The organism is Paucibacter sp. JuS9 (assembly GCF_044043925.2).
GTDB lineage: Bacteria > Pseudomonadota > Gammaproteobacteria > Burkholderiales > Burkholderiaceae_C > JAUASW01.
In genome coordinates, this window is sequence record NZ_CP194172.1 from 3,685,532 (window position 1) to 3,800,874 (window position 115,343).

A 115,343-nucleotide genomic window follows, 5' to 3' on the forward strand; every position below is an offset into this window, starting at 1 on the left:
CGGGCCGGGCCAGCGCCTTGGCGGCCATGGCCGAGGTGGCGGCGGTGCGCAGCGCGGTCGTGAGCGTCAGCTCGCAGAGCAGCTCCGGGTAGCCGGTAGCCACGTCAGCCAGTACGCCGAAGGCCATCACCGTGTACATGCCGCGCGCCGTATTGCTCGGGTGGCCGTTGACGTACTTGAATGCATAGCGGCGGCTGTCGGCCACCGGCATCAGTTCGATCACCCCGACGTCTGAGTGGCTGGCCACGCGTGGGGCCTTGTCAAATTCGCCCCAGCGGGCAAAGTCACTGCGAAGGGTGTCGGCCAGTTCGGCCATGAAGGTGGTGACGCCAACATCCTGAACCAGGCGGGACAGGGCGGGCACATCGATGAAACGGGTCATAGCGGAGTCTCCTTTGATGGGTGCCTCGCCGCTGCGTGCACCTCAAACTCGATTCTGAAGAGGCTCTCGGCCAACAAATAGCCAGAAACTTGTCAAATCGGCCAGCTAAACTGCTCACATTGCCACTCTTGGTTAGCACTATGACTGGTCTGGATGATGTGGACCGCGAGTTGATCGGCCTCTTGCGGGACGACGCGCGCATGCCAGTCTCCGCCCTGGCCAAGAAGCTGAAGGTGGCGCGCGGCACGGTGCAGAACCGCATGGCCCGGCTGGAGCGCGAGGGCGTGATCGTGGGCTACTCGGTGCGACTCAAGCCGCAAGCCGAGGGTCAGCGCATCCGCGCGCTCACCACCGTGGCCGTGGAAGGCAATCAGGCCAGCGAGGTGCTGCGTGCGTTGCGCGGCCATCCCAATGTGTTCGCTCTGCACACCACCAACGGCCGCTGGGACCTCGTGGCCGAACTGCGTGCCGACACGCTGGAAGACTTCGACCGCGTGCTGTCCAGCATCCGCCTGGTCGAGGGCATTGCACAGACCGAGACCAGCCTGCTCCTGTCAACACACAAGCTCTGACCCTGGCGCCGTAACCCGCTTGTTGCCCGCTCGCGGGTTAAACCGCATCGGCGCTTGTTAAGGTGATGTTAATAATTCGCCGCAAACGACAGGAGACGCCGCATGCTGAAGTCTGCACTGGCCTTGTGCCTTTCCCTGCTGCTGGGCAGCGCCTGGGCAGCACCCGCCGCCGGGCTGAGCTCGCCCGACGGCCGCCTGCGCATCCAGCTCGACATCGACGGTGAAGGCCATGCCCGCTATTCGGTGCTGCGCAATGGCCAAGCGGTGATCAGCCCCTCGCGCCTGGGCTTTCTGCTGACCGACGCGCCCAAGCTGGACCGCCACTTCACCCTTACCGCCCGCAGCGAGCGCAGCTTTGATGAGCGCTGGGAGCAGCCCTGGGGCGAGCAGCGCTACATCCGCAACCACTACAAGGAGCTGCGCCTCACGCTGACCGAGGACGCAAGCCAGAAGCGCAGCATCGACCTGATCCTGCGCGCCTATGACGACGGCGTGGCGCTGCGCTACCAGTTCCCCGACCAGTCGATGCTGCAGAACGTCAACATCGGCGAAGAGCTGACCGAGTTCAACATTGCCTCGCCCGCCACCGCCTGGTGGAACACCGCCTTTGAATGGAACCGCGAGGAATACCTGTTCAAGCGCACGCCGGTCCAGGAGGTGGGGCTGGCCCAGACGCCGATGACGATGCGCACCGACAAAGGCCTGCACATCAGCATCCACGAGGCCGCGCTGGTGGACTATGCCGGCATGAACCTCGCCCGCGTGGAAGACCGCCGCTTCAAGGCCATGCTCACGCCGGGCAGCGGTGGCCTGCCCAAGGTGCAGCGCCGTGCGCCCTTCGCCACGCCCTGGCGCATGATCCTGATCACCGAGACGGCCGCGCAGTTGGCCGAGTCGCGCACGATCCTGAACCTCAACGAGCCCAACGCCATCGGCGATGTTTCCTGGTTCAAGCCTATGAAGTACGTGGGCATCTGGTGGGAGATGCACCAGGACATCGCCACCTGGGGCAGCGGCGACAAGCACGGCGCCACCACGGCCAATGCACTCGAGCACATCGACTTCGCCGCCAAGAATGGCTTCGGCGGCGTGCTGATCGAGGGCTGGAACCAGGGCTGGGATGGCGACTGGGTGGCCAATGGCGACAAGTTCAGCTTCACCAAGCCCTATCCTGACTTCGATCTGGAGCGCATCACCGCCTATGCCAAGTCCAAGGGCGTGCAACTGATCGGCCATCACGAAACCAGCGCCAATGCGGCCAACTATGAAAGCCAGCTGGGCGCTGCGCTGGACCTCTACTCGCGCCTTGGCGTGGTCTCGGTCAAGACCGGCTATGTCAGCGATGCCGCACAGGCGCGCGTGCCTGGCGCCGACGGCGTGGTGCGCTACGGCTGGCATGAAGGGCAGGACATGGCGCGCCACCACTTGAAGGTGGTGCAGGAAGCGGCCAAGCGCCAAATCGCGATCAATCCGCATGAGCCGGTCAAGGACACCGGCCTGCGCCGCACCTATCCGAACTGGATCTCGCGCGAAGGCTCGCGCGGCCAGGAATTCAATGCCTGGGGCAATCCGGGCAATCCGCCGGAACATGAGGCCAATCTCGTGTTCACACGCCTGCTCGCCGGGCCAATGGATTTCACGCCCGGCATCTTCGGCATGAAGACGCGGCAACCCACCGGCGTGGCCACGACCTGGGCCAAGCAGCTAGCGCTCTATGTGGTGATCTACAGCCCGATCCAGATGGCGGCCGACCTGCTGACAAACTACGAAGCCAATCCCAAGCCCTTCCAGTTCATCAAGGACGTGCCGACGGACTGGAGCGAAACCAGGGTGCTCAATGGCGAAGTGGGCGACTTCGTCACCATCGCCCGCAAGGACCGCAACAGCGAAGACTGGTTCCTTGGTGCTGTCACCGATGAGCACGCGCGCAGCCTGAACATCAAACTCGACTTCTTGACACCAGGCCAGCGCTACCGGGCCCACATCTACCGCGATGGCGCCAAGGCCAACTACACAACTGCACGCGAAGACATCGTGATCGAGCAGCGTGAAGTGAAGGCCGGCACCAGCCTGCAATTGCGCCTGGCGCCGGGCGGCGGCCAGGCGATCCGCTTCGAGAAGCTGGCGGCGCGATGAAGCAATTGCTGCTCACGGCTGCTCTGCTGAGCTGCTTCGGTGCACACGCGGGCGACAAGAGGCCGGGCGTCGATGCCTTGTTCCAGCAGATGGGCCTGACGGTCCAGGCCCGGCAGCAGCGTCATTTCGTTGTCGGCGACCGGGTCGATGGCTACTTCGATGGCCGCACCGCCAGCTATGGCCAAGGCGAGGGCTATCTGATCGGGCAGCAAGTGCTGTTCAAGGATCACGCGAGCTTTGTCGACGGCAAGCTGCTGGACCGCGCCGGTAAACAGGCGCGCGAAACGGTGCAGCCCTATGGCCGCGAACTGCAGGTCGGCACGAGTCGAGAACGCTTCGTCCTGCATGCGGGCAGCCGGCGCTTGTCGATCCAGGTGAGCACTGCGAAGGCCGCGCGCTTGGCAGTCCAGCCCTTGTGGTCTGGCGCGCTTGCCGAGCCCCGCTGGGATGGCGAGCAACTGCTGGTGAGCCTGCCCGGCGGCTCGCTGTTCGCGGCAATCAGTGCCGACCAGCCTTTTGAAATCACAGGCACCGGCTCGCCACAGCTGCAAGTGCGCAGCAAGACCCGCCGCTTCACGCTTCACATCGCCTTCGCGAGCGACGCCGCCAGTGCCCTGGCCCAAGCCCGCGCGATGGCCGGCTCGGACGCCGTGATCGCGCAAAGCCGTGCCGACCTGCATGAGCGCCTGACGCGCAGCTGGCTCAAGACGTCCGATGCCGACTACGACCGCGCCCTGCTCTGGGCCAAGGCCTCGGCACTCGGCTTCCTCGTCGATGAGTACGGCCGCGGCCTCTGGGCCGGCTTGCCCTGGTTCCGCGAGAACTGGGGCCGCGACACCTTCATCGCCCTGCCCGGCACGCTGCTGGTGACCGGCCATTTCAAGGAAGCACGCGAGGTGCTCGACAACTTCGCCCGCTACCAGAACCTGCAGCCACCCAAGGACTCCGGCAGCGACGATCCGGTCAGCGGTGCGCGCGCCAGCGACTACGGCCGCATCCCCAACCGCGTGCGTGGCGAAGAGAAGATCTACAACACCGTGGACGGCACGCCCTGGATGCTGCGCGAAGGCCTGGAGTACGTGCGCTACAGCGGCGACAGCGGTTTTGCCGAGCGCATGCTCAAGCTGGCCGGCCCCTACATCGAAGGCGCCCTGAAGCATTCGGTCGACGCCGACGGCTTGCTGCATCACGACGATGCCGACACCTGGATGGACGCCCGCATCGAAGGCCGCCAGCCCTGGTCGGCGCGCGGGTCAAGGGCGGTCGAGATCCAGGCCCTGTGGTTCACGGCGCTAGAAGCCGCCGCAGAACTGGCGAAACACGCGGGGAGGAACGAACAGGCCGCCGTCTGGCAAGCCCATGCGGAACGCGCACGGCAAAGCTTTGTCCGGCTGTTCTGGGATGGCCAGCAGATGGCTGACCGCCTGCGTGCAGACGGCAGCCGCGACATGAAAGTACGGCCGAACCAATTGATGCTGATCTCTGTGCCGATAGACCCATTCAAGCCCTTGGTCGCGCCCGAAGTCGAGGCGAAAGTGTTGGGCAACACGGTCGCCAAGCTGCTCTTCCCGTACGGCATCGCCTCGCTGGACCCGGCCAGCGAGTATTTCCACCCTCACCATGTGAATGATGCTTACCACCACAAGGACGCGGCCTATCACAACGGCACGATCTGGGGCTGGAACGCCGGCTTCACGGTCACGGCATTGAGCAAGTTCGGCCAGCAAGACCTGGCCTGGCAGCTGACCCGGAACCTCGGCGAGCAGATCCTTGGCCACAACCTGGACGGCACGCTGGGCACGATGAGCGAGTTGCTCGATGCACTGCCAGGGCCGAACGGCCGGCCGGTTCCTTCAGGCACCTTCGCGCAGTCCTGGAGCGTGGCCGAGTTCGCGCGCAATGCCTATCAGGACTATCTGGGCTTCCGCCCTGACCTCTTGCGCGGCGAGCTGCACTTCACGCCAGCGCTGCCCACGGCATGGAAGCACTTCGATGCGCGCCTGCCCTTTGGCGAGGGTGCCTCACTGCAAGTGCAGGGTCGCCGCCAGGAAGGCAAGACCTGGCACTGGATGCTCAGGCTGCAAGGCACGAGCCAGCCGCAGCGGATCAACTTCGAGGCGTTGGATGCGGCGCAGGCCCGTCAACGCAGCGAGTTCACGCTGCAGCCCGGCCAGGCTGCGCAATTGCTGATCAGCGCAGATCAAATCAGGCTGAACGGCAAGGTCTTGCCACTACAGGCCGTGATGCCCTCGCAGCAGGTCTTGCTGAAGAACCTGGGCTTTGCGATGCCGCCAGCGGCCAACACCAGGTTCCCGATGACGCAAGGCAAGGGCCTGCTCCAGGACCTGATCCAGCGCGGCGAGTTCCGTTAAAGCCTCAGAGGACCATGCCGCCCGAAAGTTCGATGCGCTGGGCATGGACCCAGCGGCCGACGCCGACACCATCACGCCTACATGAAATCGAATCTCCTGCGAACGTGACAATGCTGGCGATCGAACCGACATCGCAGAACGCTTGATCAACCAGCGCAGGCGGGTTCGCCAGTGGCTACGATAGGACCTCCTTTGTTGTTGACGCCCTGCAGGTCCCTCAATGTCCACACCGGCCAACCCTTCCAAAGATCGCCAGGTCGCACCCTCGCAGCTTTGCGTCGGCATGTTTGTGCACCTGGATCTGCCGTGGACTGATCATCCGTTCACTTTCTCGAGCTTCAAGATCAAGAGCCTCGAGCAAGTCGCGACAATCCAGACTCTGGGCCTGAGCCGGGTGCGCTTTTCGCCTGAGCGGAGCGACACAGAACCGCTGGAGCTGCCAGCGGTCGAAACCGCGCTCGCAGAGACACCGCCACCGCGCGATCAGGACCCCGTGTATCAAAGCAAGCGCGAGCGCCTTGAGCGAATCGCCGCTCACCACACCAAGGCCGCTGCCTGCGAGCGAGCCATGATGTCAAACGCGCGGGCGCTCAAATCGATCAACCAGAATATGTTTGCACGCCCCGAGGCGGCGCACCAGGAAGCCCTGCAATTGGTGGATGGCATCGCCAACTCGATGCTGGTCGACGCCGATATGGCGATCGAGCTGATGGCGGACAAGATCGGCGGCGAGGACGCCTACTTCCATGCACTCAACGTCACCATCATGGCGATGATGCTGGCCAAGGAAATGAAGGCCCCGGCCGCAGCCGTTCGCCTGATCGGCCTGGGCGCTTTGCTCCATGACATCGGGAAGGTCGATATCCCTGACCGAATCCTGCGCAAGGGAGCACCCTGGACGCTGGCCGAGTTCGGCGTGGTGCAACTTCATTGCGCGAAGGGCGTGGCCATCGCCCAGAAGATGGGCGTTTCACAGGAAGCACTGCGGATCATTGAGCAGCACCATGAACATGTCGACGGCAGCGGCTATCCGATGAAGCTTGTCGGCGCGCAACTCAATCTGCTGTCGAAAATCGTGGCGTTGGCCAACACCTACGACAACCTGTGCAACCCGGTCGACGTGCAGCGGGCGCTCACACCCCATGAGGCGCTGTCGACGATGTACGGGCAAAGGCGTGGCCAGTTCGATGCAGCGGCGATGACCACCTTTGTGCGCTGCGTAGGCATCTATCCGCCGGGCACCATCGTTGCACTCAGCAATGGCACGCTCGGCATGGTCGTGACCGTCAACAGCAGCCGGCCGCTGAAGCCAACAGTGCTGGTCTACGACCCAGCAGTGCCCAAGGAGGTGGCCATGGTCGTTGATCTTGAACAGGAGCCCGACGTCACGGTGACCAAGACGTTGCGGCCTCAGCAGTTGCCGCAACCCGTGTACGACTACCTGTCCCCGCGAAAGAGGATGACCTACTACTTCCACACCGACGCTGGCAAATCCATGCCATGACGATTTAGCGATGAGCAATTGGCACTGGGCGCCTCAGTCATTGCTCTTCAGCAGGTCCACAACTGGCCCGGGAATGCTTCCACGGCGTACCGTGCGAACCAGAACCTGAGCAGCCGCGCTACCGCGCCGAGTTCCGCAAGATCACACGAGACCAACTGTGTTTCGCAATGGTGTTCCCCGGCCTGCCGCTCGCGCTTGGCAAGGACTACGTCGCCAGCCCCGAGTTGCTACTGCAAATGCTGAAGGAGAACCGCAGGGAAGGCATTGCGGGTGAGGTCTTCTTTCATAGCGAAGGCCTGACCAAGCGCGACGAGGTGTTGCAACGGCTTTATCGTTGATCACCGGCTTGAACGTCTCGCTGCGGCACGACGTGCGCAACACACTTGACTCCAAGCTTGGCAACGTAAGGTGCGCGATCACGGACCCACTGCGCCCCGGCGCCGTCATACTCGACCCGAACAAGGTGGAGACATGGGTCGCATGGATCTTGACCACGGGGCACGCGCACGGCACGGGTTGGGCTGATGAGGGCACGAGACCCAATGGTCGGGTTCTCGCTCTGCGCATATCGAGGGGCACAAGCAAGGCACGCTTTGTGGCACAGAACGGGCACAGAACGGGCACAAAAGCAAAAACGCCAACCTCCCGGTTGGCGTTCCATTTTTCGTAAGCCGTTGATTCACTTACGAAGATTCTTGGTTGCGGGGGCCGGATTTGAACCGACGACCTTTGGGTTATGAGCCCAACGAGCTACCAGACTGCTCCACCCCGCGACTGATCAGAAAGAAATCTGAAACAAAAAGCCGCTCAAGCGAGGAGCGGCTTTTCAGGATTCGCTTCAAGCACCTATCACTCGGTGTTCGACAGGGCGAATGATAGCACGCCAATCACGCCTGCCCTGCGTCCACCGAAGGACGCCGCCAGCGCGCCCCTGAGCCGGGACGCCTCAGAACAGCCGCAGCAGCGCCAATGTCAGTCCGGCGAGGAACCTCGTCTCACCCAAGGCTGGCAGCCAGCCGCTGCTATTGATGAGCACCAGCAGACCGAACCCGACCCCAAAAGCCAGCAGCAACGGTAGACGAGGCCCCTATGACTCGCCCGCCAGGAACGCGCCAGACGCCGAGCGGCGTTTCAGTGATTCAGCTGCATCGTGCCGATGCCGATACCGATACCGGCGATGGCCGCAACGTTGTGCCGACCTGCGAGGCCCGGACCGGAAATAGAAAAACCCGCTGAACGCATGCGTTCAGCGGGTCTCGATATTTGGTTGCGGGGGCCGGATTTGAACGGTTATGAGGCTTATTCAACAACCATGTACTGGCACGGCGTTGTTTCCGCATGAGTGGGCTAAACCGTTGTCACTGCTAGTGATTCTCCGCTGCGGCCGAAACCTACGGAAGACCGGTCGAAGCCAAATGACCACCTTCATACCCGATCATTTCGACTCGGCGCAAGTTTTCAGCAGGTGGCTAGAAGCGACCATTGGGACGCCAAGCGCATCGCAAGCCGCGTTCCGCTAACCATCGAGGTCAACCGACCAGCGCGCCATTCTGCTCGCATATTACGACTACAGAACAGTGTCGGCGCAGTCACCCAGCCCCTGTTCGCGTAGGCCAGCGCGCACGGCGTCAAGCGCAGGAATCACTTGGTCCAGCAACAACGGCCAGCCTTCGACGCAATGCACGTCCGCAGGCAGCGGCTTGAGCGAGCAAGTGCTGACCGTTTCGACGACATTCATGCGTATCGGCATCTTGAGCCATTGCGCGGCAGTCAACACAACTTGCTGCCAGCCACCGAATCCGGCGAACCGGAACGGGCGTAGCCCTCCTGCAGAAACGCCGCCTCGAAGACCTTCTCCCATGACCTCCTTGACCAGCGCACGCATGTCAAAGCTTTGGTGGTCCGTGGACGCCAATTCAACAAGCAGCTGAATCGGATCGACATAGGGTGAAACGGAAGCCCTGACAGCAGTAGATTCGTAGGCAACATGCGCATCGCCCGCGACGACGCTGAATGACTCCTGTTTGAAGTAGTTGAAGTGGCGCGCCGGCCGTGTCTTCAGGCCCTCCCGTCGCTCAATATCAAACAGCTCACCAGCGGGATCCGTGGCCGTGGACATGATGTCTGCGACCCGCTGGACAAGGACCGAACTCTTCTGAAGCGCCTCCACTGTGATGTCGACCGCTTGAGCCATCGCCTCGTCTTGGCGCGCCAAGTTGCCGAACCGCCGGCGCGCCGCAGCTGAACCGTGGCCAAACATGTCTTCCTGAGGCAACACTGGAATCTCTGATTCGAACGTATAGGCGCCATCGATCACGACGAGCTTGGCATTCCGTATGAAGTCCGCATCGCTCATATAGCTCAGCTCACCTTGGCCCGCATTGATGAGCTTGATGCGCTCTCTCGCCCGGTCAAGGATTGCGCCGACAGTTGGTCGGGCATTGACCGCCAGCCCCAGCGGAATCTTCAGCTCATTCGGCATCTCGCTAGACCTCCCCGCGCGCAACCAAGAGTGCACCGACCTGCAAAATCCACCAGTGCAGGCCGACCATCGAAAGCGTCGCGCCACCTGCTTCTGACGCGACTACGCCGTGTTCTGACATGAACAACCGGTGAGCCGGCCGACCTTTTCGTGGTGCAACGTGGCGCGCCGGAATTCGGAGAGCCTGTATTTCAAGCGCGAGCTGCGGCGCGCCGACTGCACTCACGACCGCCAACGAGCGACTCGCAACCTTCGCATTCAGCAGAAACTGAATAAGTCGCGCGGCGGACTGCGGGTGCCGCAGCTCAACATCGTTGCCCGCTAAACATTGCAGCCAGCTCTGCCAGATCAAGCGCAGCTCAGTCCAGCGGCCACCATCAACGACTTCCCCAAGGGCAGCAGCGACTGGCGCCCATTTTGATTGCCGCGCTGCGCGCGCCCAGAGATACCAGGCCGAGACGGCGATGCATTGCTTCACCAAGGAACCCGCCGCAGTCGGACTCACGAGGCGCGCCAGCACCATCGCCTGGACCAGTTCGCTGACCGACTGATGGACGACTTCAAGCGGGACTTGGCACCCACCGGCAACAGCGTCCAGCGACAGGTTCTGAGCGACCAGCCAAGCGAGGTCCGCGCGCCCAGCAACAGAAAGCTGCACAGGTGCAACTGCTGGCCTGACAGCGACCGACGCAATGGCGGACAGCTCTGACCGTTCACCGACGAGCCCCTGACTAATACGTGGGAACTGGAAACCGTTGGCGAATGAGCCAGAGCGTGCGCACCAGGCCGTCGGCCTTGCTACCTGCGACAGCTCTGCAAGCGGTCGTTCGATCCAGTGAATGTAGGCAGCGGATGAAGAGGGGCCAGCATGGCCACCTTGGGCAGAGACCTGAAGGAGACGTGCGGCGTCAAGCCCTGCCGTCTGGCCGCCCAATATCGGTTCGGCGCGCCGCGAGAAGACGGTGTGCCGCAGATCGTAGTAGCTGCATTCTCCGTCCCCAGTGGCCCAGCGTAACGCGGCATTCATCAGCTCGGTCGTCACCAGTTCCTCATGTCGAACGTCTGGATGGCCCGGCTCGCCGAGGAGGACATCCTCATCGCCCGCGAAGTCCACGTCGCACCGCAAGCGTTTCAGGTCGATCAGCAGACGCGTCAATAGCGGATCTTCAATGTCTTCTTGGCGCCGATGAGACTTGGACTTTCCGCCGCCGTCGCGCACGCGGACAAAGATGCTGAGGTGCACAGGTTCGGACTCATGCACGTCGCCCAGGCGGATGCACCAAAGTTCCACCGTTCGCAGAGGAATCCAATTGCCAAGGACGATCCCAAGCTGCGCCTGCAACCGAATCCTCGGCGTTGGCGCATTCGTCTCGATGAACTGAAAAGCCAACTGCAGTTCAAGTGGTGAGATGACGGAAGCGGCGGGCGGCAATGGCGCGCCAACTCCAGACAGACTTCCCGGAAGTGGGTCCGCACCGGCAATCGTCAGGAATCGGTGGAAGACTTCAAGAAATGCAGCGAACTTCGCCCGTTGAGACGAACGAACATCGGACATGGCCTGCTCGTAGAGCGCTCGCCATTGCTCACCATCCAGCTCATCTGTTCCGACCTCCAGTAGCTTTTCAACCAGCGTGCCCAGGCCTTGCCTCAGATATTCGTAGAGTGTGATTGGTGCCCAGTTGCTGCCACGGACTCCGCCTGCCAACAGCGCATGCCGAATGGCACCAAGAACAGTGACTTGAACCCTACCTTCCTTTGCCGCCACCGGCATTGCCAACGCGACATACTCCAAGATGTTCAACCGACCTTGATGCTTTGGCCCCTTGCTTCGCGCCACTTGGCCCACATAGGTGACCAGGCCTTTCAGCGTGGCGGTGCGTGTTGACCACGTGCGCGTTGCCTGGATGAGGGCAAGGTCCGCCGTGGGTTCCGTCACCACGCCTGTGATGGCGGGCCGGCCCGTCGCAATGCGAGCCAGCGCGGCTCGTGGCAAGGTTTGGAACGGGCGGCGCCTGACCGCATGAGCAAACAGGGGGCCGGTCATGCGCTGAAACCACCATGCTTGAGCGTCAGAGATGAAGCCGTACCAGGCTTCGTTGGGAGCACGCCCCGGGTGCAGCACCCTCAGGACATTTGCCGCCCACTTCCAGCCCGCCTGATCTACAGCTAGGCCACCGTTTGCAGCCACCGTCGTGGCTGTATGGTTGGACAGGATCCGACGATCACGCCAGCCGGCGCTGTCTGTCCACTCGACATAGACCTCCTCGTCGTCGGCATACACCGAGGCCGCGGGACTCGTGGCTTGCTTCAGGCCAGCAACAGACAAGATCGCCTCATTGCTCACCAGCTGCAGCAAGAGCAGTCCGCCGGCCAAGGCATCGCGTTGATCGTCAATCCAAGCAAGAGTGACTTCATGCCGAGCCTGCGCGGCAGCGTAGCCGGCGGTCGTCTCGACAATCAACCCATCGAGGCCGAGATCAGAAATGATGAGCCCACTGTTCGGCCCAAGATCGTGAGACTTACCCACTCTCAGTCTCCGGAAAGCCGGCTGGGCATGCGGAGATCCAGGGACGCGATGATCTCATCCATGCGAGCCCGAAGCCGTTCAATGTCGGCGCGCTGCTGGCGAACCGAATGGCTGGATCCGGGATGCAAGCCATCCATTTGATGCCGCATCAGGACATCTATCAGGAGTTGCTCAACGCCACTACGCATCAAGTGCAATGGCCAGAAATGGCGGGCAAAGTTGGCTCGCACGCGCAATTTCGCCGGTAGGGCTTCTCGCCAGCTTCGAGTGCCTATTGATTCCGGCCGCCCCACTGCGTCAACGACAAAGACTCCGGCCGAGCCACCGGGGTCTTCCATATACCGTTCAATCGAAAGCGCTAGCGTCAGACTCTCTGAGTCAGCCAGAGTCTTCAGTTCGGCCACCGCCTCAATGCAGAGACGCTTCCAGCAAGCGAGAACACGGTGGAGAATTTTTGCAATCGGCACGGCTAGCCCCTTCATACGGTGCACGGCCTTGTCGTCAATGTGAACCGCGTCGCCCCGCTCCACTTCATCAGCCGATACCTCATACGTCTGCCAGTTCCGAAGCGCCAGCACGAACGATAGGAAGAATGCGAGCCAGATGGCGTGCTTGTTGAGGCGGGTGATGAGCGCGCGCCGGCCGCTACGCTCCAGACTTGATTGATCGGCTTGCTCGGCCAAGTGGGCGGAAACTTCAGCAATGGTGGTCGCCTTCGGAGACGTGAACGATCCGATCAAGCTGCTGAGCGGTGGCTCCTTGGAAGTTGGCCAGTCGAGCAACCGATTTGCCGCGTTGCCAATTTCGTGAACTGCGTGTGAATCGCAGGTACCGTATGCCGGCTTCCCCCGACTCACAAGGAAGTGCGAGTTCGTCAAGAGAGCGACCGGCCAACGATGAAACCCCGCCTGCAGCAGCAGCGCGGGCACTGACTCTTGCAGACGCCGCGCCGTGCAGCGATAGGCTCCACTTTCGACAACCGAAGCGCGAGGGTGATGACCGACATCGCCTAGCAGTCCGCGCACTGTTGTCGCTGTCCACCTTGACGCATCCATGGCCTTGAACAGCAGCGCCTGCAGTGGCTCGGTGAGCTTCACGCGGATCGTCTGTGTCGTCTCCAGGTACAGATGCTCGGTCCCCGGGGCCGGACGCGCGCCGCGGTCGATCAGGCGATAGAGCACGTAGCAGTACGAGCCGCCGCGAACATCCAACCACGCCAAGGCGCGTTCAGGCGGCATGTCACCCACTTGCACTGGGAGCATCAAGGTGATGTCGGAGGTCAAATGCGTGACGATCTCGAGCGCGACCAATGCGGCGCTGCTGTCCCCCGTCCTGATGCGTTCAATCAACTCGCGGCCAGCGACCTTCAACGCGCTTTCGGACAGCGTTCCATAGCCGCCGGCCGCGGCAACCGCGTTCCGAGTTGAGAAGTCGAGAAGGTTGTCAGCGCGCCGTCGAAAGGCGACGTTGAATAGGTCCGTCGAATCGAGCGTTCGGACGGCTCTTGTGACCTTCACCGCTAGGCCGAAGTCCACGGCGACAACCGGGTGGTCCGCAATGGCGACTTCCAAACTCCTAAGCGCCCGCTCTAGCGCCCTCGTCCGCGAAGTGTTCGTCCAGCTTCTCGCGCGGTCGCTGTCTGGTCTGGACAGCGCGGCATCAACATTTGCAATTGCTTGGCCCGTCGGGGCCCAAGGATCAAAGAGTCGTCGCAGCAGCCATGCCCCAAATGTCTGCAGAGCGGCTTCATCGCATGCTTGCCCCTTGCTGGCAATAGATCCTATCTTGAGCGCAATCGAATACAGAAGATGTCGACCGGTTCGGCGATTCAGCGACAGAATCGTCGCGCCTGCCGCTGCACCCAGGGTTGCCTGCTGCCCCAATTGCTCAATGCGAGCGGCTATCTGAACCGCCGCGGGAATCCGAGCGGCAAGGCTCCGAATGGCAATAGCCAGGCCTTGCAGCGCTCGATCTGCAGTAGGCAGATCCGGAGGAGCGTCGAGTGCATGTCGACACGCGGCAATCGCCGCAGCCGGCAACCTGAGCCCGTTCGGAGCGCCGTCGTCGTCGCTGGCACGTTCTGGACCTGTCATGCATCGTCTCCAAACGCAGACCGACTTGCGCCACCATGGCGGTCATTGGTCGACGTCGAGAACGATACTTTTGAACGGCACCCAAGATGCTGCGGCAATGCGGTGGATTCCTGCGCAATGCCAGTGGAATTCCGAGCACAACTTCATCGACACTTGGCTGAACCAACTCGCGATGGGCGGTGAGTCGAACTGCACAGTCGTGAATTTCTGCATCAGCTCTTGCCCCCAAGCTGCAGCGTGACCACTGTTTCTCGAAGACGTAGATGTTGATGCAGCCAGCTACTAAGTCGATTGATCGACAATCTTTCTAGTCGTCACAGAAGTCCATGACCTGAGCCCACGCATACTGCGTCAGCAATGCGAGCAGTTCGTCTCTTCCAAGCCTCAGGTAGCGCTCCAGGAGCGGGTGCTCCTTTGCTGGTGTTTCATACACAGGCTCGTTCAGGTCAGCCAAGTCCATTAAGGCGTACGTAAAGCTCGCGACCAGTTCGAGCCGTCGATTGCTGGCTCTAACGCCTTGCTGTTCGTCGAAGATCAAGACCACGTCCTCTCGAGTCACGCGGCCACGGCCCACGCTGCACCCGTTGACATAGATCCCTCCTGTACATACAAGCGCCGCGAGTTGGGCATGATTCAGACTCTCCAACGTGGCCTCGACTGCCAGCCCCAGCATTACTCTGATTCTGATGAATTCGCCACCAGGCGCAGATGGGTGATGTCTGGCAAGCGACTTTCTGGAGCCTGGATTGGTCATAGCTCACTTCTCCTCGATGGGAAAACCACAACGGAAATTGAGACGCGACCAAGCAGCGGCCGTCAAGGGCCAAAGATTGAGTCCTGGGAAACCCGTCCACGGGGGCAGGTCGGCGCAGGCCGACGGCTGCTCGCGAAGAATGACCCTAATGCCGTGCGCGCACAGCCGCGTCGTAGCCATGCTATTTCAGCTGTTGAAAAATGTTTCATAGGCAAAGGGCCCAATTGCTGCGCTTTGCGCCAGCAAGTCAAATCAGCATCCCGCAGAAACCGACGTCTCCGGCGGGTACTCCATGTTGACGCCGCCAGGGCGCACGACAGTCGGCGCTACTTGTCCAGCCCGAGCCTGAGATGGTCATTCACTGGGTGCAGGTGTAGCCCTTCCAGCGCAGCTCCAGCTTCTCGCGAGAACAAGCACAACTCGATGAGCCACCTCGGCGGGCCTTCGAAAATGGCGCCACGCGGCCATCTTCACTCGGAATCGAGGCAGATGCCGCTCTGGAATTCTCTGAGCAGGCGGAAATTTGACTCGTCAGCAGCGGTGGCACCGCTCATGTTTTCACCGCGGCGTTTTCCAGGTCAGCTGTATGGCGCAGCGCGGGCCGGCCAGTCTCTGCCAAGTTCGGGACTTCGTGAAGGGCCTGCGTACAGTCTGCTGGCCAAGTGCTGAATGTCTATGGCGGCCCAAGTCGTGGCGCATCGGGGGAACGATATGGTTAGTTCTTGGTCGCGACCCACTTCAACTCAGCAAGTCCGCGATATTGCGGACTTGCTATCGGCATAGTCGGGGCTATCCACTACCGTATTCGCACACGTAGCCACTGCAAATTCCCTACTCGTATTGGATTCGTCCTGGCAAACGCGACCTGCCGCCAATTGCTGGTCTCACCGAGCGGCGTCGCCTATATGCGGCTGCACTCCGCGCGCGCCGCAATTGCCGAGACGGTCTCCCTGCCAGGCGAACAGGAGCCGGGTTGCGTGCAAGCGGCCGTGCCTGCGGCAACAGCCCAGCGAAGATGCTGGTCTGCAGCGCCTTCGGGATGCTGCAGCAGGCTGTCGATCAAGCCGGCCATGGAGGCATCGCCGGCACCGATGGTGTCCACCACCTCGACCTGCGGCGGCCTGGCTCGGGCGGCGCCTTGAGCACCGTACAGACGGGCGCCATCAGCGCCGCTGGTCAGCATCAACCAGGCCTGCGGATTCCATTGCCGGATCCGGGCCAGCCCCTGCTCCACGTCTGACGAACGAAACAAGCCACGCAGGTCCTCGTCGGAGACCTTGATCACATCGGCGAGTTCGCACATGCGCTGCAGCGTGGAGTCGAAGCACTGGTCCATCAGCAGGCGGTAGTTCGGATCGAAGCTGATCTGCTTGCCTTCGGACTTCAACTCAGCGGCCAGCGCGACCAGGCGCTGCGCCAGCGGCTCGCGAGCCAGGCTGATGCCGCCGAAATGAGCCCAGCGCAAGGCCTGCCGCCATCCGGATGGAAGGCGCTGCACGTCAAAGCAGAGGTCGGCGCTGTCGTCACCGATGAAGAAGTATTGAGGCGGTGCGAGCTCATGCACCACGGCCAGCAGCGGCGCCTTGTCCCAGGTCTGGATGAAGCGCTCGTCCAGGCCGGCCGCCAGGCTGGCCTCGAGCAGTTGCTGGCCGAAGACATCGCTGCTGATGCCGCCGGCGAATGCGCAAGGCACGCCCAGCTTGCTCAGCGCGCGCGCCAGGTTCCAGGTCGATCCTCCTGGATGGCTCTGCCATTGCGCGGCGCCGCTGCGAACCAGGTCCGTGAGCGCCTCGCCGAACGAGACTACCAGAGGCCATCCTCCGGTGCTCATCGCTTGGCTTCCAGCGCCGCCAGCACTTCGTAGCAGGCGCCCATGGTGTGGTAATCCGTCTTGCCGGCGGGACTCTTCTCGTCGCTGTAGGCGCGGTTGTCCGCCGTGAGGATGCGGTACCAGGCGCCATGCTGATGATCGACGAAGTGCCGCCAGCTGTAGCGCCAGAGCCGCTCGTAGTCGTCCCAGTAGCGGGCTTCGCCGGTGCGCAGGGCCAGCAGGCCGGCGGTGGCCAGGCTCTCCGCCTGCACCCAGAAATACTTGTCGGCATCGCAGACCTGCAAGCGGCCCGACTCATCGGGACCGAAGCCGTAGAACAGGCCGCCGTGCTGCTCGTCCCAGGCCTGCGCCATGGCGGTGTCGAACAACTCGCGGGCCCGGGGCTGCAGCCACTGCGCGCCCTGCAGCAGCAGGGGCGCGTCGCGTTCCAGTATCAGCAGCAGCTTGGCCCATTCCGTCAGATGCCCCGGCTGGTAGCCCCAGGGCCGGAAGATGTTGCTCTTGTCATGGCGGTTGTAGTCCCAGTCGACCGACCAGTCGGCGTGGTAGTGCTCCCAGATCAGGCCACCGGCCAGGGCCGCCTGGCGCTGCGTGATGTTGCGCGCCAGGGTCTCGGCGCGATGCAGGTAGCGCAACTCGCCCGTGGCCTCGAAGGCCGCCAGCATCGCCTCGCAGGCGTGCATGTTGGCGTTCTGACCCCGGTAGCCCGAGGTGCTTGACCAATCGGCACTGGCCTCGTCGGCATAGAGGCCGGCGTGCGGCTCCCAGAAGCGCGCCTCCATCAAGGCCCAGGTCTCGTCCATCCAGGCGCGCGCCTCGGCAACGCCGGCCATCAGCGCATGGGCGTAGGCCAGCATCACGAAGGCCAGGCCATAGGCGTGGTTGCTGCTGTCCAGCGCCTCTGCCCTGCCCTCGTGCCAGCGCAGCAGCCAGCGATAGCCGCCGGTGGCTGGGTCGCGATGCGCCTCGCGCAGGAAGCGCAGGCCATGCGCGAGCGCGGCGCGGTCATCGTCCCGACCGAAGCGGCGGGCCGCCATCGCGAAGTTGAAGACAAAGCGCGTGCTGCTGACCAGATGGCGGGTGGCCGTGTCGTAGACCCGGCCGTCGTCGCGATAGAAGTGGAAGAAGCCGCCGGTGGCATCGACGCAGCGCGGCCGGTAGAAGTCCATCGTGTGGCGGATGTGCGCGTCCAGCGTTGCCGGCGAGCGGAAGTCGGGAAATCGTTCCATGGTCACTTCAGGTTCTGCAGACGTTCAATCAACATGTCAGCCATGTGGCGGTGGTCGGCGGCATCCGGGTGCGAGCCGCAAGCACCACCATTCAGGCGGCCCCAATCCAGCAGGTCGATCCGCTGATGGCCCGCCGCCCGCTGCTCCTCCAGCAGCCGCTGCAACAGCGGACGCAGCCTGTCGCCGTTAGAAGGCAAGGGTAGGCTGAGCATCAGCACACGCGGCTGGCCGTAGCGCGTGCGCACCTCGGCCAGCAAGGCGCGATAGGCCTGCAGGAAGTCCTGCTCGAGCCGGGCCGCGTCGCGCGGCTCGCCCTCGCGCACCGGCGTGGAGAAGTCGTTGGTGCCCAGGCCGATGACCACGGTCTGCGGCTGCCAGTCAGGCGCGGGCCGGCTGGCGGGATCGTTCTGCAAGGCCCGCGCGTAATGCGTGCCATGGGTCTCGTGCGGCACACCGCCGTTCCAGTTGCGCACCAGGCCCATGCCGGACTTGGCGTGGATCTGCCACTCGGCGTTGAGGGCGCGTGCGGTGAGCACGGCAAAGCCCTGGGTGATGTCGGTGCGCGCGCTGATCTCCGGCCCGGTGCAGGCGCGGCCAGGCGAGATATTCCCCATCGCTGCGGTGTAGGAATCGCCGATGAATTCAATGCGCTGCACCGGCTTCGGCTCGGGCGGCAAGGGCGTGCCCTCGGCCAACTCGAAGCCCAGCACGCGCGCCGCCACCAGCGGCGATTCCGTGCGCTTGATCAGTTGGGCGCGATGCTCGCCCGCCGCCAGGCCCTGCAACCAGACCGTACGCGGGCCCACGGCCGGCGCGATCTGCAGGCGCGCCTGACCATCGACCTCCAGCACCCAGTGGTTGACCGCGTCGTCCAGCCGCACACCCACGGCTTCACCGCTGAAGCGCAAGGTCCAGCTGACGCCTGGCCAGGTCGCCAGCCATCCGCCCGCCGGAGCGGCAATGATGCGTCCGCTGGTCTGCACCAGCGATTCCAGCACGGGCTCGGCGCGCGCTCCGCCCACCGGTGCCAGCAGCACCAACAGGCACATCACCCATCGATTCCTCATCGCCCTACTCCCCTGAGCTTCAGTTCGGCCGCGAGCAAGGTGTCCAGCACTTCCTCCAGGCGCACCGGCCCGGTCCCGGCAGCAATCTCGGCCACGACCAGATAGCCGCGGTCCTGTCCGCCGGCCGTGAAGGCCTGGGCCAGGCGCAGCTGATCACTGGCCAGCAGTTGGCCGTCGACCCAGCTCCAACGCTCGTCGGCCACCAGGCAGCCGGCCGAGGGCGTGCCCGGAAAATAGGGTTCGCCCCGGTAGTACTCGGGATTGATGGTCGTGCCGTGCATGAGGATTTCGCTGCGCCCGGCCAGGCCGGCAAGCCAGGCCTCGCGCAGCGGTGCAGCCCAGGACGGCGGCAGCAGGTTCCGGTAGTCGGCCTCGTGCCAGGTCTTGCCTGCCTCGGCCTCATGCAGGAACTCGGCCACGCTGGCCTCGATGGGCAGCAGGGAATGCAGGTAGGGCGTCGGCCCAATCCAAGGGTTCTCGGCCGTACCGGCACCGCGCACGGTAAACAGGCCGCTTGGCGTGTTGCCGTAGGTCAGCGTGCCCGGCAGGCCGCTGCGCGCCAGCGCCAGTTGCGGCACGGCAAAGGGTCGGCCATCGGCGCCGCGCACGAAGCGGCCATCGGCACCGCGCACCAGCGCCAACCCCAGGGCCTGGCGGCCCGGCCGCTGCAGGCTGAAGACGACGGGCAGGCCTGGCTTGAGCGGCGCTGCCAGCAGGTCTTCGAGCGCGGGCGCCGGCGCTGCGTCCTGGACGCGCAGCACCTGAGCCAGCGCCAGCAGGCGCGGCTCGCTGCAGCAGTCCGGGCGACGCTGCAATGCCGCCATCAACGCCGGGGCGGCCGAGGGATCGGCCTTGAGCACCACATGGACCGCGATGGCGAACTCGCGCGCGCCTTGCAACTGCGGCAAGAGCGGCGCTATCAGCGGCGCCGCCTCCCTGGCGTACAAGGTGTGGGCCGCGGTCAGCAGGGCACGCTGCTGTTCAGGCGCTGCGCTGCCGAGGCTAGGCAAGGCCGCCAGCAAGGGCGCGCGCCCGGCGTCGATCTCGATATTGAAAAGCATGATGGCCGCCAGCGCGGCGGGCAGCTGGGCATCGCGCTCGGCCCCGGCGGGCAAGGCCAGCCGCTCTCGGATGCGCGCCCGCTCAGCGTCCAGCCGCGCGCGCTCGACCGACTGTGCCGCTGCCGGCCACTTGAAGTCCTGCGGACGGAAGGCTTCCAGTTCAGCCGGGCTGTGGCGCTTCTCCGGCGCGGCGCAGCCCGTGAGTACGGCGACGACGGCAACTAGCAGCAGCCCCTTCAGCTTTTCCATAGCCATCCCTTGCGGTTGCAGAACAGTGTCAGCAGCGAGACCGCCGCCGTGAACAGCAGCCCCTTGAGCAGGCCCAGCCCGACACTGCCCTGCAGGCTGCTCCAGGCCTCGTGCAAGCCCGTCAGCCTCAATAGTGGGAGAACGAGCAAGGCACCTGCCACATAGGCCAGCAAGGGGTTTCGACCATGTTCTGCCAGATAGCGCTGCAAGCGCTTCCCGGCCGAATGCGCAGCCATCGCGCGCAACACCAACATCGCAAGGAAGGCCAGGCCGCTGCAGACAAAGTAGTAGCTGAAGGTCGAGGGATCCTTGTGGATGCCGCCTTGCAGCGGCTCGCAGGCCAGGCCGAGCAGCAGCAGGCCCGCCCCAGCCGCCACGAAGCGCTGCGCCAGCGCATCACCATCGCGCCGCACGCGCCAGTACAGGGCTGCCAGCAGCATGAGGCTCAGGCCCAGGTTGAGCTCCAGCTCGCGGGCATAGAGCAGGCTCACGTTGCCCACGATCAGGCCAAGAGCCAGCCAGCCTGTCAGCGCATTGCCCGCAGGCGGCGTCGGGAAGCAGCGCAGCCACTCGCCCGCGAACAGCCCGGGCACGATAATGAACAGGTACTTCAGGTAGTACAGCTTGTAGGCCCAGGGCCCCGGCGTGAAGTTCAAGAGCCCCTGCGTCCAACTGCCAGGCACCGAACCCGCCAGCAGCACAGCCGCGAGCAGGGGCAGCACGGCGAGCCGCAGCAGCGGCGCATGCCGGGTGAAGCCGTACAGCAGCGTGCCGAACAAGGCCATGTTGGCCAGCACCAGCAGGATGATGTCGCTGCGCCCGGCGCTGAAGCCACGCCCGTCGGCAAACGGCAGGCCGAACAGCAAGGCGACCGCAGCCAGCCAGGCCAGGGCCTTGAGGGCCGGGCGTGCGGGGCCCAGTTGCAGACCCAGCAGCAGGAAGGCCGCCAGGGACAGGCATTGCGAGCGCCAGTCAGGCGTCGCGGCGATGACCCAGGCCTTCATGTGCTGGGTGAACAGCGCGAAATAAAGCAGCAGGCCAAAGCGCCGCAGGGCCGTCCAGACAAGTGCGGCGCGGCCTGCCGTGCGCAGAGCCAGCGGCAGGGCCGCCCCCATCGAGAAGAGGAAGAACGGGAACACCAGATCGACCCAGCTGATGCCCGCACGAGCGGGGTCGAAGCGGTGCAGCGGCGGCGGCACCTGGGCATGGAACATCCAGCCCGGCAGCGAGTCGCCGAAAGCCAGGCTGCCTGACAGCGCCATGCCCAGCACCGCCAGACCGCGTAGCGCATCTAGTGACTCGTCTCGCCGGGTTTGCATGCTTATCCGAGTGCCCTCGCCCACAACAGGCCGAGCAGTTGCTCTTCCCAGAGGGCGAAGCTCGAGTAGCGACCCGGGTTCACAGCCGGATTGGCACCGCAGCCGCCAATGGCGTAGATCACGCCGCAGCGCCGCCTGGGGTCGAAGATCACACCGGACTGCAGGCCGTAGGCAAAGCCCAGGTGGCCCCAGGCCTCGACGCCGCCCTGGGGCAGCAAGCGGTCGCCCCACTGCGGTCGGCTGCGATCGATGAAGTGTTGCGCGCCAACGCCCCAGGCCTGGAAGGCGCCGTCCGCCGTGTCGCCGTTGGCTGCCGCTGCATCAAAGCGCCATTCCTCCGACAGCAGCGCCCGTGCGCTGGCCGGTCGCAGGAAGGGTTCGCCCTGGTATCTGCCTTCGTCCACCAGCATGGCCATCAGCCGACCCAGATCACTGACCCTAGTGCGCAAGCGGCCCTGTGGCCCGAACAATGCACCGTTGCTGCCGAGCATGTAGGACGCCAAAGCGGCGCCGCCAATGGGCTGTGGCGGCACAGCCTTGAAATCATCGGTCTGTGCATGCCAGGGGCCTGCCGGGTCCCAACGACCACCATCGGCGCGCGCCTTGCGGTACAGCGTCGCCACCTGGTTGAGCTGGGAAGGTGGCAGGCGCGCGGCATCGAAGCCCCCCTGCATGCCAAGCGGCATGAGCACCCAGTGCTGCATCAACTCGTCGAAACGCTGGCCGGCCGCACGCTCCATCACGGAGGCCAGCACGGCAAAGTTCAGATTGGCGTATTGAAAGAAGCGGCCCGGCACATGCGCTCCCCATGAGCCGCCCTTGCCGAAACTGCGGCCACCGGGCAGCAGCAGCTCGCGCAGACCGATGTGCGGATCCAGGTAGTCGTCGCCGCCATCGGTCAGGCCTGAGCGGTGGGTCAAGAGGAGCCGGGCCGTCAGCGGCGTGCGCGAGTAGCGCGGATGGCGCAGCTCGTACCCGAGGATCTTGCCGATGTCAGCATCAAGATCGAGCCGGCCGGCATCGACCAGTCGCCAGGCTGCGACCGCCACGACCAGCTTGGTGACGGAGGCCATGCGGAACAGGGTATCGGCCGTCACCGGCAGATCGACACCTCCCGGCGGTGCGATGTAGCGGCGGCCGAACTGCGCCTCATAGACATTGCGCCCCTCTCGCTGGACCAGCACCGACAGGCTGGCCAGCGGCCGCTGCTCATGCTCGACCAGGGCTTTCAAGGCCTGATCGAGTTCATCGGCCGAAGGCTCTGCTGCCGACATGACATTCTGGGCGGGCCAGGCCAGCGCGGGAAGGGCCAGAAGCTGGCGACGGCGCAGCCCTGCCAGCCTCTTGTTTGCATCAAGCAGGTTCACGTGGAATCTCCGGCAAGGGCCGGCCGCAGCAAGCGCCGCGGCCGGCCAGCGACCTCAGCGGAAGCTGTAGGACAAGTTGAGACCCACGGTGCGCGGCGTGCTGTAGATCATCCGCGTGCCCATGATGGTGTCGCCCAGGCTCTGCACCGAGACCTGCGCCCGCTTGTTGGCGATGTTCTGCACCCACAGCGTGGCCGACCAATCGCCCATGTACAGGCCGATGTTGGCGTTGTAGAGCGTGTAGGCCGGGTAGAACAACGGCGGCGACTCCGAGACGGAATCGGTGCGGTCATTGCCGATCTTGGCCACATAGCGCGCAGACAGTCCGGCCGAGATGTCGTAGTCGTCGAACACGGTGGTGTTGTAGCGAACGCCGAAGTTGTGCTTCCACTTTGGCGCGCCATTGAGCTGGCCGCCAGCCTCCCAGACCCGGCAGTCCGGCCCATCCGGATCACCGGCGCTGCCAGGACGGTTGTTCGCCGCGTAGGTGCACTTCTGCTTGGTCGTCACCCACTTGGCGCGCGTGGTGGCCGAGCTGTAGCTCAACTGCCAGTGCTCATTCACGCGGTAGCGTGCGCTGAACTCCAGGCCCTCGGAGCGGGCATTGGGGCCGTTGACTGTGCCGTTGAGCGGGAAGTCGATGCCCAGGCCGAAGGGGTCGGGCAGGCCTTGAGAGTAGTAGGTCTGCACGTTCTTCCAGTCGATCCGGTAGACGCTGGTCTGCAGGTAGAGCTGGCGGTTGAACAAAAAGCCCTTCAAGCCCAGCTCGTAGTTGTCGGTGGTGTCGGGCTGGTAGGACTGGGTGTCGGCAGCGACCAGGCGGTTTTCCTTGGGCGAGTCGCGGAAACTGTTGTTGCCGCCGCGGCGGAAGCCTTGCGAATAGGTCGCATAGCCCAGCAGGTCGTCGGTGAACTGGTAGCTGCTGTTGAGCTTGAAGTAACTCTTGTTGCTGCCCTTGGATTTGCTGTTGGTCTTGGTGTCGGCCAGCTCGCCGGCGTAGTCGCGGATCAGCGCGTTGCCCTCGTCGCTGTAGCTGAACACGCGGCCGCCGGCCATGACGCGCCACTTGTCGGAAAGCGCATAGTTCAGCTCGCCATAGGCAGCCGTCTCCTTGTAGCGGCTGCCCAGATCTTCGGCATAGCCGGAGTCAGTCTTGCCACCGACGGCAGGGCGATTGATGCCATAGAAATCGCCCTGCGGCGGCAGCTTGTCGATGCCCGTGAACATCTCGTCGAAGCGCCAGTTGCGGTTCTGGGTCGTGCTGAAGGCACCCACGATCCAGCTCAGCGGGCCCTCACCCTTGGACGTGAGTCGCAGTTCGTGCGACGTGCCGCTGTAGCTGTTGTCGTACGTCATGTACAGCGAGTTGTTGGACTGACGCACATTGCCGGCGGTGAACCAGTTGTAGAACGCATTGCCCTGGCTCGCATAGTCAGCCTGGCCGGTGCGAGCATCGGCAAAGCGGGAGCTGTTGGCATGGAAGCGTGCCCAGCCCAGGTCCCAGTCCAGGTCCAGGCTGTCGAGCTTGAAGTCGCGATCGGCCCACTCGGGATAGCGCGAGAGGATGGTGTGGTCATTGACCACGAAGGGTGTCTTGGCCCGATCGGTGTACGCACAGGCGGCACCCGAGCACGGCGACACGTTCAAGCGCCATGCGGCATCGATCTGGGCCGGCGTCGTGGCGTTGGCGATGCGCACCGGATAGAGGCTGGCGCCGCTGGTTCCATGGGCGAGCTGACTCTGCTCGGCATGCGAGACAGTCAGTTCCAGGCCGGGCTTCAGGCGCCACAGCAGGGCAATGCGGCCACTGTTGGCTCGCTGCCAGTCGTCATCTTCATAGACGTTGGTCTTGGCGTCGGGCTGGGTCACCCAGGCCCAGGTGCCCGTGCGCCACGGCGGGTTGGAGACACGGTCGGTATAGCCCTTCTCGTTCAGACGCGCGAAGGAGCCGCGCAGCGCCAGGTCCTCGCCCAGCGGCAGGTTGAACATCGCGTCGGTGTCGTTGGACAAGCCGCCGTATTGGGTCTGGTAGATCGAGGTCGAGAGCCGCGACTCGGCCTTGCCGAGCTTGGGCTTGTTGGTGACGTAGCGCACCGTACCGCCGAGGCTGCCGGCACCATAGAGCGTGCCTTGCGGGCCGAGCAGGGTCTCGACGCGGGCGATGTCCTTGATGCGGTAGCCGATGTTGGGCAGCATCGTGTCGTCCAGATAGTAGGACAGGGTGGATCGCGCGAACTGCTCGAGATTGTTGGCATTGACCGCCGAGACGTTCAGGCCACGCACGGTCACCGAATCGGCGAAGCGCGCGCTGTTGCCCGGCGCGCTGATGGCCTCGCTCTGGCTGATCAGCTTCTTCAGGTCGGTGATGTTCTCTTCGCGCAGCTTGTCTTCGGTCAGTGCCGTGACGTTGTACGGAATGCGGTGGGCGGCCTCGGCTCGCTTGCCGGAGGTGACGGTGACCGTCTCCAGCTTCTCGGTGGGCTTGCGCTGGGTCTTGTTGGCCTCTTCGGCCTTCTGGTCTTCGGACTTCTCGGACTTAGCCTGCGGCACCGGCGCGGGCGTAGTCGCGGTCTGCGCAGCGGCATGGAGGCTCAAGGCGAACAGGGCTGCTGCAGCAGCGACTGGGGTCATCTTCTTTGCAAAGCTCATGGCGAATCTCTTGGTCTGGAGGGAACCAGCCGGGCCGCACTGCGCAAGGCAGTGGCACCCCGGCGCTGACAAACAGCGCCGCACCCACGAAGGCACGGCCAGGCAGCGCGCCGGCACACGGCGCGCTGCGATGGGTGTTGCAGCTAGTGCTCCAGACCCGAGCGCACGGCATGGCTGCTGAGGCAGCAATGACGCCATGCGATCGCTTCGCGTTGAACCTTCAATCCCCGCTCCTCGTCAAAACCTGTCGAGTGCCGAGCTGAACCAGCTCGCCACCGATTCGGTGCGTGTGATCGCGGTGCCCACGGTCACCGCCCAGGCGCCCAGCTGGACGGCGCGGGCCGCCTGCTCGGGATGGTTGTAGCGGCCCTCGGCCATCACGCGCGGCAGGCGCGCGGCCAGCGCCGCGACCAGCTCGTAGTCCGGCTCCTTGGGCGTCTCGCCACCGGTGTAGCCCGACAGCGTCGTGCCTATCACCTCGAAGCCGAGCGCGGCCGCGGCCAGTGCGTCTTCAAGGCCGGAGCAGTCCGCCATGGCCAGGGCACCGCCCGCATGGATGGCGCTGAGAAGCTCGGCCACGGGCACGGGGCGCTCGCGCAAGGTGGCATCCACTGCAATCACATCGGCCCCGGCCGCCAGCAGCTCCTGCACATCGCTGAGCCATGGCGTGATGCGCACCGGCGAATCGTCGAGGTCGCGCTTGACGATGCCGATGATGGGCGCGGCTATCTTGGGCCGCACATGCGCCAGACGTGCTGCACCTTCGATGCGCACACCACAGGCCCCGCCAGCCAAGGCGGCCTGCGCCAGTCTGGCGACGATTTCGTCATGGTCCAACGGCCCTTGCTCGGTCGGTTGGCAAGACACCACCAGTCCGCCCTTGAGCAGGCTGTCCAGGAGTGCCAGGTCACGGAATATCTTCATCACTCGGCACGCTCTCCAACCACCGGGCGCATCACATTCACTTCGAAGCGGTAGCGGTCAGCACGGTAGAGGCTCTTGGCGTACTCGACCACCTCGCCCGAGCCGGCATGCGAGATGCGCTCCACCAGCAGGGAGGGCGAGAACGGGGGCACGCCGAGCAAATCGCCCTCCTCCTCGTTCAGCACCGTCGCCTGGATTTGCTGGCTCGCGGCGCGGACCTGCATGCCGAACTGCTTGTCCAGCAGGTCGTAGAGCGAGCCCGTCGACAAGCAGTCAATGTTGAAGCCAGGCACCTTGTCGGCCACCAAGTAGACGGTTTCCAGCGCCATCGGCTCGTCGTTGGCAAGGCGCAGACGCCGCAGTTCCAGGAGCGGCGTACTCGGCATCACCTTGAGTCTTTGCGCCAGCTTGGCGCCGGCCAGCACGGTCCGACCGCCCAGCAGCTCGCTGGTCGGTATCAGACCGCGCCCGCGCATCTCCTCGGAGAAGGACAGCAACTGCAGCTGCTTGACCACCGGCTGGCCTGACACAAAGGTGCCGGCGCCCTGGCGACGTTGCAGCAGACCATCTTGCTCCAACTCACGCAGGCAGCGGCGCAGCGTCTCACGCGCCACATCGAAACGCTCACTGAGCTCGCGCTCCGGCGGCAGACGCCCGCCCTCGCCGTTCTGCTCGATCAGAGCCAGCAATTTCTGCTTCAGGTGCTCGCGCCGTTGACTGCGATCCGTGGCCATTCCGTTGCTCCCGGCCCGCCCAGGGCGGCGCCAATAATTGGTTCAGCTTTGGTCTATTAGTTCTTACCCGCTGGTCGAAAATTTTCTTCCACCCCTGAGGAAAACGCGGGGCCAATCAGTCTAGCTCAGGCAAAGTCTATCCACATTTCTGTACCACTACTAGACCACCTTATTGTTTTTGGACGGCTATTCGGTTATGGTTTTCACCGTGCTGCACAAGCCACCCTCCGCGCTTGCGCGCCGAGTGAATCCACCCCGCCCCAGCCTCTCTTGTCCATGCAAAACCCATCGAGCACCCGGCGCCAGCTGCTGAGCATGGCAGCCGCCGGCCTGTTGGCAGGCACCGGCCGAGCCCAGGACAAGGGGCGAAGCAGGCGCCTCGAGTTCTGGACCATGCAGCTGTCTCCGCAGCTGGATGCCTATGTCAATGGCCTGCTGCGCGCCTTCGAGGCAGCGCACCCCGGCACGTCAGTCCACTGGGTTGATCTGCCCTGGGCCGAGGCTGAGCGCAAGTTGCTGACAGCCGTGGCCGCTGGCGCCGCGCCGGATCTGGTGAACCTCAATCCGCAGTTCTCGGCCAAGCTCGCCGAGTTCGGCGCCCTGGCCAACCCGCTGCAGCACCTGAGCACGGCCGAGCAGGCCGCCTTCCTTCCTGCAGCCCTGGAGGCGAACGTCTATCGCGACGGGTGCTTCGGCCTGCCCTGGTACCTGAGCACCAATCTGACGCTCTACAACCGCGAACTGTTCGAACGCGCCGGCCTGGCCGTGCCGAGCAGCCATGCAGAGTTGCTTAAACAGGCCCCCGTGCTGAAGTCCCGCAGCCAGGCATTTGCCTACTTCCCGGCGCTAGATGGCTCCAGCCCCCTGGAGACGCTGGCGGCTTTCAATGCCCCACTGCTGGACAGCACGGGCCGGGCCCCGGGGTTCACCAAGAACGGATCGGGCGAACAGATGTTCGAGTTCTACCGCCAGCTCTACCAAGGCGGCTACACCCCACGCAATGCGGTAACCGAAGGGCATCGCAAGGCGGTCGAGATGTTCGTCGCCGGGCAGGTGGCCGTGGTCTCGACCGGCATGCAGTTCCTCGGCTTCATCCGCAGCAGCAATGCGGCGCTGTACCGGCAGATCGGCGTCGCGCCGCAATTGGCCAGCCCGGGCGCTGCGCCCAGCATCGCGGCCATGAATCTCGTCGTGCCGCAGGCCTCCAAGCAGCGAGAGCTGGCCTTCCGGCTGGCCGCCTTCGTGGCCGGCCCGCAGCAACAGCTGGACTTCGCCCGCCGCGTGCCCATCCTGCCCTCGACAAGAGCAAGCTACGACGACACCTTCTTCGCCTCCGCACCGGGCACCACCGAGCCTCTGGCCCTGGCGCGCGCCTTGTCGACCCGCCATGTGCTGGCAGGCCGGGTCAGCGTGCCCGCCCTGCCCGGCTACAACAAGCTGCGCAGCAGCTACGCACGCAATCTGCAGGCCGCCATGCTGGGCGCCAAGACCAGCCGCCAGGCGCTCGCAGCCATCGATTCCGACTGGCGCGCCCTGCTGGGCCAGGCCCGCAAGGACTCCTCATGAACGCCCTGCCCCTGGTCCTGGCCGCGGACATCGGTGGCACCAAGATCCTGGCCGCCGCCGTCGACGCGGCCGGCCAGGTGTGCGCCCGCTGCCGCCTGCCCACCGAGGCAGAGCGAGGCGGCGCCCATGTGCTCAAGCAGATTCAGCAGGCCTTGCAACAGGTGCAGGCCGAACTGCCCGCCGACCTGCGGCCCGGCGCCATCGGTCTGAGCGCGGCAGGCGTGATCGATGCGAGCACTGCCCGCGTCATCGATGCCACCGCAGTGATGCCCGGCTGGGCCGGCACCGACCTGCGAGCCACGCTGGGCCAAGCCTTCGGCCTGCCCGTGCAAGCACTCAATGACGTGCATGCGGCGCTGGTTGGCGAGCAGTGGCTGGGCGCGCTGGCTGATGCGCCGCAGGCCTCGGCGCTGATGCTGACCCTGGGCACCGGGCTCGGTGGCGCGCTCACGCTGGGGCATGGCTTGTGGTCCGGCCACCGGCAACTCGCCGGCCACGCCGGCCGCATGGAAGTGCTGCACAAGGGCCAGCGTGTCAGCCTGGACCGGCTGATCTCGGGCAGCGGCCTGGCGCGCTTGATGCGCGAGCACGGCGGCGTGGCCGAAGATGGACGCGCGACGCTCGCGGCACTCGATGCCGGTGATGCAAGAGCCCAAGCCGCACTCGATGAATGGATCTCCTTGCTGGCCCTGCAGATCGACAACCTGTTCTGGCTGCTGGACCCGGCACGCATCGTGATCGGTGGTGGCATGCTGGATGCGCGCACGGCGTGGTGGCCACAGTTGCAGAGCGCGCTGCGCGTGCCGGTGCAACCGGAAGCCGCCAAGCTGGGCAACGAGGCCGGCCTGCTCGGCGCGGCCCATCGCGCCCTGGCCGGAGAGGCGGCACGATGAAGCTGCGTCGCCACAACCCCTGGGTGCCGCTGCTGTTCCTGCTGCCGGCCTGTTCGCTGATCGGCGCCTTCGTGCTCTATCCGGCGCTGCAGGCCCTGCTGATCAGCTTCAGCGACTACAACATGATCCAGACGCCGCACTGGGTCGGCCTGGACAACTACCGCCAGCTCGCGGCCGACCCCTCGTTCTGGTCGGCGCTGCGCAACACCCTGCTCTACCTGGTGGTGGTCGTGCCGCTGCTGGTGCTGCTGCCCATCTTTGTGGCCGTGGCGGTGAACAGCAGCCTGCCGGGCATCACGCTGTTCCGCGCCTTGTTCTATCTGCCGGTGGTGACCTCGCTGGTGGTGTCGGGCCTGGTCTGGAAATGGGTCTACGAGGAGCGCGGCATCCTCAACCACCTGCTGCTCAAGACCGGCCTGGTCAGCGACCCGGTGGCCTTCCTGACCGACCCGGTCAACGCCCTGTTCAGCGTAATGGCCGTCACCGTGTGGAGCGGCATCGGCTACTACATGGTGATCTACCTGGCCGCCCTGCAAGGCATACCGCGCCACCTGTACGAGGCGGCCGAGGTCGAGGGCATCAGCCGGCACCAGCAGTTCCTGCACATCACGCTGCCGCTGCTGCGGCCGGCGATGGCGGTGGTTGCCGTGATGTCCTCGATCGCCGCGATGAAGGTGTTCGAGGAGGTCTATGTGATGACGCAGGGCGGGCCCATGGACGCCAGCAAGACCCTGGTCTTCTACATCTACGAGACCGCCTTCTCCGAATTCGAGATGGGCCTGGCCGCTGCCGCGGGCATGGTGCTGTTCCTGATCACGCTGGCGCTGTCACTGCTGCACATGCGCTTGCTCAAGCGCCGGCACTGAGAGATCGAAATGAAGCCAGGAACAAAACCCCTGTCATTGCTCGTCCGCTATGCGGCGCTGCTGGCCTGGTGCTGCATCACCATCGGGCCCTTCCTCTGGCTGCTTTCCACCTCGCTCAAGGGCAGCGGCGAGAACCTGTTCGCCTATCCGCCGGCCTGGCTGCCGGCCGAGCCCACGCTGGACAACTACAGCCGCGTGCTGGCGAGCCAGCCCTTCGGCCGCTACCTCGCCAACAGCCTGCTGGTGGCGGTGGCCGCCGTGCTCAGCAATGTGCTGTTCTCGTCGCTGGCCGGCTTTGCGCTGGCGCGCCTGCAGTTCGCGGCGCGCGGCCTGCTGCTCGCCCTGCTGATGGCCTCGATGATGCTGCCCTTCCAGCTCCTGATGATTCCGCTCTACCAGCTGGCAGTGAGCCTGGGGTTGCGCAACAGCTTCCTCGGCCTCTTGCTGCCCCATGCCTGCACGGCCTTCGGCATCATCCTGATGAAGCAGGCCTTCGAGGCCGTGCCGCCAGCGCTGGACGAGGCGGCGCGCATGGAAGGCGTCAGCACGCCGCGCATCTGGTGGCATGTCTACCTGCCCCTGGTCAAACCCACGCTGGCCACGCTGGCCGTGTTCAGCTTCATCGCGGTCTGGGGCGACTTCCTCTGGCCGCTGATCGTGATCGACGAGCCGGCGCGATTTACCTTGCCGCTGGGCGTCAATCGCCTGGCCAATACCTTCTCGCTGGACTGGCGCCTGGTGGCCGCCGGTGCCGTGTTCTCGCTGCTGCCGGTGATGACCGTGTTCGCCTTCAGCCAGCGTTTCTTCATCGCCGGAGCGCTCAAGGGCGCCGTCAAGGAATGAGCCAGTCTTTGTTGCAAGTGGGCGTGGTCGTGCAGACGCACTGGGACCGCGAGTGGTACTGGACGCGCGAGCAGTTCGTCGCGCGCCTGCTGCGCGTGATGGAGGCCGTGGCCGGCCAATTGGAGCGCGGCGAGCTGGAGCACTTCCTGTTCGACGGCCAGGTGGCCGCGATGGAAGACCTGCTGGCGCACGCCGAGCCCGCGCTCATCGGGCGCGTGCTGAGCCTGGTGCAAAGCGGCCGCATCGCGCTGGGCCCCTGGTACGTGATGGCCGACGAGTTCCTGGTCAGTGGCGAATCGCTGCTGCGCAATCTCGAGATCGGCATGGCCGACGCGCAAGCCCTGGGCAATTGCCAGCGGGTGGGCTACCTGCCCGACAGCTTCGGTCATGTCGCCCAGATGCCCCAGCTCCTGCAGCAGATGGGCATTCCGTCTGCGGTGCTGTGGCGCGGCGCAGACGCGGCGAACTCCGAGTTCGACTGGGTAGCACCCGACGGCACGCGCGTCGGCAGCCTGTTCCTGAGCGAAGGCTATTACCAGCATCCCTTCAACCTGGACGACTGGCAGCCGGCGCTGCAGCGCTATCTCGAACAGGTGGCGCCGCGCGCGCTGTCCGAGCACCTGCTGTTGCCCCAGGGAGGCGACCACTTGATGCCGCGCGCCGGCCTGCATGAGCGCATCGCGGAGTTCAACGCCGGCCAGTCGCGCTACCGGCTGGAGCAGCAAAGTCTGCAGCAGCACGTGGCCCTGAGTCTGGCCGCCAGCGATGGCCGGCGGCCCGAGCTTTGCGGCGAGCTGCGCAACAACGCGCGCGCCTTCGTGCTGCCCGATGTGCTGTCGACCCGCCGCTACCTGAAGCTTGCGCATCAGCAGTCTGAGGACCGATTGCTCGGCGCTATAGAGCCGCTCTATGCCGCGCTCGATGTGCCGCAGCCCGATCGCTATCTGGAGCAATGCTGGCGCCTCTTGATACAGCAGCAGGCCCACGACTCGATCTGCGGTTGCAGCATCGATGAGGTCCATGCGGAAATGGAGACCCGCTTCGAACTCTTGCAGCAGAAGCTGGACACGCTGGAGCAGCGGGCCCTGGTGGACGCCGGCATGCTCTCCGCCTGCGGCACGGCGCATGCCGACGATGCCGCCTTCACCCTCTTCAATCCGTTGCCGGTGGCGCGCGAGGGCTGGCACCGCGTCGAGCTGTTCCTTGCTGGCGACGTGGCCGAAGGCCTGCAAGTGCGGGACGTGCAGGGCCAGGTCTTGCCAAGCCTGCTGCTGGGCTCCGTGCCGCACAGTGAATTCCGCTCGCCGCTGGATGACTTTCCGGCGCCGCTGGCCGGCCATCGCTACGAGCTGCTGTTGCACGCCCGGCTTGGTGGTCTGCAAGCCCGGCGATTGCAGGTGAAAAGCCATGCGCAAGTGGCGACAGTTGTTGACTCGAAGGAGCGCATCCATCTCGACTCCGAAGGCCGACTCTGGCTGGACCTGACGCCGGGCACCCGAGTGCAAGTCGCCGTGCTCAGCGAGCTCGATGCCGGCGACAGCTACAACTACAGCCCGCCGCCCGATGCGGCCCGCCGCCTGCATCAGCGTTGGACCCTCTTGCGCCAGCGCAAGCTCGGCCCGCTGCAGGACTATGTGCTGCGCATCGAAGCAAGACTGCCGGCCCGGCTCGATGCCGCGCGGCAAGGGCCGTGCAGCGACGAGGTGCTCTGCCACGGCCGCCTGCGCCTGAAGGTGCTGGAGGGCCAGGTCGCCATCGAAGCCAGCCTCGACTGGGACAACCAGGCCGAGGACCAGCGCAGCCGCCTGCTGTTCTCCCTGCCCACGCTGCCCGAACACACGGAGGCCGACAGCGCCTTCGCCTGGCTGCGACGCGCAAGCATCCTGGCCGACTATCCCGCCGCGCCGAGCCGCCGAGAAATGCCACCGGCCGTCATGCCCAGCCTCAGCGCCCTGAGTGCAGGCCCTGTGCAGGTCGTACATCGCGCCATGCAGGAGTTCGAGCTGCTGCAGCACCAAGGCCAGGCCTGGCTGGGACTCACGCTCTTGCGCAGCGTGGGCTGGCTGTCGCGCCGCGACCTGGTGACGCGCGGCGTGGGCGCCGGCCCCGACCTGGCCACGCCAGGTGCCCAGCGCCTCGGTCAGCAGCGATTTGACTTCCGCATCGCCAGCGGCTTGGAGATCCCGGCTTTGCTGGATAAGGCCGACGCCCTGCGCCGCCCGCCCCTGCTGCTGCGCGGCCATGGGCAGGCCTGGCATGCAGCCCAGCAATTCGACAACTCGAGCCTGCGCGTCAGCGCCTTGCGCCGCGCGGGCGAAGAACTTGAGCTGCGCGTATGGAACTGCAGCGATGCAGAGCAGGCGCCGCAGTTTGCACAAGAGGGCTGGCGCCCGGTTCGCGCCGATGGCCAGCCGATGGATCGCATGCAGGTGCCTGCACATGGCATCGCCACCTACAGAACAAAACTCGTTCCATGAATCCCACCCTCGTCGCCTTGCCGGTGGACGGCCGGCCGGCCGTGCGCGAACAGGTGCAAATGTTGCTGGAGGCCGGTGGCTGCCAGGGCCAGATGCCGCCGGTCGCCGACCTCGGCCTGATGCGCCAGCCCGCGGACCGCGACCGGCTGGCCTCTTGGCTGCGCAAGCAGGCACCGCAGGCCCAAGGCCTGGTGATCTCGGTCGACATGCTGGTCTACGGCGGCCTCGTGCCCTCGCGCTTCATCCCCGATGCACTGGAGGACTTGCAGCAACGCCTGCATCTCCTGCGCGAGCTGAAGACCGCCGCACCAAAGCGGCCGCTCTACGCCTTCGCGGCGACGATGCGCATCTCCAACAACAATGTGGCCGAGGAAGAGAAGCCCTACTGGGCCGAACATGGCGAGCAGATCTGGGCCTGGTCCTTCCACGCGGATCGCCATGCGCAGCTGAACGATGCCGCTGACCTGGAACGCGCCGAGGCGGCCCGCACGCAGATCCCGTCCGCCATCCAACAGGACTACCTGGCCGCGCGTGCACGCAACTTCGCCATCAACAAGCAGCTTCTGGACTTGGTTGCGGAAGGTGTGATCGACCGCCTGGTGCTGCCGCAGGACGACACCGCGGATTACGGCTTCAACATCGCCGAGCGCCGCGCCTTGCAAGCAGCGATCGAACGAGCTGGCCTGCAGGACCAGGTCCTGGTCTATGCCGGCGCAGACGAGGTGATGCACACGCTGTGCGCCCACCTGGTCGCCACCCTGCGCCGCGAACCTGCGCTGAAGTTCTGGCTGTCGTGCAGCGATCCGCAAGGCGTCCAGCACTTGCGGGCGCGCTACGAAGACCGACCGCTGCTGGACTCCCTGGCCAGCCAGCTGCAGGCGGTCGGGGCTGAGCTGGTCGAATCCATCGAGCAGGCCGATCTGGTGCTGGCCCTGCACAGCGCCGGTCAAGCCCAGGGCGACTGGGCCATGCGCCTGCCCCTGCCCTCACCGCTGAGCAGCGAACGGCTGCAGCAATGGCTGCGCAAGCTGCCGGCGGACAAGCCGCTGGCCATCGCCGACCTGGCCTATGCCAACGGCGCCGACCCCTTGTTGATCGAAGCCGTGGCCGGCCATATCGGCCTGGCCAATCTGGTCGGCTACGCCGGCTGGAACACCGCCAGCAACAGCCTGGGCAGCCTCTTGGCCCAGCTCGTGCTCGCGCGCTCGGACCTGGGCGGCGGCGCCAACCAGCGCATGGCCTGCCTGCGCCTGCTGGAAGATCACCTCTACCAGGCCTGCCTGCGCCAGACGCTGCGAGACAGCATCGACGAAGCGGCGCTGACCCCCGTTGAACTGGAAGCCGCAGCCAGCCTGCTCTTTGTGCCGGCATCGGATGCGTGGCTGCAAGCCCAGGGCCTGCCCTGGCGGGTCGAGCAGCTCTGGCTGCCCTGGCAGCGTAGCTTCGAAATCGGCCTGCGCTTGAAGGCCCACCCATGAACCGCGCGATCGAAGTCGATATCGCAGTGATTGGCGCGAGCCTCGGCGGCGTGATGGCCGCCTGGCGCGCGGCGCAGGCGGGCCAGCGTGTGCTGCTGAGCGCCGAACATCGCTGGCTTGGTGGCCAGATGACGGCGCAAGCCGTGCCGCCCGACGAGCACCGGCTGATCGAGCATGGCGGGGCCAGTGAGAGCTATCTGCAGTTCCGCCAGGCCATGCGCGAGCACTACCTGAGCCAGCCGGATTTTCGCGACCGCACCGCCATGACCGAAGGCTGCAATCCCGGCGATGGCTGGGTGAGCCGACTGTGCTTCGAGCCGGCGCTGGCCGCGGCCTGGTTCGAACAGTTGCTGCAAGACATGCCCGGCCAGCATTTGCTGCGCTATGCGAGACCCGTCGCGGTGCAGCGCACCGGCCGGCGCATCGAAGCAGTCGAGCTGGCATGTGGCGATGAGCGCGTGAGCGTCCGTGCCCGCTATGTGATCGATGCCACCGACACCGGCGCCCTGCTGCCCCTGGCCGGCTTGCCCTTCCGGCTGGGCAAGGAAGCGCAGGCCGAGTTCGACGAACCCGCCGCGCCCGCGCAGGCCAACCCCGAAGACCAGCAGCCGGTGACCCATGTGCTGGCCTTGCGCCGGCGCAACCATGCACTCCCAGTGGGCTCGCCGCCACCCGGCTACGAGGCCTGGCGCGCGCAAGGCGTGGCCGGCTACGGCCACCGCTTGTTCAGCGAGTACATCCCCGGTGCCAGGCCCGGTGAATCGATGCGCCTGCCGCTGTTCCCACAAGGCGAGGCGCTGGACCTCTGGCGCTACCGGCGCGTCATCGCGGCGCACATGTGGGAAACGCCGCGCGAGGAAGTCTCCCTGATCAACTGGGCACAGAACGACTACGGGCTGCAGCCGCTGCTGGACGGACCTTTGAGCGAGCAGCAGGTCGAGACGGCAGCGCGCGAGCTCTCAGCCTGCCTCCTGCATTGGCTGCGCACCGAAGCCCCGAGACCCGATGGCGGCCAGGGCTATCCGGAGCTGGAAGTGGCGCCCGACATCACCGGCACGCCGGACGGCCTGGCCCAGCACATCTATGTGCGTGAATCGCGGCGCATCGTCGGCCTCAGCACGCTCACCCAGCGCGACATCGCGCACCAGGCGGGCACAGCGCTGGAGGCCGTCAACCGCGCCGACAGCGTGGGCCTCGCCTGGTACAACATGGACATGCACCCCACGGTGCGCAGCGGCCAGGGCCTCAATGCCCATGTGCGCCCCTTCACCCTGCCACTGGGCTGCTTCGTGCCGGCCGACTGCGACAACCTGCTGCCCGGCTGCAAGAACATCGCCGTCAGCCACCTGGTCAATGCCTGCACACGCGTCCATCCCGCGGAGTGGCTGATCGGCGAAGTGGCCGGCCTGCTGGCCGCGTTTGCCCTGAAGCAAGGCCTGACCCCGACCGACATCCACGCCAGCGCCACGGCGCGCGCCGCGTTCCAGCAGCACCTGCGCAAGCAAGGCATTCCGCTCCACTGGGACGAGCCCCTGTTGGCCCGACTCTCCTGAGACAAGCTCATGGCATTCCTAGACATACAAGGCCTCATCAAGCGCCATGGCGCGACGCAGACGCTGCACGGCATCGATCTCAGCGTCGAGGAAGGCGAGTTCATCGTCTTCGTCGGTCCCTCGGGCTGCGGCAAGTCCACGCTCCTGCGCCTGATCGCCGGCCTGGACGAGACCAGCGAGGGACGGATCCATATCGCCGGCCGCGACGTCACGGCAGCACCTCCCAGCCAGCGCAAGGTGGCCATGGTCTTCCAGTCCTATGCGCTGTACCCGCACATGACGGTGGCGCAGAACCTGAGCTTCGGCATGCGCATGCGCGGCGAGCCGCGCGAACAGATGGAGCGCAAGCTGGCGCGCGCGGTCGACATCCTGCAGCTCGAGCCCTATCTGGCGCGGCGACCTGGCGAGCTCTCGGGCGGGCAATGCCAGCGCGTGGCCATAGGCCGGGCCCTGGTGCAAGAGCCGGCCGTGTTCCTGTTCGACGAACCCCTCTCCAATCTCGACGCCGAACTGCGGCTGCGCATGCGGCTGGAGATTGCCGCCCTGCACCGCCAGCTCGGCAAGACCATGGTCTATGTCACCCATGACCAGGTGGAGGCGATGACGCTAGCCGACCGCATCGTCGTGCTGCGGGCCGGCCGTATCGAGCAGGTCGGCAGCCCCCTGGCCTTGTACAGCGATCCTTGCAACGAGTTCGTCGCCGGCTTCATCGGCTCGCCGGCCATCAACCTGCTCGATGCGGAACTGACGGCCGTCGATGCCGGACGGGCTTCGGCACGGCTGGCCATCGATACCGCCATCGAGTGGCAGTTCGACGTGCGCCCCGGCGCCGAGCTGAGCCCCGGCATGGCTGTGCGCCTGGGCGTGCGACCCGAGCATCTGCAACCAAGCGCCGCAGGCACAGCGGCCAGTCTGGCCACCGAGCTCTGCCTGCTGGAGCGACTGGGCGCCAGCAGCTACGCCCACCTGAAGCGAGGCAGGCAGTCGCTTTGCGTGGCGGTGCCGCCGATGCTGGGCCTGCAGCAGGGGCAGGTGCTGCACCTGCAGCCGCAAGCCGACTGGGTCTATGCCTTCGATGCGCAAGGTCGCACGCTCAGCGCTGACAAGCAGGCCTTGATGGCTGCCCCGGCATGCTGACTCTGCGATTCGGGACCCTGCAGGCAAGCATTGACCCCCACGGCGCGGAGCTTCGCAGCCTCAGGCTCGGCAATGAGGAATTCCTCTGGCAGGACGAGGCCAAGGTCTGGCCCCACAGCGCGCCCCTGCTGTTCCCCTTCGTCGGACGATTGCGGGATGGACGCTATCTGCACAAGGGCCAGCCGTACGCCATGGGCATCCACGGCTTTGCCGCCGGCATGGACTTCGAGCCGGTGCAAGAGAGCGCCGAGGCCGCGACCCTGCTGCTGCGCGCCACCGCAGAAACGCGCACCTGCTTCCCCTTCGAGTTCCGGCTGCAGGTCCTGTTCCGCCTCGACGCCGACGGCTTGCTGGTGCGCTACGAAGTGCACAACGACAGCCCTGAGACCATGGCATTTGGCCTGGGCTCACATCCGGCCTTCGCGCTAGGCACGGGCGAACTGCAGGACTGGTTCCTGGAGTTTGATCAGCAGGAAGCCCCTGAGGCCTACCGCCTGCTTGGCGACCTGCTCGCCGAGCGACCCGAGCCCATTGCCTTCACGGGGCCGGAGCAGACGCGCATCGGGCTGCACAGCCAGCTGTTCGAGCGTGACGCCCTGATCATCAAGCAGATCAAGTCACGCCGGATTCGCCTGGTCCACAGGCAGGCCGGCACACGCCTCATGGTCAGCACAGGAGGCGCGCCCCATCTGGGTCTGTGGGCCGTGGCCGGCGCCCGATTCGTCTGCATCGAGCCCTGGTTTGGCGTGGACGAGGATGCCGCGGCGCCGCTGGAACTGCTGCACAAGCCCGCGCTCAATCACCTGGCTCCGGGCGCCTGCTTCGAGTGCTTCTATCGGATCGACCCCTTGCCTAGTCAGCCTTGACGGGGGACCGCCTGGCCAGGGCCACTCGCAGCTTGGCAATGACCTCGGGCGCCAGGCCCCGACGCACATAGAGCAAGGCCGGCCGTTGGCCGACAAGGATCTCGGCACCGAGGCGGCTCCGTTCAATGCTTGCAAGGGCGCTGTAGTGATGCAGCACGTCGCGCGTCAGGCACAGGCCATCCAGGCGACCCAGCGCCAGCATGCGCAAGGCGCTGTCGAAGTTGCTGATGTCGGTCCAGCGCAGCGCCAGCTCGGCACGCTGCGCCAGGTCCTGGCAGCCGCCGCGCGCCCTGCCGACGAGCGCCCCCTTCAGCTGAGGCAGCTCCCTGGTGGACCTGGCCAGGCTGGTGATGAGCACCGAATCGACAAGCGCCACGGGGCCCAGGGCTTGCGCCGCGCCCTCCAGCGCCTCCGTTGAAAAGCTGATCGTCAGATCGGCCTCGCTTCGCTCCAGCGCCAGGGGCACCCGTGCGAATGGCATCAGCGCAATCTCGGTCTTGAAGCCAGCGCCGGCACCCAGCCCCCTGACCAGGTCGATGTACAGGCCGTGCAGCGCACCGCCCTCCTTCTGCGCGTAGGGGGCCACCTCGAACAAGGCCACTTTCAGAGCCGGCTGCGCCTGTGCCAGGAAGGGCCACACCAGCATGAGGACGAGCGCAGCGCGAAGTGGCAGGGAGGGCATGCATCGCATCGTACCCACTCCAAGACCAAGCCAATTGGATTAGTTACCAAGGCCACATCTAGGCCAATTCATTCCAATGAATGACTCAGGCCACCGGTCAACATCTGACAAGCAATGGCGATAAATCGCAATGAAACAACGACGAACCAGGCACCCAGGGATTTCCTGGGGTCTGTTTATTGGTACGTTCATGGTCTACTTTGAATCAGTCCAATAAGACAAGCGCTGGACCAGCTGCTTGAGCAACCACGGAGAGACACGGTATGAAGTTTCAAGCCCACCGGATCAACCAGGCCATCTGCCTAATGAGCCTCATCCTTGCCGCACAGGCAGCGCAGTCCCAGGCCCAAGCCCCTGCGCCGGCCAAGAAGGAGGATGACAAGAGCAAGCTCGAGCAGGTGGTCGTCACCGGCATCCGTGCCTCCCTGCAGAAGTCGCTAGAAACCAAGCGCGACGCCGATACCAATGTCGAGGTCGTCACAGCGGAAGACGTGGGCAAGATGCCCGACAAGAACATTGCCGATGCGCTCTCCCGCCTGCCCGGCGTGAACGTGCAATTCGGCGGCGCACTGGCCATGGACGAGGCCGAGCGCGTGGCGATTCGCGGCACCAGCCCCAACCTCAACCTGGTGACCATCAATGGCCACGCGCTCTCCTCGGGCGACTGGCACGTGGGCGACCAGGGCAGCAGCGGCCGCAGCGTCGGCTTCGGCCTGATGCCTTCGCAGCTGATCGGCCAGTCCATCGTCTACAAGACGCAGCGCGCCGACATCACCGAAGGCGGCATCGCCGGCACGGTGGACATCATCACGCGCAAGCCGCTGGACTTCCGCAAGCAGCTCAGTGCCGAGGTGGCGCTGGGCGCCGTCTACGCCTCGCTGCCCAAGACCACCGATCCGCAGCTCTCCGGCCTGCTGGCCTGGAAGAACAGCGACAACACCTTCGGCGTGCTGGCCCAGGTCTTCAAGGAAGACCGCCACCTGCGCCGCGACGGCCAGGAGACCTTCAGCTTCGGCGTCATCACGGCGGCGCAAGCCACAGCCTCGGGCAATCCCGCACTGGCCGGCAAGCGCATGCCGGGCAGCCTGAACTCGGCCCTGTTCGAGGGCGTTCGCAAGCGCAGCGGCGGCTATGTGGGCCTGCAGTTCAAGCCCAGCAAGCAGCTGGAAGCCAACCTCAGCGCCTTCCGCGCCGAGCTCAAGGCCGACAACTACAACAGCTCTGCGTTCGCCTTGCCCACCGGCCTCGTCGGCGCGGGCTGGCTGATCAAGGACGCCAAGATCGACGGCGACGTGATCACCAGCGCCAAGCTGGAGCGCCCCACCACGCTGAGCCCGAACCAGCGCATCGGCGGCTTCGAGTTCGACCACAACGTGCGCGAAGGCGCCAAGTCGCTCAGCTCCTTCTACGACCTGGACCTGAAGTTCGAAGCCAATGACGCGCTCACCTTGCGCGCCCGTGCCGGCTATACCGAAGGCCGCGGCAAGACCAACTCGCAGCCCAGCCTGACCTTTGTGCTGGTCAATCCGAACATGTCGTACAACATCAATACGACGCGTCCGACCGACTACGCGATGGTCAGCTCGGTGGACGGCAAGCCCATCGACATGAGCAAGCCGTCGAGCTACTCGCAGGCCAGCAATACCGGCGCTGCCGTGGACTCCAGCGACAAGGAAAGCTACCTGCACCTGGATGCCGACTACCGGCCCAAGCACGACGTCATCACCGCGATCAAGTGGGGCGCCCGCTTCTCCAAGCACACCCGCACCTATGACGTGATCGCGCCGCGCTGGAACGCGCAGGACCAGGCCAGCGGCCTGCCGGTCTCGCCCTCGCCCTTCATCTCGGTGGGCAACTTCTCGCTGGTCAATGCCGGCAACCTGCCGGTCTATCCGGGCACCGTGCTGCCGACCACGCCCAACATCGTGCCCAACGGCGCCCTGCCGGCGCCGGCCACCGCCTACCCGGCCAACTGGGGCGGCGGGCTGGATGCCAACTTCCCGCGCAACCTGTTCCGCTACGACTCCTCGCAGATACAGGCCTTCGCCAACCAGTACGTCAACTGGGACCCGGTGGCCGGCAAGACCTGGACCAGCGGCTACAAGGTCAAGGAAGGCAACGAAGGCTTCTACCTGATGAGCGAGTTCGAGCTCAGCAACGCGATCACCGGCAATGCCGGCGTGCGTGCCGCGTTCACGCAGGTGGACTCACTGTCCTACCAGGCCCTGCCCAACGGCACGGCGGCCGGCCAGTGCGTGCCCACCCTGCCCTGCTCGGTGCCGGGCGCCATCGTGGGCTCGCGTTTTGCCAGCTATCTGCCGCAACTGGTGACGACACGCCACAACTCGCTGCTGCCCAGCATGAACCTGCGCTGGCAGCTGGACAAGGGCCTGATCGCCCGCGCCTCGGCCTCGCGCAGCCTGGGCCGCCCGAACTACAACGAGCTGGCCGGTGCCGTTTCCCTGAACAACACCTTGCTGACCGGCAGCTCGGGCAACCCTTTGCTGAAGCCCGTGACCGCCACCAATGTGGACGCCACGCTGGCCTGGTACTTCGCACCGCGCGCCTACATCTCGGGTGGCGTGTTCTCGCAGAACCTGCAGAACTATGTGAAGACCGGCACTTCCAAGGTGGACTTCTTCAACACCAGCACCAATGCGATGAGCACCTATGACGTGTCCTCCCGCATCGGCGTGAAGGCCCAGTTGAAGGGCGCCGAGTTCGCGCTGGAGATGCCCATCGCTGGCGGCTTCGGTTTCGGCAGCAACGCGACCTATGTGAAGTCCAGGGACCAACACGGCGTCGAGATGCTGGGCACCTCGAAGTGGACCTACAACCTGCGTGGTTTCTACGAGGACGACAAGTTCAGCGCCAGCCTGGCCTGGAACTACCGCACTGACTATTCGATCGGCTTCATCGGCAACGGCACGAACGTGCCCCTGATGAGTGGCGGCGTGGTCACCCAGGTCAACGGCCTTCACTACTACAAGGGCGCCGGCAGTCTCTCTGCCTCGATTGGCTATCGCATCAGCAAGGACCTGAGCATCCACCTGGACGGCAACAACCTGACCAACCCGGTGCGCCACACCTACTTCGTGACCGAGAACGCGCCGGGCTACTGGCATGAAAGCGGCCGCCAGTTCTTCCTGAACCTGCGCGCCAAATTTTGACCTCAACAGCGGTATTCCTGGGGTCTTGATGCGGGGCTTCGTGCCCCGCTTTTTTCTTGCAACCCTGGCATGCTGCCCTCATTGCCCCAAGCCCACATGAAGCTGAACCGACTCCTTCTTGCCGCCGGCATCGCCCTTGCCTGCACCGCGCATGCCGCGCCCGGATGCCCGGCCTCGACCCAGGCTCGCCCATCGCCACTGCCGCTTCGCGTGGACGGCGCGCAGCGGGGCGTCTGGGTGGCAACGCCGGAGCACACGCGCTTCTTCGATTCGCCGGCGGAGATGGCTCGCCAGCTGGACGAGTTCAAGAGCCTGGGCATCAACACCGTGTATGCGGCGATGTGGAACCAGGGACGGACCCTGTTCCCCAGCGCTGTCATGCACAGGTTGACCGGCGTCACCATCAACGAGTTCGCCTCAGGCCGTGATCCGCTGCAGGAGCTGATCACCGTGGCCCATGCCAGAGGCATCAAGGTCTACGCCTGGTTTGAGTTCGGCTTTGCCAGCGACTTCAACGGGGGGCCGGGCAAGGAGATCATTGCCGCACGACCCAGCTGGGCCGCGCTCGATCGAAACGGCAAGCCCGTCGAGAAGAACGGCTTCAGGTGGATGAACGCCCTGGATCCCGAGGTCCAGGATTTCGTGCTCAGCGTCATGATGGAAGCGGTGCAGCGCTACGAGCTGGATGGCATCCAGGGTGACGACCGCCTGCCCGCGATGGCCTCGGAAGGCGGCTACAACCCCGGCACCGTCGCGCAGTACCGCAAGGAGCATGGGGGCAAGGCCCCGCCCGAAAGTGCCAAGGATGCGGCCTGGGTCGCCTGGCGTGCGGGCAAGCTCAACGAGTTCATGCAGCGGCTGCACCGCGAGGTCAAGGCCGCCAAGCCGGCGCTGCAGATCAGCATGTCGCCGAGCCCCTATCCCTGGGGGCTGGAGGAGTATCTGCAGGACTGGCCGACCTGGGTCAGGAACGGCTGGGTGGACAGCGTGTCGCCCCAGCTGTACCGCTACAACATCGAGGGCTACCGCAGAGAGCTTCGCAAGATCACGCGCGAACAGTTGTGCCCCGATCAACTCGCCAAGGTGTTCCCCGGCCTGCTGCTCGCGCTAGGCCGCGACTATATCGCCAGCCCCGAGCTGCTGCGTCAGATGCTCGAAGAGAACCGCCGGGAGGGCATTGCGGGCGAGGTCTTCTTCCATAGCGAAGGACTGTCCCGCCGCCGCGACTTGCTGCAAGAGCTCTACCGATAGGGCTGCCCCCCGCTAAGGGGTCTATACGCACAAGCGCTTGCTCGCTGCAAGCGCGGTTTGCGGAAAGCAGCGATGACCATATGCGACCGCTGCCCAAGGGGTGCCGCGATGAACATCCGGACCGAGGTGCCAAGCGACGCTTGGCATGACTGTGCGAAGCCTATGCTGCTTTCAAACTCCGCTGTCCCCTACGCTCTTCCAAATACTCGATCAATCCGTCTATGAACAGTTTCAGCTTGCGCCGCCCGCGCAGGCTTTCGGGGTAGACGGCCCAGAGCTCGGGCGCGCCGTAGGCTTCGCTTTCGAAGCGCCAATCGTCCAGGCAGCTTTCAAGGCTACCGTCCTGAAGTTCGCGGCCAACGAGCCAGTCAAAGCACGGCAGCAAGCCGTGACCCGCCCGCATGCTCGCGAGCAGCACTTCATCGCTGTTGGCAACGACAGGACCACGCGGCGCGACGCAGTGGCTCTCGCTGCCGCAGTGGAAGCTCCAGCGCGAGTCCAGCGGACTGCACCGGTAGCTCAGGCAAGCGTGGCGTGCAAGATCGGCCGGTCTCGTCGGCCGGCCATGGCGCTTGAAATAGGCCGAGGTGCCCACCACGTGCACGCGGTTGCTGCCCAGAGCTCGGCCAATCAGACCCAGCGCCGCGCCTTGCTCATGACGCAGTGCCAGGTCGAAGTCAGATCGAATCGGGTCAAGGTCTGCATCGCTGAGTTCGATCTCCACTTCGACCTCCGGGTGGCGCGCGCGGAAGCGCACCACATACTCTGCGAGTACCGCATGACCCAGCAACACGGAGGCCGTCACTCGCAATCGCCCACTGACGCGGCCCGTCAGGTCACCGATCTGGTCCTGCGCGTCGCGCAATCTGTCGCGATTCTGGCGCGCGACCTCGGCAAAGATCCGCCCTGCATCCGTCAGGCGCAAGGGCCTGGACGCATGCTCGACCAGCGTCTGTCCGACTTCCTGCTCGAGCCCTCGGATGATTTTCGACAGGGCAGATGCTGAGCGATGCAAGCGGCTGGCGGCTTGGGCCAGGCTGCCGCATTGCTGCAACTGCAGGAGCACTTCGAGTGGATTCAGGGCGTCATAGGCCATGGCCGATTATTCACCGAGGCCCGTGCAAGCCGCATCCGGCGGAACACTGCAGGGGAGCCCTGCAGAAATCGCCAATTTTGGAAACCAGCGGTGTCCAGATGCGACCGCTGTTTGCGGGGCCCTGCCGTCAACATCCGGCCTGCAGCGACAGGAATCCTCGGCGCTCGTAATGGTTCCAACTTCAGCCGGACTCCGATGAGCCGCATCACCGAAATCGAAACGTTTAGCTTCGAACAGATCCCGCACTCGTCCCGGCACGCGAGAACCGATCGACCTGTTCCGCCTGCTCTTTGGCGGCTGCAATACCTTCTCTACATCAGTGCTCGGCAGCTTTCCCGTTCTTGTCGGCCTGTCGTTTTGGGACGGCGCCCTGGCGATTCTTCTGGGTGTCACGGCCGGCACTTGCGTGCTGGCGCCGATGAGCCTCTTCGGCCCCAGGAATGGCACGAACGATCCGGTCTCCTCAGGGGCTCACTTCGGCATCCATGGCCGCATCGTGGGCTCGTTCCTGGCCCTGCTGACCTCCGTCGCCTTCTTCTCCCTGGCGGTCTGGAGCTCGGGCGACGCCTTGGTTGGAGGCGCGCATGAGCTGGCCGGACTGCCGGTCAACGGCCTCACGCTGGGTCTGGCCTACGCGTTCTTCGCGGTGCTGGTGCTGGCCGTCTGCATCTACGGCTTCCGCTTCATGCTTTGGGTCAACAAGATCGCCGTATGGGCAGCAAGCCTGTTGTTTCTGGCGGCTCTCCTCGCCTTTGCCGGCGCATTCGATCAAGGCTATCCCGGCCGCATTCATCACGGCGACGCCAGCTACTGGCCAGCCTTTGTCGCTGCGGTGGCGGTCGCGCTCAGCAACCCCCTCTCGTTCGCCTCGACGCTTGGGGACTGGGCGCGATACATCCCCGAGAAGACGCCCAAGCACCGTGTGACCCTTGCAGTCTTCTGCGCACAGGCGGCCACCTTTTTACCCTTCCTGTTTGGCTTGGCCACCGCCACCATCATGGCGACACAAGCGCCTCAGTTCATAGCATCCAGCGACTACATCGGCGGCCTTCTGGCCATTTCACCGCGGTGGTTCTTCCTGCCTGTGTGCCTGATCGCCATCATCGGCGGCTTGTCCACCGGTACGACGGCCTTGTACGGCACAGGCCTGGACATCTCCAGCATCCTGTCCAAGTACCTTGACCGGGTACGTGCGACGCTGGCCATCGGCGTCGTCGCCATCGTCTTCGTCTTTGTCGGTCGCTTTGCCTTCAACCTCGTGGAGAGCGTGTCGACCCTGTCCGCCATGATCGGCGCTGTCAGCTGCCCTTGGGTCACCGTCATGGTGATCGGCTATGTCACGCGGCGCGGCCACTACTTGCCCGATGATTTGCAGGTCTTCAACCGCGGCCTGCGCGGCGGCCACTACTGGTTCTCGGGAGGCTGGAACTTCCGTGCCCTGGGTGCCTGGTTGCCGAGTTCCGCCGTGGGCCTGATGTGCGCCAACGTGCCGGGGCAGTTTGTCGGGCCGCTGAGCAGCTTCATGGGCGGCATGGACGTTAGCGCACCAGCCTCACTCGTCACCTCAGGCGTTCTCTACCTGGGTCTGCTCTGGATTTTTCCCGAGCCTGACGGCGTCTATGGGCCCAAGGGGCGACTGCTGCTGCGCGGCCGACCGCGCCCCCCTCTAATCTCGAGCGGTTCGCGCGCGGCAAACAGCTTGTAGCGCCGAGCTGGCTGCGCAACTGGCCTGAAGCCGTGCGCGCGGCGCAAGTCGTGCCTACCTGTCCTACCCGGAACTCCTTTCGCTCACTTGACTCAAGACGCCCACATGCCACGTTCAGATTCCCCTTTCAACCAGCCCATGGGCGGCAACGAGATGCCGCGCTTTGGCGGCATCGCAACCATGATGCGACTGCCGCAGGCGGAGGACACGAAGGGGCTCGACGTCTGCTTCGTCGGAGTTCCGCTCGACATCGGCACTTCGAATCGCTCCGGCACCCGATTCGGTCCAAGGCAGATCCGCTCCGAATCGGTACTGCTGAGGCCCTACAACATGGCCACACGCGCCGCGCCCTTCGACTCACTTCAGGTGGCCGACATAGGTGACGTACGAATCAATCCGTACGACCTGAAAGATTCGGTACGCCTCATCGAAGCTGCCTACAGCGACATCGTGAGCACCGGATGCCGCCCCATCACGCTGGGCGGGGATCACACCATCGCCTGGCCCATCCTGCGCGCGCTGCGTGACAAGCATGGGCCGGTGGCGGTTGTTCACATCGACGCACATGCCGACGTGAACGACACGATGAACGGCGAGAAGATCGCGCACGGCACACCGTTCCGTCGCGCCGTCGAAGACGGACTGCTGCAATGCGACCGGGTCACCCAGATCGGCCTGCGCGGCACGGGCTACCACCCTGACGACTTCGACTGGTGCCGCCGGCAGGGGTTCACCGTGATTCAGGCGGAGGAGTGCTGGAACCGCTCCTTGCAGCCGCTGATGGAGGAGGTTCGCCACCGTGTCGGGGACGTGCCGGTCTACCTGAGCTTTGACATCGACGGCCTCGACCCTGCCTTTGCGCCCGGCACAGGTACGCCGGAAGTCGGCGGGCTGAGCGTCATCCAAGGGCTCGAGATCATCCGGGGCATGCGGGGTCTCAACATCGTTGGCGCCGACGTGGTGGAGGTCTCTCCGCCCTATGACCAGGCAGGCACCACCGCACTCGTCGCCGCCAACCTCGCCTACGAAATGCTCTGCGTGATGCCCGGCGTCACCTACCGCTGAGTCAATGCTGGTACCGGGAAGCTCATCCATGTCTGCCTGCACCTTTCCCGCCGTTCGCATCGGCACCGAGAGTCTCAACTCCCTCGAACACAAAACCGCGGTCCATGCCGCGGCCAGCGGCGAGCTCGTGGCCTGGCAACAAATCGCCAGTGCCGCCCAAATCGACCAGGCCGTCCTTGCGGCGCGCGCCGCACTCCCCGAGTGGCACATGACTGCCCCTGCGTTGCGTGGCGCGCTGCTTCAGCGAGTGGCTGCTCTAGTGGAAGCCCAACGCGAGTCGCTGGTGCAGATTCAGATGCAGGTCAACGGCAAGCCACGGTTCGAGGCGAACTGCGACGTCAGCGACGTTGCCGCATGCTTCGCCTACTACGCCGAGCTGTGCAGGGAAGGCGATGCCTTTGCAAGCGCGCCGGTGCCCGTCCCGGACACATCCGTCGCCGCGCGTCGTCGCTACGAGGCGGTCGGCGTCGCAGCCCTGGTCGTGCCCTGGAATTTCCCCATGGTGACCACGGCATGGAAGCTGGCCCCGGCCTTGGCGGCGGGCTGCACGGTTGTGCTCAAACCCTCAGAGCTCACGTCGCCGGCCGAGCATGCCCTGTTCGAACTGCTGAACCAGGCGGGCGTGCCCGCCGGGGTGGTCAGCCTCGTCAACGGCGGCGCTCCCGTCGGTGCAGCCCTGGTCGCCCATCCGATGATCGACAAGATCTCCTTCACCGGCAGCACTGCGGTCGGCAAGCAGATCATGCGGAGTGCCGCCGATGGCCTGAAGCGCACAACCTTGGAACTGGGCGGAAAGTCCGCCTTGATCGTTCGGGAGGATGCCGACCTGGAGCTGGCCGTGCAACTCGCCATTGGTGGCGCGTTCACGAACGCCGGCCAGATGTGCTCGGCGACTTCGCGCATCCTGGTCCACCACAGCTTGTACGACCGATTCATGAAGGACTTCCAGTCGACCGTCCAGGCCCTGATCGTCGCGCCGCCCAGCGATCCAACCAGCGCCATGGGGCCGCTGATCTCCGACGCCCACCGCTCGCGCGTCCAGGCGCTGGTGGAGCAAGGAATCGCCGCCGGTGCCGAAGTCGCATTCAGCGGGCAGCTGGCTGGCACCGTTGGCAGCGGCCATTTCATGGCGCCCCTCGTGATCGCCGCGCCCGACGAGCACAACATTCTCTGGCGCGATGAAATCTTCGGACCAGTGGCGTGCGTGCGCTCGTTCGACAACGACGCGCAAGCCCTCGCTATTGCGAACTCCACAGCCTACGGCCTGGTCGCCACCGTCGTAACTGAAAGCGAGGAGGCCGCAGCGAAGTACGAAACACAGCTGCGAGCTGGCCTGGTATGGATCAACACGCCGCAGCTGATCTTTCCGCAGGTCTGCTGGGGCGGTCTGGGCGCCAGCGGTATCGGCCGAGAGCTCGGTCTGCAAGGACTGCGCTCCTATCAAGAGCTGCGACATGCCGTCCACCTGACGACAGGCTGAAGCCGCATCCCAACCATTTCATTTCTCAAGGACCAACAGACATGACAAAGCTAGTTCAAGACATCAAGAGACTCGGTGCGGGTGTCGGCACCCACGCCAAGCTGGACTTCGGCATGGACGAAGACGACTGGTGCGCGCTCCAGGGTTCCAGCAAGGGCCATCTGGTGGGGTGGTGGGAAGGCAAGGTGGGGGCCGTGAGCTTCCCTGCGACCGCCACCGACGAAGTCGTCTGGCTGGCGGAGGGACGAGTGGCCCTGACGGACGTCGAAGGCGGCCGTGTCGAGTTCCGCGCCGGCGAGGCCTATCTGCTCCCCGCCGGCTTTGCCGGACGCTGGGAAACGCTTGAGGACGCCAAGAAGCTGTACGTGCTGCTCGATCCCGCCTGAACATCGCACAAGGAAGAAAGCAACAGAAAGATGGCGATTTCAGAGGCGCTTGACGCAATCAGAACCATTGACGCGAGACCAGGTCCGACCGAAGGGTACCGGCTCAGTCTGGACGAGGCTCTTGAGAACACACGGCTGCTGCCGTTCTGGCTGGATACGCATGAAGCCCCAACGCCTGCGCCCGCGCTGAGCGAACCAACAGAGACCGACCTGCTGATCGTCGGCGGCGGCTTTACCGGGCTTTGGGCCGCCGTGCAAGCCAAGGAACTGATGCCCGAACTGGACGTGGTCCTGATCGAAGCAGGTCTTGTGGGCCATGGCGCATCCGGCCGGGCGGGCGGCATCATCTCCACCTCGGTCATGCACGGCCTTCCGAACGCAGTGCGCGTGTTCCCCAAGGACATCGAGCAGCTCGAAAGCTTTGGCCAGGTCAACCTGGACGGCTTTGAGGCGGCGCTGAAACGGTACGGCATCGACGCCGAGATCGAGTGGAACGGTGAGATGACGGTGGCCGTCGACGAGGCTCATCTCGAGCAATTGCGTGCCGACTACGAGCTGCACAAGCGCTATGGCCATGACGTGGTGCTGCTCAACCGCGCGCAGACCGCCGAGCATATTCGCTCGCCGCTGTTTGCCGGCGCGCTGTGGTCACGGCATCGCAGCGGCATCGTCAATCCGGCCAAGCTCGCATGGGGCCTGCGGCGCGCGGCTCTCTCGCTGGGCGTTCGCATCTACGAGAACACGCCGCTTGAGCACACGCAGGATGCGGGAACGCACGTCCAAGTTCAGACCCCGCAAGGCAGCGTCAAGGCGAAGCGGGTTCTGTTTGGCACCGGCACCGCTAAGGTCGGTGTAACCGACATCAATCGCCGCGTCATGGCGGTGCGTGATCATGTGCTTGCCACGGAACCGCTGACGCCTGAGCAAATCGACAGGATCGACTGGCGCCTGCGGCAGGGCGTGTACGACACACGCACGCAGCTGAACTACTACCGATTGACCAAGGACAACAACATCATCTTCGGCGGCTTGGTCAGCTACCACTACGGTGGCCACGACGCGCCGGCCCAGGACGGCTGCAAGCAGACCTACCACCGGCTTGCCTCGGCCTTCTATCGAACCTTTCCGCAACTCGCCGACGTCAAGTTCTCGCATGCATGGGGTGGCCAGATCGACTACTGCTCGCGCGGCTCCGTCTTCGCCAAACCCTATCTCGGCGGCAAGGCCGTTTTCGTGGCCGGCTATACCGGCTTTGGTGTCGCTGCCAGCCGCTTCGGCGCCTTCATGGGCTTGAACATGCTGTTCGATCGCGACAGCCCGGAACGCCAACTCGACATCGTGCGACAGAGCCCGTCCTACATCCCACCCGAACCCTTTCGCTGGCTGGGCGCACGCATCACCTTCCATGCCTTCGACGGTGCCGACGCCGAAGGCGGCTGGAAGCGCGCCTGGATCAAGAGCATCAAGGCCCTCGGCTTTCCCATGTGATCGAGCAATGACTACCCTGACCTCTCCCGCAGAACCCACTCTCCGACCCCGCAACGCCGACTGGCACGCGCGTCGGCAAGCGGCAACGCCCCGGGGCGTTGCCGTGCTGGAACCCTTCTTCGCTGCCCGCGCGCTCAACGCAGAGCTTTGGGATGTTGAGGGTCGCCGCTACATCGACTTCGCCAGCGGCATTGCCGTGCTCAATACCGGGCACCGGCATCCGCGCGTGCAAGCAGCCTTGCAAGCACAGCTCGAGCATTTCCATCACACGGCCTACCAGATCGTCCCTTACCCCTCGTATGTGGCCTTGGCCGAGCGCATCAATGCACTGGCGCCCGGGGACTGGTCCAAGAAGACTGCATTCTTCACCACCGGCGCCGAAGCAGTCGAGAACGCGATCAAGATTGCCCGCGCCGCGACTGGCCGCAGCGGCGTCATTGCATTTGAAGGTGGCTTCCACGGACGCACGATGATGGGCATGGCGCTCACAGGCAAGGTGGCACCCTACAAGCTGGGCTTCGGTCCGTTCCCAGCCGAGATCCATCACGCGCCCTTTCCCAGCGAGATCAACGGCATCGATGTCGAGCAAGCCCTGGACGGTGTGCAGCGCCTGTTCCGCAGCACCATCGATCCCGGCCGAGTGGCGGCCTTCATCTACGAGCCCGTGCAAGGTGAAGGCGGCTTCACGCCCGCGCCCGAAGCTTTTATCGCCGGGCTTCGCAGGATTGCGGACCAGCACGGCATCCTGCTGATCGCCGATGAGATCCAGACCGGCTTTGCGCGCACAGGTCAAATGTTTGCATCGCACCACCATCAGGTGCCGATCGACCTGATCTGCTTTGCCAAGAGTCTGGCAGGCGGGCTGCCGCTGTCGGGCGTGGTGGGCCGGAGCGCGACCATGGATGCAGCCGCCCCCGGTGGACTTGGCGGCACCTATGCGGGCAACCCCCTTGCCGTGGCAGCAGCCCACGCAGTCCTGGACGTGATCGCCGAGGAAGGGCTATGCGAACGAGCCGAGCTATTGGGACGAGCGCTGCGCGCCCACTTGACTGCGCTGCAGGGCCAGGTGCCAGCACTGGCCGAGATCCGCGGTCTCGGCAGCATGGTGGCAGCAGAGTTCCGCTCTCCACTCACCGGAGCGCCCGACGCGGAGTTCACCCGTCGGGTCCAGGCCAACGCCCTCGAGAGCGGCCTGATTCTGCTGACCTGCGGCACTCACGGCAATGTGATTCGCTTCCTGCATCCGCTGACGACGCCGAGCAGCGTCTTCGACGAAGCATTGGGCATCCTGAGCCATGCATTGACCACTGCCTGAGCGGGAGCCTGCACCATGAAAGGCCATACTGACTGTCCCGTGTTGCTGCGGGAGGCTGCGCTGCTGGACGGCAAATGGGTCAACGCCGATGACGGCGCCAGGCTCGATGTGCACGACCCAGCGACCGGTGAGCGTCTGGGAAGCGTTCCCCGGATGGGTGCCACCGAAACACGTCGCGCCATCGATGCGGCGGAGCGTGCCTGGCCTGCCTGGCGGCGCCGACCGGCCAAGGAGCGTGGGAAGACCCTGCGCCGCTGGAGCGAGCTGATGCTGGCACGCTCCGAAGACTTGGCCCTGCTCATGACGCGTGAGCAGGGCCAACCATTGGCTGAGGCCCGCGCTGAGGTAGCCTACGCCGCCGCCTACCTCGACTGGTATGCCGAAGAGGGCAAGCGCCTCTATGGTGAAACCATCCCGGCGCCCAGCACGGATCGCCGCCTGCTTGTGTTCCGCGAGCCCATCGGCGTCTGCGCCGCCATCACGCCCTGGAACTTTCCACTGGCCATGATTGCGCGCAAGATCGCCCCTGCCCTGGCAGCGGGGAACCCGATCATCGTCAAGCCGGCCGAGAGCACGCCCTTCTCGGCGCTGGCCCTGGCGGTCTTGTCAGAAGAGGCAGGACTCCCTTCCGGCCTGCTGCATATCCTCACCGGCGACCCGCGCGCCATTGGCGGCGAGCTCACGGCCAATGCCAAGGTTCGCAAGCTCAGCTTCACCGGGTCCACCGAGGTCGGGCGGCTGCTTTTCGCGCAATCGGCTGCCACGATCACGAAGCTCTCGTTGGAGCTCGGCGGCAATGCACCCTTCATCGTTTTCGACGATGCCGACCTCGACGCGGCCGTTGAGGGAGCCCTGGCAAGCAAGTACCGCAATGCCGGCCAGACCTGCGTCTGCACCAATCGCTTCTACGTGCATGACAGCGTGTACGATGCATTCGCTACCCGCTTGAGCCAGGCAGTCAGTCAACTGATTGTTGGCAACGGACTTCAAGCTGGGGTTCAGCAAGGCCCGCTGATTGACGCAGCCGCTGTCGCCAAGGTGCAGCATCACGTGGCCGACGCCGTAGCCCAGGGCGCGCGGGTCCTGACCGGCGGTCAGCGCCATGCATTGGGTGGCAACTACTTCATGCCGACGGTACTGGCTGAGGTCACGTCAGCCATGGCGGTGGCGCGCGAGGAAACCTTCGGGCCCCTGGCGCCGCTGTTTCGCTTTCACAGCGAAGAAGAAGTCTTGGCCCATGCCAACAACACGGAATACGGCCTGGCCAGCTACTTTTACAGCCGCGACGTGGCGCGAATCTTCAGGGTCACCGAAGCGCTCGAGTACGGCATGGTGGGCGTCAACACTGGCCTGATCTCCACCGAGGTGGCTCCCTTTGGCGGGATCAAGCAATCCGGGCTTGGGCGCGAAGGTGGCCATCAAGGGATCGAGGACTACGTCGCTACCAAATACGTAGCACTTGCTGGTCTGTGAATCCCAGCAACGTGCAGTTGCTGGAGATCGGCAGTTGTTGATTGCAATGGAGGGCACACAAGGGAGTCACGCCCTGAGGCCAAATTGGCAATTCGGAGCTGAGAGGTCCCTTTGCAGAGCCTGTCGGAGACCTTGACTGTCAGCGTATGAAAGACTGAAGTCGGCCCGCGCAATCATGCCCTCTCATTCAACTCGACGCTGGATTGGAATGATCAGCCACTTTCGGATCTGCGTTAGGGTTCGAACTGGATGAGCTCAAAGCAGATCAAATGTGGCAAGTGTCAGGTCGGCTTGTCAATTTTTATGCCGAACCGACCTTACCGCTAGCCCAGCTGAAGGCGCTTGACCCGGGTCGATGCCAGCAGCGACAGAGTCAGTAGCACACAGATCAGGCCAAACGCCAGCTGGTAGTTTTTGTGGATGTCGAAGAGCACGCCAGTGGCGAAGATGCCCACGCCGCCACCAATGGCCTCCACCATCACCAGCGTGCCAAGGACTTTTCCGGCAGCCTTGAGGCCGAATGCATTGATGGCCTGCAACTGGAGCATCGTGTACATCCCGCCCCACCCCAAGCCAAAGAGCCCCACTGCAATCCACACCCAGTCGACCTTGAGGGTCGCCAGTGCCACGGCGCCGCTGAGCATCACGGCCAGGTTGGCAAGGTAAACCAGTTTCTGGTCCAGCCAGTCGGACAAGGCACCGAACACCAGCTTGCCGACCAGGGCGAGGCCGAACATCAGGCTGAGTGCCTTGGCCGCCACCGGCGGCGCAAAGCCCAGGTCCTGCATGTGCAGGAAGAGATGGGCCATCGCTGACATCATGGCGTAGAAGGTCATGCAGGCTGTGAAGCAGAGGATCCAGAAGGTGGGCGTGCGCAGAGCCTCCCCAAAGCTCAGGCCGCTGCTCAGCCCTTGTGGCGCGCCGGCCTTGCTCGCCGTCCCCGCACCGAAGGCAAGCTCGCCCACATCGGCAGGTCGAGAACGCACGACCAGCGCGGCCAGCACCAGCAGCACCGCAGGCACGGCGGCGAGCGTCACAAAGGCGGCCCGCCAACCTTGGCTGCTCACCAGCTGCGTGATCAGCGGCGGGAAGATCATGCCCCCCACACTGGTGCCCATGATGGCGATGCCCAGGGCCGTGCCGCGCTTGGCCTCGAACCAGTTCGAGACCAGGATCACCCCGACATTGAGGCCACAGCCCACCAGCACGATGGCAAACAGCAGGTGGATGCCGTAGACCTCCATCGGACTGCCCACCCGTGAGTACAGGTAGTAGGCAAGACTCAGCACGGCAGCGCCGACCAGGATCAGGCGGCGCACGCCGATGCGGTCGATCACGGCGCCGATGAAGGGAGCGGCGAGGCCAGTGGCCAGCAGCGTGATCAGGTCGCGTGCCTTCAGCGTGCCGCGGTTCCAGCCGAACTCGGCCAGCAGCGATTTGTCGAAGGCACTGAGCCCGCTGAGGATCATGCCGTTGCTGACCAGCAGCATCAGCATGGCGAAGGCCAGCATCAGCCAAGGGCGGTAGGAGGTCTTGTTCATATGCGGGTCCTCGAAATCGGTCGGGATTCGTTCTAGATCGGCGCCAGGGGCAGGCTCAGCAATTCCAGGATGTGCGCGCTGCTGCGCACATCGCCGGTCTTGAGCCCCAGGTCGCGCAGGTTGTAGTCGTGGGCTGCAAGATCGCGGTCGCCACAGGCGTCGGCCGCTACCGTGACCCGCAGATCGCACTGCAGAGCGTCGACGGCCGAAGCGCGCACGCAGCCGCTGGTTGAGAAGCCGCAGAGCACGGTGCCATCGACATGGGCCGCGCTCAGCCAGGTGCGCAGCGGTGAATCGAAGAAGGCGCTGGGCACGGTCTTGCGCAGCACCGGCTCATGAGGCAGGGGCTGCACGCGCGGGTCGATCTCGGCCCAGGTGCCGCCAACCACGAGTTGGTTGAGCACCGGCAGCTTCTGGCGGAACACGGCCGCTTCGCAAGGATTGGCGTAGGCATTGCTTGTGAAGAACACCGGCAGCCCGCGCACGCGGAAGGCATCGAGCAGCAAGGCGATGCGAGCCAGCGCCGCGCTGCCGTCGCAGCCCAGCGGGCTGGCCGGATCGGTGAAGCCTCGCGTCGCATCGATCACCAGCAAGGCGGGCTTCAGCCCCAGGCCCACGCTCATCGCTTCGAGCGTGCTCATGCCGCATGGCTCCGGTACTGGCGCATCAGCCAGGCATGGCTGCGGCCGCCCAGGGGCCGCCCGGTGATCTGAGCCGCCAGGTCAATGGCATCCATCAGCGGAGGCAGCGAGATGCCGGTCTCGAATCCGCATTGCGCGGCCAGCAGGACCAGGTCTTCGGTCGCCAGATTACCGGCAGCGCCCGGCGCGAACGGGCATCCGCCCAGGCCGCCGACGCTGCTGTCGAACTGGCGCATGCCCGCGTCCAGTGCCGCCCAGGCATTGGCCACGGCCATGCCCCGCGTGTCATGCAGATGGATGGACAGCCGCTCGGCACCGTGCTGCGCGACCAGGGGGTTCAGCAGCGCAGCCACGTCAGCCGGCGAGGCCGCACCAATCGTATCGGCAATCACCACCTCGTCGGCGTCGGCCCTGAACATCGCTTCGGTCAGCGTCCGAACCGTCTCAGGCGTCACTACACCCTCGTACGGGCATTCGAAAGCAACGGCCACATAGGCCTTGCTGCGCAGGCCGGCTGCGCGCGCGGCGGCCAGGGTGGCCTCACAGGCTGCGCGGGCTTCGGCCAAGCCCATATTGATGTTGCGGCGGTTCATGGTCTCGGTGGCTGAGAGCACCACCGCGACCTCGCGCGCACCCGCAGCGATGGCGCGCTGCAGCCCGCGTTCGTTGGGTACGAGGACGGAGTAACGAACCTGCTCCTTCGCTGGCAGGCGCAGCAGCAAGCCGTCGGCATCGGCCATCTGCGGCACGGCCTTCGGCGACACGAAGCTGGTCGCCTCGATGGACGAAACACCGGCCGCGACCAAGGCCCCAATCAAGCGCAGCTTGTCCTCCATTTCGACCTGCACGCGCTGGTTCTGCAGGCCATCGCGCGGGCCGACCTCGTTGACCAGGACGCGCGGCCTGGCATTCATTGGACGACGCCTGTTTCGCACAGTGCCTCGATCTGCGCAGCTGAATAGCCCAGCAGTTCCGCCAGCACCTGGCGGCTGTGCTCGCCCAGGCGCGGCGGCGGCGTGGGCTGTGCGGGGTCTTCGCAGCCGGAGATCTTGACCGGGTTGCCCGGCATGGCCACGGCCTCGCCGCTGGGCAGCTGCACCTGCACCACCATATTGCGCGAGCGCAGTTGCGGGTCGTTCAGCGCCTGCTCGAAGTCGTTGACCGGCCCGCAGGGAATCCGCGCGCTGCGCAGCTTCTCCAGCCAAAAGGCCGAGTCCTGCTTGATCAGTTCCTCGTTGATGACCGCTTCGATGAAGTCCTTGGCCGCCAGCCGCTCCGGCTGCTTGAGAAAGCGCGGGTCGCGCAGTTCATCGCGGCCCAGCACCTCGATGAACTTCTCGAAGAAGGCGTCGCCTATGCAGGCAATGATGATGTAGCCACTGGCCGTCTGGAAGGCGTTGTAGGGCACGTGCACGAAATGCCCATTGCCCAGGCGCTCGGGCAGGTGGCCCGACATCAGGTGCATGGTGGCCATGTAGTTGAGCATGGACACCTGCACGTCCAGCATGGAAACGTCGACATGGCGGCCCACGCCGGTCTGCTCGCGCGAGGCCAGGGCCGCCAGCACGCCGATGGCGCCGAACACGCCACCGCCCAGGTCGCCATGCGGAATGCCCGAGCGCACCGGGGCCTGGCCGGCAAAGCCGGTGATGGACATGCCGCCACCCATGGCCTGAACCACCTGGTCGAAGGCCGGGCGATGCGGATCGGGCCCGGTCTCGCCAAAGCCGGACACCGAGCAGGTGACGATGCGCGGATTGATCTTGGCCAGCGTCTCGTGATCGATGCCCAGCCGCTGGGTGACGCCGACACTGAAGTTGTCGAACACCACGTCAGCCTGGCGCACCAGGTCGTAGAAGACCTCGCGGCCGGCCTCGCTCTTGAGGTCCAGGGCGATGCTCTGCTTGCCGCGATTCAAGGTCAGGAAATAGGCGCCCAGGCCGTCGCGGGCGTAGTCCGGGCTGGTGGCGAGCAGCGCGCGCGTTCCCTCACCACTGCCGGGAGGCTCGACCTTGATGGTGCGCGCACCGAGGTCGGCCAGGATCATGGCGCCGTAGGGGCCTGACAGCATGTGCGTCAGGTCCAGCACGGTGATGCCTTCAAGTGCTCTCACTTTGTCTTCTCACTCTCACTTCGGGCTGGAGGCCGCCTGCGGCGGATGCTGCTTGCGAAAGTAAGTCCAGCTGGTCTCGTTTGGCTGACTCCACGCGGCAGGCGCCTTCATGAACTCGGGATGGTGCTTCTCGGTGTAGGCGCGCACCACGGGGTCCAGTTGCTCCGGGCCGCTGAGCTTGGCGCCATGGCCCACGTAGAGGATGTGGCCGGCATGCGCACCCATGCGCATCCAGGGCAGCCAGGGACCCACGCGGGTCCAGCCGTAGTGCGTCGGCACAGAGACCTGCTTGTCGTCCAGCACATCGGCGGCGCGGGCGAAATAGGTGAAATGCTCACTGGCGATGTAGTTCTCGCCGGTGGACTCCAGCGGATATTCCTTGGGGCTGACAGGATTGGCGTACAGCAGAGGCACGTCCTGGCGCAGCACCAATTGGTCGCCGCTGGCTTCCAGCGTCACGCGCCGACCGGTGGGCGTGGGCGCCGGGAACGCAACATTGACCGGGTCGTTGACCACCTGCAGCACATCGTCGGTCTGGCCGGTCAGCGGGTTGGCGAAACGCTGCAGCACCTCGCCGGTCTTGAGGTCGCGGTAGTAGGCCACCTCGCGCGAGATCATGCGCCAGCCGCCGTCGCCCTGCTTCTCCATCCGCGCCGCATTGAAGCCATCGAGGCGGAACAGCGGCCGCATGCGCTGGCCGGGCACGACGGCAAAGGCCGTGACCTTCCAGTCGGCAATCACCTCGCGGCCATCGAGGCTTGCCCGCATCTTGATCAGGGCCTGCAGCCCGCCCTCGGGGCTGGACACATCCAGCGCCAGCGCCGAGGAGGCGGCAAACCAGGCGGCGACAAGCAAGCTCAGGCGCTTGATCATGGCTTGGCCGAGATCTTGACGAACTTGTAGGCGCCCTTGGTCGCGCCCCAGATCTGCTTGCCTTCGGCATCGAAGCCCTGGTCCCAGCTCTCCAGCAGCTTGGCATCCAGCGTCACCTTGCTCGAGCCGTACCTGGCGCCGCGCAGCACGCTGGGGCAGGCCTTGTCGGCGGTAGCGCCGACATAGCTGCCGTCGGCGCGGCGCTCCATGATGACGGCGCAGCCATCCTTGAGCACGATGTCGGCCGGGTTCAGGCCGGCCAGCGGCGCTGCCTGCTTCCATTGGCCGGCGTTCTTCAGGGGGTCGCCCTTGAATTCGTAGATGTGGCTGAGGTACTTGCCGCCCTGGGTCTCCAGGCGGTAGACGCGCTGGCGGTAGGGCTTGTCGGGCGTGCGAGCATCAGCCTGCTCGACATAGAGCCAGGGGCCGTCCGTGCGATCGGTCCAGACCGGCACGATGCGCAGCTCGATGTTGAAATAGTCCTTGTCGGCGGCCGCCTGGGCTGCGCTGGTGAAGTAGCCGCTGAGGTGCGAGGCCAGCTCGGCATTCGGGTCGGCGGGCTTGCTCGTGGCCGCACAGGCGCTCAAGAGCAGGCCGGCGGCCCCGAGGAAAGCAATGCGATGAAGTTTCATTGGAACTGCGTCGATGGAGAGGGGAAAAGGTGATGCCAGGATAGGGGACGCGGCTCAGGGCTGCGTCGTCCCAAGCGACACATCCTTGCTCTTTTGTGTCAGTCCGAACTGAACCCAGCCCAGGTTCAGGCCGATGCGGCTGGCGTCGGTATTTGCCCAGGTGTAGGCCACGCTCTTGCCTTCCTTGCGGCTGTCCAGAAGGGCGAGCTTGAGGATGGGTGCCGTGGTGTTCTGGTAGGTCAGCTGCGCCAGCTGGATCTGGTAGGGACTGGGCGTGCCGTCTTCGTAGGCCAGCGGCACGACCTGGCCCTCGTTGTGCAGCAAGAGCGCGCGTTCGCCGCGCAGCTTGCGGCCCTCGGGATCCGTGCCGAAGGCCCAGCCGGTGAAATAGCGGACCTTGCGGTTCTTCACCGGCGTGTCCGTCTTGCTGCCGAACACATGGTTGCCCTGCTCGTCACGCGCCTGGTCGTTGATCCAGATCTCGCTGGCGCTGAGCTTCAAGGTGTCGCTGACGATGATGCGCTTGTTCAAGCGCGGCGAGACATAGCTGCAGGCACCCGGTGTCATGGTGCCGGCAAATGCCTGCGCGGCGGCATCGAAGCGCCAGTACACCTCGCAACCCTTGGCCTGGCGCAGGGTGGCCACGTCGATGCCGGCGAGCAGCTCCGGCTTCAGGTGCGCGTTGATGAAGCGCTTCTCATCGGGCAAGGAGAAGATCTCGAGCTTCACCGCCTTGGCCTCGGCATCGGCCGTGATGCGATAGAGCCGCTGGCGGTAGACCTTGGCCGGGTCGCCGTCCAGGTTCTGCTGCACGTAGTAGATGCGCTCGCCGAGCTGCGGCACAGAGACCGGCGCAAACACATGGTGGGTGTGCGCTATCGGGTCCTCGGGCTTGCCGCCGGGCAGCTTGGCTGCGTCCTGCTTTTGCTGCCAGACCTGCTCGTGGTTGTCGAACTCGCCACCAAACCATTGGACGAAGCGCTGCAAGTCCTGGTCCAGCGGCGTCTGCGCAAAGGCAGCGCCACTGGCCGCAAGAGCGATGAGCGAAAGAAGGCGTCGCATCAGAACTTGTACTCCAGGCCAGCGCGCAGATAGCGGCCGCGCAGGTCGTACTGAGCGGTCGAGTAGCCCAGGCCGGTCGACACATCCCACGGCGGGTTCCTGTCGCCCAGGTTCTTGATGCCCAGGCTCAGCTTCAGGTTCTTGACGCCGGTATAGGCCAGGAACAGGTCGACCGTGGTCATGTCGGCCACAGACCCATCCACGCCCGCGCCGGTGGTCACGCGCTGCTCGTAGGCGCCGGTGTGGTTCCAGCTCAGGCTGCTGGAGAAGTCGCCATGCGCCCAGTCCAGCGTGGCACGCGCCTTCAGCTTGGGCATGGCGCCGAACGGACCGTCATTGCGGCCGGCATAGTCCACCGCGTCGCCACCGGCCTTCGCCGTGTACTCCCAGTTCAGCAACTGCGTGGCCGAGAGGCGCACGCCGAATCTGCCGATGGGCAGCGGCGCGAACTTTGCGCCAATCTCGAAGTCCAGGCCCTGGGTCTTGACCTTGGCGAGGTTGGAATAGCTGTCGTACACCACCAGGATCTGGTTGGTGCCGGCCTGGCGCACCACGGAACCCGGGAACAGCGTGGGGTTGCGCACGATGAACTGCGCGCCGTTCAGGGCCACCAAGTTGCGCTGCTCGATGCTGTAGTAGTCCACCGAGGCGATGACGCCACGCACCGGCTCGACCACCAGGCCAAAGGAGTTGGAGGTCGACTTCTCGGCCTTGAGGTCCTTGGAACCGGTATTGAGCACACCGACGATGGACGAGGCATTGCTCAGCACGGGATCCTGCACCGACTCGAAGCCGAGGCTGGCGGAGGCCGAGTTCTCGACCAGGGTCGGCGCGCGGAAGCCGCGAGCGCTCGAAGCTCGCACCAGGACTGCAGGCGAGAACACGTACTTCAGGCCAAGCTTGGGCGAGAAGGCATTGCCGAAATCGTTGTAGCGGTCGGCGCGGCCGGCCAGCTGGAACTCCAGCTGCTTGGTCACCGGCGCCACCAGTTCGGCATAGGCGGCGCTGGCCGAGCGCGAACCGTCGTTGCGCGAGGAGCCGGTGCCGATCAGGCGGCCCTGCTGCGCCAGCGGATCCGGCGTATCGACCATGGATTCACGGCGCGCCTCCAGGCCGGCCGCGAACCCGAGTGCGCCGCCTTCGAGCTGAGCCAGGGTGGTCGACACCTTGGCGTCCGCAAAGCTCAGCCTGGACTCGGCATTGCGCATGGTGCTGACGCGCAGCTTGGCGCTGTCGGAGGTACTTGGTGCGAGGAAGTTGTAGCCTCCCTTGTCGAGCGCAGTCCTCAATGCGAGCGCATCGACCTGATTGCCGGTGCTCTGCTCGACCTCGCTGCGCGAGCTGCCCACAGCCACTTCCCAATCCCAGCCCTTGCTGCTGCCGCTCAGGCCGGCCAGGGCTCGAGCGGTCTTGTTCTCCAGCGCGAACGTGCGGGCACCGACATCGAAGAAGGTGTAGTTCAAGCGAGCCGAAGTGCCCGAGCCGCCCAGCTTGTTGCTAGCCAGCAAGGCCACACGATCGGCATCGGTGGCGATCGCAGGAATGATGTTGCTGAATGCCGAGAAGCCGCCGGTCGCCGGATTGAACACGACCGACTGGTTGGTCATGGTCTGCGGTTGGTTGATCCAGCTGCTCTTATTGTCGGACAGCGCCAACTCGGCAAAAGCCTCCATGCCGCCGTCCAGTTGCAACGAAGCACGGGCCAGGCCGCCCTTGCGAGTACTTTCTGGGTAAGCGGTGAGGTATTTGTCGACGGTGTAGGTGCAGGCCGTGCCACTATAGACACCAGCGCCAATCAAGGCATTCATTGACGTGCTGTCGCCCAGGCAGTTGGGTAATGCCTGTCGCTGCAAGGACAGCGTGGCCGGCGGCACGAACACCGAGCGCTGCCAGGTACCCCCAGACGCGCCGGGGAAGAAGGTGCCGCCGGGCAGGAAGCGGAAGTCCAGCCCGTTCAGCCAGGGGCGATCGGACAGCAGCAGCATGTCGCGCTTGAAGAGGTCAGCCACCGCTGTGACGCTGAGCTTGCCGCCCAGCGCGCTGAAGCCGCCGGCCAGATTGAGGCCATGCTCGGCCAGGCCACCCTGGCTGGAGCGGCCGGTGTTCACGGCGATCTCACCGCCCTTCAGGTCCTTGCGCAGGATGATGTTGACCACGCCGGCAATGGCGTCGGAGCCGTAGATTGCCGACGCGCCGTCCTTCAGCACTTCGATGCGCGCCACCGCGCTCTTCGGAATGCTGTTGAGGTCCACGAAAGTGTCCTGGCCGTTCTGCGCAATCGCATGGTTTGCCATGCGGCGGCCGTTGATCAGGACCAGGGTCGACTTCTGGCCCAGGCCGCGCAGCGAGACGCCGGCTGCGCCGCTCTGGTTGTTGATCGAGGTTTCGGAGTAGCTGCCGCCGCTGTTGGCAGAGATGTCGCGCAGCAACTCGCCCACATTGGCTGCGGCGCTGCGGTCGATGGCGACCTTGTCGATGACCTGCACCGGCGTGGCCGTCTCGGCGTCGATGCGCTTGATGTTGGAGCCGGTCACGACGACACGCTCCAGCTCGTTGGTCTGCGCCTGGGCAAAGGCCAGGCCTGCGGTCATGAGGGCCAATCCGGTCACGGCGCTGGCAAGCGGCGTCTTCTTGAACTGCATGCGGTCTCCTGGTGGCTGTTGAAGCAGTCGATCGAGTGCTTCTTGACTTGCTGAAAAGCAAGATTCTTGCCACCACGCTTGGAACGATTTTTGACACTTCATCGCTTGGTCATGCAACAGATGGCGCGGGCATAGCTCGTGCATGAAACGTGGGTTCTCCTGGGTGCAACAAATCACGTTTCAAAACTAGGATGAAGACCATGGCGCGACGAAACGCGCAGCGAGCTCAAATCCCATGGTTTTCCCGTACCAACGCAAGCCGCGCATTTGCGTGCTGACCTACAAGGCCCTGACTGGCCTGGTGCTGTCCGCTGAGTCGCGCTTTCGCGATCGCGCCGAAATCACCGTCGATGAATACGTGCTCGACGACGCAATGTTCCGCGGCCGCCAGATTGAGCAGCAAGGGGATGTGGATGTCGTGGTCAGCGCCGGCTACAACGCCGCTGTCCTGCGCTCGCAGCTGGAGCTGCCGGTGGCCAGTATCGACGTCACCGGCTTCGATCTGCTGCATGCCCTGAAGACCGCGCGCAGCATCGCTCCACGGATCGGCCTGGTGGTCTACCGCGGGTCGATCAGTGAGCTCGATTCAGTCAAGGACCTGCTGCTGGTGGAGCTTGAACAGCTGACTTACGAAACCTTGGCCGAGGCGCGCGAATGCATGCTGCAGCTCAAGGGGCGCGGCATCGAGGTGGTGGTCGGCTCCAGCCTCATCGTGGGCCTGGCCGAGCAGCTGGGCATGCGCGGCGTGCTCTTCTACACCGCCGGCTCCATCGACCGCGCACTGGAAAAAGCGATCGAGATCGGCGAGAACGCGATCCGCCAGAGCGCGCGCTCAGAGAACTTGAACGCCATACTCTCCCACCTGCACGAAGCCATCCTGGCGGTGGACAACCGCCACCGCATCACGGCGATCAACCCGCCGATGCGGCAGATCCTGGACCTGGGCGAAGAAGAGCCCATCGGCAGGCGCCTGCCAGACATCGCGTCTGAGCTCTCGCTTGCCGGGGTGCTGGACGGTCAACCCGACGAGGCCGAGGTGGTGGTGCAACTGCGCCGGGGCAATTACCTGATGAGCCGCACCGGGATCCGGGAGCGCGGGCTGAACACGGGTGCCCTGCTCACGCTGCGCGAAACCGCAGCGATTCATCGCGCCGACTCCACCATCCGTTCGCAGCGCCGCACCCGCAGCGTTTCGGCGCGCTACAGCTTCGACTTGATCACCGGCACCAGCGCCGCACTCAGCTATGCACGCTCGGTGGCGGAACGCTGCGCCCGTACATCCTCCACCGTCCTGATCACTGGAGAGACCGGCACCGGCAAGGAGCTGTTCGCCCAGGCCATCCACAACGCCAGCGCCCGCAAGCTGGGCCCGTTTGTTGCGCTGAACTGCGCTTCTTTTCCCGAGTCCCTGCTGGAGAGCGAGCTGTTCGGCTATGAGGAAGGGTCGTTCACCGGCTCGCGCAAAGGTGGCAAGAGCGGCCTGTTCGAAGCGGCGCACACAGGCACCGTGTTTCTCGACGAGATCGGCGACATGCCGATCTCCCTGCAGACCCGGCTCCTGCGCGTGCTGCAGGAACGTGAAGTCGTGCGCCTGGGCAGCAATTCGCCCGTGTCCATCGATGTGCGCGTGATCGCTGCCACGCACCGCTCACTGGAAGATCGCATCGCCGACGGCCAGTTCCGGGCCGACCTCTACTACCGGCTGAACATCCTGCAGGTCGCGCTGCCGCCCTTGCGCGAACGCGCCGAAGACCTGCCGCTGCTGGCCGGCCAACTGCTGGAGAGCAAGCTGCGGGAGGTCGGCTCCGCCCAGCGTGCCGAGCGCATGCTGCAGCCGCTGCTGCCGGCACTCACCAGTTACGCCTGGCCGGGCAATATCCGCGAGCTTGAGAATCTCATGGAGCGCTTTGCGGTGTTTCTCTTCGGTGCAAAGGATGCGGGCAGCGTCGACTACGGGCTGTTCCTGCGCGAAGCGCCGGAACTGACCCGCCGCGACAACGGTCTCGTGCCGGAACCCAGCGGTGAGCCCGCGAGCCTGGAACTCAGCATCGAGCATGACGACGCCACGATCAGAGCCGCCCTGCAACGCTCGCGCGGCAACCGCCAGCTCGCGGCACAAATGCTGGGTATCAGCCGCACGACGCTGTGGCGGCGCCTGCGCGACCTGGGCGAACCGGCTTGAGCGTCGGACACTCCCCTGTCAGCGTGCGCTGGATGCCGCCACAGACGTCGGCACCTGCATCAGTTTGCGCACCGCATCGGTCGAGAACACCTTGAGCACCAGCGCGCGATCCGACACATTGAGCGACTTCGACACATAGGCCCCGGCCTCGATGTCCGGCAAGCCGCTAAGCGGCAAGGACTCCAGCTGAGGCACCACCTCGCGCAGTTCCTCGCGATGCCCCAGGCCACGAAAGAGGTCGGGCGAGATGACGGTGAAGTCGGCGCGATCAGCGACCAGCATGCGCAGCACCGTGATGTTGTCGCTGACGCGGTGCACACGGGTCGCGCCCTGCTCGTCCATGGCCCGGTCCAGCGCGCCGCCCCAGGTTTGGCCACGCACCATCAACCCGCGCAAGCCGGCATCGGCAACCAGGGCATTGAGATCACTGGGTCGCCGCGGGTCGCCCTTGCGCATCACCAGCTCCAGCGGCATACGTGCCATGGAGACAAAGACACCGGCGGCATCGCGCTCGGGGTCGCGTGCGGCCGGCAGCATCACATCGGCCTGCCTGTTCAGGAGCATCTGGTGCAGGCGCGGCCGGGGCACCGCCGGGAAGCTGAATTCGCAGCCCAGGGCAGCGCCGACCTCGCGCACCGTGCGGTGCAGCTTGGAATCATCCGGCGCAGTGGCCGGCGCTTGCGGCAGCTGCACCATGGGCATGACGATCGTGCGTGTACAGCCGGCATGCGCGGCGCCAGCGAATGCAATCAAGCCTGTCAGGTGAAGCAGGGCCGAAAGACGCAATAGGTCGGGCATGCGCCGATTGTGGCCCACCAGCAGCGGCGCCCTAGTAGCGCGGCGGCTGCTCCAGTGCAGGCAGGGCGGCCATTGGCGCCAGCTCCTGCGGCAACACCGGTCTGTATGGGGCGTCAAAGTCGAACGGCGCCTCGTCCGGGCTCCACAGGTTGACATGCCGCCCGCCGAGAAAGCGGATCAGCGCCACGCAGCCCCAGCGCGTGCCGAACGGGCCGTGCGGAATGCCTGGCGGGCGCCAGAAGTAGGCACCTGCCTGCATTTCGCCCATGGGTCCCACCAAGGACCCAGACAACACATAGCACTCTTCCACCACCGGGTGCGACTCCCGCGGCCCGCGAGACCGCGGCGGCTCGCTGTGCGGCAGAATCATCGACAGCAAACTGCGCGAGCCGTCGGCACCTGCGCGCAGGTTCTTGCGTGAAATGCCCAGGTGCGCGAGATTGGGGTCATTGAGCGACATGTCCCACGGCATGTGAAGCACGTCCAGATGCAGGGGCTGCGCATCGCACTTGGGCTGCGCGCCGGCGGCGCTGAACTCGGGCTGGCTGTCAAAGAAGGTCAGCACCACGGCGCCGTGCGGCGCCGACATGCGATGGCGCGGCCAATGGGCTGGCAGGTAACCATGGTGATCCGCCCCGTAGCGCAGGCCGTCGATCTCGAGTGCCCCCTCCAGCACATAGAACTCCTCCGCCGTGGCCAGCGCCTCGGTTGCCTCCCGTGACCAGCCGGCCGGATAGCGGATCAGACAGGAACAGGCCCCGTCCCTCGCATCGCGGCTGAGGTACTTGTACTCGGCATCGGGCCGGGCTGCACCCGGCGGCAGGCGCCGCCAGGGCAGGCGCTGCGCCTGGATGAATTCGGTATGCGGCCGTTCCAGCATCGTGTTCAGCTCAGGTAAAGCCAGGCAAAGCGCCTGCGGTCCGCTGCCTCGAAGGCCTCGATCTGCGATAGCAGCTGCCGGGTGCGCTCGATCGGGTCGAGGCCAGTCAGCAGCATCTCCCGGTCCTCAGCAGCGAGCTCGATGGCACGCGATAGCCCCCATGGTCCAAGCAGCCTCCCGGCAGACAGGTCCAGCGTCAGCGGCCTGGCCTGTGGATCCACCTGGACAGCCTCGGCAAGCTCGCGCACCTCGGTCTCGGGCAGGACCAGAGGCAGCAATCCGTTGCGCAAGCAGTTGTCGAAGAAGATTGCGCCAAAGCTGGGCGCCACGATGGCTCGAATGCCCCATTCGGCCAGTGCCCAGACCGCATGCTCGCGCGAGGAACCGCAACCGAAGTTGCGGCCTGCCAGCAGAACGCTGGTGCCCGCCTGCTCGGGCCGGTTGAGGACGAATTCAGGGTCGGGCCGCCGCGTCTGCACATCGGCATAGCGCCAGTTGGCGAACAGGCCCTCGGCCAGGCCCGTCTTGCCCACGGTCTTCATCTCGCGCGAGGGAATGATCGCGTCGGTGTCGATGTTGTCGCGCAGCAGCGCGGCCGCCACGCCGGTATGGACGGTGAAGGGCTTCATGCCAGCTCCCTCAAGTCAGCGATGCAGCCGGCCAGCGCCGAGGCCGCCACCGTGGCTGGGCTGGCCAGATGGCTGCGCGTCTGCGGCCCTTGCCGGCCCTCGAAATTGCGGTTGGTGCTGCTGACCACGCGTTCGCGCTGGCCAAAGCTCTCGCCCCCGGCGAAGAAGCACATCGAGCAACCCGACTCGCGCCATTCAAAGCCAGCCGCGGTGAACACCCGGTCCAGGCCTTCGGCCTCGGCCGCGCGCTTCACGCTGCTGGAGCCCGGCACGCAGATGGCGCGCACATGGGGCGCAACCCGGCGCCCGCGCAGCAGTGCAGCGGCGGCGCGCAGATCGCTCAGCCTGCTGTTCGTGCACGAGCCGATGAAAGCCGCCGTGATCGGCAGGCCCAGCAGCCGCTGGCCACGCTCCAGCCCCATATAGGCCAGCGGCTGCTCTGGCGCATCGTCCGGCACCGCCTGGTCGACGGGCATCGCGTGCTGAGGGCTGGTGCCCCAAGTGACCATGGGCGCCAGACCTTCGACATCGACGCTCAGCTCGGCGTCGAATCGCGCATCGGCGTCGCTGTAGAGCCCTTGCCAGTGTTGCAGGGCCTGCTCCCACAGCGGGCCCTGCGGCGCAAAGGGCCGACCCTCCAAGGCCTCGCAGACCGCCGCATCCGGCGCGATCAGCGCGCTGAATGCGGAGAACTCCACTGCCATATTGCACAGGGTCTGGCGTGCCTCGATGGACAGCGCCCGCACCGCCGCGCCGGCAAACTCGACCACGCTGCGCTCGGCACCACCCGCACCATGGCGGGCAATCAGCGCGAGCGCCATGTCCTTGGCCGTGACGCCGGCCGCGAGCTTGCCCTCAAAGCTCACGCGCATCGAACGCGGCCTACGCACGCGCAAGGTCTGTGTGGCCAGCGCATGCTCGGCTTCCGATGAGCCTATGCCCCAGGCCAACGCCCCGAAAGCCCCCTGCGTGCAGGTGTGGCTATCCGGGCAGACCAGGGTGGCGCCTGGCAGCACGATGCCCTGCTCTGGCGAGATCACGTGCACGATGCCCTGACGCTCGTCGCCCAGGTCGAACAAGTGGATGCCGGTGCGGCGCGCTTCCTCGCGCGTCGTGCGGATGAAGGCCTCGCCGCCCGCCATCAACGTGCGGTCGCTGCGGCCGGGCAAGGTGTCGACGATGTGGTCGAAGGTGGCGAACACCTGCTTGGGCGCACGCACCGGCAAGCCGCGCTCGGCCAGGGCGCGCAGGGCGACGCCGCCAGTGCGCTCGTGCAGCATCACGCGGTCGATGCGCAGCAGGTCGGTCTCCGGCCCCAGCGCCGCGATGCGCCGGCTGTGCCAGATCTTCTCGAACAGGCTCAAGCCACTCATGCGCGCAGCACGCCCTGGTCCAGCAGAGCCTGCACCTCCGCCTGGGTCAGTCCCGCCGCGAGCAGCGCCTCGGGCCCGCCCTGTCCCACGGCCGGCGGCTCGCGCCGCAGGCCCAGGCGCTGCGAGTCCATCTCAATGGGCAGCGCCGGCAGCTTGGTCTGCTGCCCGCCCGGCAGCGTGACCGGCAACAGGCCGCCGGCATTGAGATGCGGATCGTCGAACAGCTGCTCGGGCCGTGCCACCGGCGCGAACGGCAGGCCGGTGCGCTCGAGCTTGAGCATCAGGTCGGCCTGGCTGTAAAGCCGGAAGCGCTCGCGTATCACCGGCAGGATGCGCTCGCGCTGGCGCACCCGCTCGTTGTTGCGCGCCAGGGCTTCGTCCGCAGCGAACTCGATGAAGCCAAAGGCCTCGCAGAGCATGCGCCACTGGGTGTCGCTGACCACCGCGACGAACACCTTTTCCCCATGGCAGGACTCGAAGATGTCATAGACACCCCAGGCCGACTGGCGCTGCGACATCGGCGGCGCCGGCTTGCCGGTGACCGCGTACTGCGCCATGTGCTGCCCGACCAGGAAAGCCGTGGTCTCGTACAGCGAGGTCGTCACGGCCTGGCCCCGGCCCGTGCTGTGCCGCTGCTCCAGCGCGGCCAGGATGGCGATCACGCCGAACATCGCGCCTGTCACGTCGATGACGGAGGCGCCCGCGCGCATGGGCTTGTCGGGCAGGCCTGTCATGTAGGCCAGGCCGCCCATCATCTGCGCCACCTCGTCCAGCGCCGTGCGGCGCTCGTAGGGGCCGGACAGAAAGCCCTTGCCCGAGCAATGGATCAGGCGCGGGTTGCGCGCGGACAGCGCGGCATAGCCGAGGCCCAAGGCCTCCATCGCGCCCGGCCGGAAGTTCTCGATCACGATGTCGGCACCGTCTATCAGGCGCAGCGCCGTGGCCAGGCCGGCGGGTGACTTCATGTCCAGCGCCAGGCTGGACTTGTTGCGGTTGTACATGGGGAAGTAGCCCGCGCCCGAGCCGCCCAGGCGGCGCGTGTTGTCGCCTTCCAGCGGCTCGATCTTGAGCACCTCGGCGCCCAGGTCAGCGAGGATCAGGCCCATGCTGGGGCCCATCACCATGTGGGTGAATTCGATGACGGTCAGACCGGCCAGCGGCAATGCGTTCTTGCTCATGCGGATTGGGAAAAATTCAGGGGCAGGCCGGCCAGCGGCACCATGCCGTACAAGGGTTCGTCTGGCAGCGCGGACGCCAGCACGGCGCGCGCGGCGAGCAGGCCGCGGAAGTCGATGCCGGTGTCCAGGCCCATGGCCTCCAGCATGAACACCAGGTCCTCGGTCACGATGTTGCCGCTGGCACCGGGGGCGAAGGGGCAGCCGCCCAGGCCGCCCTGCGAGGCATCGAGCGTGCTGATGCCCAGGTCCAGCGCGGCCAGCGCATTGGCCAGGCCCAGGCCGCGGGTGTTGTGCAGGTGCAGGCCCGTGAGCCGCTCGCGGCCCACGCCGGCCCAGACCGCGCGGATCAGGCGGCGCACGCCGGCCGGGTCGGCATAGCCGTTGGTGTCTGACAGGCCCACCTCGTCGCAACCACAGTCCATCAGCGCTTCCGCCAGCTCGACCACGCGTCGCTCCGGCACCGCGCCTTCCAGTGTGCAGCCGAAAGCCGTCGACAGGCCGCCCTCGAAATGCGGCCGCTCGGCCGCCGGCAGTTCCCGTATCGCTGCGGCGATGGCGCGCGCCTCGTCCAGCATCTGCGCATGGCTGCGCCGCACGTTCCTGAGGCTGTGCGTCTCGCTGCAGGACAGCGGAATCGTCAGCTTGTGCGCGCCGGCTGCCAACGCGGCTTCGGCGCCCTTCAGGTTGGGCACCAGCACAGCCACGGTGAGGCCAGCAATCTGCCGCGCATGGGCCACCAGCTCGGCCGTGTCGGCCAGTTGCGGCAGCAGCCTGGCCGGCACGAAGGAGCCGACCTCGATCTCCCGCAAACCGGCCGCGGCCAGCGCCGTGATCCAGCGCTTCTTGGCCTCGGTGGGCATGATGGCGCTGATGCTCTGCAAGCCGTCGCGCGGCCCGACTTCGCTGACCAGCACCCTCATGCCTGCACCCCCGCTGCCTGCGCGATCTCGCTGGGCTGCGCCAGCCAGCAGTCATCCTGCGCGGCGGCAATATGGGCCAGCACGCGATCGAGATGCCTGACCCGGTGGGCCTGGCCCGTCACCCAGGGATGGAGCGATAGCGAGAACAGGCGGCCGGCCCCGCAGGCCCGCGCCTCGGCGCGCTGGAACTCGAAGGCATCGATCACCTGCTCGGCCCAGGAGGCTTCGGCATGGAGGTTGTCCAGCACGACGAAGCGGTCCTCGGTTTCTGTCGGCAAGGGCATCGCCAGGAGCGGGCCGTTTGCCGTGCGGAACGCATAGGGCAGCTCGTCGTTGACCCAATCGGCGAACCAGCGGATGCCCGCCTCGCGCAGCAGCTCGGGCGTGCGGACGGTCTCGAGGCGGCCGGGACTCAACCAGCCGCGGATCTCGCGCTTGAACGTGCGGCTCAGCGCGCGCAAGGAACGCTGGATCAACGCCCGCTCGGCGTCTTCTTCCAAGGCACCGGCATGTACGGTGTCCATGTTCCAGGAATGGCCCAGGACTTCGGCGCCGCTGTCCCTGACCGCCAACATCAGCTCGGGGCAACGCTCGATCAGTTCGGCATTGATCGCGAAACTGGCGGGCAGCTTGTGCCCATCGAGTGTCTCCAGCACGCGCCAGGCGCCGACGCGATTGCCATGGTCACGCAAAGTGAAGTGGCGCAGGTCCGGGTAGGGCATGGCCATGCTGCCGGGCAGCCTCAGCTTGGCACTGGGGTTGAGCGGGAAGTGCTGCAGGCTGACATTGATCCACACAGCCAGCGGCTTGCCGCCCGGCCAGCGCAAGACGGGCCGCTGCTGCAGCAGGGTCCAGTCGTAGCGCTCATGGTCCATGCCATAGCGCCGCAGCGGGTATTCGAGGTGCGCGGAGTCAAGGCTCATTGGTGCACCCTTCGGCCTGCGGCCTGTCCCGCCAAGCGGGAATGAGCCCCTTCGGGCGGCCGTGCGGGGCTCATGCGAGTGCCTTTCGCGCAGCGGCATCACGCGCGGCGATGTCGGCCAGCGCCGTGTCATGGTGATGCGCCAGGTAGTGCTCGGCGATCTCGCGGCCGGTGCTCAGCCACACGCCCTCGTGCGAGCTGATGTAGTCCAGCGCCTCCTCGAAGGCCTTCATTCGGTGCGGGCAGGCGACCTGGTAGTTGTGGGTCGGGATGCACATCACCGTGCCGCTCTGTGCGCCTTCGGCCCAGAGCTGGTCGAAGGCGTCGATGATCATCTGGCCATAGCGGCGCGGTTCGATCTTGTTGACGACGTAGGCGATGGTGTCGTTCAGCTCCAGCGAATACGGCACCGAGACAAAGCGCTGGCCGCCGCGCACCGTCACCGGCGTGGGCTGGTCGTCATGGAACAGGTCACAGGTGTAGAGCCCGCCGGCCTCGGCGAACAGGTCCAGGGTGTGCTCACTGTGCGAGAGCGCAGGCGCGAGATAGCCCGCCGGGCGACGGCCGCAGTGCCGCTCGATGGTGTCCATCGAGTCCAGCAGCATGGCCCGCTCCTGGGCCTCGTCCATGCCATAGGTGTAGCGGGTGTTGTAGATGCCGTGCGAGAAGAACTCCCAGTCGCGCTCGCGGCACATGGCGATGATCTCGGGATGGTGCTCGCACAGCGCGGCCGACAACGAGACCGAGCCACGAATGCCGTACTTGTCGAGCAGCCGCATCTGGCGGATGTGACCGACACGGTTGCCCCAGTCGCGGATCGAGTAGCCGGGCACCGCCGGACAAGGATGAGGCCAGGCCGCGCGCTGCGGATTGACCGGGGGATTCAACTCGTAGAACTCGATATTCGGCGCGACCCAGAATGCGACCCGCGCGCCGCCCGGCCAGGTGATCTTCGGCCGTCCACGGTAGGCCCAACCGGAATAGGCGCCGGGATCAGCCCTCATGACGCGCCTCCCAGCCAATCCAGCGTCTCCTGCACATCGACCACGTCGGCGTACTTGAGCTGCATGTCGGTCAGGTTGGCAAAGTGGTAGCTCTCGTGCTTGTCGGCCACGCATTGCTCGGGGACGATGGTGCGGTAGCCCCGCGAGAGCGACTCCACGGCCGTGGCACGCACGCAACCGGACGTCGAACCACCGGTGATGACCACGGTATCGACCTGGTGCCAGACCAGCAGCGACTGCAGCGGCGTCTCGAAGAAGGCCGAGGGCATGCGCTTGCAATAGACAAGGTCGCGGCTGCGTTCGATCTGGCAGCGCTCGTCGAACTCGGTGCGGCGCGAGCCGTGCTTGATGTTCTGCAGCGAGTCGGGCGTGTTGGTGCGCGTGCCCCATACGCCCGCGTCCTCTCCGGAGTCGGCATAGGCCACGTGGGTCCAGACCACCGGCCAGCCCTTCGCGCGGAAGGCGGCGGCCAGCGCGTTGACATGCTCGATCTGGCGCGGGTCGGTTTCGTAGGCGGTCTTGAATTCATCGAACCGCGTGTAGGCGCACTGGAAGTCGATGTTGACCAGCACCGCCTTGCGTCCGTAGCCGAAGCGGGCGCGTGCCGGGTTGGCCTTCACATCGGCCCAGATCTCCCGGGCCGTCTTGCTGGACATTTCCATGGCTCTTCAGTCCTTCCTGAGGTCCAGATGCGAGAGCAGCGGCCCGAAGCCATCCACCGCATCGCGGATGCCGTTGGTGCGCAGCGCATGCCAGTAGGTGGCGGTGTTGATCGCGATCACCGGCTTGCCGAGAAAGGCCTCGGCATAGGGCGCCATGCGCGCCATGCTGAGATTGGTGCCGACCTGCACGATGGCGTCGATGTCGTCGCCGTCCAGCTGCAGCAGGGCTTGCGCGATCTGCCGATCGCTGACCCGAGAGATGTCGGTCCAGCTCTTGCAGCGCAGCGGCAGGTCGCGCACGGTCGCTATGCCGTGGTCGCTGAAGAATCGCGCCACATGGGCATTGGCCAGCGGGTAGTAGGGCGAGAGCACCGCGATGCGCTTGATGCCGCCATAGGCCTTCATCGCCTCGACGCAGGACAGCGATCCCACGCTCACATGCTTGCCCGTCAGGTCCACGACATGCGAGATCAGCTTGTCGCAGGCCGGTGCGCCGCCGATGAAGGTGATGGCCGAAACGCCCATCACCAGGTAGTCCGGCTCGCAGGTCATGGCCGTGCGCAGTGCTGCATCGACCGCGCCCTGGATGATCTCGGCACCGGCCATGAAGGCCTCGTCCGACAGCGCCCGGGCGTTCTCGATGTAGATGTCGCGGTACTGGTGGGTCACGCCGGCGGGTCGCATGGCCGCGAACTCCGGCTCGACCACCGTATTGGTGGACGGGCCGAACACGGCGAATACCTTGCGCCAGCCGAGGGAGTCGCGGCCGATCATTGGTTCACGGCGCAGGGCCGCCCCAAGCAGTGACGGCCCCCTTGGGGGAGAGCGCAGGCGCACAGCGCCGAAGACTTGGGGCTCATTGGTAGCTCGGATCTTTCATGGGGCCGACCGACCGCGAGCGCGTGGGTTGCAAGAAGACCGGGGGCTCGGACCCCGGGAACTCCGGGCCCCAGTTGACCGGCTTGCCATGCATCTCCACGCGGGCTTCGTCCGTGTACCAGTCGACCAGGCGGCCATCGCAGCGCAACAGCCAGGTCGTGCCCTCGGCACCCGAGGTGAAGTCGCCATGGCGCACACCGGCCGGCCGGAAGAAATAGGTGCCCGGCCACATCTGGCCGTAGTTGTACTCAAACGATCCCTCGAGGCAGTAGGCCTCCTCGTAGCAGGGATGGTGGGCCAGCGGATGCTCGACCCAATCGGGCTTGGCCTTGATCAGGCGCGTGTAGAAGCCCGTGACCTTGTCGTGATGCAGGAGCTTGATGTAGAGGCCCGGCACCGGCGTGCCGCCGCGCGAGAAGTCCATCGGGCTGCCATTGACCGGGTCGGTGATCTCGAACCACGCCATCTGGCTGGCGCGCTTGACCACCAGTTCCTGCGCCGGGTTGTAGCGCGCGCCATGCGCCGAGGCCGGCGTGAAGCCCCAATCGCCGAACTCGCGGAAGATCAGCACGCGAGTGCCGGCCTTCACACGCAGCGCCGGCGTCAGCACATCGACCGGCGCCATGAAGTAGTCGTCCTTGCCCAGCACCTCGTCGCCAATCGCGACCTCGCCTTCGAGCACAAACCATTCCGTCTGCGCGGCATGCACGCCGGCCGGCCGCGACCAGTCGCTCTGGAACTCGACGGACAGCGAAGCCTCGCCCTTTTCCTCGCAGTAGTTCAGGTTGCGCTGACGCGCCTGCCCGTGGCCATGCGGCAGTTCGGCGACATGCCAGATCAGGTCCTTCTCGTCGATCAACTCCACATGCGGTCTCATCAAGGCTCTCCTGTTTCGAAAGATGGCTTGAGAGCCCGGAGTGCAAAGCCCGTGCCAATGGCATAGCGCCCGGTTTCGTTGCAGAAACGTTTCAAGCAGCGGCCGCGCGTTGCGACATGAAACAAACCAGCCGGGCGCCAGGGGCGCGGTGTGTTGCAGCGTCGGTGGCACAGGTCTTGCACCCCGTCCGTCGTCATCAGATCAAGACCCAAGGACGACAGGCAATGGATTTCAATGAACTGGCCGTGCTGCGCTGGCTGCACATCATCTGCATGGTGTACTGGCTGGGCGGCGAATGGGGGGTGTTCCAGACCTCGTACAACGTGATCAACCGCAAGCTGCCGCTGGAAGAACGGCGCCGCCACATGGAGACCGCCTACCGCATCGACATCCTGGCCCGCAGCGGCATCATCCTGCTGCTGCCGCTGGGGCTGCACATGGGCTTCTTCTGGGGCGTGCAGCCGCTGGGCGGGCACTGGCTCACCGGCATGTGGATCCTGCTCGCCGGCTGGCTCTCACTGTGCTGGGGCGCCTTCATGTTCCGCGAGACCGATCGCGGTCTGGCGCTGACGAAATGGGATGAGCGCATCCGCTTCGTGCTGATCCCCCTGCTCTTCATCGTGGCGATCAGCTCGCTGCTGGGTCATGGCCCGCTGGCCGCCGACCCCGGCCAGCGCTGGTTCTCGGCCAAGATGGCCGTCTATGCCTGGACGCTCATCATCGGGCTGAAGCTGCGCTTCATCATGCGCGAGTGGACCACCATGTTCCGCATCCTGGCCCAGGGCCCGAATGCCGAGGTCGAAGCCAGGCTGGACAAGTCGATCAACTTCGGCCGCAGCATCGCCTATGTGTACTGGATCTCGATCGCCACGGTGGCCTTCTTCGGCGCCGTCAAGCCGTTCTGATCGATCTTGAGCCGGGAGCCCTTCATGAGCCTTGTCGCGCCCTACCAGGCCCTCGCCCTGCAAACCACCTGCCACGCCGTCAATCGCTGCGACGCCGTCGCGGCCACGCGCGCACGCATGCTGGCCAACATTGAGCGCGTTCACAGGCAGGTGCTCGGGGCCAAGGCCTTCATCGGCGCGGACTTGAAGCTGGTGGTGGTGCCGGAATACTTCCTGACCGGCTACCCGCTGGGCGAATCGGTCAGCGGCTGGGCCGCGAAGGCGGCCATCGCACCGGACGGTCCCGAGTATCAGCGCCTGGGCGACCTCTGCCGCGATGCCGGCGTCTATCTCAGCGGCAACGCCTATGAGCTGGACGCGCACTTCCCAGGTCTGTACTTCCAGACCAGTTTCATCATCGACGACCAGGGGCGTTGCATCCTGCGCTATCGCCGACTGGTCTCGATGTTTGCACCGACACCGCACGATCTGTGGGACCGCTACCTGGAGATCTACGGCCTGGACGGCGTCTTCCCAGTGGCAGACACGCCGCTGGGCCGGCTGGCCTGCGTGGCCTCGGAAGAAATCCTCTACCCGGAGATCGCCCGCTCGCTGGCCCTGCGAGGCGCCGAGGTGCTGCTGCATTCCAGCAGCGAGGTCAGCAGCCCGCGCCTCACGCCCAAGGACATTGCCAAGCGCGCCCGCGCCTTCGAGAACGGCTGCTGGCTGGTATCGGCCAACTCGGCCGGCATCCGCGAGGTCGACATCCCTGGCGACTCGGTGGACGGCCTGTCCAAGGTGGTCGACTTTGCGGGCGAGGTGCGCGCAGAAGCCGGGCAAGGCGAGACCATGGTGGCCCACGCCAGCATCGACATCGCAGCTTCACGCCGGGCGCGCCAGCGGCCCGGCATGGGGAATATGCTGTCGCGCCAGCGCCTGGAACTGTTTGCCGCCACCTATGCCGGCTCGGTCTACCCGCCAAACACCATGCTGGATGGCGCAGGCCAGCCGTTGGTGCCGGAGCGGGCACACTTCATGGCCACGCAGCGCCGCAGCCTGGAGCTGCTGAACAGCCGGGGAGTTCTTGCCAGTGAATGAGATGGAGAAGCTGCCGACGCGCAATCCGCGCAGCGGCGCTGTCGACTACCAGATGCCTGTTTTCGCCCCCAGGGCAGTGGCCGCCGAGGCGGCATCTCTGCGCGAGGGCCAGATCGCCTGGCTGGCGGCGGGGGTCGACGGCCGCGTGCAGGCCATGACGGCATGGGCCCAGGCCATGCGCAAGCGGCGCAGCGAAATGCTCGAAGCCCTGGCAGCAGATACCGGCCGGTGGAGTGAGGGCGAGATCGAGTTCGAGGCCACGCTGGGCGCCGTGGCCCGCTGGTGCCAGCAGGCGCCCGAGCTGCTTGCCGCCGGCCCTGACAAGGCCACGGCCCTGCCCCATATCCGCGTGGCACAGGGCCGCGTGCCCTATGCACTGGTCGGCGTCATCAGTCCCTGGAATTTCCCGCTGCTGCTGTCGCTGATCGACGCCCTGCCAGCCTTGCTAGCCGGCTGTGCCGTGATGGTGAAACCTTCGGAAGTCACGCCGCGCTTTGTTCCTGTACTGAATGCTGCGCTGGCCGAGGTACCCTTGCTGCGCGAAGCCCTGCGCTTCGTGACCGGCCCGGGCTCGACCGGCGAAGCCTTGATCGATCAGGTCGACCTGGTCTGCTTTACCGGCAGCGTGAGCACCGGCAGGCGCGTGGCCGAGCAGGCGGCACGCCGCTTCATTCCGGCCCAATTGGAACTGGGCGGCAAGGATGCGGCCCTGGTATTCGCCGACGCCGACCTGGATCTCGCCGCCAAGGCCCTGGCCTGGGGCAGCATGGTCAATGCCGGCCAGAGCTGCATGTCGCTGGAGCGCTGCTACGTGGAGCGCACGGTCTTTGACCGCTTTGCCGCCTTGCTGGCCGAGCACGTGGCCGGCTTGCAGTTGAACTGGCCCGATATCCGCGCTGGCGCCATCGGCCCCATCATCGCGGCGCCCCAGGCCGCCCTCATCCGCCGCCATCTGGAGGATGCCTACGCAAAAGGCGCACGCGCCCTGACCGGCGGCCAGGTGGTCGAACACGAAGGAGGACTGTGGTGCCAACCGACAGTTCTGGTCGACGCGACACACGACATGCAGATCGTGCGGGACGAGACCTTTGCGCCCATCCTCCCGCTGATCCCGTTCGACAGCGAGGCGGAAGCGGTGCAGTTGGCCAATGACAGCGCCTATGGCCTCAGCGGCGCTGTGTTTACCTGCGACGAGGCCCGCGCGATGCGCGTGGCGCGGCAGATGAAGGCCGGCGCGGTGTCGATCAACGATGCCTCGCTCACGGCGCTGATCCATGAGGGCGGCAAGCAGTCCTTCGGTCTCTCCGGCCTGGGCGGCACACGCATGGGCGCGAAGAGCATTGAGCGCTTCTACCGGCTGCAGGCCTACCTGATCAACGATGGGCGCCCATCGCCATGGTGGTTTGCCATTTAAAGGCACCCGCCTTGCGAATGAGAGGGACTTCCCCGTCCCGAGCTACGCTGCGACCCATCACGCATATTGAGCCTCCAACGAAACAGTTGTACTCATGTCCATTCTTGGCCCGAACCTGGTAGCGGGTGGTGGCACCGTGACCTGCCCGGATTCTCCGAGACATTGATATCTAGGAAGATGGCTCCCGCCCGAAGAGGAGCCTATGAAGAAGAGTCGATTCACCGAAGAGCAGATGGTCGCGATCCTGCGCGAAGCGGACCGCACCACGGTGGCCGAGGTAGCCAAGAAGCACAAGGTCAGCGCACCCACGATTTACGCTTGGCGCAAGCACTTCGGCCAATTGGACGTGGCCGACGTCAAGCGGCTCAAGGCCTTGGAGCTTGAGAACAGCCGGCTCAAGAAGCTGCTGGCTGAAGCCGCGCTGGACAACGCGATCCTGAAGGAGCTCAACGCAAAAAAATGGTGAGCCCGCTGGCTCGACGCGAACAACTGGCCTTCGTGCGCGCACGGGGCCTGAGTCTGCGCCGAGCTTGCGGGCTCATCGGCATGTCGCGTGCCACGCCCAGCTACGAGCTGCGCATGCCGGCCAAGGATGCGCCGGTTCTCGCGGCGATGAAGGAACTCTCGGCCCAGTACCCGCGCTACGGCTACCGCCGCATCCGCGTGTTCCTGCGCCGCAAGGGCTTCGAGCTGAGTTGGTCGCGCACGCATCGGCTGTGGCGCCAGGCGGGCCTGCTGGTGCCCAGGAAGCGGCCACGCAAGCGCATCGCGTCGGTGCGGCCTCGTATCCACACCCCGTTCAAAGCCAACATGGTCTGGGCCTATGACTTCGTCTTCGACACCACGGCCAGCGGCCAGCAGATCAAGTGCCTGACGGTCGTGGACGAGTACACCCGCGAGTGCCTGGCCATCGACGTGGCTGGAGCCATCCGCTCCAAGCGAGTGATCGAGGTGCTGTCGCGTTTGGTCAGCCTGCACGGGGCGCCGCTGTTCATGCGCTCTGACAACGGGCCGGAGTTTGTCAGCCAGGCCATCCTGGAATGGATCTCGGGCGCCGGCATCGCCACCGTGCTCAACGATCCCGGCAAGCCCTGGCAGAACGGCACCGACGAGAGCTTCAACGGCAAGTTCCGCGACGAGTGCCTGTCCATCGAGTGGTTCCGCTCGCGCCGCGAGGCCGCCGTGATCATCGAAACCTGGCGCAACCACTACAACGAGATCCGCCCCCACAGCAGCCTGCAATACTTGACCCCGGTGGAGTTCAAGCAGCAACTCCGCCAAGACCTGCAACCCGCCGTCTTCTAGGAATAACTGTCTCGATTAAGCCGATCAGGTCAACACGCCGACCAGCAGCGCGCAATGGAGATGCCGCACTCGAAGCTTCGACATCGAGTTTCGAGTAGCACCGCGAGCCACCGAGGCGCCGGCCGGCTGCGTGCAACTCCTCCAAAGATGCAAAGCAATGCGCCGTTCATTCTGGAGCTTGGTCAAATGCACTGACGATGAAGCCACTCAAGCCGACCGCCAAACGGAGCGCTGCGCGGAAGTGTTGGCTGCTTCGTGAATGCGCTGACAGTAGATCTGCCTGGCGCAACTCAGCATTCGTCGATCTAGCCGCCTCAGCAAGCTCTCCTCGTGAATGATCGAGCGAAATGCAGACCCGCAAGACCTGCATGTTTAGCTGCGCTCTGCTGATGTAGTCGTGCAGCCGGCGGCCCCCAGGCTTGGCCGACTGCTTTTCGCTTTGGATGACGGACAACAGCTCGTCCAAGTCGCCAATCCACTTCGCAATCTCTGCCGACGATCCCATCGCTTTCAATCCCAGCTCGTCTCTGTGCTTGAACGCGTCGCGCATGCACTGCGCAACGACCGTTCGCCGAGTCAGCAATCTCTTTCGAAAAGCACTCAACTTCCGCCGACACAAAGTACCAAATCCGCCGCTGAACCGCCCAGTGGATGCACGACTAAAGGCAACTCGCCTGCCTTCGAGAAATTCATTCTGGCGCCCCGTTTCCAGCGCCAACTCGTTCAAGGCAATTGCAAAACTGCCAAGAACGTTCCTTGAGCGCATTTTACAATTAGTGCGAACCCTTCTTGGCACGCGCCTCGTTTATTTGCTTCCACAATGGAACTACTGCCACCTCTATGAACACTTGAAATCGCTCCTTGCTTCCAGACAGCTCTCTGACCTGGCTAGTCGGAGAAGGTAACGGCCTTGACCTATTCTTCGGTACAACTGGCTTACTCATCATTAGCTCCTCACAGTAACACTGTCGGCCATCATGCAAGCTGGCTGAGCACCCTAGGAGCTTTACTTGTTGGTTTGCCCGCCGCACTAAGGCACGCACCGAAGCAAAGTGCTACCCCAAGTTTCGCCGCCTCAGGTTTTGTTGCGCATGCGAGGCTCTACTGAAGTGGCCCCACATACCGCGGAAGAAATATGGACTGCGTGTCGATTCGCGTCACCACCACATCCTCAGAGCTCATGCACGTCGGATTTTGAGCGTCGGCCACTGTGGAGCCGGACAATACCCCTCTCAACTCAACGGCGTTCGTCAAGCTATCGTATGAAAAGAGTGGGCCACCACTAGAACCAGGCTCAATAACCCGCTTGGCTGCACGCAGCAGGTATTGGTATCCATTCGCGCCGACAATTCCACCGTCAATTGCGCCGCCCCTCATGTCCGCACCGAGCGGATGCGAATAAGTGAACAAATTCGACTGATTGGTCAGCGGCTTCATGGACACACGAACCGGGCTCACACCTAAAGGCAGTGGCTCCATTAGTTGCAACAAGGCAATATCTGCGCCGCTCCCGTATGGCGATCCATTCCATCCATTTGCTGCTGAGTACGGCGCATATGATGAAAATACTGGCGTTGCGGCCACTGTACGATTGCCTACAGCGGAAAAGTTCGGTGACACGCCACAAGAGGGCTCTTCAAACGAGAAGGTCGCATAGATTGGAATGCCGTTTGATCGATATGTTCCGGCACCTACACTTGGCCAAAACGACTGCGCATCATGATACAGGCAGTGCCCGGCAGTCAAAATATACACCCTCCCATCCAAGGAATTTTGAATGACAGTCCCTGAACACAAACCTGGAAACGATACCCCGTTGCCGGTATTTGTCGCAAAGGATTGGAAAGGCAATGTCAGCTTTACGACTGCAGTAGCGGCATTACGCATTGCGGTTGCTTGCTGCGTACTAATGCTTCCCGCCAAATCGGCGATAGAGCAAGCAACAGATCGCTTGCAACTCAACAATGCTTTATTTTGAAAAGTATTGTTGCCCTGAAACGTTTCAGCTAATTCCGAAGCAGTCAAACTTGACTTCAACGTATAGCTCGTCGCATAGCAGCGTGCCCCATCATTGGTGTCGTAACAGTTGTACGAGGCATCAGTCTGTGCTGCCGGAATCAGCACAGCTGCGGGGCTGCTCGGCGATGGCGCCGGGGCTGGGCCTTGCGCAGATGATGTGCTGGATGCGCCACCACCGCCACATGCGCACAGGGTTGCGGCAATCCCAAGTGCAGCCAACTTCGTCAGAAGTGTGACTTGATCGAACAACTGCAAACGCATTCCATCCTCCAGTCGAATTGAAGACACAAACTCGTGCATCGCGAAGAAAGACCGATTTCCAAAATCAACACGCGACTCGACAGGTTGGCAAGGTCGAGCGCCAATTTGCTCTAGCTTGGGCAGCGGCGCCTCATCGTGTTGACTTCGATTCCAGCAGTAGATGCCTGTACGAGGACCTCAATCAGGGAGCGCTTACAATGCCAAGTACCGAAACCGGGACAGGACTTCGATTATCTGCTTGGCATACCAAATTAGCTCCAGGCCGACCTGGCTGCATTCCCAAAATTCGAGTAGCACCGTCCCGTGCGCGCACCGATAGTAGGTATCAGTCTGCACAGGCTTCTTGGACGATTCCAGACCACAAAGCAGTGCCTCCGCTCTGCCCGGATCGCCTGACCTCGCCTTCATTTCGATGTTGATGGACATGGCCTCGCTCAGTGCTGTGACGCGGCAAGGGCAGCCAGAAACCAGTTGATGAACTTCTGAAGGGCAGGCCACTGGCCTGAATTGACGAACTCCACGCGCGCGCCAGCGTCCTGAAGCAGGTTCGCATTCATGGGCCCTCCTTGCAGTTCGCTCAGCATCCAGGTCCCGTCTGTGTCATTCGAGAACTCAATGGTCGCCCGAAGGCCTTGCGGCCAGGGCGACGTGACGCGGAAAATTCTCGCAAAGCCTCTGGCAGCTCGGACTCCATAGTCACTTCGACCGACGCAGTTGCCCTGCTCCTCACCCTCCTCCTGCAACTGAACCGACGTAGTCAGCTCCTCAACAGAAAGGCCGTACATTGCAAGCGCTGCACGTACTCCTGCTGGACGAGGCCAAGGCGCCGGCGACCAACTGTATTGGCATGTTTCGTCAGCATTGAACCAACTTATGGCGAGCGCATCCTCATCTGCGAGCACTGACCATGACAACTCTTCAAATGCATGGGGGGGCAGTTGAAATACCGCCGTATGACCAAGCACCTCATCTGCCTCGACGATCAACCCGGCAGCCACAGAGACGTCACAAAGTTCGTCATCGGCAGCCCGGTCGACCAACTCTCGCACGGTTGCATCTATCCACTTGCAGAGTGACTGCGTAATCGGATCGGCTGAATCGCCCACCAACGCCTCACATGCGCGCCCCCCAAGCAATCCCGTGTACAGAGACAGGCCTTCAGCAATATCAAAGCGTACTGTCTTCGATCGCTTGGCGCCATGGAGAACTGCGCGCCTTTCCGCCAACAGAAGCAGCAGCATGGCTCCGCCACTCAACAGGACTCTGACGCCTCTGTCGGATTTACGAGTGCACCCCTTCAGGTATTGCCTAAGGTAAGTTGCAACCCAATAGTCGAAGGCGTCCCTTCGGCTGGACGGTGAGACTTGGAGGGCTGCGATGACGTAAGCAGCTACGACGGTAGGTGGAAGCTGTCCTAGGCGCCTTTGCAAGGTACTGCTTGGCATGCGGCCGCGGCCAAACTGCAACGCCAACGCTGCCAGCGGCTTGCATGCAGGCGGACAACCATTGAGGTAGGTCCGCGCAGCTGGCAGATTCGACCAATTCAGGTCCGAAGCAAACTCGGGGAAGATTCCTGCTCTCGCGAGACATGCAAATACGTCGACGTAAGGCCCACACAGTGCCGCCATCACGTGACTAAGGTCGCGCTTGATGCAGCTTGCTGCCAGTATCGTCGGCAATGCTGCAAGCTGAAAGGCTCTAACGAGCTTTGCCGTGCCGTTCATGTGGCACGCAGCGAACGCGCCCAATCGGCAGCCGAACATGTCTGCGATCAGTACCGCCAACGTTGTGGGCTCTTGTGGCTCACCACCAATCGTCCAACGCATCGGCGCGTTGAGCACCGAGCCAAGAACGTGCACTGGCGCATCAGCCAGCGATATGGATATGGCCTGATTCCATCCTAGCGACAGGGAGGGCATACCGGGGTAGCAAGCCGTGAGCCCATGAATACTCAGCTGAGTCGCCTGGTCGTAACGGTACCGAAACGCAATTGCCGGGCGAGCAGCAATTGCCGCCCCGCCGAGCAGTCCGAGTTCAAGCTGCCTCGGCAAAACATCAGTTGGGCAACTGTTGGAGTGCATTTGCGTCAGTCGCAGTTTGCTCAGGCATTTCGTAGTCTCTCTACACCTTGAGGCCTTTGCACCAATGGCAGCAACAGGCAAGTCGGCCAAGGGGACTGGAGTGAGTTGGGCCTGTTCTAGTCCGCTCGATGTAGCGCGTGCTTGATCTGCCAGCCACAGACAGAGCCGCTGCGCGAGAACCGAGGGCAGCAGCGCGAGTATTCAGTTCCAGTGACTCATCACCCTTCTCTATCGACCCTGCTTCGCGGGCCAACTCTTGGACACAAATGACTTTAAAGAAGTACTATAGTACTCCAAAAAGACATCAGGCATCGTCAATCGTGACGCAACCGACATAGACTCCCACTCCAAGCAGTGGTCTGATCTGTTCCCGATCACATCATCGGTAAGGCACCCCCAATGGAAATGAAGCGCTTCGAACTCTCATCAGAGGAAAGTGCTGGGCACGAATCAGAGCGGTTTGCGACTCCACTTGGAGAGACTATTCGACAGATTCGAATGGCGAAGAACCAGACTCTGGACGAAATTGCGGCTCGCTCAGGGCTGACCAAACAGGCCGTACGTCGAATTGAGACTGGCGCGGTGTCCAACACGACCGTCGGAAGCCTGATCAGCATTGCCGAAGCATTGGGCCTGCGCGTTGGCGTCCTGCTGTTCTTGGCAGAACGCGCACTGGGCAAGAATGAGGCACTTGTGGGCCATGACATCGAAGCCCTCTTGCCAGATCTTTGGTACCGAACAACCGGCGGCTGCGACAAATGCCTGAAGCCTTGATATGGCGGGTGGTCGCGATCAAAACCGGCTACAGCAAATGGAACGTCCCTAAGGTTTTTCCTTAGTCGCGCCAACCAGTTGTTGCGCACTGCCAACCTATGATCGCTCAAGAATTTACTCAGCGGGGGACAGGAAGGAATGCGTCAAGAGTTCCGTGGACAACCCCGATGCGCGACTTCAGGCGCGTCATGGTTCGATGCATCTAGCCAGACACACCTTCCGTTGACTTGCCGGACGCTTTTGACCAGCTCCCTTCCGCATCGTTCGCAATCTGCTGACTTTCACGCGACGACGGTCGGAAACATTCAGCGCGCCGCCGACTGACAACATGAGCGCGGACCAAGTGCAGCAGCTCGCGACAGCGCTCGGGACAGTGCTCGCGTCTTTGGGGGCGCTCTGCCTGATGCTGCGCAGGTTTTCAGCAGCACGTTTCTTGATCATTGTGGGCATCGCAGTTGCGGTATTCGGGCCGTGGCTCTTGCAGCAGTGGCCCGCAATCGCTCTCGATGCGGAGCAATGGTGGCACGAACTGCCACGTACATACCAAGTGGCGCTGATGATTGCTTCATTCCTTCTCGCGTGCTTACTCGCGCTGCTCTTAAGCCTCTCGGCGCTGCGTCTAATTGCGCGGCCATTCCTCGGCAGGAACGCCGCAGACAGCATGGCAGCCAGTGTTGGAGCAGATGCTGTTCGCTTCCTGATGGGGGGCTTTCTGATTCGGCTGTATCGCTGGATTGCACGCGCAGTTAGCAGTCTCTAACCCAGACGCCATGCATTGCCACGGCGCATTTCAAGCGGACATGGATCACTTCAACCTAGTTGAATCTCAGACGTTGCGCCACGTCGTGTACGCCGCATGGCCACCGAACGCCTTGCCTGAGGTTGCCGCTGACAGGTACCTCCAGATGCCTACGCAGATGCCGACCCGACAGCGCCCCTCTTGCGACCGTGTCCATCGTGAGCAGGCCCCGCTCTTGGCGCCGATCGGCATTTGCAGCAACGACGACCCGCAGGACACACTTGAAGCGCTGCATTCGCAAAATGCACGTAGCGACAGATTACGGGCCGCGACATCCGGATTGAGCGGCCCTTTGGGCAGTCTCAGTCGCCGTTCCATGGTCCCAATGGAATCAGTCAATGAGCCATACCATTGACGAGGCCATCGCCTCACGAGGCGTTGCGAACACTACTCCCGGGGCCCTAGAGGCGACTCGTCCCGAATGGATTGACAGTACGAATGGTGATCTGAATGGACTCCATGGCAACGGTCCACCCGCTCTGCCCCATGAATTGAGCGATCGCTTTGAATTGCTCGCGGAATTGGCACCCGCAACTTCAAACAGGAGACTGTTCCAGGTCAGAGATCGGGCTAGTTCGTCTGAGCATGTGTTGAAGCTGGCGGCGGATCGTCGCTCCCTGACTGATACGCGCCTCGTGTCACCGGCGAACCCGACCGTCGATTCGCTAGCACTCCCCTTCGAGCAAGGCAGCCTAGTAGCAGAAGGATCCTATGAGTTGCAGCCGCTGATTCAGGGCGTCTTGCTATCAACTTGGCTAAAGCAACATGGACCACTCGAAGTCGATGTTGTCCGAGCCTTGGTGACGGCACTTCACCACTGCGCTGACCTGCTGTCTCGGATTCCGGCCGAACCAGGCCATGTATGGGTCCACTGCGACGTAAAACCTGAAAACATTATCGTCACCAGCAGTCAGCCCATTCGGTTGGCGCTGATTGACTTTGGTAGTGCCGCACTCGTCGCAGGTCTCTCGACCCCCCATTCACGTGGCCGTACCGTCGCCTACAGCGCACCGGAAATGGCAAACGGAGAGGCGTTCATCAACAGCGACCTTTGGTCGATCGGCATGATTGCTTTGGAAGCCTTGCTGGGACGCCACCCCATGCTGCCAGAGTCTAGTTCTGGCTTGGTCAGGCCTGAGGATCGCGAGAGAGTCTTCCGTGTCGCCTTGTGCAGAAACTGGCAAGGACGGGATCTGTCGAGCCACGGCTCCCTCCGCGCGCCGATTGAAGGTATGTTGACGGCATCGCCAACTGAGCGGTGGTCGCTTGAAACCTTGCGGTTGTGGCTTGCAGGGCAAGAAGTTACTGAATCTCCGGCCATGCGCGAGCGCATTCGCGCGCTTGAAGAGCGCGCTCCGTATCGGATCGGAGACGTCGAATGTCAGACCTTGCCAGATGCCGTTACAGAAATGGCACGGCACTGGAGCCTTGGTCGAACGGCGATCACAGATCGCGCCTTTCGAGCATGGGTTCGAAATGACTGCGGTCGGCCAGACCTTGCAGACTCCATCCATTTGGTTTCAGCCACTAACGTGGACGACATACTCCTGAGACTGATCTACCGCGCATGTCCTGAGCTGCCACCTGTCTGGAAAGATTTCAGCCTGCTACCCAGAGACTTGGCCGTTTATGCAAGGACTTGTCTGCAGGCGCGGTCCACCGCAAGCATTGAACTGCCGAACATTCGGAGTGCACTTCAATACCTTGCGTGGGCGCGTGACGGCTTTGCGGTACCTGAGACTTGTGGCCCTATTGAAATGATGTGGCGTCAAATTGAAGTTGAAGCGGCAGCACGGTCAAATGAGATGGCTGCGCAGGGGGCACCCACGCCGCCCATCCCGAACATCGAAGCTTTCGCCCTGCTTCTCGCATGCGATCAGGACTCAGTGGAGGGACTGAGGCGCGAAGTTCAGCACGCCCTCAATGACAACACACCTCGCGCGGCATGGTTCTTTGGCTGGGGCCGTAGTGCACAGAATTTGAGCCCTTCACAGGTCCTTGTACTCCACGGCTTGCGCCTTCATTCCGAAGCCAATCCAGGACTCGCCAATGCTGGGCTGGGACGTCTGGCCCCTCCCTCGAACTCAAGTACCGCGCAAACTCCCGCCGACCAAGTCGCCGCCCAGGGAGAAATCGTCCACTTGACGTACCGATTTGCTTTCCGCGGAGGACTGCAGTGAGTCTCTCTGCGCCGCAAAGCCTACCGCTTCAGTTGCACGGCGAAGGCCAGACACAAAGCGAGAGGTGGTATCACCGACTGGGCGTATTGAGGTCCGGGCTAAGACTTCGTCAAGAACCTAGACCTGCAGTCGGGGACGGAACGCCCGTATTGTCCGCCTCGATTCAGTTCCACCGAATAGATGAGTATTTCGACTGGCCGGCCCCAGTGCAAGCCACGGTGGCATTTCGAGTAAACATTGCCGACGTGATCAAGATCTCCGTTAGACGAGAACCGCTGGCCGGGTACGCCATTCAGCTTTTTCCACATCGCCTGCACGTCTTCCCCCGCAACGACGAGTCTGACGATCCTTTGGGGTACATGTGGCTGATCGTCAGCATGTATCGCGTATATGCACTCGCCATGGCGCTCTACAACCAGATCCGCGAGTACCTGTATGTGCGGTATGGCGGCCGTACTCCGCCAAGACGTGTTGCTGACCGCCATGTCCTCGAGCAGTTGTCCCGCCCCGTCACGGGCACTATCGAGATTGACATCCAAACAGATGAGCGGCTGCATTTCGAAGCCTTGCTAGCGAACGGTGCAACATTCCACGCAAGCGCAGAAGGGCGCCTCCCGGCTGAATCGCATCGAGCCAGGCTAAGCCCGCATACGGCCGTCGATTCCTTGAAGCTCTTGTCAGTCGCTCTGAAGTCAACTGAAAGCATCATTGATGTGACCCAGTCACTTCCCTCAGTGCGCCCGTCTGCTGAACTCACGGCGAGCACCCCAGGGCTGACGGACGACATTGCCTTGCTCAACCATGACGCGGCGAGGTTGGCCGCATCAGCAAAACTCTTGGATGCACCGACTTTGAAGCGGGTACGTCGCAAGCGCATCCCGATCAAGTTGTATTGGCGCCTCATCAACAACAGAAGCTATTGGAGGTTTTTGCATGGCTGATAGTCAGAACTCGACGCTCGGAGGAAGCACAGCTCCAGGTTCGATGCGCTCGCCCGGCAGCTCTGCCGACTCAGTTGGCTCGACACCGCCTGTTGGCAGCGGCACCTCTGGCGTGGCTGCAACAACTGAGCACGCCGACGCGATGCGAACCGTGGCAGACGTCAAGCGAGAGCTTGGCTTGAGTCCCTTGGAGTCCGCCCTTCTTTGGATCTGCAAAGCAGACCTATACGCCCTGCGGCTATCGACCTACGAGACCAGGCTTCAGTTCCAGGGCTTTGGCATTCTCGTAGCACTCACCGCCTTCTTGGCTTGTGGGTCAATGTGGTTCGCCTTACACACGACGATTTTTTCAGGAGATGCGATCGGCGCCTTCTTCGCAGCCAGCGTCTACGCCGTCGCCATCTTCTTTATCGAGCGTGAAATCGTTGATCCGGCCAAGGACAGCGGGTTTGCCATTGTTCTCCGGGTCATCATGGCCAGCCTTATTGCCATCGTGATTAGCTTTCCGTTGGAAGCCGAAATCCTCAAGACACGAATCGACGAGCAGATTCGGGTGACAGTTAACAAAAACTTTGAACCATTGCGGGAAGAGCAACGGCAGATCAACAAGCGGGCCGACGAGAGACTCGCAAGCGCTTCGAAAGCACTCAATGACCGCATGACATCACTCAAGAAGCAGGAGGAGATCCTCCTTGATGAGCTAGACAAAGAGCGCAGGCGGGTCAACTACGGGGATAAGAGCCGGGCACTGGAACAGAAAGTCGTTGAAGCCCGCGCTCAGATTTCGGACACAGCCGACAAACTGCTCGTGCTTCAAAACAGCCGTCTGTCCAAGGAAGAAGCGGATCGAATCAAGGAAATCGATGATGACATCAATGCAACAGCGACAAGGACCACGGATCCACTGTCGCGTCTCATCGCATTGAACGAAATCGGCAAAAAGCACCCCGAAGCAAATGCAATGTCGTGGCTCTTGCGTCTTTTCTTCATCACGCTCGAACTAATGCCGGCAATGATGAAGTTCCTCTCTCCCAAGACGGAATACTCCTTCTACGTCAAAGGGCGCAGAGCACTGAATCAGGCGAAGATAAACAGCTCAATCAACTATGTCATTGAATACGTTCAGCGCAATCCGCAGTCAACGTGGCGCGAAGTGAGGCAAGTGCTTGATCTGATCGAACATGGCATTGAGGACCGCAGCACCAGGCCGTCTCGCACCCTATCTGACATCACGACGAGTATGGCAAGTTCAAGCAACATTCCCGATCTTGCCCTTCACGGCACGGAATCGCCTCCATCGAGCGGAGAAGCAGCCCGCTCTTCAAGTGGTTCGTAGAAGCCATTGGTCAGTACTGCCTTGGGCAAACTCCCCCATATTCGTTGGCTGCGTTCACGAGATCGCTGGCAGCTTATCTATGCCGCCGCGACCCTTGTCGCAATGGGACTGCTCGTCGCATGCTCAGATGAAATTGAGGCAATCTCACAAAGGCGCGACGTCATCAAGGCGGGGCTTTCCGCAAGCGTCGAAATACGCACGGCATGCAGCGTCGGTTCTGGCTTCTTCTTCATGAACGAGGGAGATGCCTACGTCTTGACCAATGCCCATGTGATCGCTGGCCGTGATGATGAGTCGTGCACAAAAGGCACCACCTTGCAGACCAAGCGAGGCGACAAGTTCGGGTTCATCGCATATCAGAGCGACAGCAGCGTTGACTTGGCTGTCCTCAAGGTAGTTGCTGATCGGTCGAAGCTCCCCAGCGGCATTGATCCGTTGATCATTGACCCCAAACGTCCTGTAAAGGGACAGGCCATTGTTGCAGTCGGTTCACCAAACGGCGGCGGACTTGTTGCGCTAGACGGCCAGCTCGTAGACGCGAACCTTTCCTGGTCCGGTCGGATGGAAATGAACATCTCCGTTCAGCCAGGCAACTCAGGAGGGCCGGTGATCAGCAAGGCTAGTGGTCTGGTAGTTGGAGTGGTCGTGGCTCGAGAGCAAGATGCCAAGGGCCCTGAGGGTGTTTCAAACGGCCGATCATTCGCCATTGGCGTTGCCCAAATCAAGTCCTTCATGAAGGATGTGAACTGGTCAAAACTGCGCAGCGCAACTTGCTCAAGCCCTACATGTGAGCCCTTCAACCAACATGAGGCTCCCGGCTCCAGCGGGGAAGGCACCCCTCAGAATCCTTCGAACCCAAACGAGTTAGAACCTGGTCCAAGTGGAACGCCAATGCCAGAGGGAATGCACTCAGGCTTCGAAGCTGCCGCCGTGCGAGCAGCTGCACTTTCCCCAACCATCTACGCGGCTCTCGTTGCGGTCGTGCTGCTCTGGTCCCGCCTTCCCGCCTTTGCGCTGTGCTGCATGGCACTCGTCCTCCCCGCCTTGTACTACGGAGGCAACTGGCTGCTAAATTGGAATGCAGTAATGAGCGCCAGCCAAAGCTATCCATGGATTACAGCCGCGTTCATTTCATGGGTCGGAGTGGCAGTTGTCGCACATCTGCTGTTTCGTGCATGCCTATTGGCTTACCTGTTTGTGAACCAAGCTTCAGCGCTGGATTCGCGCGGAATACGTCTGAAGACGGCAATGCTCTTTAGGCCTCGCGTAGCGGTCAGCTTGCTTGCCCCGATTCTCACAGGATCGTGGGCCTGGATCGCTTACGAGACCGTCTGGCTTGCCAAGTAGCGCCATCATGCAACGCAGCTTTTCACACGATAAGCGGTGCAAGGCTTGCAAAGCTCGGGGCCGATCCGCCGGTCTATCGAGATGTGAGATTGCATGTGTTCGGCGACAACGCCCCCGGCTGACTGCTGAAACCACATCCTTTAACGACACACATATGCCAACAAGGGCCCGTACCTCCTCGCACCGATGCGGTTCAACAATTTGCCCCGCGTCTTCGTGGAAGAAGCGCCACTCTGTAGTGTCAAGTAGATCGGTGGTTTAGCGTGATCATCATCTGCCCTGCATGCACAACCGTCCATGGGCGCCCCTACCCACTTGATTGCCCTTGTGGGGCCTCCTTAATGGGTGTTGCTCCTACACCGGAACCGCCAGCGTTGGCAGAAGAACGACCGAGCCAGGACCACGAATGCGCGGACAGCGACGAAAACTGCAACTGCATTCCGCCGGATCCAATGGCGAGCGGACGTTGCGCAAAGTGCTTTAGGCGTATGCCAGCGTCTGCTCCCCCGATTGCATCCGACGCTGCGTTCGATGGCGGGTTTACGCGCCAGCCTGGACCGGCCTCCCTCAGAGTTGTAGAAACACTGCTTGTGCGCCTCAACGGATTGACCTTCACGTTGAAGCTGCCTTGCGTCGTCGGGCGCTCTTCCAAGGGTGTCCCCGCAGAACTGATGAGCATGCTGTCAAGACAGTTCAAGGGCGTGTCCGAACGCCATGCGCTGCTCTACGTCGAAACAGGTATTGTCAAGTTGATGGACCTTGGATCGACCAACGGCACCTTCGTGCATAGCAATGGACGCTCACGCCGAGTGACCGCTGATGTTGCAGAAGATCTCTCGCTGCCGGCACGTGTCCAGTTGGGCGAACACTGCTTCCTTGATTTGAATTCCGCCCCCACCTCTGGAGCGACGCCATGAGCCGACCCAAGTCCAGTAGCGTAGTCGTCACCCAAGTAGATCCCGCAGTTCGCGCGGAGCGCGAGCGCAGACACCGCGAGGAGCAGCGCGCCAGAATCGCGCGTGCCGCTGAACAACGCGAGCGAGAGCGGATGGAGCGACGCGAAGCCGAGCGACAGCGCGCTCAGGAATTGATGCTTGCTCAGGAGGCGCGTCGCGACCAACTGCGCCAAGCTCGGGAAGCCGAAAGGGAAGCTGAAGTTTTGCAGCGCAACCAGGCCAGAGTTCAGTCTGCGCTTGCACGCGCATCAACCCTAGCAGCAGAAATGGAGCGGCTAGACGCGTGGCGTCGCAGGCTGCCTAACGCCGTGTCATCGCGATTGACCGTGCAACCACCACAGGTCGGCCCCCAACCACCGTCTGATGACGTGCAAGATGTCGAAGCATGGGTCAACAAATCAGAGAAAGTGCTTGCTGAGTATGTTCGGCAGTTGATGGCGGACGTCGAGCAGTCAACGAGCCACGCCAGCCAGGACGACATCCTTTCAACCCTCGCAGGCGACCTCATAGGCGAAGCGCAACACCCCGCGGTCTTGATTGAAAGCGCCCGGTCATTAATAGAGCGTCGGCATGGGCTTGCCCAGTCTGCATCGCGAGACGAACGAGAACGCCTTAGCAAGCTCTTTGGACGCACGAGTGCGACGTTGTCCTCCCGCGGGCTTCCGGCGCCCATGCGTGAGGAATTGATCCGACAAGTCACGCAGTTGCAAGAGTGCAGGAACCTGGCAGAAGTTGACGCTGCCTGCTCTAACGTCACGGCACTGCTGACGGCAGCGGACAGCCAGGTGGCCGAAGCCCAGCGAACCTTCCAAGCACTCAAGGTATTGGCGGATCAGTGGCTTGCTGAGACCGGGGAGCCAGTGCCTGATGCGCTGATCACCGCCTTCAGTTCGGACGAAGCTGCTTCGCCGGAGTCGTACGGAGCATGGCTCAACCAATTCAGCGATGGCGTCGCGCGTAAGCGAACAATAGACGCCCAACTCACGACTGCCCAAAAGGAAGCCAATCGTGCTTTCGTTGCCAGCAGCCTCCGCCAGGCCCTTGAAAACCTGGGCTACGAAATCGAGGACATTGACCACACGCTATTCACGGAGAACGGCAAGGTGTTCGCGACGAAGCCCGGATGGGATGGCCACTTCGTCGAAATTCGCGGTGGAACAGGTCTAACTGCTGATCAACTAGACACGCGGTGTGTCAAGGTGGTGGACGATGGCCTGCAAACAGACAACGAGGTTGACGTCGAATGGTGTGATGACTTGCATCAAGCAATGAAAGTGTTACGTGATTCAGGCATAGCCATGCGTGTCGAGTCCGTCAACCGCGAGGCGCCGCCCGTCGCCAACATGGACGAAGCTACCTCGCAGCGCAACTTTGTTCAGCAGCGTCGACGCCGCAAGACTTCACAAGAAGCATCGCAAAAGGCGAACAAGCGCTAAGGAGCCCATATGGCCTTGACCGAACCCAAATGGCTGAGCGACTTCCGTCGACTGCTTCCCGTACGCAGCGGCTTCGTGATTTCGGGGCGCCCGCGAGATCTAATGCTTGGTGGACACGCAGCCCAGGATCGACCTATCCAGAATGCGCATGCACTCAAGGCGGCAATTGTTGAAGCTGGGGTTGATTTTCTTGTCACCTACGACATCGTCAGCGGTCTGGCGTTCGAAGCATTAGGTGCAACGCTTCCTGCAAGGACTGTAGAAGAGTTCGCCACCGCACTAGCCCTTCCCGGCCCCGCATCTGCAGCGAAAGTAGCACCTAGTGTCTTTGCCGAACGCCTCTTTCAGCTGGAGGGCCTGCAAAAGGCACGAGGAGCCAGCCGCTTCAAGTTCGGTGTGGTGCTTGACTATGGCTCAAGGTTGCTTGAGGCCGCGGGTGCGGATGTGGTGCTTGCAACGCTGCTCAAGCGGTGCGATTCCGCCAGTCCAGTCCAAGTAGCTGGGCGTTCGACCAACTGCCCACTTGTCGTGTGGGTCGACAACATCGACGAAGTTCCTTCCTGGTTCCTCACGTCCTCGCAGCGCATCGAACCTCTGTCCATCGTGGCAGCAAGCTATGACCAGCGCAAAGTCGCAGTCGCGCAGTTTGCAGAAAGACTTCAAGCCCTGAAGGGGGTCGATGACCAGGCTCGTACCAGGTTCATCGACGAGCTGACGGCACGTTCTTCGCTCCTCAGCCTGACCGATCTCGATGACTTGACGCAACTAGGTCGCGACACTGCGTCAACCAATGTCGACGAGTTGGTCCGGCGATACCAGCTCGGTGACGTCAGCTTGTCCAACCCGTGGAAATCCATTGCGCTACGTGAGCGCATCGCAAACGCGGAGGCTGAAATCGAGCAAGTAGTGAAAGGCCAGCGTCGCGCGGTTACCAAGTCGATGGACATATTGAAGCGCGCCGTCGTCGGGCTTTCAGGGGCCCAAGCGAACTCGTCTCCGAACCGCCCGCGCGGCGTGTTGTTCTTTGCCGGCCCGACCGGCACGGGAAAAACCGAACTCGCGAAGCAACTTGCCAAAGCTGTGTTTGGCGATGCTGAGGCCTATATTCGGTTCGACATGAGTGAATATTCATCCGACCATCACGAAGCGCGTCTTGTCGGCGCTCCTCCTGGCCACGTCGGATACGAGGAAGGCGGCCAGTTGACTCGTGCCGTGCGGGCCAATCCGTTTTCAGTTATTCTCTTTGACGAAATCGAGAAAGCACACCCTCGAATATTGGACAAGTTTCTCCAAATACTGGAGGATGGCCGAATCACCGATGGTCGCGGGCAGACCGCATATTTTTCGGAGTGCATCCTAATATTTACCTCGAACCTTGGAATGTCGAATCCAAGCATTACGCCAAATATGCCCTACGACGATCTAGAACCGCTTGTTCGGAAGAGCATTGGAGTTCATTTCCGTGAGCAAATTGGTCGCCCGGAACTGCTGAATCGATTTGGAGACAATATCGTGGTTTTTGGATTCATTGACCAAGACTCGGGGCAGCAGATCCTCAATAGAAACATTGAAAATATTTCGCGCCGTATCGCCGAAGAGCATCAACTTGCGCTGCAATTGAGTGACTTGGCAAGGCGCCAACTCTCAGAGTTCTGCCTAGCCGACCTTGCCAATGGTGGCCGCGGGATCGGCATGAAATTGGAAAGCTACTTGATCAATCCGCTAGCCAGATTGATGATGAATCGAACGTTCTCGGAAGTGATCCAGGTAACCTCAATACGGCTTGACCCCAGCACCAAAGTCGTCGAGATCGAATCCAAATGACCGTGAACAAGGAAGTTGAGTTGCTGATTTCATCAGTCCACTTCCCGGTGACCGTGCTGGGCTATGGTCGCAGAATTGGCATTTGGTTTCAGGGCTGTTCCATCGGTTGCAAAGGATGCATTTCCAAGGACACATGGGGCTTCGATACATCTAAGTCGATGTCTATTGGCAAGCTCATTAAGTACCTTGTTGGAACTTGCGGCACCGATTTTGACGGAGTGACGATCAGCGGCGGCGAACCTTTTGACCAAGCGGATGGCCTCGCCGATTTTATACATGCTTTACGACGATGGTTTTGCACCCTACCTTCACGCGGCGACAAGTTGGGTCGAGATATCTTGTGTTATTCAGGCCATCCGTTGAAGAAGCTGCAGAGTGAGCATGCCGCGATTCTTGCAAACTTGGATGTCGTTATTTCAGACCCATATATTGCGAGCAAACCGCAAGCACCGATGCGTGGGTCAGACAATCAATCGCTTGTGGCTCTCACCAACCTTGGTCGCACGCGTTACACCGACGAAAACTGCAATCTCGACCTTATTAAGTCGCTGCAATTGGTAGTGGATTCTCAAAACAGACTGTGGGCGATCGGAATTCCAACCAGTGGCGACTTGCAGCGCATGGCATCTGCCCTCCGAATGAATGGAATCGAGTTGGATGATATTTCGTGGGGGGCTTAAGCTTGAACTCTTCGAAATAACTCAGCGGAAGAGTATTCGCTCAATGATCTAACAAGGCCGCCAGAAAGTCGCTACCTGAGTTGTCTGCGGGCTACTTCGTTAGCCAACGGGCAGAGGAAATTGGCGTTACATCAGAGCAAGGTGTTCTTGACGGTGTATTCGGTCACCAACGCGGTGCGCCGGGCCGTCGCCACCTGCAGTCACTATCTCAAGGAGGTGAAAAAAGCCTCGCCACGCTTCAAAACGTATCATACTTGATACACGATGCAAGCTGAGTGGTGTCCTAGAGGTGAAAACGCCGTCGTTCTGCCTGGCATGAAAGGTGCGTACGATGTAGCAATGGCACACATCCTTGTCAGTCTCGACGAAGTTGACTTGCGCTATCCATTGCGCGGAGGGGGCGAATTGCGCGTCCTCAACCGGCTGACGCTGGATGTGCCTGAAGGAGGCTTTACTGCCGTACTCGGACCCTCTGGGTGTGGCAAGAGCAGCCTCTTGCGGATAATCGCCGGCCTAGTTCAGCCGACGCACGGACGTCGTATTGCCTCTGCACGCCTAGATGATGCACTTGCGGTCGGAATGAACTTCCAACGCCCCGTGTTGCTGCCTTGGCTTACCGTGCGCGAGAACGCGTTGCTCCCCTACACCGCTGCCGAGCGCGAAGTTCCTAGTGCTGCGCTAGAGCGACTTGACGAGCTAATCGCCGTAGCCGGCCTTCAAGGTTTCGACGACGCGCTTCCGGCTGAGTTGTCCGGAGGCATGCAAATGCGCGCCTCACTAATTCGCACCTTCGTCCCGGCGCCGCAGTTGGTGCTTATGGACGAACCCTTCGGCGCACTCGATGAGCCGACGCGACTTCGGCTTGGTATCGAGCTGCGACGCCTGGCCAACGCCAGTTCCTGCGCTGTAGTTTTCGTCACCCACAATACGCAAGAAGCGATCTTCCTGGCGGATCGAGTAGTGATGTTGAGTGCCCGACCGGCCGTAGTGGTCGACGCTTTCGACGTACCGTTTGGCCCAGACCGTTACGAAGGGCTCTACGACCATCCCACGCTGTCCGCGCTGTGTCAGCGGCTTCGTTTGCAAGCCGACTATGCGTGAGACGCTCAACCTGGCCATGATTGGAGTTATGCCGGCGGCGTTCCTTGACGCTGCAGCTTCGATTGGTACATGGCGCTCACTTGATCCAGCACACCTTTCTCGCGGCGCGGCGCGTGCACATAAAGTTGTGCTCGTTGGCGAACTAGTCGACGTTGGACGATTTGCGCGACTCGTGCCCACGCTGCGAGCTGCAAATCCACAGCTTGTTCTGGTCGGCGTGACGGAGCATGGCACGCATGCGCTGCAGCATTTGCTGGACGAAACCTTGTCGTCACAAGCTGACATTGCAAGGTTTGCCGAGCGCCAGCGTGCGTCAATTCATGTCGCTTCGCCACTGGCACGGGCTGGAGTACTTCTTCGCTCGGCTACAGCGCGAGTGCTTCCGGTCATGGCTTTTCTCGGGATCTGGAGCCTTGCAGTCAGACTCTGTGAACCAGCGCCCTACTTGCTGCCTAGCCCAGAGGCCGTGCTGCAAGAATTCTTCATTAGGCTGGACAACTTCGCAATGCACGCCGCTGTAACAGCGCTTGAAGCGCTGGCAGGCTTTGTTGTGGGCAACACGCTTGGCGTCTTTTGCGCGATAGCACTCGCTCGCTACTTGCGGCTAAGAGCATTCACGATGCCAATCTTGATCAGTTTGCAAGCAATCCCAATCGTCGCATTCGCGCCGCTGCTAAGCGTATGGCTCGGCACCGGATATGCGGCGAAAGTGGGTATGGCGACGCTGATTTGCTTTTTTCCCATCGTAGTAAATACGCTGCAAGCGTTCGCCTCGGTCGATGCCGATCACATAGAGTTGTTTCGCGTCTACAAGGCACGCTTTAGCACCACACTGCGACGTTTGTTGTTGCCGGCAAGCGCGGGGGCAATCACCGCTGCGCTGCGTATATCTGCTGGACTCTCGGTAGTAGGGGCCATCGTGGCTGAAATGACTGGCGCCGACCGCGGGCTCGGCTATCTGATTCTCAACGGCGCCTACCGACTCGAGACTGCCGTTTTGTTCGTGGCTTTATTGCTTTCAGGTGCCCTGGGCATCGCTTTTTACGGCTTGCCCAGCCTACTGCGGAAATTGTTGCCGCGGGCTTGGCACGCTGTCACTTGAAGGAATCGTCCATGCCTGTGTTGGCGATTTTTGGTACTTGGCGCGCACCGGAGGAAGGCGAGCTTTATCGCTTTGCGCTCGACTGCGCAGCGGCAGCGGCAAGGGTCGGCTGGTCAGTCGCGACAGGTGGCTATTCGGGGGTGATGGACGCAGGGTTGCGCGGCGCGACAGAAGGTGGCACGGCAGCAATCGCACACGTGTGGAATGGCTTCGACGGCGAGCTGCCAGTGAGCGCCCATGCGAGCTCGGTGCACCGCCATACGCGCATCGCCGACCGGGTAGCCGCGCTCGTAGGCCAGGCAGAAGCTTGTCTGGTATTGCCGGGCCGTCTTGGCACAGTTGCCGAGCTCGCATTGGCCCTCGAATGCCGTGCCAAGGGTCAACTGCAATTGCCGGTCATGCTGCATGGAAGTTATTGGGAGCCCTTCCTTGCCTGGCTACGCGCCAGCAATGCCGGCCTCAACCTGCCCGCCGACGATGTTGCGCCGCCACTGCACGCGCGAGTCGATGATGCGCACGAAGTTGAAACTCTGCTGCGGAGCTTGGCGCGATGAACGTGCTAGGCGTGAACGCTGGACGCATTGGTCTCCGAGGACCGCACGCTGACCACTTGCTTGCTGACGGCAGTGCGGCGCTTCTTTGCGACGGCCGTGTGTCACGAGCTGTTATCGAGGAACGGCTAACGCGCGCGAGATACGCTGGCGGTTTCCGTCGATCGGCTGCTAAATGCCTTGAATCAACTTCGCTCGCGGCGATCGACGTTTACGCACTCTCTAGTTGCTGCGGTACGCGCTGGTCGAGCGCCGATGCCGCTGAGCACTTGGGCAGCGAGTTGACTGCTGCGGGCCTTGCCAAAGCGAACGCCATCGTTCGCGCTCAGCGCGTTATCGTGGTTGACCACCACCTAAGTCACGCGATGCTGGCATTCGCCTCAGCCCCCAGCAGTGCAGAGCCAACGCTGGTGTGCGTGCTTGACGGCATGGGCAACAGACTTGACGATAGCGCGTCTGAGGCATGGTGGCAGGGGCGATTCCAGCGCCAAAGCTACTACCTCGCGCGGTGGGTTGATGGCCTAGCGAAGTTTGAACTCGTGCACGAGGAAGCTACCGGCGCCGATGAGATCGGTGTTGGCGAAATCTATCGCGCTGTAACCCACGTGTTGGGCTGGCACAGCTACCAACATGCTGGCAAGACAATGGCGCTAGCGGCATTTGGCAACGCCCACCAGTTTCCTGGCGTGTCATTCGTTCAGCACGACTCGGCCCGTGGCATTGTCGTGCCAGTTTGCAACCTGCACGACCGCCCACTCGACCAAGTACGCCAAGTCCTGCGCCATGCCGGCTATGACCTGCCGACGGCCTTTGATCCCAGTTCAGTTGGTCCCGAAAACACAGTAGCGACCGCAATTGCAGCTATTGTGCAGCGACAGCTGGAGCAAGCGCTTGTGGAGCGGGTTGGCTCGTTAGCGGAACGTTTCGGCGTACGTAGGGTGGCGTTTGCCGGTGGCGTGGCACTTAACTGCGTAGCGCTCGGAGCGGTGCGTGAGTCACTGCCGGGCCTGCAACTACATGTCCCTTGCGCGCCCGCTGACACTGGCCAAGCTCTCGGGAACGCTCTTTATGCCGCCCATGCACAAGGATCGCCGTGGGCGTCGCCTATGGCGCCTGGCGCTGTGCCGGCTCGCTGTGATTTCGGCCACCACTACACCGGACACGAGATCGCTGCTGCACTGGAAAACTTTCGGCTTGCCCGCCGTGGGAGCTACCGCATTGAGCGTATACGCGATGCCGATCGCTTGGCCGCGACCGCTGCTGACGCGGTGGCGGCTGGTGCGGTAATTGGTCTGCGCCAGGGCGGAGCAGAGTATGGGCCGCGTGCGCTCGGCCACGCGAGCATCGTCGCTGATCCACGTAGCGCCGAGATGCATGCACGCGTCAACAGCCACAAGCAACGCGAGCCATTCCGTCCATACGCGCCCAGCATCCTCGCCGAACATGCCACTGCGTGGTTTGAGGATGCGTTTCCAAGCCCCTTTATGAGCTTTGCCGGACGCTGGCGCACGGATGCAGCTCGGCGCGTGCCGGCGGTCGTGCATGTCGATGGCTCTGCTCGGTACCACACCGTGGCGGCGGGCAGTGGCTTTTACCGCCGGCTGATCGAGGCCTTCATGCAGCGCAGCGCAGTGCCGGTGTTGCTAAATACTTCGTTCAATGGCCACGGCGAGCCGATCGTCGAAACCCCCGACGACGCGCTCAATGCACTCGTAAAGATGAACCTCGACGGACTGGTCCTTGAGGACCACTTCATAACCCGTATCACTTGACGTAGAGAGAAGACCTGTGTTCAAAACAATGCCCCAGCGCGTTATGTCGACGCTTTTCTTGGTCCTACTTGCCGCATGCGGTGAAAAGGCGCCTCCAACCACGCCCGGTTCCGCTGCTACGACTGCAGCGTCACAACCTGCCGCCGTTCCGTTGGAGAGCGTCAAACTGCGCCTTGCATGGGTGCCAGACATGGCGGAGGTCGGCGTCTTCGTCGCCAAGGAGATGGGCTACTTTGAGCGCGAGAACCTCGATGTAACAATCGAGCCAGGCGGCTTCGGCCTCGACCCGATCAAACTGGTTGCCACTGGCAGCAGCGACTTCGGTGTCGGCGGAGCTGGAAACTTGCTCCTGGCGCGCGCTCAGGGCGTGCCAGTCATGGCGGTGGCCGCAGAGTTTCAGGACACGCCAGTCGGCTTCGTCACGCGAACTGCGGGCGAAATCACATCGTTCAAGCAGTTCAAGGGCAAGCGCGTCGGCGTCCAGACAGGCGCAGATACCGATGTGCTCTATCGCGCGCTACTGGTGCGCAACAACATGACGAGCGCAAGTGTGCGTGAAGTGCCGATCCAATACGACATGACGCCCTTCCTGCGCGGAACTATTGATGTGCTTCCCGCCTATGTCACAAACCAACCGGTGACGTTGGCAGCGCAGGGGGTGAAGATCAACGTCATTACTGCACAGTCGGAAGGCCTACGCTATTACGGAAACGTCTTCTTCGTGACCGAGTCTCGACTGAAGAACCACCCGGAACAGGTCCGTCGCTTTGTGCGCGCGCTGCGCGCAGGCTGGGAACACGCTCTGTCAAACAAGGCAGACGCTATTGCTGCGCTTCAAAAACACACGAAGGACTTCGATCCGAAGGACCTTGACGCCATCTACGATCGTGTTGTTCCGTTTATCCGCGGCGATGGGACATCCGCCGCGCTTCTTTCCATGACCGAGGACCGCTGGAAATCGACCGAAAATGTTCTGCGCGATGCTGGGCTACTCAAACCGGGCGCGGCGACGGGTAAGCCGTACACGACCGATTTCCTGCGCTGATCCCGTCCAGTATGTCCGTTGATCCAACCCGACTGCTCATTCCGGAGGCCGACTTCGTGGTCGAGATCGACGACCTTCTCGAAAAGCACCGGCCATCACTAACTGTGCCGTGGAGCCTACATGATGTGCCGGCTTGGGCGCGACATTTCAGGCCACGCAACGTGATCGATATCGGCGCCGGTCTCGGTGCCTTCACTTCGTCGTTCATCGAATGCTTGAAACATTGGTCCTGCCTTGGCGATTTGCGAAAGGTGCTGCTTCTAGACGGTGAGCAGGCGCTCTTCGGTGCCGACCCCGTACAAGGGGCAGCTCATGTATGCCAGGCAGTGCGCGCCAAGCTCGGCGCGTCGGCCCCCGACGCCGAAATCGCGTATGACATGCGAAACGTTGAGGTCGTTGGAAGCTACGTCCACCCACTCAATGATCTGCCGTGGCAGGCTGACCTGATTGTCGCATCGCACGTGACCTACTACCTCGGTGATGGATCTGGGCTTGACTTGGTGCGCAGCCTCGGCGCCCATCACCTTGCCCCCGGCGGCCGTATTTGGGTAGTGATCCGGAGGCTGCATTGCCCGATCTACGAGAGGCGGTCACGTACGCTGGAATTGATGAATCGTGAGGACCCCAAGCCGCTTGACTACGCCGAACGATTCCTGGCGATGGCGGCACAGGCGCTGCCCGGCCTGAAGATCCTGGCCCATCGGACTTTGCGTTTCGCAATCAACCGGCCCGAGCCTGAGCGTCTGCGCGCAATCCACCTCTTGATGTGGAGAGCGCCGCCGGACGAAGTCGCATTTCCCGACGGCTGGAGAGCAACCAAGGAGGCTGCGCGCTCGGCGACTCCGTTTCACGAGGAGCATCTCGTGTTGGGTCGGGCAGAATAGAAGCGATGGGAGTGTCAGCCATCGACCGGATCGTTGAGATTTTGTGCAGCGGCGATTTGACGTCGCTTGAGTCGGCATGGCGGGAACTGCCAGACCTGCAAGCGCTGGCGGTGAGCATGGGCACTTCGTCGAAGCTGAGTTCGCACGCGTTGGACGAGTTTGCGCAGCGTTTTCGCGGCACGCGCGAGTATGTCGCTTACATGTTGCACGCGCTGGGCGGCATCGACGCCAGGAGCAACGGACCGTCGCGGTCGATCCCCGAGACTTTCGAGAATCTCGAGCCGTTGTTGCGGAAGTCCCCGGTCGATCGGATGCGCTGGATTGAACGTGCGCGCTCCGTTTCGGAAGCGGTGCGCGAGCTGCTCTGGCTGCTGCTGATCGAGCTGAAAAACGCTGGACAACCGCGCTGGATCGTTGACGAAACTTGGACAGGCGGCACCGCCGGTGATGCGCTACGGGTAAATTTCCTTGCATTCTCGGTCCGGGGAGCGAATTACCGCCTCACCACTGACGGCGGTGCAAGCGAGGACGGCGCCCACGATACCGAGCCGCAGGTGCAGTTCGGCTGGACCGACGAGGACTCATCGAAGGTCGACTGGCGCGAGACGCTTGATCCGCTCGCCGTTGCTCCGGCTAGCGGCCCAACGCCGCTCAAGAGCTTCGCCAGCATCGAGGAGTTCTATACGCTGAGCATGCTGGAGCCAGTGGTGGCCCTCCGCCAGGATGCCGATGCCTGGCGCCTGGCTAGCGTCAATGGTCTGACACCCCAGCTGTGGCAGAAGCGTCTTCATGGCCTGGGCGTTGCCCAGAGCACGATCGACAGCGTTCAGCAGTACTACGAGTTCCTGACTGACAGGATGTTGCCCAACTACCCGGCACAGTTGGCTGGCGACGTGCTACTGGCGCTCGCGTTCTCGGTGGTTCCACGCGAGTTGACTGGCGACCACGCGCGCCGCGCCGCCACTGTCTTCGTCAAAGTGGCAGTTCACGGTCTAAGGGGCAGCCGCGAGTTATCAGAATCCAAGTTACACGACGTCGTCCGCGAAATGTGGAGCCGCGCTGGCCAGCTCAAGGTGCCACTGCTCAAACGCATCGCGGCAGACGTGATTGAGACGACCCACGAGAAGAGCGAACGCCTTGCCATGCAGGCGGGGCTGTTTGAGGACATGCGCCAGCGCATGAGCGAGATAACTCGCGCGGCGGTGCAACTCGAGCAGAAGGCGCGCCTGCTAAACCGCCAGCTCGCCACCAGTGCCGAGGACATGGAACTCGCGTACCAGCGCGTGGCGCAGCTCTTCGACGACTCGGAGGCGATTCGCTCCCCGTACTACGGGGTCATCGCGATCCAACACAGTGGTGGCTACAGAAAAATCGAACACGCACGCTGGGTGCTTTGCGCGGCGCTCAGCGACCTGCTTGTCGAGCCACGCGAGATCGATGCCTCAACTCTAGGTGCGGGCCCAGGCACCGCAGCCTGGAGTTTCCTGTCCGATGCCAGACAGCAGCTCGGCCTGCGCATCGACACTTTGGTTAACAACATGCGTGGACCGCGTCCGTTGTGGAGCGCCGACCATATCGCAGCCCTGCTGATGCCCGTGCCGAATACCCAGCATGTGCCGTTACTTCCGGCCAATGACGACCAGTACGCCAAGTTTCGTGAGACCCTGCTCGATGAGCCTGCCAAGGCGCTGGACCTACTCAAGCAACGGTTCTTTGATCTCGGACGGCTCGGAGACGGGCGAAGGCTCGAATTGCACGTCCTGCTGTCGCAGTTTCCGGTTTACAAGGCGAAAGACCTGAGCTGGGACAAGCTGCTCTGTAATACGGGCGCGTTCGTCAAGCCGTCAGCCCTACCGAGCTTCTTGCGCGCCTTTTACGAAAAGTCGATGCAGCGGCGCATCGCCGATGGGCATCCGATGCGAGAGGAACGCGATAAGCGTGTGCTGGCCAAGTGTGTGGACGGGCTCTGGGAGTTTGTGTACCCCGCTGAAGCCAACTCTGCGTACCTAGATCCTTTGAAGTTCGTGACGCTGCTGGAAGTCGTGAAGAAGCAGGATCGCGCGGTGGCAGTGAATGAGCAGGAATCGGGTGACCAACTGCGGCCCTTCGCCGATCTTGTTCACGCCCTCGACAGGCGTTACAGAAATGAGCTGCAGTTGGGAGTCGAAGATAACAAGCTGAAAATGCAGGTGACACACGGCGACTCCGCGAACAGGAAGAAGCTGACGTTGTGGATCGGCAGCAGGCTGGTTCAACTGAGGCAGGAGGATGTCAGGTGAAACTAATCGCGTGCTGCCCTGAGGGGCAATACCACGAGGCAGCCGCAGCGGCGTTTGGCGGGAGCAAGTTCTGCCGCTGCGACCATTGGCGCGAATCGCTGCAACATGTCGTTCCGCCCTTCCTGTTTCTCATCCACGAAACCGATGCCGGACGCTGGAAAGAGTTCTCGGAAGCCCTTCTCGAGCGCATTGGCCGCAACGTCGGGTGGGCAGTCGTCCGCTATTCAATCGGCGGGCCACATGCGCTGCCGAGAGAGGTGCCGCACCCCCGCTTCGCGGTTCTGCGAAGCGATATCTCCAGTTTCTTGGCGCTGGTCGGACAGAGCGGCACGGCTGAATTCATGGCCACGCTGGCCGATGGCCGCACCGACTTCAGCCTGCTATGCAAACGGGTGCCGCACTACGACGATGATGAACGGAAACTTCCGCAGGCCACGCTCAGCGGTTGGATAACGGATGTCGAGTACGAGCAACCGATCAGCGATGACGTGCTGCCCAATGTCAAGCGCGCCCTGGAACAAGTGGTTAAGTGGATCGAGCCGGGAGCCCAAGTACCGGCTCTGGATCTTGACTCTGCGAAAACCTGGTTCGAAAGGCTGACAACCCACCCCATCTTGTACTACGAGAACATGGCCCATGACTGACCAGACTTCGCCCCCTGTGCAGGTGCTGCGCGCGCAAGTCAGCCACACTTGGGTCGACCATGAGATTCTGCTGGTGTCCACAGAGGAAGCAGTGCGTCGCTGGCAGACAGGCAACTGGGGGCGGTTGGGTCGCGAGTTCCGCGGCTACCGGCAGCGCGCGCAGGCGCTGCTCGAGCGGCTGGAAGAGTTCAGCGGACATCTTGACTATGAAGGTCCGCAGGTTGAAGCCGAACTCGGCGTCGAGGCTTGCACTCGCCTCCGTCACCGGGCACTCGAGCGTTGGCGTGTGCAGGCGGACCACCCGGCGCTTCGTGCGGACTATGCCACCCGTCTGCAAGTCCTAACTCAAGCGTTGGACAACTTCGAGAGTGCCATCTTGGAGCCGACCGCGCCGGCGTCCACCATCAGCGCAGCCTGGCAGAATGTGCGCGGCGCAGCGGCGCCATTCAAAGAACTGTTCGCCAGTGGCCGCGTGCCACGTGAGGTCAGCACGCCGTGGACCTGACCATCCTAGTCATTGACGACCAGTTCGGGCGCGAGCCCTCTATGCAACAGATGCTGGAGTCGACGCTGCTCGACTTTCCGGCTCGGCTGCACTATTGCACCGGGCAAGTGGAAGCCGACGGTGAGCGCCGCAACGACTTGGGCGTTGCTGTGGCGGCGGTGGGCGACGACAACCGCTGGTCGCTGGTGCTGTTGGACATGCACTTCGACTCAGGCCCCATCGCCACCGACGGATTGCCTCAAGGCACTCTCGGCGACGACCGTTTCGGCATACGCCTGGAACAGGAACTCCTGCGGTGTTTTCCGGCCTTGCCGCTCGTGCGCTTCACCTCCAGCCACGAGCGGGAGTTGGATGTGGGCGGACCGCCGCGGCCTTTCTTGTCGAAATTGCAGGCGAAGGCGGCGGACCTGCGGCTGACGCTGCTCGACCATGGCCGGCTTACGCCTGAGCAGCGCCGGCTGCTACTGAAGATCCCGGACGACACGGTGGTCTCGAGCCCAGAGCTGTTCAAGGTCTACACCGAGGCAATGCGACTTGCGCGCACCGACGATTCGGTCCTGATCCTGGGCGAATCGGGTTCGGGTAAGGAACATGTGGCGCGTTACCTGCACGCCGTAAGCGCGCATGCGTCACAGCCCTTCGTCGCGGTGAACTTGGGCAGCATCCCACCGACCTTGGTGGAGACAGAACTCTTCGGGGCAGTGCGTGGTGCCTACACCGGCGCGACCACGCGCACCGGCAAATTCGCTCAAGCGGCCGGCGGCACACTGTTCCTGGACGAATTGGCGGCGATGCCGCTCGACAAACAGCCCGTACTGCTGCGCGTGCTGGAGGAGCGGCGTTTCACGCCCGTCGGATCGGACCGGTCAGTCGAAGTGGCTTGCAACGTGATCGCCGCCAGCCAAGACCAACTTGATGGCATCGCCGCAGCCGAGCGTCTGCGCTCGGACCTTCTGGCGCGTTTCCATCACACGATTCGCGTTCCGCCATTGCGTGACCGGCCCGAGGATATCGACGCCATCCTCGCACACGAACTACAGGCGGCGCAGCAAAGCCAAGGCAAGCAGGGCATGGTCGTCGATCCGATGGTCGCGCGGGGCTTGCGCGGGCAGCCGTTGTTGCGCAACGCGCGCGACGTCTTGGCCGTGATTCGGCGCGCAGTGGCTCTGCGGCCGAATAATAGTGTCATTCGCTGGGAACACTTGGCGCTTGAGCCCACGCCGACGCTGCCCGACGAAGTGCGAGCCCCGGCCGACGCTAGCCATGCGACTGCATCACTCACCGATGATCATCCTGGCAGTTGGTGCGAGCGGCTGCCCCTTCGTGGTGCCCTGACGGCCATCGACGACTTGGTCTTCCGGATGAAGGTACAGACAGCCCTGCGTGCGCTGCGGCACTGTCGTCATCCTGTTTCGGGCAAGATTCGGGTACTGCCGGCGATGCAGTTGCTGATGGACGACCCGCGGCTGACGTCGATGGCGGCGAAACGTTTGCTCAACCAAGCGCTCGGTCACGCCAGTACCCGTCCGCTCGACAGCGACGAACTGGTGCGGATGATCAAGATGTCGGTGGAACCGAGGGGCGATTGATGGCCGGCTACGTCTTCGCGATCGCCCTTCGGAGCCAGGCCAAGCTCGACGGCGAGTTAGCGCGCCACGGTTTATCTAGCAGCCGCGTAGTCGAACTCTGGAAAGAGATGGGCGAGGCAACTGCCGCCGCGCTGTACCGGGAGGCGGTCGATACCATCGAAGCCGCGCTCAGAGCTGGAAGCCCCCCCTCGCTTGGCAGTGGACACTGCTTCCTGCTGCTCGAGGAACTGGAAGATCTGGCTATGCTCGATCCACGCATCGAAGGCGATGGAACCTGGCGCACAGCACTAGCGATGCTGTTGCTGACATACCCGGAGATCGACTGGCGGTTCGCCCGCCGCCCGTCTGTATTCTCGCCGCTTCCGCCGGCTTTCGAGCCTGAGCCCGCACCCAGTGATATCCGCTGGGCGTTCGATCCGAAAGGCAGGCGCGACTTTGTGCGCCAAATCATGTGCCGCGAGGGCTTCGCCGTCGTCACGCGCGAACTGCAGGCCGTCGCCATTGACGATGAGAGCGATTTCGCATGCTTCCACGCTTACGTGGCCTACCGCTGTGGCTACCGCACCGATATTGTGACAAGTTGGGCGTTGATGAAGCAGCGTCTGGACCGAGACGACTGCCGGCCCGACCTGCTGTTGGAGGATGTCAGCCTCAAGTTTGCCGACCGCCCAGTGGTCAGCATTGCCCGACTGAAGGATCGGGCCCAACACTTTCGTGGGCTCGCCTACCCGCTGCCGTGCCCGCCGACAATTGGGCCACGCCGCGTCCAGAGGCTGCGCTGGCTCGTCACGTCTGGCCATAACGAGCACGATGCGGAACTTGAGAGCGACGCCCACGACATGCGAGAGCAAGAGCGTGCTCATGGAGGAGACGGTGGCGTCTTTTGGAAGCCAGTGGCCGGCATGTACGATCTTCGACGTCAGGCTTGGCTAAGGCTGTTTGGCTTCGCTGCGGCCCATCATTTGCCAACGTCGCGCGGCCATGGGGCGCCAGGCAAGGTTGCGCTAGTGGCGCAGACGCTGGTTGTCCGCGCGAGGGACCTTCGAAATGCCAGGCCAGGATTGGAAGGCCTTTTGCTTGCAGCCGTCTGTGCGCTTGACGCGCTTGAGCTTTCAGGCGGCGAGTCTCCGACGCTTGGCTTCGAGGCGCTCAGCTTGCGCCACGAATGCGAGGTCCTGGCGGAATGCTCGTTCGGCGGACTGCAGCACCGTATCGAGGTGCAGGAGAGGTTCATCGACATCAGCGACGCGCTGCAGACGCTGGCCGCCAAGGTCCATGAGTCGTCGCGAACGGGGACGCAACTCAATGCAGAGATATCGATCCTGACGGCGTTGATGCGGTTGTTTCGCGAACATGCTCGCTTCGATGAAGAACTGGCATGCCTCAACCGAATCCGAGACGTCAAGTCACAGCAGATCAGATTGACATTTGAAAAGACTGATCCGACTACATGGCTGACGCTGTTGCGCTGGTTCACGTACGAATATTTCAAGCTGTTGATCCGCACGCCCCAACACTTTGTTGCGGCCATTCTGGTGTGGTTGGGGATGCTTGCGATGGCGTTTCATTTCACGGGCTACGACGGAGTAACCATCGAAGGCAGCCCAGTTGGCTGCGCCCTACTAGACGCGTTGTCGTCGTTCATAGGCATGGGCGCGCCTGCGCACCCCAAGTCATGTGAATACGGACCCGGCCCGGGAACAGGGTACTTCACAGTGGTAAGCATTGCTATAGCTCTCGGTGCCGTGCACCTAGGCATATTTGTTTCGTACGTCTACACGTTGCTTGCCCGCAGGTAACTCCTCGTCTCGCTTCGTTGCTGAAGGTCACTAGGGCCTAGGAATGAAAAATCTGAGATCATTCATTGGAAGGCCGTTGTAGCAACGATCTTGGGCAATACCAGTCCAAAATCTCAACGAACGCGCCTGAAGAATCAACGACGTCAAGTCTGGAAGACAGTGCCATCCCAGACATCGCCGCCACCTTTCTGATCGACTTAGGAATGCCTTTTGCATCAGCTTCAGGCCAAACCACGGCACCAGAGTTCGTCAGCTTGTATTGAGTGCCGGGCGAAACACCGGGCACATCATTGAATTGATGTCCTCCTAGAGCGACAGTTGCGCCCCAAGTGACTTCAGAGTGCCTGCTCACCGCGACAACGCTGCCGTTGCACGTCTTCCATAGCCCAGGGGCTACTGCAACACCCGCGTACTTCTGCGCAGAGGTCAACGCCGACTCGAGATCTGAACGTGATTGGCTATGAGCACCAGCCAAGCCTGGAAGAGTCCATGGCAGTTCATTCATGAGCCATCCACCGCTGGTAACGTCAGTGAATCTATTTCGACTGACCACACCTGACTTGTAGACCCAGTAATTCGCACCACAGATCTCCAGGTCGAAGGTGTTCATTGGATTTGCCGCAAGAACATGGCACTTGGCGTCACCCTCGGCGTCGATGTGACACACGAACACCAGTGCATCGCTGGCCGTCCGGTAGAACCGGTGCAGTTTGGGAGATAGGTGCGGCCCATCCTTGCGTTCGAGGGCTCTCTGCAGCCCTGGGTGGCCAGCGTCCCAGCGTTGAATCGCCAAGGCGAGATCCACGCCATCCTCGGCACTACTGGCGGTCACAACCGCGACGCGGCCGTTGGCAATCATGATGGCGCCAACCTGCTCATCTTTAGTCTTAGTTCCTTGCGCAGCGGTCGTCATGCCTCATCCCTCGCTGTTGAACTCGGCTGGCCTCCTCTGGCTACCACTCGTGCCACGGTCGCGATCCATTGAGTCAAATCGTCGGAACATGTTGCAGAAAGCGCGGTTGGCGATGCTTCTTCACCTAGAGTCAGTACGTGTCCCTGGCTCTGGATGGGCGCCTGGCCTTTGACCAAATTGACAATCGACGTGTCGGCAGCAGCGACCGCTGAGGCGTCCTCGCTGACCAATGCAAAGTTGCCATCAGGCTTCGGAGAAGGCAATTGTGCCGCGCCCCGACTGATCAGACGAGCATCCCCACCGTTCACCGCTATGTCGGGTGAGGTCTGTAGTGCTTCTGACGCCCACGCCATGCTCCTTGAGACTGAAGCTCTGGGGGGAGCGGCCAAGGTGCAAGCGTTTCAAAGACGAATGGCAAGCTTGGTTGCCCCTTCATCTGCAATCGGCACAGGACATGTCGATCCGGCAGTTGCGTGAGCGTTTCCGCATCAAAGTGAGGAGCAAACCCATTAGCGACTGCAGAAGCCTCTTGTAGCCCAACGCGCAAGAAGAGCTTGGTCGCAACGTTGCCCAGTACTGCGTCAAGCGTTTCGCGCCGACCAGCCTGCATCAACTGCCCAAGCGTTTGATTGGCAAGGATCATATGCAGACCGTACTTGCGTGCCTCAGCAAGCATTTCAGGAATGTCTGTTGCCACAAAATTCTGGAACTCGTCGAGGTAGAAGTAGAACGGCAATCGTTGGTCACGGGGCAAATCCGACCGCGAGAGCGCTGCGTGGAACAGATACTTGGTCAAGAGCATGCCGATGACGCGGCTGTCCGAGCTCCCCAGATCGCCCTTACCTAAGTTGACCAACACAATCTTTCGTTGATCCATGGCTGATCTGAAGTCCAACGTCCTTCTGCCCTTGCAGAACAACTTGCGCAGGGTCGCGTTGGTCACGAAGCGCGTAAGTTTCGAGCTGATGTAAGGCGCCCAATTGGCGAACTTCTGTTCGCCAGTCGTTGCGGCCGCCATCTTGAAGAAGCGATGCACCGGCTCTGCTTCGTCTCGGCCATAGACTGCGTCAATCTTGCTGAGGCAGTAGTCGCGCCAATCATCGTCCCGTAGCACATGCGGAATCGACGCAAAGGACGGCACGAGACCGTCCGACGCGCTCGGCCCTCCCCGTGGAGCCGCCGCAGCCAGCAACATGCTATTGCGAAAGTAGTCTTCAAATCCGGGGCCGCCGACCTGACGCATGTCGTACAGGATCTCAAAGATGTCGAGCATGTCATTGGCGACACGGCTAACTCCTTCGATATCGGGCTTGCCATCGAAGTCCAATGGGTTCAGTCCTGGGCAGAACCTATCCTCCTCTGGGTCAATGAGCAGTAGGTCCGCCTTCCTTTCTGGCGGCACGGCTAGTAGTAGCTGCTCGTAAAGGTCTCCGTGCGGATCGATAACTGCTAGCCCGTGACCGGCATGCATGTCCTGCACGGCCATGTTGTAGAGCAATGTACTTTTCCCTGTGCCTGTGGCGCCCAGCAGGTGGGTATGCCGACTGCGATCAACCTGCGGCATTCGAACGTCCACGACCACGCCGCCAATCTGGGCACGGCCAAGGTGGAGTCCGTCAACGGGGAACATGACCGTTGGGTTGGGGAAATGTCGAGGAAAGCTCAGCGCCTCGAGCTCGGGTGGCGAAGGCAATAGCGGTGGAATGACGCTGCCTGGCACAAACAATTGGCTCAAATCGATGGGCGAGCTAGTTGTCCGACCATTTTTTCGCTGAGCTGCGGACGAGATCGACTCGGTCACCTCTGAGGCAAAGTCAGGTATCAACTCCCTACCAAGGATGCGCAGCAGCGCAAGACTGATCGCGCGCGTGCCATCGGACTCGACAAAGAGCTCAACACTCTCCGGTTGAATGATCAATTGATCAATGGCCTGTTGCGCCGCGTCCCTGGCGCGGCCAGAACCAATTGAGTGATTGCTTAATGGAACTTCTCCATGCATTGATGCTGAAAGGCCGCTTCTGGCAATGGACTCCAACAGCTCAAGTGATTTCGGCTCCAAGTTCCTGCGACGAAGGCCAACACGTACTGACAACGGAGATGTCAGTCCGCGCGCCGCGCGAATCGTCGCAGCGACGCAGCACCTGCGCGCGCTCTCAAGCAGGAGTGGGCGGGGGCCGTCGCGAAATTGTCTGGCATGCACATCCCCAGATGCTGGCTGAGGCAACAGGATTTGTGCCGACCGCGACTTTCGATCTTGTTGAACAAAGCCGATCTCGCTGTCGCTCGTAAAGAGCCTTGGTTGGGCACGCAGCCGAACTTTGCTGCCTAACCATCGCTGGCGATCTTCAGGCTTGAATTGCACGGGAGCAAAGGCGTACCACGCACTCAGTACGCGCAGGCAAACACCTAGTTCTTCTCTGGCACGCAGGGCCTCTTCGTGAGCATCTGCCAGCGGCAGCGTGCGCGTCTCTATCAGGAGCCTGAAGCGTGCATGGACACTGCCCTCACCAGCCGGCGAGAACCGATATTCAGCTATCAACGCGGCCCCTTCGGGCAGTTCAGCGATGAACGGCGCCAGAGCCACGCGGACATCGCTTTCCAGCTCGTCCTCTCCAGGAAACCTATTTGGGCTATGGCCTGACGAGTTCGCCTTCCCGAAACGGGCTGGCGTGGCGCAGCTGACCAATTCAAAACCGACCGTAACTCTGCATCGGCCCATTGGATCGAGCCGTGACTGCAGCGAATGACTGTCTGTTGGTAGCGGGTCGGGTGGGGTGACGACGTCGGCTCTCGGGTCAGGGGCACGACCTGCCGTGAACCTCACCCGCTCATCGTTCGGTCGCTCGCCAACTTTCCGCTTCGCCATAGCCACTCCCAAAGGCAAACCATCATATTGGTAACAATTGAGGTTGCTATCGGGTTCCCCCTCGGTGTCAGCGCGGCTTATCAGTGCCCGCCGGCCCCTTGGCCAGCATCTCTTCTAGGTACGCACGCCCTTGCCTGCGAAGCTCCTCGGTGAGCTGAACCGGCTCGTCGTCGGCAAGCCATGCGCCGTCATCCGCAACGGGCGCCGCCGAGGTCAACCACCCGTCGATACCCGCCGCTTGCAGCGCCCGGTCGAGGTCTTGTCGTTGCGCGCTCGTCAGGCCGCTCACAACCTGCCGGATCTCATCAGCCAAGGCCCGGTCGGGAACAGTGTCAGTAGCCATGCGTCGATACATGGCAACGAGCGCGCGCAATTCGAAATTGGGCATGTGTCGATTAGCGCGGTGAGCAGAGGAACCAGTCAATAGGATTCGCCCAGATGATCTCCTGGCGGAACCCGCCTGGCGCGCTGCCCGGTGATAGGGTGATGTACGCCCGACTGACCAGCAGCTTGAGCTTGTCCTCGGAGAAGTCCTCGACGAACGCCACGTAAGTGACCCCGTCATGCTTGCGGCAAACCGTCGTGCCGCGTCGCTGCATCTGTGGCCACTCGCGTACGGCGCGAGCTAGCTCCAGGTCCTGCGCCTGGGCCTGGCGCTCACGCACTGCCTCAGCAGCACGCTGGCGCGCCGCATTCTCAGTGGCCAACATCGCGGACGTCTTGAATCCGAAAGCAACCATCTTGGTCGTGAAGCCCGGATAGGGGCTCGGCCCCACGGGCTCGAGAGTTTGCACGTGCACCTGGCTGCAGAAGTCGCTATTGCGCGTGACCTTCGCCATGAACAACACTTTGTCGCGGTCTTCTCGCGCCGAACAAAAGCCGCCTTCGTAGCTGCCCCCTCGCCGCCTGCAGACCTCAGCAAATGCGCGGCTAGCACTGCCCCAGGCGTCAACGCCTTCACGCGGTTGACACCACCACTGCCTGCCCTCTCGAATGGTCTGACCCTCTGTGTACTTGCCACGGAGCGGACCTCCCCGCAGTCGGTCCAAAGCAACTGCGGAAAGGCTTTCACCAGTCCTGTGCTCATGCATGCTCAAGTAGAAGCCAA

90 protein-coding genes, 1 tRNA gene and 1 pseudogene (2 of these 92 running past the window's edge) are annotated in these 115,343 nt (G+C 63.4%); 49 read left to right on the forward strand and 43 right to left on the reverse strand.

The window, feature by feature from the left end; genetic code table 11:
* Positions 1–382 carry the 5' end (the start) of an ornithine cyclodeaminase gene (locus ABT392_RS16400; RefSeq protein WP_395385260.1) on the reverse strand. 665 nt of this gene lie to the left of the window's left edge, so only the first 382 of its 1,047 coding nucleotides appear in the window; it begins with the start codon at positions 380–382; its stop codon lies beyond the left edge, outside the window.
* 140 nt (positions 383–522) lie between these two features.
* Here ABT392_RS16400 and ABT392_RS16405 point away from each other — a divergent pair, with 140 nt between their 5' ends.
* From ABT392_RS16405 to ABT392_RS16425, 5 genes are all read left to right on the forward strand, one after another.
* Positions 523–954, forward strand: coding sequence for an Lrp/AsnC family transcriptional regulator (locus ABT392_RS16405; protein ID WP_334278426.1), 432 nt, complete (start codon positions 523–525; stop codon positions 952–954).
* Positions 955–1,056: 102 nt separating this feature from the next.
* The gene (locus ABT392_RS16410; protein ID WP_395385259.1) at positions 1,057–3,090 is read left to right on the forward strand and encodes a glycoside hydrolase family 97 protein; all 2,034 of its coding nucleotides are present in this window, start codon (positions 1,057–1,059) and stop codon (positions 3,088–3,090) included.
* Positions 3,087–5,462: an amylo-alpha-1,6-glucosidase gene (locus ABT392_RS16415; RefSeq protein ID WP_395385258.1), complete on the forward strand. Its 2,376-nt coding sequence runs from the start codon at positions 3,087–3,089 to the stop codon at positions 5,460–5,462. The genes ABT392_RS16410 and ABT392_RS16415 overlap by 4 nt, the downstream gene beginning before the upstream one ends.
* A gap of 220 nt (positions 5,463–5,682) precedes the next feature.
* Positions 5,683–6,966: an HD-GYP domain-containing protein gene (locus tag ABT392_RS16420; RefSeq protein ID WP_395385257.1), complete on the forward strand. Its 1,284-nt coding sequence runs from the start codon at positions 5,683–5,685 to the stop codon at positions 6,964–6,966.
* A 167-nt stretch (positions 6,967–7,133) separates the two neighbouring features.
* Positions 7,134–7,304, forward strand: coding sequence for a hypothetical protein (locus tag ABT392_RS16425; protein WP_334278430.1), 171 nt, complete (start codon positions 7,134–7,136; stop codon positions 7,302–7,304).
* Positions 7,305–7,662: 358 nt separating this feature from the next.
* Here the strand turns inward: ABT392_RS16425 and ABT392_RS16430 are convergent.
* The 14 genes from ABT392_RS16430 to ABT392_RS16495 form a co-directional block, all read right to left on the reverse strand.
* A tRNA-Met gene (locus ABT392_RS16430) sits at positions 7,663–7,739 on the reverse strand.
* A gap of 794 nt (positions 7,740–8,533) precedes the next feature.
* Complete coding sequence (locus tag ABT392_RS16435) at positions 8,534–9,448, reverse strand: hypothetical protein (RefSeq protein ID WP_395385256.1); 915 nt, start codon at positions 9,446–9,448, stop codon at positions 8,534–8,536.
* 4 nt (positions 9,449–9,452) lie between these two features.
* Positions 9,453–11,975, reverse strand: coding sequence for a hypothetical protein (locus ABT392_RS16440; RefSeq protein WP_395385255.1), 2,523 nt, complete (start codon positions 11,973–11,975; stop codon positions 9,453–9,455).
* Between the two features lie 2 nt (positions 11,976–11,977).
* Positions 11,978–14,068, reverse strand: coding sequence for a hypothetical protein (locus ABT392_RS16445; protein WP_395385254.1), 2,091 nt, complete (start codon positions 14,066–14,068; stop codon positions 11,978–11,980).
* Between the two features lie 307 nt (positions 14,069–14,375).
* A complete protein-coding gene (locus ABT392_RS16450) occupies positions 14,376–14,822 on the reverse strand; it encodes a hypothetical protein (protein WP_395385253.1) in 447 nt (148 codons plus the stop codon).
* A 901-nt stretch (positions 14,823–15,723) separates the two neighbouring features.
* Entirely contained in the window at positions 15,724–16,653 is a 930-nt protein-coding gene (locus ABT392_RS16455) for a carbohydrate kinase family protein (protein ID WP_395385252.1), read from the reverse strand.
* On the reverse strand, positions 16,650–17,882 hold the full coding sequence (locus ABT392_RS16460; RefSeq protein WP_395385251.1) for an AGE family epimerase/isomerase: 1,233 nt from the start codon (positions 17,880–17,882) through the stop codon (positions 16,650–16,652). The genes ABT392_RS16455 and ABT392_RS16460 overlap by 4 nt, the downstream gene beginning before the upstream one ends.
* A gap of 2 nt (positions 17,883–17,884) precedes the next feature.
* Positions 17,885–18,949 (reverse strand): SGNH/GDSL hydrolase family protein, encoded by a 1,065-nt coding sequence (locus tag ABT392_RS16465; RefSeq protein WP_395385250.1) that lies wholly within the window; start codon positions 18,947–18,949, stop codon positions 17,885–17,887.
* On the reverse strand, positions 18,946–20,259 hold the full coding sequence (locus tag ABT392_RS16470; protein ID WP_395385249.1) for a hypothetical protein: 1,314 nt from the start codon (positions 20,257–20,259) through the stop codon (positions 18,946–18,948). Before ABT392_RS16470 ends, ABT392_RS16465 begins: the two co-directional genes overlap by 4 nt.
* Entirely contained in the window at positions 20,247–21,578 is a 1,332-nt protein-coding gene (locus ABT392_RS16475) for a DUF5009 domain-containing protein (protein ID WP_395385248.1), read from the reverse strand. Before ABT392_RS16475 ends, ABT392_RS16470 begins: the two co-directional genes overlap by 13 nt.
* A gap of 2 nt (positions 21,579–21,580) precedes the next feature.
* Positions 21,581–22,852, reverse strand: coding sequence for a serine hydrolase domain-containing protein (locus tag ABT392_RS16480; protein WP_464970824.1), 1,272 nt, complete (start codon positions 22,850–22,852; stop codon positions 21,581–21,583).
* A 147-nt stretch (positions 22,853–22,999) separates the two neighbouring features.
* The gene (locus tag ABT392_RS16485) at positions 23,000–25,594 is read right to left on the reverse strand and encodes a TonB-dependent receptor (protein WP_395385246.1); all 2,595 of its coding nucleotides are present in this window, start codon (positions 25,592–25,594) and stop codon (positions 23,000–23,002) included.
* 237 nt (positions 25,595–25,831) lie between these two features.
* Complete coding sequence (locus tag ABT392_RS16490; protein ID WP_395385245.1) at positions 25,832–26,518, reverse strand: N-acetylmannosamine-6-phosphate 2-epimerase; 687 nt, start codon at positions 26,516–26,518, stop codon at positions 25,832–25,834.
* Positions 26,518–27,252 (reverse strand): GntR family transcriptional regulator, encoded by a 735-nt coding sequence (locus ABT392_RS16495; RefSeq protein ID WP_395385244.1) that lies wholly within the window; start codon positions 27,250–27,252, stop codon positions 26,518–26,520. The genes ABT392_RS16490 and ABT392_RS16495 overlap by 1 nt, the downstream gene beginning before the upstream one ends.
* A 276-nt stretch (positions 27,253–27,528) precedes the next feature.
* On the opposite strand from ABT392_RS16495, the gene ABT392_RS16500 reads away from it, so the two are divergent.
* Genes ABT392_RS16500 through ABT392_RS16540 form a run of 9 tightly spaced genes read left to right on the forward strand, consistent with a single transcriptional unit; the run spans position 27,529 to position 38,931 of the window.
* Complete coding sequence (locus ABT392_RS16500; protein WP_395385243.1) at positions 27,529–28,818, forward strand: ABC transporter substrate-binding protein; 1,290 nt, start codon at positions 27,529–27,531, stop codon at positions 28,816–28,818.
* Positions 28,815–29,711 carry an ROK family protein gene (locus tag ABT392_RS16505; protein ID WP_395385242.1) on the forward strand — a complete coding sequence of 299 codons (897 nt, stop codon included), beginning with the start codon at positions 28,815–28,817 and terminating at the stop codon, positions 29,709–29,711. Before ABT392_RS16500 ends, ABT392_RS16505 begins: the two co-directional genes overlap by 4 nt.
* Complete coding sequence (locus tag ABT392_RS16510) at positions 29,708–30,577, forward strand: carbohydrate ABC transporter permease (protein WP_395385241.1); 870 nt, start codon at positions 29,708–29,710, stop codon at positions 30,575–30,577. The genes ABT392_RS16505 and ABT392_RS16510 overlap by 4 nt, the downstream gene beginning before the upstream one ends.
* A gap of 9 nt (positions 30,578–30,586) precedes the next feature.
* Positions 30,587–31,420 carry a carbohydrate ABC transporter permease gene (locus ABT392_RS16515; RefSeq protein WP_395385240.1) on the forward strand — a complete coding sequence of 278 codons (834 nt, stop codon included), beginning with the start codon at positions 30,587–30,589 and terminating at the stop codon, positions 31,418–31,420.
* Complete coding sequence (locus ABT392_RS16520; RefSeq protein WP_395385239.1) at positions 31,417–33,897, forward strand: glycoside hydrolase family 38 N-terminal domain-containing protein; 2,481 nt, start codon at positions 31,417–31,419, stop codon at positions 33,895–33,897. The genes ABT392_RS16515 and ABT392_RS16520 overlap by 4 nt, the downstream gene beginning before the upstream one ends.
* Positions 33,894–35,375 carry a DUF4127 family protein gene (locus ABT392_RS16525; protein ID WP_395385238.1) on the forward strand — a complete coding sequence of 494 codons (1,482 nt, stop codon included), beginning with the start codon at positions 33,894–33,896 and terminating at the stop codon, positions 35,373–35,375. The genes ABT392_RS16520 and ABT392_RS16525 overlap by 4 nt, the downstream gene beginning before the upstream one ends.
* Positions 35,372–36,928, forward strand: a complete 1,557-nt coding sequence (locus tag ABT392_RS16530) for an FAD-dependent oxidoreductase (protein ID WP_395385237.1) — start codon at positions 35,372–35,374, stop codon at positions 36,926–36,928. Before ABT392_RS16525 ends, ABT392_RS16530 begins: the two co-directional genes overlap by 4 nt.
* Positions 36,929–36,937: 9 nt before the next feature.
* A complete protein-coding gene (locus ABT392_RS16535) occupies positions 36,938–38,065 on the forward strand; it encodes an ABC transporter ATP-binding protein (RefSeq protein WP_395385236.1) in 1,128 nt (375 codons plus the stop codon).
* Complete coding sequence (locus ABT392_RS16540) at positions 38,059–38,931, forward strand: aldose 1-epimerase family protein (protein ID WP_395385235.1); 873 nt, start codon at positions 38,059–38,061, stop codon at positions 38,929–38,931. The genes ABT392_RS16535 and ABT392_RS16540 overlap by 7 nt, the downstream gene beginning before the upstream one ends.
* Here the strand turns inward: ABT392_RS16540 and ABT392_RS16545 are convergent.
* Positions 38,918–39,613 (reverse strand): substrate-binding periplasmic protein, encoded by a 696-nt coding sequence (locus tag ABT392_RS16545; protein ID WP_464970825.1) that lies wholly within the window; start codon positions 39,611–39,613, stop codon positions 38,918–38,920. The two genes, ABT392_RS16540 and ABT392_RS16545, sit on opposite strands and share 14 nt — an antisense overlap.
* 263 nt (positions 39,614–39,876) lie before the next feature.
* Here ABT392_RS16545 and ABT392_RS16550 point away from each other — a divergent pair, with 263 nt between their 5' ends.
* Both ABT392_RS16550 and ABT392_RS16555 read left to right on the forward strand, forming a co-directional pair.
* Positions 39,877–42,783: a TonB-dependent receptor gene (locus ABT392_RS16550; RefSeq protein WP_395385232.1), complete on the forward strand. Its 2,907-nt coding sequence runs from the start codon at positions 39,877–39,879 to the stop codon at positions 42,781–42,783.
* Between the two features lie 96 nt (positions 42,784–42,879).
* The gene (locus ABT392_RS16555; protein ID WP_395385231.1) at positions 42,880–44,034 is read left to right on the forward strand and encodes a glycoside hydrolase family 10-like protein; all 1,155 of its coding nucleotides are present in this window, start codon (positions 42,880–42,882) and stop codon (positions 44,032–44,034) included.
* Between the two features lie 160 nt (positions 44,035–44,194).
* Here ABT392_RS16555 and ABT392_RS16560 read toward each other — a convergent pair whose 3' ends face one another.
* Positions 44,195–45,130, reverse strand: coding sequence for a LysR family transcriptional regulator (locus ABT392_RS16560; RefSeq protein ID WP_395385230.1), 936 nt, complete (start codon positions 45,128–45,130; stop codon positions 44,195–44,197).
* 195 nt (positions 45,131–45,325) lie between these two features.
* On the opposite strand from ABT392_RS16560, the pseudogene ABT392_RS16565 reads away from it, so the two are divergent.
* From ABT392_RS16565 to ABT392_RS16595, 7 genes and pseudogenes are all read left to right on the forward strand, one after another.
* Positions 45,326–46,835, forward strand: a pseudogene (locus ABT392_RS16565) (purine-cytosine permease family protein).
* A 105-nt stretch (positions 46,836–46,940) separates the two neighbouring features.
* On the forward strand, positions 46,941–47,900 hold the full coding sequence (speB, locus tag ABT392_RS16570) for an agmatinase (protein ID WP_395385229.1): 960 nt from the start codon (positions 46,941–46,943) through the stop codon (positions 47,898–47,900).
* 28 nt (positions 47,901–47,928) lie between these two features.
* Positions 47,929–49,380, forward strand: coding sequence for an aldehyde dehydrogenase family protein (locus tag ABT392_RS16575; RefSeq protein ID WP_395385228.1), 1,452 nt, complete (start codon positions 47,929–47,931; stop codon positions 49,378–49,380).
* A gap of 41 nt (positions 49,381–49,421) precedes the next feature.
* Complete coding sequence (locus ABT392_RS16580) at positions 49,422–49,766, forward strand: cupin domain-containing protein (protein WP_395385227.1); 345 nt, start codon at positions 49,422–49,424, stop codon at positions 49,764–49,766.
* Positions 49,767–49,796: 30 nt separating this feature from the next.
* Entirely contained in the window at positions 49,797–51,254 is a 1,458-nt protein-coding gene (locus ABT392_RS16585; RefSeq protein ID WP_395385226.1) for an NAD(P)/FAD-dependent oxidoreductase, read from the forward strand.
* Between the two features lie 7 nt (positions 51,255–51,261).
* Entirely contained in the window at positions 51,262–52,569 is a 1,308-nt protein-coding gene (gene gabT, locus ABT392_RS16590; protein WP_395385225.1) for a 4-aminobutyrate--2-oxoglutarate transaminase, read from the forward strand.
* 15 nt (positions 52,570–52,584) lie between these two features.
* On the forward strand, positions 52,585–54,042 hold the full coding sequence (locus ABT392_RS16595) for an NAD-dependent succinate-semialdehyde dehydrogenase (protein ID WP_395385224.1): 1,458 nt from the start codon (positions 52,585–52,587) through the stop codon (positions 54,040–54,042).
* A 323-nt stretch (positions 54,043–54,365) separates the two neighbouring features.
* Here ABT392_RS16595 and ABT392_RS16600 read toward each other — a convergent pair whose 3' ends face one another.
* From ABT392_RS16600 to ABT392_RS16635, 8 genes are read right to left on the reverse strand one after another with little or no spacing between them, the layout of a single operon-like run.
* Positions 54,366–55,583 (reverse strand): MFS transporter, encoded by a 1,218-nt coding sequence (locus ABT392_RS16600; RefSeq protein ID WP_395385223.1) that lies wholly within the window; start codon positions 55,581–55,583, stop codon positions 54,366–54,368.
* A 32-nt stretch (positions 55,584–55,615) separates the two neighbouring features.
* On the reverse strand, positions 55,616–56,224 hold the full coding sequence (locus ABT392_RS16605) for an isochorismatase family protein (protein WP_395385222.1): 609 nt from the start codon (positions 56,222–56,224) through the stop codon (positions 55,616–55,618).
* Positions 56,221–57,138 carry a hydroxymethylglutaryl-CoA lyase gene (locus ABT392_RS16610; protein WP_395385221.1) on the reverse strand — a complete coding sequence of 306 codons (918 nt, stop codon included), beginning with the start codon at positions 57,136–57,138 and terminating at the stop codon, positions 56,221–56,223. Before ABT392_RS16610 ends, ABT392_RS16605 begins: the two co-directional genes overlap by 4 nt.
* Positions 57,135–58,337 (reverse strand): CaiB/BaiF CoA transferase family protein, encoded by a 1,203-nt coding sequence (locus ABT392_RS16615; protein WP_395385220.1) that lies wholly within the window; start codon positions 58,335–58,337, stop codon positions 57,135–57,137. The genes ABT392_RS16610 and ABT392_RS16615 overlap by 4 nt, the downstream gene beginning before the upstream one ends.
* A gap of 15 nt (positions 58,338–58,352) precedes the next feature.
* On the reverse strand, positions 58,353–59,210 hold the full coding sequence (locus tag ABT392_RS16620) for a DUF1838 family protein (RefSeq protein WP_395385219.1): 858 nt from the start codon (positions 59,208–59,210) through the stop codon (positions 58,353–58,355).
* Positions 59,207–59,842: a CpcT/CpeT family chromophore lyase gene (locus ABT392_RS16625; RefSeq protein WP_395385218.1), complete on the reverse strand. Its 636-nt coding sequence runs from the start codon at positions 59,840–59,842 to the stop codon at positions 59,207–59,209. Before ABT392_RS16625 ends, ABT392_RS16620 begins: the two co-directional genes overlap by 4 nt.
* Before the next feature lie 54 nt (positions 59,843–59,896).
* Positions 59,897–60,904 (reverse strand): chromophore lyase CpcT/CpeT, encoded by a 1,008-nt coding sequence (locus tag ABT392_RS16630; RefSeq protein WP_395385216.1) that lies wholly within the window; start codon positions 60,902–60,904, stop codon positions 59,897–59,899.
* Positions 60,904–63,546: a TonB-dependent receptor plug domain-containing protein gene (locus ABT392_RS16635; RefSeq protein WP_395385215.1), complete on the reverse strand. Its 2,643-nt coding sequence runs from the start codon at positions 63,544–63,546 to the stop codon at positions 60,904–60,906. Before ABT392_RS16635 ends, ABT392_RS16630 begins: the two co-directional genes overlap by 1 nt.
* A 235-nt stretch (positions 63,547–63,781) precedes the next feature.
* Between ABT392_RS16635 and prpR the strand changes: the two genes are divergently transcribed.
* Positions 63,782–65,728, forward strand: a complete 1,947-nt coding sequence (gene prpR, locus ABT392_RS16640; RefSeq protein ID WP_395385214.1) for a propionate catabolism operon regulatory protein PrpR — start codon at positions 63,782–63,784, stop codon at positions 65,726–65,728.
* A gap of 18 nt (positions 65,729–65,746) precedes the next feature.
* On the opposite strand, the gene ABT392_RS16645 is transcribed toward prpR, so the two are convergent.
* The 11 genes from ABT392_RS16645 to ABT392_RS16695 all read right to left on the reverse strand — a co-directional run bounded on the left by ABT392_RS16645 (position 65,747) and on the right by ABT392_RS16695 (position 75,850).
* Positions 65,747–66,526 (reverse strand): hypothetical protein, encoded by a 780-nt coding sequence (locus ABT392_RS16645; RefSeq protein WP_395385213.1) that lies wholly within the window; start codon positions 66,524–66,526, stop codon positions 65,747–65,749.
* 31 nt (positions 66,527–66,557) lie between these two features.
* Complete coding sequence (locus ABT392_RS16650; RefSeq protein ID WP_395385212.1) at positions 66,558–67,406, reverse strand: cupin domain-containing protein; 849 nt, start codon at positions 67,404–67,406, stop codon at positions 66,558–66,560.
* 5 nt (positions 67,407–67,411) lie between these two features.
* Positions 67,412–68,035, reverse strand: a complete 624-nt coding sequence (gene leuD / locus ABT392_RS16655) for a 3-isopropylmalate dehydratase small subunit (RefSeq protein WP_395385211.1) — start codon at positions 68,033–68,035, stop codon at positions 67,412–67,414.
* A complete protein-coding gene (locus tag ABT392_RS16660) occupies positions 68,032–69,408 on the reverse strand; it encodes a 3-isopropylmalate dehydratase large subunit (RefSeq protein ID WP_395385210.1) in 1,377 nt (458 codons plus the stop codon). The genes leuD and ABT392_RS16660 overlap by 4 nt, the downstream gene beginning before the upstream one ends.
* Positions 69,405–70,586: a CaiB/BaiF CoA transferase family protein gene (locus tag ABT392_RS16665; protein ID WP_395385209.1), complete on the reverse strand. Its 1,182-nt coding sequence runs from the start codon at positions 70,584–70,586 to the stop codon at positions 69,405–69,407. The genes ABT392_RS16660 and ABT392_RS16665 overlap by 4 nt, the downstream gene beginning before the upstream one ends.
* On the reverse strand, positions 70,583–71,506 hold the full coding sequence (locus ABT392_RS16670; RefSeq protein ID WP_395385208.1) for a hydroxymethylglutaryl-CoA lyase: 924 nt from the start codon (positions 71,504–71,506) through the stop codon (positions 70,583–70,585). Before ABT392_RS16670 ends, ABT392_RS16665 begins: the two co-directional genes overlap by 4 nt.
* On the reverse strand, positions 71,503–72,429 hold the full coding sequence (locus ABT392_RS16675; RefSeq protein ID WP_395385207.1) for a polysaccharide deacetylase family protein: 927 nt from the start codon (positions 72,427–72,429) through the stop codon (positions 71,503–71,505). Before ABT392_RS16675 ends, ABT392_RS16670 begins: the two co-directional genes overlap by 4 nt.
* Positions 72,430–72,499: 70 nt before the next feature.
* On the reverse strand, positions 72,500–73,432 hold the full coding sequence (locus ABT392_RS16680) for a polysaccharide deacetylase family protein (RefSeq protein ID WP_395385206.1): 933 nt from the start codon (positions 73,430–73,432) through the stop codon (positions 72,500–72,502).
* Positions 73,429–74,094 (reverse strand): isochorismatase family protein, encoded by a 666-nt coding sequence (locus ABT392_RS16685; protein WP_395385205.1) that lies wholly within the window; start codon positions 74,092–74,094, stop codon positions 73,429–73,431. The genes ABT392_RS16680 and ABT392_RS16685 overlap by 4 nt, the downstream gene beginning before the upstream one ends.
* Before the next feature lie 6 nt (positions 74,095–74,100).
* A complete protein-coding gene (locus ABT392_RS16690; protein ID WP_395385204.1) occupies positions 74,101–74,868 on the reverse strand; it encodes a maleate cis-trans isomerase family protein in 768 nt (255 codons plus the stop codon).
* 82 nt (positions 74,869–74,950) lie between these two features.
* On the reverse strand, positions 74,951–75,850 hold the full coding sequence (locus ABT392_RS16695) for a DUF4437 domain-containing protein (RefSeq protein WP_395385203.1): 900 nt from the start codon (positions 75,848–75,850) through the stop codon (positions 74,951–74,953).
* Positions 75,851–76,074: 224 nt separating this feature from the next.
* Between ABT392_RS16695 and ABT392_RS16700 the strand changes: the two genes are divergently transcribed.
* The 4 genes from ABT392_RS16700 (at position 76,075) to ABT392_RS16715 (ending at position 80,551) form a co-directional block, all read left to right on the forward strand.
* Complete coding sequence (locus ABT392_RS16700; RefSeq protein ID WP_395385202.1) at positions 76,075–76,755, forward strand: hypothetical protein; 681 nt, start codon at positions 76,075–76,077, stop codon at positions 76,753–76,755.
* A 24-nt stretch (positions 76,756–76,779) separates the two neighbouring features.
* A complete protein-coding gene (locus ABT392_RS16705; RefSeq protein ID WP_395385201.1) occupies positions 76,780–77,832 on the forward strand; it encodes a nitrilase-related carbon-nitrogen hydrolase in 1,053 nt (350 codons plus the stop codon).
* A gap of 1 nt (position 77,833) precedes the next feature.
* Positions 77,834–79,246, forward strand: coding sequence for an aldehyde dehydrogenase family protein (locus tag ABT392_RS16710; RefSeq protein WP_395385200.1), 1,413 nt, complete (start codon positions 77,834–77,836; stop codon positions 79,244–79,246).
* A 202-nt stretch (positions 79,247–79,448) separates the two neighbouring features.
* Positions 79,449–80,551, forward strand: a protein-coding gene (locus ABT392_RS16715; protein WP_395386082.1) for an IS3 family transposase whose coding sequence is annotated in 2 segments (ribosomal slippage) — positions 79,449–79,707 and positions 79,707–80,551 — 1,104 coding nt in all. Because the reading frame shifts where the segments join, the coding sequence is not laid out codon by codon here.
* Positions 80,552–80,717: 166 nt separating this feature from the next.
* Here the strand turns inward: ABT392_RS16715 and ABT392_RS16720 are convergent.
* The 3 genes from ABT392_RS16720 to ABT392_RS16730 form a co-directional block, all read right to left on the reverse strand.
* Positions 80,718–81,317 carry a hypothetical protein gene (locus tag ABT392_RS16720; protein WP_395385198.1) on the reverse strand — a complete coding sequence of 200 codons (600 nt, stop codon included), beginning with the start codon at positions 81,315–81,317 and terminating at the stop codon, positions 80,718–80,720.
* Positions 81,318–81,652: 335 nt separating this feature from the next.
* Complete coding sequence (locus ABT392_RS16725) at positions 81,653–82,831, reverse strand: trypsin-like serine peptidase (protein ID WP_395385197.1); 1,179 nt, start codon at positions 82,829–82,831, stop codon at positions 81,653–81,655.
* A gap of 434 nt (positions 82,832–83,265) precedes the next feature.
* Positions 83,266–84,912 carry a PcfJ domain-containing protein gene (locus ABT392_RS16730; RefSeq protein ID WP_395385196.1) on the reverse strand — a complete coding sequence of 549 codons (1,647 nt, stop codon included), beginning with the start codon at positions 84,910–84,912 and terminating at the stop codon, positions 83,266–83,268.
* A gap of 399 nt (positions 84,913–85,311) precedes the next feature.
* On the opposite strand from ABT392_RS16730, the gene ABT392_RS16735 reads away from it, so the two are divergent.
* The 21 genes from ABT392_RS16735 (at position 85,312) to ABT392_RS16835 (ending at position 110,456) form a co-directional block, all read left to right on the forward strand.
* Entirely contained in the window at positions 85,312–85,686 is a 375-nt protein-coding gene (locus ABT392_RS16735; protein WP_395385195.1) for a helix-turn-helix domain-containing protein, read from the forward strand.
* A 328-nt stretch (positions 85,687–86,014) separates the two neighbouring features.
* Entirely contained in the window at positions 86,015–86,446 is a 432-nt protein-coding gene (locus ABT392_RS16740) for a hypothetical protein (RefSeq protein WP_395385194.1), read from the forward strand.
* Positions 86,447–86,823: 377 nt separating this feature from the next.
* A complete protein-coding gene (locus ABT392_RS16745) occupies positions 86,824–88,665 on the forward strand; it encodes a protein kinase domain-containing protein (RefSeq protein ID WP_395385193.1) in 1,842 nt (613 codons plus the stop codon).
* A 149-nt stretch (positions 88,666–88,814) separates the two neighbouring features.
* A complete protein-coding gene (locus tag ABT392_RS16750; RefSeq protein WP_395385192.1) occupies positions 88,815–89,606 on the forward strand; it encodes a hypothetical protein in 792 nt (263 codons plus the stop codon).
* A complete protein-coding gene (locus ABT392_RS16755; protein WP_395385191.1) occupies positions 89,599–90,942 on the forward strand; it encodes a DUF4407 domain-containing protein in 1,344 nt (447 codons plus the stop codon). Before ABT392_RS16750 ends, ABT392_RS16755 begins: the two co-directional genes overlap by 8 nt.
* A gap of 21 nt (positions 90,943–90,963) precedes the next feature.
* Positions 90,964–92,289, forward strand: coding sequence for a S1C family serine protease (locus ABT392_RS16760; protein WP_395385190.1), 1,326 nt, complete (start codon positions 90,964–90,966; stop codon positions 92,287–92,289).
* Between the two features lie 671 nt (positions 92,290–92,960).
* Positions 92,961–93,206 carry an FHA domain-containing protein gene (locus ABT392_RS16765; protein ID WP_395385189.1) on the forward strand — a complete coding sequence of 82 codons (246 nt, stop codon included), beginning with the start codon at positions 92,961–92,963 and terminating at the stop codon, positions 93,204–93,206.
* On the forward strand, positions 93,203–94,681 hold the full coding sequence (locus ABT392_RS16770) for a hypothetical protein (protein WP_395385188.1): 1,479 nt from the start codon (positions 93,203–93,205) through the stop codon (positions 94,679–94,681). The genes ABT392_RS16765 and ABT392_RS16770 overlap by 4 nt, the downstream gene beginning before the upstream one ends.
* A gap of 9 nt (positions 94,682–94,690) precedes the next feature.
* Positions 94,691–96,505 (forward strand): AAA family ATPase, encoded by a 1,815-nt coding sequence (locus ABT392_RS16775; RefSeq protein ID WP_395385187.1) that lies wholly within the window; start codon positions 94,691–94,693, stop codon positions 96,503–96,505.
* The gene (locus ABT392_RS16780) at positions 96,502–97,185 is read left to right on the forward strand and encodes a 4Fe-4S single cluster domain-containing protein (protein ID WP_395385186.1); all 684 of its coding nucleotides are present in this window, start codon (positions 96,502–96,504) and stop codon (positions 97,183–97,185) included. The genes ABT392_RS16775 and ABT392_RS16780 overlap by 4 nt, the downstream gene beginning before the upstream one ends.
* Before the next feature lie 339 nt (positions 97,186–97,524).
* Positions 97,525–98,286 (forward strand): ABC transporter ATP-binding protein, encoded by a 762-nt coding sequence (locus ABT392_RS16785; protein WP_395385185.1) that lies wholly within the window; start codon positions 97,525–97,527, stop codon positions 98,284–98,286.
* Positions 98,279–99,388 (forward strand): ABC transporter permease, encoded by a 1,110-nt coding sequence (locus tag ABT392_RS16790; RefSeq protein WP_395385184.1) that lies wholly within the window; start codon positions 98,279–98,281, stop codon positions 99,386–99,388. Before ABT392_RS16785 ends, ABT392_RS16790 begins: the two co-directional genes overlap by 8 nt.
* Positions 99,389–99,399: 11 nt before the next feature.
* Positions 99,400–99,942: an LOG family protein gene (locus tag ABT392_RS16795; protein WP_395385183.1), complete on the forward strand. Its 543-nt coding sequence runs from the start codon at positions 99,400–99,402 to the stop codon at positions 99,940–99,942.
* Positions 99,939–101,711 (forward strand): carbamoyltransferase C-terminal domain-containing protein, encoded by a 1,773-nt coding sequence (locus ABT392_RS16800; protein WP_395385182.1) that lies wholly within the window; start codon positions 99,939–99,941, stop codon positions 101,709–101,711. The genes ABT392_RS16795 and ABT392_RS16800 overlap by 4 nt, the downstream gene beginning before the upstream one ends.
* A 151-nt stretch (positions 101,712–101,862) precedes the next feature.
* Positions 101,863–102,756, forward strand: coding sequence for an ABC transporter substrate-binding protein (locus ABT392_RS16805; RefSeq protein ID WP_395385181.1), 894 nt, complete (start codon positions 101,863–101,865; stop codon positions 102,754–102,756).
* A gap of 56 nt (positions 102,757–102,812) precedes the next feature.
* Positions 102,813–103,640: a class I SAM-dependent methyltransferase gene (locus ABT392_RS16810; RefSeq protein ID WP_464970826.1), complete on the forward strand. Its 828-nt coding sequence runs from the start codon at positions 102,813–102,815 to the stop codon at positions 103,638–103,640.
* 11 nt (positions 103,641–103,651) lie between these two features.
* Entirely contained in the window at positions 103,652–105,919 is a 2,268-nt protein-coding gene (locus ABT392_RS16815) for a hypothetical protein (RefSeq protein WP_395385179.1), read from the forward strand.
* Entirely contained in the window at positions 105,916–106,563 is a 648-nt protein-coding gene (locus ABT392_RS16820; RefSeq protein WP_395385178.1) for a hypothetical protein, read from the forward strand. Before ABT392_RS16815 ends, ABT392_RS16820 begins: the two co-directional genes overlap by 4 nt.
* Positions 106,556–107,068, forward strand: coding sequence for a hypothetical protein (locus tag ABT392_RS16825; RefSeq protein WP_395385177.1), 513 nt, complete (start codon positions 106,556–106,558; stop codon positions 107,066–107,068). The genes ABT392_RS16820 and ABT392_RS16825 overlap by 8 nt, the downstream gene beginning before the upstream one ends.
* Positions 107,059–108,657, forward strand: a complete 1,599-nt coding sequence (locus ABT392_RS16830) for a sigma 54-interacting transcriptional regulator (RefSeq protein ID WP_395385176.1) — start codon at positions 107,059–107,061, stop codon at positions 108,655–108,657. Before ABT392_RS16825 ends, ABT392_RS16830 begins: the two co-directional genes overlap by 10 nt.
* Positions 108,657–110,456: a hypothetical protein gene (locus tag ABT392_RS16835; RefSeq protein ID WP_464970827.1), complete on the forward strand. Its 1,800-nt coding sequence runs from the start codon at positions 108,657–108,659 to the stop codon at positions 110,454–110,456. The genes ABT392_RS16830 and ABT392_RS16835 overlap by 1 nt, the downstream gene beginning before the upstream one ends.
* 58 nt (positions 110,457–110,514) lie before the next feature.
* Here ABT392_RS16835 and ABT392_RS16840 read toward each other — a convergent pair whose 3' ends face one another.
* From ABT392_RS16840 to ABT392_RS16855, 4 genes are all read right to left on the reverse strand, one after another.
* The gene (locus tag ABT392_RS16840; RefSeq protein WP_395385174.1) at positions 110,515–111,369 is read right to left on the reverse strand and encodes a hypothetical protein; all 855 of its coding nucleotides are present in this window, start codon (positions 111,367–111,369) and stop codon (positions 110,515–110,517) included.
* 310 nt (positions 111,370–111,679) lie between these two features.
* On the reverse strand, positions 111,680–113,953 hold the full coding sequence (locus ABT392_RS16845) for a type IV secretory system conjugative DNA transfer family protein (RefSeq protein ID WP_395385173.1): 2,274 nt from the start codon (positions 113,951–113,953) through the stop codon (positions 111,680–111,682).
* 349 nt (positions 113,954–114,302) lie between these two features.
* A complete protein-coding gene (locus ABT392_RS16850) occupies positions 114,303–114,623 on the reverse strand; it encodes a hypothetical protein (RefSeq protein ID WP_395385172.1) in 321 nt (106 codons plus the stop codon).
* Between the two features lie 7 nt (positions 114,624–114,630).
* A protein-coding gene (locus ABT392_RS16855) for a hypothetical protein (RefSeq protein ID WP_395385171.1) crosses the window boundary here: on the reverse strand, positions 114,631–115,343 show its 3' portion. It continues 109 nt past the right edge of the window; the window shows 713 of its 822 coding nt (coding positions 110–822); its start codon lies beyond the right edge, outside the window; its stop codon occupies positions 114,631–114,633.

Bases quoted from the DNA above. Each gene is read 5' to 3' on its own strand.
- ABT392_RS16755 (WP_395385191.1), top strand. From the start codon at position 89,599: ATGGCTGATAGTCAGAACTCGACGCTCGGAGGAAGCACAGCTCCAGGT.
- ABT392_RS16620 (WP_395385219.1), bottom strand. From the start codon at position 59,210: ATGATCAAGCGCCTGAGCTTGCTTGTCGCCGCCTGGTTTGCCGCCTCC.
- ABT392_RS16675 (WP_395385207.1), bottom strand. From the start codon at position 72,429: ATGAGCCTTGACTCCGCGCACCTCGAATACCCGCTGCGGCGCTATGGC.
- ABT392_RS16495 (WP_395385244.1), bottom strand. From the start codon at position 27,252: ATGGCCACGGATCGCAGTCAACGGCGCGAGCACCTGAAGCAGAAATTG.
- ABT392_RS16550 (WP_395385232.1), top strand. From the start codon at position 39,877: ATGAAGTTTCAAGCCCACCGGATCAACCAGGCCATCTGCCTAATGAGC.
- ABT392_RS16745 (WP_395385193.1), top strand. From the start codon at position 86,824: ATGAGCCATACCATTGACGAGGCCATCGCCTCACGAGGCGTTGCGAAC.
- ABT392_RS16725 (WP_395385197.1), bottom strand. From the start codon at position 82,831: ATGCGTTTGCAGTTGTTCGATCAAGTCACACTTCTGACGAAGTTGGCT.
- ABT392_RS16635 (WP_395385215.1), bottom strand. From the start codon at position 63,546: ATGCAGTTCAAGAAGACGCCGCTTGCCAGCGCCGTGACCGGATTGGCC.
- ABT392_RS16505 (WP_395385242.1), top strand. From the start codon at position 28,815: ATGAACGCCCTGCCCCTGGTCCTGGCCGCGGACATCGGTGGCACCAAG.
- ABT392_RS16410 (WP_395385259.1), top strand. From the start codon at position 1,057: ATGCTGAAGTCTGCACTGGCCTTGTGCCTTTCCCTGCTGCTGGGCAGC.
- ABT392_RS16585 (WP_395385226.1), top strand. From the start codon at position 49,797: ATGGCGATTTCAGAGGCGCTTGACGCAATCAGAACCATTGACGCGAGA.
- ABT392_RS16645 (WP_395385213.1), bottom strand. From the start codon at position 66,526: ATGCCCGACCTATTGCGTCTTTCGGCCCTGCTTCACCTGACAGGCTTG.
- ABT392_RS16690 (WP_395385204.1), bottom strand. From the start codon at position 74,868: ATGATCGGCCGCGACTCCCTCGGCTGGCGCAAGGTATTCGCCGTGTTC.
- ABT392_RS16510 (WP_395385241.1), top strand. From the start codon at position 29,708: ATGAAGCTGCGTCGCCACAACCCCTGGGTGCCGCTGCTGTTCCTGCTG.
- ABT392_RS16415 (WP_395385258.1), top strand. From the start codon at position 3,087: ATGAAGCAATTGCTGCTCACGGCTGCTCTGCTGAGCTGCTTCGGTGCA.
- ABT392_RS16780 (WP_395385186.1), top strand. From the start codon at position 96,502: ATGACCGTGAACAAGGAAGTTGAGTTGCTGATTTCATCAGTCCACTTC.
- ABT392_RS16435 (WP_395385256.1), bottom strand. From the start codon at position 9,448: ATGCCGAATGAGCTGAAGATTCCGCTGGGGCTGGCGGTCAATGCCCGA.
- ABT392_RS16610 (WP_395385221.1), bottom strand. From the start codon at position 57,138: ATGAATGCCAGGCCGCGCGTCCTGGTCAACGAGGTCGGCCCGCGCGAT.
- ABT392_RS16660 (WP_395385210.1), bottom strand. From the start codon at position 69,408: ATGAGTGGCTTGAGCCTGTTCGAGAAGATCTGGCACAGCCGGCGCATC.
- ABT392_RS16425 (WP_334278430.1), top strand. From the start codon at position 7,134: ATGGTGTTCCCCGGCCTGCCGCTCGCGCTTGGCAAGGACTACGTCGCC.
- ABT392_RS16545 (WP_464970825.1), bottom strand. From the start codon at position 39,613: ATGCCCTCCCTGCCACTTCGCGCTGCGCTCGTCCTCATGCTGGTGTGG.
- gabT (WP_395385225.1), top strand. From the start codon at position 51,262: ATGACTACCCTGACCTCTCCCGCAGAACCCACTCTCCGACCCCGCAAC.
- ABT392_RS16580 (WP_395385227.1), top strand. From the start codon at position 49,422: ATGACAAAGCTAGTTCAAGACATCAAGAGACTCGGTGCGGGTGTCGGC.
- ABT392_RS16695 (WP_395385203.1), bottom strand. From the start codon at position 75,850: ATGAGACCGCATGTGGAGTTGATCGACGAGAAGGACCTGATCTGGCAT.
- ABT392_RS16630 (WP_395385216.1), bottom strand. From the start codon at position 60,904: ATGCGACGCCTTCTTTCGCTCATCGCTCTTGCGGCCAGTGGCGCTGCC.
- ABT392_RS16795 (WP_395385183.1), top strand. From the start codon at position 99,400: ATGCCTGTGTTGGCGATTTTTGGTACTTGGCGCGCACCGGAGGAAGGC.
- ABT392_RS16720 (WP_395385198.1), bottom strand. From the start codon at position 81,317: ATGCGCTCAAGGAACGTTCTTGGCAGTTTTGCAATTGCCTTGAACGAG.
- ABT392_RS16835 (WP_464970827.1), top strand. From the start codon at position 108,657: ATGGCCGGCTACGTCTTCGCGATCGCCCTTCGGAGCCAGGCCAAGCTC.
- ABT392_RS16515 (WP_395385240.1), top strand. From the start codon at position 30,587: ATGAAGCCAGGAACAAAACCCCTGTCATTGCTCGTCCGCTATGCGGCG.
- ABT392_RS16485 (WP_395385246.1), bottom strand. From the start codon at position 25,594: ATGAGCTTTGCAAAGAAGATGACCCCAGTCGCTGCTGCAGCAGCCCTG.
- ABT392_RS16530 (WP_395385237.1), top strand. From the start codon at position 35,372: ATGAACCGCGCGATCGAAGTCGATATCGCAGTGATTGGCGCGAGCCTC.
- ABT392_RS16525 (WP_395385238.1), top strand. From the start codon at position 33,894: ATGAATCCCACCCTCGTCGCCTTGCCGGTGGACGGCCGGCCGGCCGTG.
- ABT392_RS16465 (WP_395385250.1), bottom strand. From the start codon at position 18,949: ATGAGGAATCGATGGGTGATGTGCCTGTTGGTGCTGCTGGCACCGGTG.
- ABT392_RS16540 (WP_395385235.1), top strand. From the start codon at position 38,059: ATGCTGACTCTGCGATTCGGGACCCTGCAGGCAAGCATTGACCCCCAC.
- leuD (WP_395385211.1), bottom strand. From the start codon at position 68,035: ATGAAGCCCTTCACCGTCCATACCGGCGTGGCGGCCGCGCTGCTGCGC.
- ABT392_RS16735 (WP_395385195.1), top strand. From the start codon at position 85,312: ATGGAAATGAAGCGCTTCGAACTCTCATCAGAGGAAAGTGCTGGGCAC.
- ABT392_RS16840 (WP_395385174.1), bottom strand. From the start codon at position 111,369: ATGACGACCGCTGCGCAAGGAACTAAGACTAAAGATGAGCAGGTTGGC.
- ABT392_RS16560 (WP_395385230.1), bottom strand. From the start codon at position 45,130: ATGGCCTATGACGCCCTGAATCCACTCGAAGTGCTCCTGCAGTTGCAG.
- ABT392_RS16460 (WP_395385251.1), bottom strand. From the start codon at position 17,882: ATGGAACGATTTCCCGACTTCCGCTCGCCGGCAACGCTGGACGCGCAC.
- ABT392_RS16605 (WP_395385222.1), bottom strand. From the start codon at position 56,224: ATGAGCACGCTCGAAGCGATGAGCGTGGGCCTGGGGCTGAAGCCCGCC.
- ABT392_RS16730 (WP_395385196.1), bottom strand. From the start codon at position 84,912: ATGCACTCCAACAGTTGCCCAACTGATGTTTTGCCGAGGCAGCTTGAA.
- ABT392_RS16765 (WP_395385189.1), top strand. From the start codon at position 92,961: ATGAGCATGCTGTCAAGACAGTTCAAGGGCGTGTCCGAACGCCATGCG.
- ABT392_RS16470 (WP_395385249.1), bottom strand. From the start codon at position 20,259: ATGGAAAAGCTGAAGGGGCTGCTGCTAGTTGCCGTCGTCGCCGTACTC.
- ABT392_RS16445 (WP_395385254.1), bottom strand. From the start codon at position 14,068: ATGACAGGTCCAGAACGTGCCAGCGACGACGACGGCGCTCCGAACGGG.
- ABT392_RS16665 (WP_395385209.1), bottom strand. From the start codon at position 70,586: ATGAGCAAGAACGCATTGCCGCTGGCCGGTCTGACCGTCATCGAATTC.
- ABT392_RS16555 (WP_395385231.1), top strand. From the start codon at position 42,880: ATGAAGCTGAACCGACTCCTTCTTGCCGCCGGCATCGCCCTTGCCTGC.
- ABT392_RS16535 (WP_395385236.1), top strand. From the start codon at position 36,938: ATGGCATTCCTAGACATACAAGGCCTCATCAAGCGCCATGGCGCGACG.
- prpR (WP_395385214.1), top strand. From the start codon at position 63,782: ATGGTTTTCCCGTACCAACGCAAGCCGCGCATTTGCGTGCTGACCTAC.
- ABT392_RS16650 (WP_395385212.1), bottom strand. From the start codon at position 67,406: ATGCTGGAACGGCCGCATACCGAATTCATCCAGGCGCAGCGCCTGCCC.
- ABT392_RS16790 (WP_395385184.1), top strand. From the start codon at position 98,279: ATGCGTGAGACGCTCAACCTGGCCATGATTGGAGTTATGCCGGCGGCG.
- ABT392_RS16770 (WP_395385188.1), top strand. From the start codon at position 93,203: ATGAGCCGACCCAAGTCCAGTAGCGTAGTCGTCACCCAAGTAGATCCC.
- ABT392_RS16850 (WP_395385172.1), bottom strand. From the start codon at position 114,623: ATGCCCAATTTCGAATTGCGCGCGCTCGTTGCCATGTATCGACGCATG.
- ABT392_RS16500 (WP_395385243.1), top strand. From the start codon at position 27,529: ATGCAAAACCCATCGAGCACCCGGCGCCAGCTGCTGAGCATGGCAGCC.
- ABT392_RS16685 (WP_395385205.1), bottom strand. From the start codon at position 74,094: ATGGAAATGTCCAGCAAGACGGCCCGGGAGATCTGGGCCGATGTGAAG.
- ABT392_RS16405 (WP_334278426.1), top strand. From the start codon at position 523: ATGACTGGTCTGGATGATGTGGACCGCGAGTTGATCGGCCTCTTGCGG.
- ABT392_RS16710 (WP_395385200.1), top strand. From the start codon at position 77,834: ATGGAGAAGCTGCCGACGCGCAATCCGCGCAGCGGCGCTGTCGACTAC.
- ABT392_RS16800 (WP_395385182.1), top strand. From the start codon at position 99,939: ATGAACGTGCTAGGCGTGAACGCTGGACGCATTGGTCTCCGAGGACCG.
- ABT392_RS16700 (WP_395385202.1), top strand. From the start codon at position 76,075: ATGGATTTCAATGAACTGGCCGTGCTGCGCTGGCTGCACATCATCTGC.
- ABT392_RS16595 (WP_395385224.1), top strand. From the start codon at position 52,585: ATGAAAGGCCATACTGACTGTCCCGTGTTGCTGCGGGAGGCTGCGCTG.
- ABT392_RS16520 (WP_395385239.1), top strand. From the start codon at position 31,417: ATGAGCCAGTCTTTGTTGCAAGTGGGCGTGGTCGTGCAGACGCACTGG.
- ABT392_RS16455 (WP_395385252.1), bottom strand. From the start codon at position 16,653: ATGAGCACCGGAGGATGGCCTCTGGTAGTCTCGTTCGGCGAGGCGCTC.
- ABT392_RS16705 (WP_395385201.1), top strand. From the start codon at position 76,780: ATGAGCCTTGTCGCGCCCTACCAGGCCCTCGCCCTGCAAACCACCTGC.
- ABT392_RS16825 (WP_395385177.1), top strand. From the start codon at position 106,556: ATGACTGACCAGACTTCGCCCCCTGTGCAGGTGCTGCGCGCGCAAGTC.
- ABT392_RS16625 (WP_395385218.1), bottom strand. From the start codon at position 59,842: ATGAAACTTCATCGCATTGCTTTCCTCGGGGCCGCCGGCCTGCTCTTG.
- speB (WP_395385229.1), top strand. From the start codon at position 46,941: ATGCCACGTTCAGATTCCCCTTTCAACCAGCCCATGGGCGGCAACGAG.
- ABT392_RS16490 (WP_395385245.1), bottom strand. From the start codon at position 26,518: ATGAAGATATTCCGTGACCTGGCACTCCTGGACAGCCTGCTCAAGGGC.
- ABT392_RS16475 (WP_395385248.1), bottom strand. From the start codon at position 21,578: ATGCAAACCCGGCGAGACGAGTCACTAGATGCGCTACGCGGTCTGGCG.
- ABT392_RS16480 (WP_464970824.1), bottom strand. From the start codon at position 22,852: ATGTCGGCAGCAGAGCCTTCGGCCGATGAACTCGATCAGGCCTTGAAA.
- ABT392_RS16785 (WP_395385185.1), top strand. From the start codon at position 97,525: ATGGCACACATCCTTGTCAGTCTCGACGAAGTTGACTTGCGCTATCCA.
- ABT392_RS16680 (WP_395385206.1), bottom strand. From the start codon at position 73,432: ATGAGGGCTGATCCCGGCGCCTATTCCGGTTGGGCCTACCGTGGACGG.
- ABT392_RS16775 (WP_395385187.1), top strand. From the start codon at position 94,691: ATGGCCTTGACCGAACCCAAATGGCTGAGCGACTTCCGTCGACTGCTT.
- ABT392_RS16450 (WP_395385253.1), bottom strand. From the start codon at position 14,822: ATGACCAATCCAGGCTCCAGAAAGTCGCTTGCCAGACATCACCCATCT.
- ABT392_RS16420 (WP_395385257.1), top strand. From the start codon at position 5,683: ATGTCCACACCGGCCAACCCTTCCAAAGATCGCCAGGTCGCACCCTCG.
- ABT392_RS16575 (WP_395385228.1), top strand. From the start codon at position 47,929: ATGTCTGCCTGCACCTTTCCCGCCGTTCGCATCGGCACCGAGAGTCTC.
- ABT392_RS16670 (WP_395385208.1), bottom strand. From the start codon at position 71,506: ATGAGGGTGCTGGTCAGCGAAGTCGGGCCGCGCGACGGCTTGCAGAGC.
- ABT392_RS16600 (WP_395385223.1), bottom strand. From the start codon at position 55,583: ATGAACAAGACCTCCTACCGCCCTTGGCTGATGCTGGCCTTCGCCATG.
- ABT392_RS16740 (WP_395385194.1), top strand. From the start codon at position 86,015: ATGAGCGCGGACCAAGTGCAGCAGCTCGCGACAGCGCTCGGGACAGTG.